Raw genomic sequence first — 115343 nt, 5'->3', positions numbered from 1 at the left:
GATGCTTTTTTTGCTCGTTATAACTTACTTTGGGTTATGCCTGTTATTGCGTTAATGCTTATTATGGGCGGTTTAGGTGGTGTGAGTAACTGGATAATTGCACCCACAAAAGGTTTGATGGTTGCGGCCGCTGAAGGAAATTTACCAGAAATATTTAGACGCTCTAATGCAAATGGCGCTCCAGTTGTTATTTTAATAACGCAAGCAATAATTGTTACTGTATTATCAGCACTTTTTCTTTTTATGCCTAGCGTTAATGGTTCCTATTGGCTATTAACGGCATTAGCTGCGCAGTTGTATATGTTAATGTACTTACTGATGTTTGCTGCAGCCCTTAAATTACGTATAAGCTATCCTAAACAACCACGGTTATTTAAAATTCCTGGTGGCTTATTTGGTATGGTTTTCATTGCAGGAATAGGTATTATTGGCGTCTTAGTAACTTTAATGGTTAGCTTTATGCCGCCCGATAATATAAATATTGGCAGCGTTACAAGGTATGAATTAACCTTAGTCATCGGCTTAATTATAATGTGTTTGCCGCCATTTATTAGCGCTAAGCTGCAGAAAAATAAAATGAGTGCTAATAAGCAATTAGAAGTAGCCTAAGCAATTATATTAAGAATAAAAAGTTATGATCTTTGATGCTTTATTAACTGATCTCTTAGCGCGTCTTCCAGAATTAGAATGGCAGCTGGGTAAGTTTGGATTACTATTTTCGCCTAAATTATTTCCTCATGGATTATTTCGTTGTCATCCCTCGGAAGATATTAAAGCTTATAGTAATGAAATTAAAGCAGATATTAGAGTTTTAACCCAACAAGAAAATAATAAGTTAGCTCACTATTTGGCTATGAAAATTAATCAGAAAGTAAATGTTCTTGTTACTTTTTGTCAACAACAGTTGAGTCAGAAAGTAACATTAGAAGACAATAATTTTAATTTAAACAAATTAACTACTCGTCAACAATGGATACTCAGTTTAGAAGAACAAATTTCTTTATTAACAAAGCAAAAAGAAGCGCTAGCAAATAGATTATCTCAAACCAATAAAGCTGAGGATAAAATAATATTAAAACTTAAAGCTGAATTAGGGCAAATTCAAAAACAGCTAACTTTAGCAGAGGAAGCTTACCATAAAGCACTTAATTAAAATCCAGAATAGCTCGATTTATAGGTGAAAACACTAGTTAAGGGCACATTTTAGACTAGGTTAACTAAAAAAATATTTTATTAGTAAAATAACTAACAGTTTGAGAGTTAACGTAAGTAACCTAGCCTAAATGATTTAGAGCCTAGGTGGTTTAGGCATTATTCTGTAATAGAGACAGTTTCTAAATTATCCTTTGCATTTGTTGTCTGATTTTTCATTGCTGCAGCTTTTTGTTTATAGGCGTTCCATTTTTGGTCATTGGCTAAAATATATTTACAGGCTTCTTCAATAAAAAAGTCTCGATAGTTAATGCCAGCCCATTGGCAATATTCCAGTATTTCTTCATGCGTCTTAACATTCATACGGATACGAAAAGCAATTTTCTTTTGTGTAGCAGGTTCTGGGACAATAAGCATGATCCAACTATCCTAAATTAGTGTGACATTTTAAAGACAAGACTTGTCTTATAGCATGCAAAAAAACAATTAACAATATTTTTATAATTTGACTTAAAATGTTTGACATTAATGACTCAAGGGTGTAACTTAAAGATGTCACTTTAACTTGAGAGTGAAATTGACTCACTAAGTTGTTGTAATTAAAGGAGTAACTATGAAGAAAAATTTTGTCAGTATGCTAATGGGCTGTTCATTGGTAATACTATCAGGCTGCCAAGTTATGTCCGGTGAAAGAAGTGTTAATCAATATAGTTCAGATGCAGCGATTACCACTTCAGTAAAGGCAGCTCTTATGAATAATACAGGTTTGCCTGCTTCACGCGTTCATGTAGAAACAGATAAAGGAACTGTCCTTTTAAGTGGCTTTGTTAAAACTTACCAGCAGAAAATTAAAGCAGGGCAATTAGCTAGCCAAATAGAAGGTGTTAAAGTAGTTGAAAATAATCTTGTTGTACGTCGGTAAGATTATCTGAATAAATAAATTTTATTGCGTTAACTTAAGTTAACTAAGGGCAAAGACATGAATAATAATACTAGAGCAGCTTTTGAAAATGAGAAAGAGAAAGTCAATAATTTGTATGAAAATGGTAAACAAAAAGCACAGCAAGTTTATCACGAAGGTGAAAAGAAACTAAATGAAGCGGTTGATAAAGGTCAGGAGCAATCACAAGACATTTATAATCAAGTTAAAGAATCAGCTAGCGAATTTTATAAAGAAGGAAAGAAGATTGTTAACGAGGCCAAAGACTATCTTCAGAGTAATTCAGATGAGATTATTAATGCTGTTAAGGATAAGCCACTAAGCTCTTTACTAATTGCCGGTGGAATAGGTTTCGTTCTTTACAATTTATTAAGAAGATAAAGCTAAATAGTTAATAAAATAATATGTAAATGATTAAAATAAAAAGAATAGGAGTTGTAATATGAAAATAAAAAAAATAAGTGCATTGTTGTTAGGTTCTAGTGTTCTCTTTGCAGCAAATACCTTTGCTGCAGCTCAAGGTCAAGAGTTTATGAGCCGCTCTAAAGGTTATGACTTAATGCCGCATGCAGAGCAAACCTTAGAAGGTAATTGGTTTAGTACTCGTACTCTAAATTGTAAAGTACGTGCTAAAAGTAACGAAGCTAATCCTATTGCAATGACTGCTTTAAAAAAGCGGGCAATCATTAATGGTTTAATCCTTCCTGAAGGTAATTCAATGACAATAGTTGCTCATTTAGGAGATAATATCCGTCTTGAATTAGATAGCCGCGCTAAATTAAGTTTGATTAATAATAGTGATCAACTTATTAATTTACACTGCTCATAATTTTAGAAGACTTTGTAAACCAACTAAGTTTTATGCTTAGTTGGTTTTTTATTTTGTAAGAGACCACTAATGGCGTCAATAAAACTCTGTCATTCGTGATTCGTGGGGAAACAATAAAGCTTTTAAGTTAATAGCATTCAGTAATTATATCTTCTACCGAAAAGTTGTATTAATGTATTTTGGACAAAAACCAAACCTTTTACCAAGGTCTAAAATACTCCCTGATTTATTACCTTAATTTCATTGCCCGTTTTGGGCTTACCTTATAAAAACTAATTTCATTAAATTGCTATAGTCAAGACTATTTTTTCTAAAATTATTAGAGTAAGATTAATAAAACGAGGAAAAAATCTTTCCTAGCTTTTCTGTGGATAATTTTGTTAATTATTGATGCTACAATTTTGTTAGCTAGCTTTTCTTGGCTTATTGACCCTTACTATATCAGGGTTTCCTTTCTTTTTTTCTTAGTACTATTTATCCCCAAAGCTTGTGGATAAATTTGTGTATAGCTTACAAGCTTAAATCTTCATTCTACCGTTGCTAGAAAAAATGGTAGTGCTAAGTTTAATCCCAGATCAAATTAACTGTAGCGAATAAATTAGTCTTAATTAAAGTCTTTATCTTGTTCTTAAAGGAATTTATCAAGCTATGGAAATAATTTCTTGCAAAGTATGTTTTTTATTATTTAGCTCTTGCATAGTTGAAGTTCTGCAGTTGAAAAAACTTTGTGGATAGTGACTCACATTATGAGTAAGGTCTTGAGGATGAGTTGTTGGGCTATTATCCATCGTAGGTAAAGAATCAACCTGCGGTGCTTTTATAGAGTCGTTTGCGTAAGTCATCTCATCTTTATTAATTTGACTGGGTTTCTCTAGGCTTTGTAATTCTAAATTTAGAGCATCTCCTGCACGGCTTAAACTTTTTGCATACTTGCACCATTGCATTTTAATAATATTTGCTTCAGCACGTTGTGCGGCCTTATCTGCCATATAAATAGAGATAATAGTAGCGGTAACTAGAATAGCTATTCCTGCTAAGGGGATAACATTAAAGCTTGCCATAAGCCCTAAGCCCATCAATAAGCCTGTTAATCCAGCCCCACCGCCTGCAATTGTGCCAAATGCACCGACAAAGCCTTGAAAGGTAGCTAAGTTTATTTGAGCATTATTTTCAACAGCATAATTACTTTGATTCAACTCTTGAATTATAAATTGATTTACATGCTCTTGTAATAAGCTATTAAATAACTTAGGCTCTAAATTATTATAAGTGTTATAAATACCACAAGCATTTAAGTAGTTTAGTAAACGAACAAATAACTTATCCTTATCACTATTTTTTTCTTTTAATGCCTGAATTGTTATGGCTATAAATTCAGTTGAGCTTATAGCGTTGTTCATTTTGTATTGACTTACTTTAGCAAAAAGAGCAATAAGGTTACTTAACAAAATGGTTTCGTGTTGTTCTTTCTTTCTAATTAAATTTTGTTGTTGTTGCTTTAAATCTTTATAGCTTGCATAAGCAATAGGAATGCTCACTAGTAAAAATATGGTGCCACATATACCCCCTAAGATAAATGCAGTTGTACTACCAACCCCTAAACTAAGAGCGGCACTTAAAATACCAAAAGCGGGCCATGCTACACCACTGGCAGTGCCAACGCCATCAATTGCTGGTTTTATTATTGCCATTATTTTACCTCTATTTAATCGCCTAATAGTAGTAATAACATTGTGTAAAACACAACCTTTATGGGTTAAAAAAGTAACTTAATTAATAATTTTTCATTATTTATAGCGGCTGGAGTTAAACAAATAATAGTTTACTGAAGGGCAATTCCCATTTAGCGAATTAATTTTTTTACAAGCAAAGTCAATCTAACAAATTGTGACAAATAATGTCAAATAAAGAATGACAAATAATGGCTTGTATTAATTTTAAAAATGTGGCAAAATATATGTAATTTAATTTGTCACAAACTAAGTTGTATATTAAAGGAGGTAAGTATGCTAATAACACGCGAACCTGTAGCCCAAAAGAAAGTACAGTTTAGAATCAGAATGAGCTTAAAAACTTATGAGGAAATTACGGAGTACTGTCAATGGGCTGGAATCAATAAGCGAGATTTTTTTCTTGAAGAGGCCTGTAAATATATTTTAAATAATGACCCAGAATGGATTAAGCACAGGCAAAATAGTGAAGTTACTAATTTATTATCTTTACAAAATCAAGAGATTACAATAACTGCTTTACAGGATAATGTTTCTAGTAACGAATCAAATTTAGTGATTAATGAGCTTGCTAAAGATAATTAATTAGAATCAAAATTAATTTAAATTTCAGGGAAGAAAAGGTACGCACGCAGTCAATAATAAGTAGAAGGAGAAAACCATGTCGGTAGCTATAAGTAAACATACTATTATGGGAGACCATTTAAAGCCTATAGCGCCTCAATTTAGAAGCGTCCTTTTGCCACCAATTTTAATAATTATATTGGCAACTTTAGGTAATTATTTTTATCAAAAATATATTTTCTATTTTGTTGATAAAAGTGATTTACCTGCACTTAATATTGTTGAGCAATTCAGTTATTATTTTTCTTTGGCATTAAGTTTTTATTGGTTATTTACACGTGTAATAAATAATGTAACTAAGTATTTATTATCAACCTCTTTTTTAACAGCTCATCAAACTTCAAGTATCTTATTACCTTTTTTTTCAAGTATATTAAAAACAATTGTCTTTTTAATTGTATTTAATGCTTTAATTCCTTATTTAGGTTTACCAAGCCAATTTTCCTATTTTCTAGATAAGCTAAGTAGTTGTTTGATTATATGCGCTATATCTTGGATTTTATTTAAGTTAGTTCATATCGCTGAGCAGTTACTCTTGCATCGTTATGCCAGTAATCCTGATAACGATGCTTTAGCAAGAAAAATATATACCCAAACTTTAATTTTAAAGCGAATAGCCATGGCTATCATTGCTATTTTGACTGCTGGTGCTATTTTAATGTTGTTCGATAATGTACGTGCATTAGGCGCGAGTGTCTTAACAACAGCCGGAGTTATTGGGTTAGTATTAACATTCACAGCTCAACGATCCTTGGGTAGTTTGTTTTCTGGTTTGGAAATAGCCTTAACCCAGCCTATTAAAATAGGAGACGCTGTAGTTATTGAGAAGGAATTTGGTATTGTTGAAGAAATTAATTTTCGCAATGTGATTATTAAGCTTTGGGACTGGCGACGTTTAGTAGTGCCGACAAACTATTTTCTTGAGAATTCATTCCAAAATTGGAGTCGGGAAGCAAGTAATAATTTAATTGGTACGGTTTATCTTTATGTAGACTTTACACTACCAGTTGATGAGCTTCGCACAGAACTAAAGCAGGTCTTAACTAATTCAGCCTTATGGGATGGTAAAGTTTGTAGTATTCAGGTTAGTGATGTTCAGGATAGAGTAATGGAGTTACGCATTTTATCAAGTGCGCGCACCCCTAGTGATGCTTGGGATTTACGTTGTGAAGTAAGAGAAAAGCTAGTTGATTTTATTGTTAAGCATCATCCAACAAGCCTCCCTGTTACACGTACTAAGCAGATGCAGATACCTGAGAAAAAAATTACAGCTTAACTTAGATAAAAGAAGGCATAAGTTTATAATTTATGCTTTCTTTAACTTAAATTAATTCGCTAAGGCTCTAACTTAAGTATTTAGCGCTTGATTACTACTAAGTTTATGTTTAATTATTTAGATAGCTTTTTGATAGTGTCACTTAAGTCTTCAACTTCACCTGAATAATGATAATAAACTCGCTTATGCTTACAATCGATGATACACAATGGTTCTTTAGGTTGCTCATCTAATTGTTTAAAAACCCAATATAAGCCAACTTCACTATCTTGTTGTATTACTTTTAAAAGATCGAGCATTTTATCTTTCTCAATTTCCGCATAAGTACAAACTAATCCAGCCGATTGACTCTTTATTTTATAAGCGAAATGTTTTTCTTTCATAATGAATTCCTACAAGGGCTTTAAATATAAATATAGATCTTTTTTGGCTCAATGCTGTGGGTATAGAATTTTCAGCAGTAATTTTTTAATTTGACTTAGCTATCTCCATGTAAAATAATCCAAAATTATCAATTTATTCAATAATACCCTCTTGTAACGTCAATATGTTTAAGGATAGTTATGATTGTTATCTTCGTTCATGGTTGGAGTGTGACGCATACAAATACTTATGGAGAACTGCCGCAATGGCTTGAAAGTCAGAGCAAAAGCGGGATAATCAATATTGAAGTTGGTAATATCTACCTTGGACACTATATTAGCTTTAATGACACCGTAACTGTTGATGATATAGCACGCGCTTTTGATCATGCCGTGCGTGATGAAATTGCTGATAAGCTTAGAGAGGGGGAGCGTTTTGCTTGTATCACTCATTCAACCGGTGGCCCTATTATTCGTAAATGGATGGATTTATACTTTAAGAATAACCTTGCTAAATGCCCATTAAGTCATCTTATTATGTTGGCTCCCGCCAACCATGGCTCCGCTCTCGCTCAACTTGGTAAATCTCGATTAGGACGTATAAAAAGTTTTTTTGAAGGTATCGAACCAGGACAACATGTACTTGATTGGCTTGAGCTGGGAAGCGATATGAGTTGGCAACTTAATGAAAGTTGGCTTGATTATGATTGTACTGCTCATGGCATTTATGCTTTTGTACTTACAGGCCAGAAAATTGATCGCCAACTTTATGATGCTATTAACTCTTATACCGGAGAAGCTGGATCTGATGGGGTTGTACGAGTAACAGCTGCCAACATGAATTACAGTTTACTAAAATTACATCAGGCAGGAATAAATGGTGAAAATCTTGTAGTTGCCAGCATGACCCGAACACAACCAATGGCGTTTGGCGTTTTACCTGGGTGTGCGCATTCGGGTAAAAAAATGGGAATTATCCGCAGCATTACAATGGCCAATGCTGCTACTCATCCTACCGCTATATGGGTATTGCGCTGCCTACAAGTAAAAAACAGTGACTCTTACAATAAGTTAGTAAAAGAGCTAGATAAGCTTACTCAAGAAACCCAAGAAATTGAACATACCGAAATAGTGAATACACTTATTTACAAGCGTGAGTATATTACCAATCGTTACGCTATGATTATATTTCGCCTTATTGATGACCGAGGCAATCAACTTGACGATTATGATCTTTATTTAACTGCTGGTCCCAAATATAGCGAGGATGCGCTGCCAATAGGCTTCTTTATAGATCGCCAGCGAAACCAATTTGATCGAGGAAAATTAACCTACTTTCTTGATTACGACATCATGGAAGCAGGAATTAATACACCAAAGATGCAAGGTAATTTGGGTTTTCGTATTAAGGCCCACCCCGAATCAAGTGATCAAGCGCTTGCTTATTATAAGGTGCTCGACTTTCATTCATCGCTTGCTGACATTAATAAAATTCTTCACCCGAATGAAACTGTAATGGTTGAAATCATGCTGCAACGGCGAGTAGATAGAACGGTTTCCCGGATTACCAACAATCTTACTCCAACAAAAATTAGTTGGAAACCGATTGGTAAAAAGGTTGATTGATATTTAGTGCTTATAATTATGAATTAGGTAAATTGTGCAACTTAAAACATTGAGTTTTCATTTTTAGAATTAGATGGAACTTCCTGTAAAACATCCCAGTGTTCTAAAATTTTTCCCTCATTAGATAGCCTAAATATATCAATAGCAGCATAATTTTTATCGCCTGGCCATTCTTGTAAACAATGTAAAACAACCATGTTTTTTTCAGCAATAACTTTTTTGAAAGTCACTTTTTTACCCGGATAGTCTTTGGCCATTCTATTAAAATAATCAATAAAACCCTTTTTACCATCTTTAACATGTGGGTTATGTTGAATATATGTATCACCAACGTACTTGGCTATAGCTTCAGCAGGACTGTTTTTATTAAACATTAAGTCATAAAACGCTATAACATTTTGTTTATTTCTTTCAAGGTTATTTATATTAAATCCATTAGTGCCTATAGAGTTTGATAAGTTAGCTGACACAACAATAGATGTAAGCAGTAATATAATGGAGAAAATTATTTTTTTCATCTTTTGCTAAATCCTTATATCGTTTTTTGTTACCCTTAATTTTTTATAAAAGATTCTAAAATTAAATACGTAACTTAAAAGAAAAGTTTTTAAGATAAACTCTATACCTATTTTTTAGGAGTTTGAGATTTTACATCTAGCTATATTGCAAAACAATTAATTCCATAAATAGATTACAGCATTTAAGTATGTGGCAAAGAATAGCCATAAAACGTATGGAATAAATAGTAAACCAGTAAGGATATTTTTATTTATTAAGCTATATCCAAGAAACAAATTTAAAACAGTTAATGAACTAATCCATAGTAAACTAAAACCTAATAAGTGATAGTAAAAGAAGATAGGAGTCCACAGCCAATTCATTAACATTTGTACTATATATAAGTACCAGATATTTCTTTGTGCAGAACTGGGATTAATTTTTTGGTCTTTCCATATAACCCAGCCGATAAAAGCTAACATAGCATAAAGTATCGACCAAATTATGCTAAAGATAATAGGGGGCGGCGTTAAATTTGACTTAGTTAATTTATCATACCAAGGGTGTATGTTATTTTTAGTTAGTTGCCCTAACAAAAACCCAATTGCCTCATAACTAATAACCCATAGCCCAATTTTCAAAAAATCTTTTTTAAGCAAAATTTACCTTAAGTTCACTTTTTTAAACCATAGCCTGTTTTAAAAATCCAGCCAATAATACAAAGACAAATTATTGTGAAAGTAGAAATCATTATCACACTTGTAGCAAGACTAACGTCGCCACGCTCATAAAAACTCCACCGAAATCCACTTATTAGATAAACCACAGGATTTAGCAAGGAAAATTTATACCAGAAGGGAGGTAGCATGTTTATAGAATAAAAGCTACCACCTAAGAAAGATAAGGGTGTTAGAATCAAAAGTGGAATAATTTGTAGTTTCTCAAAGCGATCTGCCCAAATCCCAATAATAAAACCTAATAAGCTAAATGTTACACTAGTCATTATTAGAAAAAAAATCATCCATAATGGATGTGCAATATGGAGCGGTACAAAAAATGAAGAAGTTAAGAGTACAATGGTGCCAATTACTATTGATTTAGTGGCAGCTGCTCCCACATAACCCAACACAACTTCAATAAAAGATAAGGGCGCAGTTAGAATTTCATAAATAGTTCCTGTGAAACGAGGAAAATAAATACCATAGGAAGCATTTGATGTACTTTCTCCAAGTACGGTAAGCATAATCAGTCCAGGTACAATAAATGCACCATAGGGTACATTGTCGATAGATTGCATACGGGTGCCTAGAGCGGTTCCAAATACAATAAAATAAAGTACAGTTGAAATTACAGGAGCAATAAGACTTTCCCATAATGTTCGTAAAGCTCTACCCATTTCAAATTTATAAATTGCTCTAATACCACGAATATTCATTTTGCCTCGATTAGTTTGATGAAAATTTCTTCCAAATTGCTTTGGCGGCTGTAAATGTCTTTTGGTCTAATGCCCTGTGCTCTCAGATCATCTAGAAATTCTGCAATATCATTGCCAACTTCATCATTACAAGTCAAAATAAGATTACTACTATTTTCATTTTTAACTAATGTTAGGGGATATTTTTTTAATTCTTCTGGGATAGTCTCTAAGGGTTTATGTAATACAAAAATCATTTGGCGATTACCCATTTTCTTCATTAGCGTTTTTTTATCTTCGGTAAGAATTAAATTACCGTTATTAATAATGCCAATACGATCAGCCATTTCTTGCGCTTCTTCTATATAATGGGTTGTTAAAATAATAGTGACCCCTGTTTCACGTAAGCTTCGCACTTGCTCCCACATTGATTTTCGTAATTCCACATCGACTCCTGCAGTAGGTTCGTCGAGAAATAAAATCTCTGGTTCATGCGATAATGCTTTGGCAATCATGACTCGTCGTTTCATTCCGCCCGATAAATATCGAATTTGTTCATTTTTCTTATCCCAAAGAGAAAGACGTTTTAATACATCCTCGATATAGCTGGGATTTTTCGGTTTATTAAATAAGCCTCTACTAAAACTCACTGTACGCCATACCGACTCAAAGGCATCAGTTGTTAGTTCTTGCGGTACAAGGCCAATAGCAGCACGTGCTTTACGATACTCTTTGTGATGATCATATCCTGCTACAGTAATGGTACCGCTGCTCGGTTTAGCAATACCGCATATGGTGTTAATTAGTGTGGTTTTACCAGCTCCATTAGGGCCAAGAAGTGCAAAAATTTCCCCACGATTGATTTTAAGATTGATATCATTGAGTGCTTTTAAGCCATTACTATAGATTTTGGTAAGCAATTTAATATCGATGGCAGGGACATTATCCATTAAAGAGTTAGCTCCATTTAATTAATAAAAAATTAATAGTATACAACTAGGAAAGTAGCGAATAAAAATTTTTTATAGAGAGTAAAGTATAAGGCATTATCAGCGATAAATTTAGCTATCTAGTCTCTAGTTAAGCTGTTTATTATTGTCATATTACTTTTTAATATTTTAATGTAATTAAATTTATGTGGACTTAATTTATAAATTATATAATATTTTTTTGCGATTAAATTATTTTTAAATTTAATTTAGCTAATATTTATTTCATTACAATCTAGTTTAATACTTCTGGAGTACGCATGTTAAAATATACCTTTTCTGTTTTTGCCTTTAGTTCTTTGATTGCTACTTCAGCATTAGCAACTAATATTATTGATAAAATAAATAAAGAATATAAACAAAATGAGGTTTTTTCTAACGTTAGAGCACATATGGATGGTTATGTTGATTTTACTGGTAATTGGCAAGGAAGTTGTAAAGAAGATGGTGGCGTAGAAAATAATTTAACTCTTAAAATTAAAAATAATAATTCTAAAATCCAATTAAATGGGCACACTTTTGACATAGGACTTTTAGCTACAAGCTCCGTAGCAAAACCTGACGTAACAGATTATGAGCATAAGCATTTTTACTGGAATACAACCAAAGATAAGTTATTAGTGCAAGAGGTATCGGTATGGACAAGATATGGTCAATCTAAAATTAATTCTAATTTTGGAACACAAGTTAGTAATAGCGTCTTTTCGTTAAATGGTGAACAACTTCAAATTAGAGGAGTAAGTTTCGAGTTTAATGATACTAATGAAGATGGCCCACAGCAAAATGGTTATGCACATACATCAATTTGCACTTTTACTAAAGTAGCTTAACAAAATTTATTATATAAATTTAAGTTTGCAAAAGTAATTGAATTAAAATTTTTAATTCAATTACTTGACCTAATAATTTAATTAATCAAAATTAACCTTAAAAAGTTCTAAAGATATACGTTGGATACTGTAAATGAACTTATACAGGGGAAGAAACTACAGTTCCTTGATGATAAACAATAAGCCAATTATTATTTACTCTGCGCCATAGAGTAGCTCTGCGTGTTATTCTTATTTGATCTTGGACTAAAGTGTAAGTTAATAAATAATTATTCGATGAAATTTTTCTACATCTAAAGTCACTTGTTTGCCAATCATCTTTATAATTAGCATCAGCATACCTTTCAAGTAAGGTATTTATTACAAATTCTTTATTGTAGATAGCACCTGAAGCGCCAACCTCCCAGAAATCGTCAACCATCATAGATTCAAGAGCTTCTTTAGTCTTGCCAAATTTATCAGGATGGTGAAAGATTGGCTCACGTTGTTTTAGTTCTTCTAAAATAGTTTCTAAATTATTCATAATTATTACTTTCAAATTTTATAAAAAATTAATTGATTTATACTACTAATATAGTAAGTACTTTATGGCTATTTAGAATGTTTTTACAAGGATAATAGTAATGATTCCTCCAGACATACCCGAAAATGAAGCCGAACGCTTAGCAACACTTTATAAATTACGCATACTAGATACAGAACGAGAAGAGCGTTTTGATAGGGTGACTCGGATTGCATGTAAGCTCTTTGATGTTCCTATTGCTGTAATTTCCTTTTTAGAGGCTGAACGCCAATGGATGAAATCAACTCAAGGTTTTGAGATACAAGAGGCGCCACGAAAAACCTCATTTTGTGGTCATGTTATACTTTCAGATGAAATTATGGTAGTTGAAGATACAACTAAAGATAGGCGTTTTTACGATAATCCTTTTGTTATTAATAAACCAAATTTTAGATTTTATTTAGGTTGTCCTCTAAAAATAAATAAATGCAATGTTGGTGTTATCTGCTTAATTGATGATAAACCAAGGCCAATAGCGGATGTCGATCAAAATGTGGTTTATGATCTTGCTAAAATGGTAGAAATGGAGTTGGAATCCTTGCAATTATCTATAACAGACGAATTAACTGGCTTATCTAATCGTCGTGGATTTTTAAAAATTGCTAATTATTTATTTCAAAAATGTCAACGAGAAAATCAAGAGTTTAATCTATTGTTCTTTGATTTAGATAAATTTAAGCCTATTAATGATAAGTTTGGCCATGCGGAAGGGGACAAAGTATTAAAAACTTTTTCAAAATGTCTTCTGCAAAACTTTCGTTGTCATGATGTGATTGCACGTTTAGGAGGGGATGAGTTTTGCGTATTTTGTTCTGGGTTAAATTCACAGGATGTCGATGGTATTACTACACGCTTAAAAGACTCATTAAAATGTATAGAAACAAAAGGCTATGCAATTGAATTTAGCGTGGGTAGCATCCAGTATAATAAAGAAGAGCATCAAACACTAGAAAGTATGCTTGTTCTTGCTGATTCAAAAATGTATGGTAATAAAAAAAGGTAAATATAGCGTCACTCACTAAGCTTTATAATTCGTTGCAAGCAAAGTTAGCTAGATAAACCCAACTAACTTTGCATTTGCAGAGCAATTTTATTGTTGTTTATTATTTGTAAATAAATATTTAATAGCAAAATCTTTGCCAATACACTCACCGATTGAATGCCCCCATTTTCCTGCATTTTGTTGATTAATAGTTGCTGGAATTTGTGAGTAGAGATCTTTCTGACACTTATCAACGCTGGCAGGAATTAAAGTAACGCATTTATCATAATTAATATTGACTTCTGTTAAGCGTTTATTTAGCGTTTCATCTTGTAAAAAGCCCTTACAAATTAAATCAGGTACAACCGCCTTTAATCTTGCTAACCATTCATCTTTGGTTAGTTCTTGTACAGAGCTACCTGAATTCGAGCGGTTATCACTAAAGTTTTTAGCCGCAAAATCATCCCCAATACATTCACCAATAGTTCTACCCCATTTAGACGCACTTTCTTGGTCAATTGTTGCTGGTAAATCGGCATAGTATTTTTCTTTACATTTATCAAAGCTAGCAGGGATTAAAGTCACACATTTATTGTAATCAATATTTGCAGATTTCAATCGATTATTTACAGCTTCATTTTGCGTGAAATTTTTACAGATCATATTAGGTACTACTTCTCTTAATTTTGATAACCAATCATCTTTACTTTGTGTAGTAGCGCTACCAGTAGTAGACATACCTGATGAAGGTGTAGTACTAGTATTTGTTGTAGATGAAGGCGTAGTACTAGATGAAGAAGATGTAGTGCTAGTTGTGGAACTACCACCGTTATCAGTTGTATCTGTTGCGGCTGAAGCAACTGCAACAGAGGATAAAGAAAAACTGATTAAATAAAGTGTTACATTTAGGATATTTTTTCTTAACATAATGATAGTCCCTTTCATAAAATGTTATCTATTAAAGAATAGCCTTAAAATAGTAGAATGCCTAATTAATTATAAAGGGCATTTTATATAGCATAATTATCAATTAAACGTACATTTCCAATATTAACTGCTATAAAACGTCGATTACCATGCTCTATAAAGTATTCGACATCTATATGATTTTCCTTTAATTGTTTACTGATCTCATCATAGGCCTTATCTTGATGAAAGATACTTGCAAAGCGTTTTGCTAGTTGTTTTTCATTTTGAGTGAGAAGATTATTCCGAGAGCTAAAAGCAAGTTGGCTTGCTTCTTCGCGAATGGTTGGACAAAGCGTTATAATAACTGGCATAAAAAAAGCACGAACCATATCACGAATTAAGCAATATTGCTGGTAATCCTTCTCACCAAAATAGGCATGTTTAGGTTTTACTAAATTAAGTAGTTTCATAACTACGGTAAGAACACCATTGAAATGTCCTGGCCGATGAGTACCTTCCATAATGGTAGAAAAGTCATTTTCGATTATTTTGTAGCGATAATTGTCTGGATAGATAGCCTGCTCAGTTGGAATTAAACAATAATCTATATGATTTTCTTGTAGTAGCAGAAGGTCTGCTTCCAACGTCCGAGGATAATGTGAATAATCATCAGGCCGATTAAACTGAGTAGGGTTGATAAAAATACTTACAGCGGTTAGTTCATTTTCCTGTCTACTGATTTGCATTAAAGAACTATGGCCTGCATGCAAATTACCCATAGTCGGTACGAACCCTAAGCTTACATCAGCTTTTAAAGTTGCTCTAAAGTTAATCCAATCATTTAAATCATAAAAAACTTGCATAATTATTCCGAGTAAAATTGATTGTGCTACCTAACGATATATTAAACGTTAGGTAGTAATATGAAATAAGGGTAATTAATAAGCATGTATCTCATTAGGAAAACTAACTTGTTGTACATCCTCAATGTATTGATTAATTGCTCTTAATATAGAAGTTTTGGTATTCGTAAACTGTTTCACAAATTTAGGCAAGAAATCTTGTTGTAGTCCTAACATATCATGCCAGACTAAAACCTGCCCGTCGGTTACAGCACCGGCACCTATACCGATAGTGGGAATAATTAAGCTGTCGGTAATCTTCTTGGCTAAATGTTGCGGGATACATTCAAGCACTATAGCCGCGCAACCGGCAGCTTCTAAATTTTTTGCTTGCTGTAATAACTGTGTGGCTTGATTATCTTCTCGGCCTTGAACTTTATAGCCACCATATTGATAAATAGATTGAGGCATTAAGCCTATGTGGCCTAAAATAGGAATACCTGAAGCAACTAGATAGGCGATAGTACGACAAGTATCCTCATCGCCACCTTCAATTTTTATCGCTTGAGCGCCAGCTTGAATTAGTCTTTTGACGTTACTTATGGTTTCAGCCTGCGATAGGCGATGACAAAGAAAAGGTAAATCACTGACTATTAATTGCTGGGTAATAGCACGTGCTACTGCTTGAGTGTGCAAAACCATCATATCAATAGTTGCCATCACGGTACTAGGATGACCATGAACTGCCATTGCAACACTATCGCCAACTAAAACACAATCAAGTTTCGATTCGGCAATAATTTTAGCACTAGGGTAATCATAACAAGTAAGCATTGTTATCTTTTTAGCAGCGCGTTTCTTTTTAATAAAATCGGTAATTATCATTTTATTTACTCCCTATCAATACAGAGTAAATAGCGATAAAAGAAAATATTGGTACCTGTCGCATCGATCAAGTCCTCCAAAAAGGATAAAGTTAGTTTTTAAAAATTAAAGTCGCTGCAAAATAGTCAGCGCAAAATAAGTTTAAAGGACGCGCAACAAATTGCAAGATAGGTTATTATTAATACTTTAAGTAAGTTGATAAGTGACTATGTTACCTTTTATTGATTTAACGGCCCCAGGTGAACATGCTTTTTGCTTTGAAGGCAAGATAGGTATGTTAGAAGCTATACTAACTGTGCCAGACCAAGTACATACCAATTATTTAGCTATATTAGGTCATCCACATTCGCTGCAGGGTGGTACTATGCAAAATAAGGTTGTAACAACAATGGCGCGTGCTTTTAAAGAATTAGGCATTCCTACAATACGTTTTAATTTTCGTGGTGTTGGCCAATCAGCAGGTTATTATGATGCAGGAATTGGTGAGAGCGAAGATATGTTAATTTTACGCCAACTTTGGCAGCGTAATTATCCTAATACACAATTTATATTCGCTGGATTTTCCTTTGGCTCCTTCGTAGCTTATCGCGCTGCAGCACAAAGTGATGCAATTTTATTGATTACCATAGCGCCGCCTGTCCATCATTATAATTATTTAGAATTTCGAGCACCAAAACATTGGTATATTTTTCAAGGTGAAGAAGATGATATTTCTCCACTCGATTTAGTAATGAACTTTGCTAACCAAGCCAATCCTAAAATTCCTGTAATTTCCTTTGCAGCAACAGGCCATTTTTTTCATGGAAATTTACTTTTATTAAAGTCTAAATTAATAGATGTAATTCGTGCACAGGTATTAAAGCAATGAGTTTATTTGAAAAGTATGATGCAGCTATTGCCTGTGGTCATATTCAAGATAACCCAAAACAACGACAAGTTTTAGTCTATTTAGATAAACTGAGTAGTGATTTAACCTCTCCCAAAAAAGTTTGGTTCAAGTGGCTTAAAAAAGACTCTTTAAAAGGCGTCTACTTGCATGGGCCTGTAGGTGTTGGTAAAACATTTTTAATGGATCTGTTTTTTGATAATATTTCTTTAAATAAAAAGCTGCGCTTTCATTTTCATCATTTCATGCAGCAAGTCGATGCTAAGTTAAGGCAATTACAAGGTACACCTAATCCTTTGCAAAGTATTGCAGCTGAAATAGCTAAAAAAGCACAATTGCTTTGTTTTGATGAGTTTATGGTGGATGACGTTGCTTATGCAATGATTTTAGCTGAGCTCATGCAAGCACTTTTTACTCGAAAGGTTATTCTAGTCGCTACCTCTAATGTAGCACCTGATAATTTATATCGTGATGGGGTACAACGAGCTCGTTTTTTACCGGCAATTAAAGCTATTAAAGAGCATTGTGATGTTGTTTGCCTTGGTAAAAAGCAAGATTATCGCTTAGGCCGAGAATTAAACCTTCAAACTTATTTTTGTCCCTTAAGTAAGGAAACTAGTCAGCTCTTTGATAAGCAATTTACTTATCTGGCACCTGCGGCACAAATCCAAGGAACCTTAATTGTTCAAAAGCGCGAAATCCCTTATGTTAAACTAGGCGAGCGTGTTGTTTGGTTTGATTTTAAAGTAATTTGTAATTTACCACGCAGTCAACTGGATTATTTAGAAATAGCGGAACGTTTCGATACTATCTTTATTAGTGATATTCCAATTCTAGGTGAAAACGATACGATATATGCAATTTTGTTAATTCATTTTATTGATGTTATGTATGATCAAGGCATCTATTTGGTATTATCAGCGGCAGCACCTATTGATGAACTGTATATGAAAGGTGAAATGAGTCAAGATTTTAAAAGAACACAAAGTCGTTTACATGAGATGCAGTCTACAGATTATGCTAAACGCCATACCAGACGAATAATGTCTTATTTAACAACTTAATCTTCTAAAAATTAGCATTTAACTCACTTTTTTTATAAAATGAGAATGATTATCGATATCATTCATGCTAATATATTGTATAAATGTAAGTTTGGTTATTGTTTAATTTAATTAAGAATAGCATGAAAAAAATGCATACTGATGATTTATCTAAAGGTGATCAAGTACGTTTAGTTAATTTTGGAGAGACTGATTTAATTTTTCGACGACGTTTACTATCTTTAGGTATAACGCGTGGCGTAGTGATAAAAGTAGTCAGAGTTGCTCCTTTAGGGTGTCCATTACAAATTGAAATTCGAGGAACATCCATTACGCTGCGTAAGGAAGAAGCTGCAAAATTAGAGTGGGAACCTGTATGACCAGTATTTTACTTGTAGGCAATCCTAATTGCGGTAAAACAACTTTATTTAATGCATTAACTGATGATAATCAGAAAGTGGGTAATTGGCCCGGTGTAACTGTAGAAAAAAAAACAGGCCTCTTTCAAGTAAACGATGAAAAAATAGAAGTTACTGATTTGCCTGGCATCTATTCTCTAAACTCCTCCGTTACAGCAAGTCAAGATGAACAAATTACAGCGCAAGCTATATTAAGCATGCCAGCAGATATCATAATTAATATTATTGATGCCTGTCATTTAGAACGACATTTATATTTAACCAGTCAATTATTGGAGTTAGGCAAGCCTGTTATTATTGCACTTAATATGGTTGATATTGCCAAACAACGTGGTATTTCTATAGATTTAAGTGTTCTAGCAGAGCAACTTAATTGTCCTGTAGTTGCGATTCAAGCCCACAAAAAAATAGGTATGGCGGCGTTACAACAAGCTATTACTACTTCCTCGATTAAAGTAAGCTGCCTTAATTTGTCGCTCCCGGCAGAACTACAACGACGAATTAATAATATAGAGAAGAAGTTAGTTGAAAATAAGCAGCTGCCCCTTAATTTAGCACGCTATTATACTTTTCGAACTTTAGAGGGAGATGATTATTTAATAAAAACTATACTAGGATTAGAAAGTATAAATTTGATAGAAAGATACCCTGATGATGATATTGTTATTGCTGATGCTCGGTATCAAGCTATTCATAAATTAGTTAACTTAGTTCAAAGAAAACGCAATGATTCTAGTGAGCATTTTACCGCTAAATTAGATCGTATTATCTTGCATCGTTTTTTAGCATTGCCTATCTTTTTTGGGGTAATGTATTTCATGTTTTTATTTGCCATTAATATTGGCGGAGCGCTACAAGATTTCTTTGAAATTACCTCAAGTACATTTTTCGTACAAGGTCCAGAGTGGTTATTAACGAAACTTCATTCTCCATCTTGGCTTATCGCATTAATAGCTCAAGGCATTGGCGTAGGAATTACAACTACTGTAACCTTTATCCCCGTTATTGGCGCTATGTTTTTCTTCTTAGCACTGCTAGAGGTATCAGGCTATATGGCACGGGCTGCTTTTGTCGTTGACAAAATCATGCGTATACTCGGTTTGCCTGGAAAAGCATTTGTTCCTATGATTGTTGGTTTTGGTTGTAATGTACCAGCTATAATGGCTGCTCGAACACTTGATTCAGACAGGGAGCGCTTACTAACTATTGTTATGAGTCCTTTTATGTCTTGTAGTGCCCGTTTAGCGATTTACTCAGTCTTTGTAGCAGCTTTTTTTCCTACAGGAGGGCAAAATATTGTATTTTGTCTTTACTTGATTGGTATTTTAATGGCTGTGCTAACAGGCCTATTGTTGCGTAAAACGACCTTACGTGGTTATTCTTCGCCGTTAATTCTTGAGTTACCGGCATATCATCGGCCTAGCCTTAAGCGTTTATTTAAAGAAATGTCTATTCGTCTGCGCTATTTTATAGTACGAGCAGGACGATTAATTATTCCCGTGTGTGTTATTTTAAGCGGCTTAAATGCTATAACAATTAATGGTGGCTTTAGTGGAGAAGCGGCTAATACACAGTCAATTTTATCCTTAATAGGGCAATGGCTTACACCATTATTTTCTCCCATGGGCATTAACATCAATAATTGGCCGGCAACTGTGGGCCTTTTAACTGGGATGTTAGCCAAAGAAGTTGTGATTGGGTCTTTAAATTCACTTTATGCTCAATTAAGTCATATAGATAATGTTCATATTACGGCATTTAATTTTTGGCACTCATTACAAACTGCTTTTTGGTCTATCCCACAAAATTTAGCTGAATTAAGCCATGCTTTAGTTAACCCAATTTTAGCTAGTGCGCCTGATAATGAAATGTCACAAACTGTCTATGGTAAAATGGCACAACTTTTTGATGGTCGTGCTGGTGCCTTCGCTTATCTACTTTTTGTTTTATTATATATTCCTTGTGTATCGACAATGGCAGCAATTCGGCAAGAAGCCAATCGTAAATTAATGTGGTTTTCAGTAAGTTGGTCATTATTAATTGCTTATGCTGCTGGGGTTATATTTTATCAAAGTGCTCGCTTTGCGGTCCATCCTCAACAATCACTGTTTTGGATTATGCTGATGTTAATGAGTATTGGGCTGTTTATAGTTAAGCTTCGTTATCAAAGCCTTTATCTAGGAAACAAGCATGCTCTTACAGATTCTTAATTATTTACGTCGTGAAAAAATAGCCAGTAATCAACAGCTAGCTCGCGAATTTGATTTGGATTTAATGGCCCTACAACCCATGCTTGATATCTGGGTCAAGCGCGGTGCTATTGCTTTTTGTCAAGACAATACTTCATGCCAACAAGGCTGTCTAAAGAGTTGCCATAAGCAGGCAGTTATATATTATAAGGTGATAAATTAGCTAGTAATTTTATCTATATTAGTTAAATTTACACTTTTTTTGCTATTTAATAATTATTACGCTTTATACTTGAATTGCAATTTTAAGCTAAGATACGAGTATGCGTTAAAACAGGTAATGATAATGGCTGATAATATAGACGTCTCAGACCCAACTTTTGAACAGCAAATGGAAGAGATGCGACAACAAATCTTAATTGATAACTACGATGATCCCATTGCGCTGATTGAAAGAATTTATCAGCTTTGGTGGCACTGGGCTGATTTCGAGTTATTTATAATTAACCCTACTATCGATCCGATTTTACCCCCTGTTATCATTGAGCCAGAGCCCATTGGAGATGGCACTGAATATGAATTTGTTTATCCTATTGTAGATAGAGGCCATAGATTAAGTACATCTAAAGCGCAGGATATGTTTACTGCTGGTATGTCAATGTGTAAATTACATTTTACAATTGAAAAAATGATTTATCTTCTAATTGAGCGTCTAAAGACTGGTGGTGTTAGTGCTGAAACAGAAGTACAAGTCGCTTTTGGTGGACACGAAAAAGCGCAACGTAAGGCTTTTGAGTCCATTATTAATTTAAACTATAATGTCGTAGTAACTAATTTTGATCCTGGTGTATGGGGCGAACGTTACCTTAAAGTGGTTAAAACAATTGCTGATAAAGGTTATGGCTATCCATCCGAATCTCCACGACAACCTTATTTACAACATGCAAGCTCAGGACCTAAAGTTTCCCGCTAAAAAAGGGATGTGTTGCTTACGGGTATGCTTGCAACTTGGTAAACGATTTTATACGAGCATTTTGACGTATGATTTTCTTGAGGCATTGCGTCAAAAGGGTCTTTTGGTACATAAGGTGTGAACGTTTAAAGTTATATTTAATTAGTTAAGTTAACTTAATCCAATTAGCTCCTTTTATCTATCTATTTCAGTGATCTTAAAGTAACTCCTGTCCATTTAAAGAGAAAATAGCAAGGATTTTTAATTTTAAAAAATCCATAAACTATGGCTGGTACAGTTAATAATAACCATAAAAAAATTTGCATGATTGTTAATCGGCCTTCAGTTATCAATTGTAGCTGCCAAGCTTTTAACCCTATTGTTTGGCCACCAAACTTAAGGCAGAGAAAAAAATAAGTAAGCATTGTCGTAACTAATAAGCACTGATACCATCGTGTATCTGCGGGAATAGCTGATTGTTTGATAATAACGCAAAGTGTGGTTATCAGCATCAATAAAGCCAGGGTGATTAGTAAGTCATAAAAACTGGCCAAGATAATTCTAAATAACATATAGCATCCTAATAGTTATTTCTCTTTTTTCACATATGCTTTGCGCTAAAAAACCAGAGTGGTATAATTCCACTTCTTGCTATATCTTTAAACGAGAAGCAGCGATTCGATTAAAATACTGCAATTAATCTATTTTATAAAGCATGATATAGAGCTGTGATTTAGCTTGGCAGTTATAATTAGTTTTAATTAAAAGTAGCTTAAGCTATATAGTTTAAGTTGCAATTTTACGTTTAAATTATATTAGATTTCTTTACTAAACCCGCGGTAGTGAGTTAAGTGGTAGGATGCGGCAGCGCCTAGAATTGCGGTGTATGTGCATGAAGATTTGAGCATTATTGCAATTAACTACTGCAGTTGAGTTTGCAAAGTAATCTATTAAATATCTATTTAGGTGGCTTTTATACTGTATTAGCTAATAATTTTGTCATTTATTTTAAAGGATAAAGTATAACGTGAATAAAAAAAGACCGGTAAATCTTGATTTAACTACTATAAAATTTCCTCCTATGGCCATTGCGTCCATTTTACATCGCATTTCTGGATTAGCCTTGTTTCTATTATTTCCTTTTATTCTTTATTACCTTGATTTAGCTTTAGCTAGTCCGGATTCCTTTGCTAATTTACAAACTATACTAGCAGGTATTGGGGCAAAGTTATTGCTGTGGGCTTTTGGTGCGGCCTTAATTTATCATTTACTAGCTGGAATTCGCCACGTGATTATGGATGCAGGTTATGGTGAGCATGTAAGTTCAGGTCGTAATAGTGCTATTTTTGTTATTGTAGCTGCAATTATTTTAACTCTACTTTTAGGATTTTGGATATGGTAAGCAATGTCACCAGTTTAACAGGAAATGGCTTAAAAGATTGGTTAGTTCAGCGTGTTAGTGCTATTTATTTTGCGCTTTACTGTTTTTTTGTATTTGGTTTTTTACTTGCTCATCCGCATTTACAATATCCACAGTGGCATGCGTTATTCCATAATATATTCTTTAAAGCGGCAACCATTATGGCACTTGTAGCTCTTTCCTTACATACTTGGATAGGAGTTTGGACTGTTACAACAGACTATGTTAAGCCTACTAGCGTTCGTCTGTTCTTGCAAATGGTTGTTCTAATTTGGCTTAGCGCTCAATTTATTTGGGGCTTAATGATTGTATGGGGGCAATGATATGAATGGGCCAATTGCAAGGAATAAATTTGATGCAGTTATTATTGGTGCAGGTGGGGCAGGCATGCGAGCGGCTTTACAGCTTGCTAATTCTGGTTTAAAAGTTGCTTTGCTTTCCAAAGTTTTTCCAACACGTTCACATACTGTCTCTGCGCAAGGCGGAATTACTTCAGCTCTAGGCAATGCGCATCCAGATGATTGGCGCTGGCATATGTATGATACCGTTAAGGGAGCTGATTATATTGGCGATCAAGATTGTATTGAATATTTATGTAAAACTGGCCCTGAAGCAGTTTATGAACTAGAGCATATGGGTTTGCCTTTTTCTCGTATGGATAATGGTAGAATCTATCAACGTCAATTTGGTGGCCAGTCTAAAAATTTTGGTGGTGAGCAGGCAGCACGAACCTGCGCAGCTGCTGATAGAACAGGGCACGCTTTATTACATACTTTATATCAACAAAATTTAAAAGCAAAAACTCATGTTTTTAGTGAATGGTATGCACTTGATTTTGTGAAAGATGCACATGGGCGAATTGCAGGTGTTACGGCTTTATCGATAGAAACAGGTGAAATTGTTTTTTATCAAACCCGAATTTGTATTCTTGCTACAGGAGGCGCAGGCCGTATTTTTCAATCTACGACAAACGCTTATATTAATACAGGTGATGGCTTTGGTATGGCATTACGTGCAGGTATTCCTCTCCAAGATATGGAAATGTGGCAATTTCACCCAACAGGTATTGCAGGCGCCGGAACCTTAGTTACCGAAGGATGCAGGGGTGAAGGAGGCTATTTAATTAACAAAGATGGTGAGCGATTCATGGAACGCTATGCGCCACGAGTAAAAGATTTAGCCTCTAGAGATGTCGTTGCTCGCTCTATGGCTTTGGAAATTCGGGCAGGAAGAGGCTTTGATCCTAACGGGATTGATCATGTCAAATTAAAACTTGATCACTTAGGTGCTGATTTAATCATGTCACGTCTTCCAGGTATTCGTGAATTATCATTAAAATTTGCCGGCGTTGATCCGATTGTTGAACCTATCCCGGTTGTACCTACTTGTCATTATAGTATGGGTGGTATTCCAACTAATATTCATGGGCAGGTTATAAATCATCAAAATGGTAGTGATGATATTGTTGAAGGTTTATATGCTGTAGGTGAATGTGCTTGCGTTTCTGTACATGGTGCTAACAGGTTAGGAGGTAACTCTTTACTTGATTTAGTTGTTTTTGGCCGTGCTGCTGGTTTACATGTTGAAGAGTTATGGTATGCCAATGAACTTCCAGATATGGCCTATGTTTCTGATGATGATCTTGCGCCAGCACTAGAACGTTATATGCGTTGGGAAAATTCCACTGATGGTGAAAGTCCTGCAGAAATTCGTGATGCTATGCAACGGGTCATGCAAGAAGATTTTGGTGTGTTTCGTACAGGTAAAGTGATGGAAGAAGGCTTGCATCGCTTACAAGCACTTCGTGAACGTTTAAAACATGCTAAACTAAGTGACAAAAGTCATATCTTTAATACAGAACGTATCGCAGCTTTAGAGTTAGATAATTTAATGGCTACAGCTTACGCTTCTGCGCATTCGGCATTAGCGCGTACTGAGAGCCGAGGTGCGCATAGCCGTGAAGATTACCCTAAGCGGGACGATGCTAATTGGATAAAGCATACGCTGTATTTTGAAGATGAAGAACGCATTGATTATCGACCTGTTAATGAGAAACCTAAATACGTTGAGCCGCTTGCGCCCAAAGAACGCGTTTATTAAGAGGATATGTTATGGCTGATAGTAGAAAATTAACTTTATCCATTTATCGTTATAATCCAGAAGCTGAAAATAATGAAAAACCTTATATGCAGGATTATACTGTGGAGATACCTGCCAAAAGCGATCCTATGCTGTTGACCCTACTAGAGAGGATTAAAGCGGAGCAAGATGTTACTTTGGCTTATAGACGTTCTTGTCGAGAAGGGGTTTGTGGCTCTGACGGCATGAATATTAATGGTACAAATGGTTTGGCTTGTATTACCTCCCTATCGCAACTTAATACAGATAAAATAGTTATTCGCCCTTTACCTGGTTTTCCAGTTATTCGGGATTTAGTAGTCGATATGACGCAATTTTATGAACAATATGAGCGTGTTGAGCCTTATTTACAAAATGATGGGGTTGAGCCGGCAAGAGAACGGTTACAATCACCAGCAGAGCGTTCTTTATTAGACGGCTTATACGAATGTATTTTGTGTGCTTGTTGTACTAGCTCATGTCCTTCTTATTGGTGGAATCCTGATAAATTTATCGGTCCTGCTGGGCTCTTACAAGCACGTCGCTTCTTAGCTGATAGTCGTGATACAGCGACGGATCATCGTCTAGATAAATTAAAAGATCCATTTAGTGTGTTTCGTTGCCGCACAATTATGAATTGTGCAAATGTTTGCCCGAAGGGACTCAATCCGGCGCAAGCGATTAGTCATATTCGCCTGCAGATGTTGAATCAGGAAACCTAATAGTTTTCTGGTTTGCTTTAAATAACGTGAATTTATTATTTAATATAAAGTCTATTAGATCATTAAGCGAACGTTATTCCATAATTGGTTGGAATTATTAAAGTAAACGTAACTGTTCACGAGCTATGCTTAAATCTTGGTGGAAGGTTGGATTTGAATGCAGTTTGGACTAAAATCATGCTGAAAAAACGAATAGATAACTTTCTACAAGCGTATTTTGAAGTATAAATTTCGTTCAAAAAGCCTTGGCACAGTATTTTAATGCAATAGATTGTGAACGTTTACAAGTAAACTCCCTGGGAGAAAAAAGATATGAGTAGTAATCTGCAAAAACAAGGGGCCTTATCTTATTTATCTGGTGGTAATATGGCCTATGTCGATGCTTTATATGAAGACTTTTTAGCAGATCCTAATTCTGTACCTGCTGATTGGCGCAGGGCTTTTGAAGCGTTACCTAAAGTCGATTCAGTAGCAAAAGAAATTTCTCATCGTGATATACGTAATTATTTCCTAGAAAATGCAGATAAAAGATTTTTTAATCAGGTTAGTGCGCCTTCAGCAGATAGCAAGCAATTTCAGGTAGCTCACCTTATCAATGCCTATCGTTCCTATGGGCATCACGCTGCTAAGCTAGATCCACTTGATATGACCGAAAGAGTTCATGTACCAAGTCTTGAATTAAATTATCATAATTTGTCTGAGGCAGATTTAAACCAAAATTTTTGTGCTGGAGATTATTTTCAAGCCGGACAGCAAATGCCGCTTAAAGATATCTTACAAGCACTAAAAGATACCTACTGTGGCAGTATTGGCATTGAGTATATGCATATTTCAAATATGGAAGAGACTCAGTGGTTACAAAAAAAAATGGAAACAGCCCGGGGCCGGCCTCATTTTGATGCAGCGAAGAAAAAAGAAATACTTAATGATTTAATTGCAGCAGATGGCTTAGAGCGTTATCTAGGAACACGCTATGTTGGCCAGAAGCGTTTCTCTTTAGAAGGCGGTGATGCATTTATTCCTATGCTAAAGGAGATTATTCGTCAAGGTGGCCAGCAAGACGTTAAAGAAATTGTTATGGGTATGGCTCATCGAGGGCGTTTAAACGTTTTAGTGAATGTTTTAGGAAAGTCTCCTGATAAACTCTTTCAGGAATTTGAAGGAAAAGTTATCTCAGAAAGAACAGGTGATGTGAAATATCATATGGGTTTTTCTTCTGATATTCGTACGGAAAGCGGTGCTATTGTCCATTTGGCACTAGCTTTTAATCCTTCTCATCTAGAAATTATTGGCCCTGTTGTAGAAGGTTCTGCAAGAACTAGATTAGAACGCCGCAATGATCTGGCTAAGAAAAACACGGTAGTGCCTGTGGTTGTTCATGGTGATGCTGCTTTTGCAGGGCAAGGCGTGGTTATGGAAACATTTAATTTTTCGCAGGCGAGAGGATATGCCACAGGGGGTACAGTTCATATTGTTATTAATAATCAAATTGGTTTTACAACAAGTAACCCTTTAGATGCACGCTCTACACTGTATTGCACAGATGTTGCTAAAATGGTTCAGGCACCTGTTTTACATGTAAATGGTGATGACCCAGAAGCAGTAGTTTTTGCGACTCAAATTGCATTTGATTTTCGTATGAAATTTAAACGTGACGTAGTGATTGATTTGGTTTGCTATAGACGTCATGGGCATAATGAAGCGGATGAACCTTCTATCACCCAACCTGAAATGTATAAAAAAATTAAGAGCATGCGTCCTTTACGTGAAATCTACGCAGAGCAATTGATTAATAAAGGTTTAATTACGCAAGAAAAAGTTAATGAATTAATGGAATCTTATCGTAATACCTTAGATAAAGGTCAACCGGTTGTAGATATGGTTCATGAAAATTACAAAGGCAAAATATCAATTGATTGGTCGCCTTATCTTAATGCGAAATGGACCGATAAAGTCGATACAACCATTAGTGAAGATGTTTTAAATACGCTCGCACAAAAATTACAAACATTACCTAATGGCTTTGAAGTTCATCCTGTTGTTAAAAAGTTGTTAAATGAACGTGAAAAAATGTCTACTGGTGCCTTACCAATGAATTGGGGCTATGCAGAAACTATGGCTTACGCCAGTCTTCTTCATGAAGGGTATTGTGTTAGATTATCTGGCCAAGATTCTGGTCGAGGTACTTTTGCGCATCGCCATGCCGTATTACATGATATTCAGACAGGTGAAGTTTATATTCCACTAGAACGAACTACTAATAAAAATGCTCATTTTGTTGTAATTGATTCAGTATTGTCTGAAGAGGCGGTACTTGCTTTTGAATACGGCTATTCTGCGTCAGCTCCTGATGCTTTAGTGATTTGGGAGGCGCAATTTGGTGATTTCGCTAATGGGGCACAAGTTGTTATTGACCAATTTATCAGTTCTGGTGAACAAAAATGGGGACGTTTATGTGGTTTAGTAATGTTTTTACCTCATGGTTATGAAGGACAAGGGCCAGAGCATTCGTCGGCTAGACTTGAACGTTACATGCAGCTATGCGCGCAACATAATATGCAAGTGTGTACACCTACAACACCTGCACAAATTTTTCATTTGTTGCGCCGGCAAGTTTTACGTAAATTTCGTAAGCCTTTAATTGTAATGACTCCTAAAAGCTTACTGCGTCATAAATTAGCGGTGTCACCTGTTAGTGATCTTTTAAATGGTCAATTCCACAATGTTATTCCTGAAATTGATGACCTTGATCCTATGAAAGTAACTAAAATCGTCTTATGCTGTGGAAAAGTCTATTACGATCTGTTACAGAAACGTCGTGATGACCAATTAAATCATATTGCTATTATACGTATAGAGCAACTATATCCCTTTCCTAAAAAATCATTGGTTAACATACTAGCTAATTATCCGTTGGCAAAAGATATTGTATGGTGCCAAGAAGAGCCGCAAAATCAGGGTGTTTGGTTTGCATCTCAGCATAATATCAAAGATTGTTTACAAGTTGATCAGCATTTGCGTTATGCTGGCCGTGGTTTTGCAGCATCGCCGGCTGTTGGTAGTCCTATTTTACATGTCCAGCAGCAGCTAGCATTAGTCAACCAAGCGCTAGTAGATTAATTATTGAAAATTATAATATTAAGAAGGTCTAACCATGTCTATTGAAGTTAAAGTACCTAATTTACCTGAGTCAGTTGCAGATGCGACCATCGCTACTTGGCATAAAAAAGTTGGTGACAAAGTAAACCGAGATGAAAATCTTCTTGATTTAGAGACTGATAAGGTTGTCTTAGAAGTGCCTGCACCAGCAGATGGAGTAATTAAAGAAATCTTATTTAAAGAAGGAGATACAGTTACTTCAGGTGAGTTATTAGCTCGAATTGAAGAGGGTGGAAGCGTTAAGCAAGCGGAAGCTTCGCCAGCAAGTACTACAAAGAAGGTTGAAGATAAAGTAGCACCTGAAGATAGCGATGATGACAAAGTTGCAGGTCCTGCTGTACGTCGGCTATTAACAGAGAATGATTTACAGGCCTCACAAGTACCTAGTTCAGGAAAAGATGGCCGATTGACAAAAGAAGATGTTGAAGCATTTATTGCTGCAAATCGAGAAAAAAATAAATCTGAAGTAGAGGTGGCAAAATCACAACCAGCTGCCAAATCGACCGCTAGTGAACAAGTATCGGCTCCGGGAGTTCGTGAAGAACGTCGTGTTCCTATGACAAGATTACGTGCCAAAATTGCAGAGCGTTTGGTCCAAGCGCAACATAACGCAGCTATGTTAACTACATTCAACGAGGTTAATCTTAAAGCTGTTATGGATTTACGTGCTCAATATAAAGATTCTTTTGAGAAAAAGCATGGCGTGCGTTTAGGCTTTATGTCTTTCTTTACGAAAGCAGTGGTCGAAGCTTTGAAGCGTTTTCCAGCTGTTAATGCCTCTATTGATGGCCATGATATAGTTTATCACGGCTATTATGATATTGGTGTTGCTGTTTCAACAGAGCGTGGTTTAGTGGTCCCTGTGATTAGAAATGCCGATCAATTATCTATGGCAGAAATTGAAAAAGAAATCATGGATACCGCAAATCGTGCTCGTCAGGGTAAATTAGCTATGGAGGAAATGCAGGGTGGCACGTTTACCATTACTAACGGTGGTGTGTTCGGCTCACTACTAGCAACTCCTATAATTAATCCACCACAAACGGGTATTTTAGGCATGCATAAAATTGAAGATAGGCCTATTGTAGAAAAAGGTGAGATTGTTATCCGCCCAATGATGTATATTGCCCTATCCTACGATCATCGCTTAATTGATGGTAAAGAGTCTGTTCAGTTTCTTGTTAATGTCAAAGAGTTGTTAGAAGACCCCGCTCGCTTACTATTAAATGTTTAATACGCCCTAGATTAGGTAGGTTTATGGCTATGTTATAGCCATAAACCTACTTCATATAGGATATATGCTCGCTCTAACAACTTATAGCCCTATGTCCGTATATATAAATCCATGATAAAATTCTGCCACTTTTAATTTAAAGATGATAAAACAGCAGGATAGTAATCAATGAATTTACATGAATATCAAGCTAAGCAATTATTTGCCAGTTATGGCTTACCTACACCTAAAGGGCAGGTTGCTTATAATGTTGAAGATGCAATTCAAGCTGCATCCTTACTTTCTACTTCAAAATGGGTAGCTAAGGCCCAGGTTCATGCTGGTGGACGTGGTAAAGCTGGAGGCGTTAAGTTAGTTAATACTAAAGATGAATTGGCAGCATATGTTAAATCCATATTAGGAACTCGCTTAGTAACTTATCAAACTGATGCTAAAGGCCAACCTGTTAATGCTGTTTTAATTGAGGAAACATGTGATATAGGCCGCGAGTTATACTTAGGTGCTGTTGTTGATAGATCTAGCCAGCGAGTTGTTATTATGGCGTCTACTGAAGGTGGAGTAGAAATTGAAAAAGTTGCTCACGAGACCCCAGAGAAAATTTTTAAAGTTATCGTTGACCCACTTGTTGGTGTAATGCCTTACCAGTGTCGTGATTTAGGTTTTAAATTGGGACTAGATAATGATCAAATCAAACAATTTACACATCTAATGGTAGGATTAGGTAAAATGTTTGTTGAATGTGATTTAAGCTTACTTGAAATCAACCCACTTGTAGTAACTAAAACAGGTCAATTAATCTGTTTAGATGGTAAAATAAATGTCGATAGTAATGCTTTATATAGACAGCCTAAATTAAAAAGTATGCGTGATGCCTCACAAGAAGATGAGCGTGAAAATAGGGCAACTGATTGGGAACTAAATTATATTCCATTAGATGGTGAAATTGGTTGTATGGTAAATGGTGCCGGGCTAGCTATGGCAACTATGGACGTTATTAAGTTACACGGTGGCGAGCCGGCTAACTTCTTAGATGTTGGTGGTGGTGCTACTAAAGAACGAGTGACTGAGGCCTTTAAAATTATTTTATCTGATGAAAATGTTAAAGGAATACTCGTTAATATTTTTGGTGGTATTGTCCGCTGTGATTTAATTGCAGATGGCATACTGGCTGCAGTTAAAGAAGTAGATGTAAAAATTCCAGTGGTTGTTCGCCTTGAGGGAAATAATGCAACATTGGGTGCAGAAATTTTAAATAATAGCGACTTAAACGTCATTGCTGCTAATAGTTTAACTGACGCAGCGAAAAAAATTGTAGCGGCAGTTGCTAAGCAATAATTAAGCAGTTGTTTTTCAACAAGGTTTACAAAACCTATTAAATAATTTTGAGGCAAGCAATGAGTGTATTAGTAAATAAAGATACAAAAGTAATTTGTCAGGGTTTTACAGGTAAGCAGGGAACTTTTCATTCTGAACAAGCCATTGAATATGGAACAAAAATGGTAGGTGGTGTCACTCCTGGCAAAGGTGGCCAGCAACATCTCGGTTTACCCGTTTTTAATACAGTTCGTGAAGCTGTGGAAGCAACAGGCGCTGAAGCGTCAGTAATTTATGTACCAGCTGCTTTCTGTAAAGACTCTATTTTAGAAGCGGCCGATGCTGGTATTAAATTAATTGTCTGTATTACAGAAGGTGTTCCTGTCCTCGATATGTTACAAGTTAAAGTTTATCTAGAAAATAATAGTAATTCTCGATTAATAGGCCCTAATTGCCCAGGTATTATTACGCCAGGTGAATGCAAAATAGGAATTATGCCAGGCTCCATTCATCTACCTGGTAAAGTTGGTATTGTTTCTCGTTCTGGAACCTTAACTTACGAAGCTGTTAAGCAAACTACTGATAAAGGTTTTGGTCAAAGTACTTGTATTGGTATTGGTGGTGACCCTATTCCAGGTACAAGTTTTATTGATGCACTGGCCCTATTTGAGCAAGACCCTCAAACCGAAGCGATTATTATGGTCGGTGAAATTGGCGGCTCTGCTGAAGAAGAAGCGGCAGAATTTATTAAATCAAATGTGACAAAGCCCGTTGTTTCTTATATTGCTGGAGTTACAGCACCTCCTGGAAAGCGTATGGGCCACGCAGGCGCAATTATTTCAGGTGGTAAAGGTACTGCTGCTGAAAAATTTGCAGCTCTTGAAGCAGCCGGCGTGACTACGGTAAGATCGCCTGCAGATTTAGGTGATGCTATCGGTCAAGTGACAGGTTGGCAATAATTGCATCTAGGTAACATAGAAATTTTAAATTAGTAATACTTTAAGATATATTACTATATTCAGCTAATAGCATGCTCTAAACTTAGGGCATGCTATGCGTTTATTAGGTTTTTTGAAATTATCATTAATGACTTCTCTTAAACAAAAGCGGTGCTGCAAACCGTTTAGGTATTTCATCTGAGCACGGCACTTTGTTTGTTTGACTTTGCGCGTTACTAACAGTTTCGAAAGAAGCTTATTCTACTGCTAAACTAAGACATATAACTTCTCTTTCACAAAGCGTAAGCATGTATGAGTCTGATGATAAAAATGAAACCTTCGCTGACCCATTATTGGATTGCTTAGTCATTTTAACGATGCTTAATCATCGGCCTTTTTCTGCTGATGCACTGCGTGCTGGCTTACCATTAGAAAATCATAAACTTACACCAGCATTATTCATACGTGCGGCAGAAAGAGCCGGCTTTAATGCGCGGGTTGTAAAACGTGCTCTACATCGTATTCCAAAACTAATTTTACCCGTTATTTTATTGTTAAAGAACAATCAGGCTTGTATTTTAAATAAAATAGGTGATTTAGGAGAAGTTGAAATCATTTTGCCAGACAATCAGGGCATTATTAAGCATAAGACTATGGCTGATTTAGAAGATATTTATACTGGACAGGCTATATTTGTCGCACCAATTTTTCAATATGAAACTCGAGCTGAATCAGGTCCTATAGAAAAAGTAGGAAAACTTTCTTGGTTTTGGAATACATTATATCGATATCGTTACATTTATTTTCAAGTTATTGTAGCTGCCCTTTTAATTAATATTTTTAATCTTGTTATGCCTTTATTTGTAATGAATGTGTATAACCGCGTAATTCCCAATAGTGCGAATGTAACTTTATGGGTGCTAGTTATTGGGGTTTTAATTATTAACCTTTTTGATTTTATTTTAAGACTATTACGTGGATATTTAATTGATATATGTGGTAAAAAAGCCGATGTCGTTATGGCTAGTGCCTTATTTCAGCAAGCATTAAGTATTCAGCTGATGAATAAGCCAAATTCTGTAGGCGCTTTTGTTAATAATTTACGCGAATTTGAAGTGTTACGTGATTTTTTTACTTCTGCAACGCTAACAACTATTATCGATTTACCATTCGTTCTGTTATTTTTTGTAATTATTGCCTATATAGGCTCTTGGCTTGTAATGATACCGCTCATTATAGTTCCTCTTCTATTACTTTCTGCCTATATTCTTGAAAAACCAATGCGTGAAGCTGTAATAAAAGCGTTGCAGGGATCAATGCAAAAGCATGCCGTATTAGTTGAAGCAGTTACGGCCTTAGAAACCATCAAGGCTTTAAATGCTGAGGGGCAGCTACAACGGAAATGGGAGCAATATGTTGGAACTACCGCAAGAGATTCACTAAAAATGCGTTATTTTTCCAATCTAATTATTAGTATTACAAATTACGGCCAACAGTTTATTACAATTGGTATGATTGCCTTAGGGGTTTACCTAGTTGAGAGTGGAGATTTGTCATTAGGTGGATTAATAGCCACAAATATCTTAGCAGGTAGAATTTTAGCGCCACTTTCTTCCTTAGCGAATATTTTAACTCGTCTACAACAAGCTAAGCTTTCCCTAGAAAACCTTAACCAGTTAATGGCTTTACCTGTTGAACGGCCAGAAAATAAACGTTTCATACACCGTCCCAAAATAGAAGGTAATATCGAGTTTGATAAGGTAAGTTTTCAATATCCGGGGCAACAGCTTTTAGCGCTTGATAAAGTTTCTTTTAAAATTAAAGCTGGTGAGCGAATAGCAGTTATTGGCCGCATTGGCTCTGGGAAAAGTACTATTCAACGCTTAATTTTAGGCTTATATCAGCCAAAAGAAGGTAATATTTACATAGATGGAATTAATATAGAACAGATTGACCCAGTTGATTTAAGAAAAAATATGGGTTTTGTACCACAAGATAGCATGTTGTTTTATGGAACAGTTAGAGATAATATTGCCATGGGTATGCCTTGGGCTGATGACGCAGCAATTTTGCAAGCTGGCCACTTAGGTGGTGTTGATAAATTCGTTAATCATCATCCTGAAGGGTTTGATATGATGATTGGTGAACGAGGTGAAGGCTTATCAGGCGGACAGCGACAATCTATTGCTTTAGCGCGAGGTTTATTATCAGATCCACCAATTTGGTTATTTGATGAGCCAACTAGCGCTATGGATATGTCTACAGAGCAAGAAACAATTCAGCGCTTACTTTCGCTTAAAGAAAAGAAAACAATTATTGTAGTAACTCATAGAGTTTCACTATTTCCTTTAGTTGATAGACTTATTTTAATGGATAATGGGCATATTATTTTAGATGGCCCAAAAAACGAAGTTATTGATGTTCTACAGAAAGCACAAACATTGGAAAAACAACAAGCACAACAAACTTCATCTTCAAATCAGACAGGTCAATAACTATGGCTTTGAAGAAGGATAAACAAATTAAAAAACACTTACCTGAAGATGAGGAATTTATTTCTGATTCTAAATCGGCTTTATTATCTAAAACCACGCTAGCGGCAAATGGTATTCTTTTTATTGTTTTATTACTTATTATTTGTGGAATAGTGTGGTCTTACTTCGGCATGATAGACGACGTTGTCATAGGTGAAGGCAAAGTTATTCCTTCTTCAGAAGTGAAAATTATCCAAAGCTTAGATGGTGGTATTATTAATAAAATCTTGGTTCAAGAAGGCGAAATAGTAAAGCCTAATCAAGTTTTAGTAGTGATTGATGATACACGCTATAAAGCAGACTATAGAAATGGTTATGATAAATATTTAGCGCTATCAGCAACAGTTGCAAGGTTAACTGCGCAAGCCTATGGCCAAACTAGTATTAATTTTTCTGCTGAATTAAAACAGAAAGCGCCTGAAACTGTAGAGCGAGAAACACGCTTATTTAATACAGCCCTTAGTTCACTTAATTCTGAGTTAGCAAATTTACAACATTATTTAGAGCTCGCTAAAGAACATACTAAAATGTATGAGCAGCTAACTGACAAGGGCTACGTATCCAAAGCAGAGTATATCCGTACCCAGGAAACCATGGCCGAAATACAACAAAAAATAATAGAGAAAAAAAATCAATATCAAAATACAGCTTGGAGTGACTTAAATCAACGTAAGGCTGAACTAGCGAGCTTAATTGACGAACTAGCCTCTTTAAAAGATAAAATGGTACGCACTCAATTATTGTCACCTGTTTATGGCGTCGTGAAAAAAATTAATATTAAAACTGAGGGAGGGGTTGCAAATCCTGGTGCAGAGATTCTGGAAATTGTTCCTCTAACAGATAAGTTGCTTATTGAAGCCCGTGTCACACCAAAAGATATCGCTTTTATCCATATTGGGCAAAAGGTTTCAGTTAAAATAACTGCTTATGATTATACTATTTATGGTAGCCTAGATGGCATTATTACTTATATCAGTGCTGATACAATTGCAGAAACAGACCAGGGTTCAGCTAGGAAATCTTCTGCAACAGCAATAACATACTATATGGTTCGTGTACAAACAAATAAAAACTATTTGGGCAATGCGAAGCATAAACTACCTATAATCCCTGGTATGACTGCTAGCATATTTATTAAAACAGGGAAAAAGAGTGTTCTAGATTACCTCCTTAAACCTATCTTTAAAGCTAAAGAAGAAGCATTAGGTGAAAGATAAAAAAGATACTATTTAATTTAAATAACCATTAAAATTCAAAAGCTTAGCATAAAAATAATTTCCTTAATTAAATTTGACTAAAATTTAAACAAGAACTAAACTTTAATTAATAATTTGATTAATTATTGCTCCTAGTGCTTGCCTTGAAAGTATTTTGAAATTACTAAATTGTTCAGGTTGGGTAATGATGCGCAGATCTAAATCATGGAAGAGTTCAGAGCTCCGCTATATGATTTAGGTGATGTTATGGCTACTCAAGTTAAAGCGATCAGCTATGGTAATAGTAATTTAAACCTAGCAATTAGTACTAGTAATGGTATTTTTATTGTAGGAAGTGGGAATGATAAAATTACTGTAGCGGGAAGCAGTAATATTCTTACTGTAGGTGATGGTACCGATACTATATCTGTTTCAGGCGATAATAATCTCTTAACTGTTGGTAACGGCAACGACTCCATAAATCTTTTGGGTAAAAATGAAGCATTAGTTATCGGTAACGGTAATAACGTTATTAATGCTTTATCTACTTCTGGTACAGATGCCATTGTGGCAGGTAGTGGTAATAACCTTGTTAATTTGGGTTATGTTAATATTGCCAATAGCATAGTGCAATTTAGTGCAGCAAATTTTGCTTTAACACTTGGAAATGGAATTAACAATATAAAAGCACTAACGACAGGCACTAGTGTTATTAAGTTTGGTAGTAATAGTAATACGGTGGATGCTGGGGTAGGTTCATCATTAGTTACCGGCGGTGGTGGCCCTAACTTGATGATTTATGAAGCAAATCTTAATGCTATTGCGCATGGCGGTTCTTCAATATATATTGATGGCAAAGGTATAAGTACTTTAGAGATTAGAGTAAGTTATGGCCAACTAAATTCGGCAGCTTTTCAAAGTAATATTACGGCATTTAAAGCTGCGGTAGCCTCCGGAGCTGAGCAAAAGGCTCTTTTTACATTTTCATCTATTCCTCTTAGCGTTCAAGGGCTTGAAAACCTTAAAATTACGGCACAAGACTTAGGAACGCCTGTCGCTTCATTTACAGCAATGCCAGCACCAGTTAAGGAAAGTTCGCCCGGTGCTCAGCTTGGAACCTTATCTGCAACAGATATTGATGCTCTAGATCAGCATTATTGGTTAATTTTAAATAATGGAGCAAATACAACCGCTAAATATGTTATTGGAGGCGAAAGCACCCAAGTTATCAATGGATTAACCTGGTTTAATGGTGTAAATGGACCTGAAACACTAAAATTAGCTGGTGGCGCAGTATTAGACGATGCAACACCAAGTAATTTACCCATTACAGTTGCCATAGCAGATATAGCTCAATTACAAGCTATAAAAGCTGGCACTTTACAGGTTGGAGCGCTAGCTACCCAAACTTATAATATTGCTGTTACTCCTGTTCCACAACCGCCTACTTCATTAACAGTCACCAGCCCCGGTGGTGATGAAAATACTCCTATCTCGTTAAATATCCATGCTACTACATTGTATGCTGGTGATATTTTAACCTATCAAATTTTAGGGGTACCTGCAGGTGGATCATTATCAGCAGGAACACGTAATGCTGATGGCAGCTGGTCCCTTACCAATCAGCAACTAAATGGCCTAACGTTTAATTCAGGTTGGAATCAAAGCTCAGGTTCAGTAGAACTTAATGTTATTGCTACTTCAACGCAACCTAATGGCTTAGCAACAAGTCTTAATCAAGTAATAGATGTTGCAGTTAAGCCTGTTGCCCAGGCACCTATTGTTTCAATATCAGCAGCGCCTAGTGGTGATGCTGGTAGTGATATTCCCCTTAACATTAGCGCTAGGTTGCCGGATGGTGATAGCGTGGATACACTAACGTCAGTTACTATACGAAATGTTCCTGCGGATGCCACTATTAAAGATGCAACGGGTAGAGCGTTGACTGCTGCTGCAGACGGTAGTTATACACTTACTCCTGATCAATTGACAGGTTTGACGTTGTCATTAGGTGCTGCAGGCCAACTAGCGAGTGCCGCTACATTAAATTTAGCCGTGTCAGCCAATACGAGAGTCGCTGATTCAGTAACCACAGCGACTGCTAATCATACGCTAACTATTAATCCTGTAGCGCTTGCCCCGGTGGTTTCCATCTCAGCCACGCCTAGTGGTGATGCTGGTAGTGATATTCCCCTTAACATTAGCGCTAGGTTAGCTGATGGTGATAAGGTAGATACCCTAACATCAGTGACTATACGTAATGTTCCTGCGGATGCCACTATTAAAGATGCGACGGGTAGGGCGTTGACTGCGGCTGCAGATGGTAGCTATACACTTACTCCTGATCAATTAACAGGTTTAACGTTGTCGTTAGGTGCAGCAGGCCAGCTTGCGAGTGCCGCCACGTTAAATTTAGCCGTATCGGCTAATACTCGGGTCGCTGATTCAGTAGCTACCGCGACGACTGGTCGTACGCTAACTATTAATCCTGTCGCGCTTGCCCCGGTGGTTTCCATCTCAGCCACGCCCAGTGGTGATGCTGGTAGTGCTATTCCCCTTAACATTAGTGCTAGGCTCGCTGATGGCGATAAGGTAGATACCCTAACATCAGTGACTATACGAAATGTTCCGGCAGATGCCACTATTAAAGACGCGACGGGTAGAGCGTTAACTGCGGCTGCAGATGGTAGCTATACACTTACTCCTGATCAATTGACAGGTTTGACGTTGTCATTAGGTGCGGCAGGCCAGCTTGCGAGTGCCGCTACGTTAGATTTAGCCGTATCGGCTAATACGAGAGTCGCTGACTCAGTAGCTACAGCGACTACTGGTCGTACGCTAACTATTAATCCTGTAGCGCTTGCACCGGTGGTTTCCATCTCAGCCACGCCCAGTGGTGATGCTGGTAGTGCTATTCCCCTTAACATTAGTGCTAGGCTCGCTGATGGCGATAAGGTAGATACCCTAACATCAGTGACTATACGAAATGTTCCGGCAGATGCCACTATTAAAGACGCGACGGGTAGAGCGTTAACTGCGGCTGCAGATGGTAGCTATACACTTACTCCTGATCAATTGACAGGTTTGACGTTGTCATTAGGTGCGGCAGGCCAGCTTGCGAGTGCCGCTACGTTAGATTTAGCCGTATCGGCTAATACGAGAGTCGCTGACTCAGTAGCTACAGCGACTACTGGTCGTACGCTAACTATTAATCCTGTAGCGCTTGCACCGGTGGTTTCCATCTCAGCCACGCCCAGTGGTGATGCTGGTAGTGCTATTCCCCTTAACATTAGTGCTAGGCTCGCTGATGGCGATAAGGTAGATACCCTAACATCAGTGACTATACGAAATGTTCCGGCAGATGCCACTATTAAAGATGCGACGGGTAGAGCGTTAACTGCTGAAGCCGATGGTAGTTATAAGCTTACTCCTGATCAATTGACAGGTTTAACGTTATCCCTAGGTGCGGCAGGCCAACTAGCGACTGCCGCCACATTAAATTTAGCCGTATCGGCCAATACTCAGGTCGCTAATTCAGTAACTACAGCGACGGCTGGTCACACGCTAACCATTAATCCTGTAGCGCTTGCCCCGGTGGTTTCCATATCAGCCACGCCTGTTGGTGATGCGGGTAGTGCTATTCCACTTAACATTAGCGCTAGGCTCGCTGATGGTGATAAGGTAGATACCCTAACGTCAGTGACTATACGAAATGTTCCGGCAGATGCCACTATTAAAGATGCGACGGGTAGAGCGTTAACTGCTGAAGCCGATGGTAGTTATAAGCTTACTCCTGATCAATTGACAGGTTTAACGTTATCATTAGGTGCTGCAGGCCAACTAGCGACTGCCGCCACATTAAATTTAGCCGTATCGGCCAATACTCAGGTCGCTAATTCAGTAACTACAGCGACGGCTGGTCACACGCTAACTATTAATCCTGTAGCGGTTGCACCGGTTGTTTCCATATCAGCCTTGCTTAGTAGTGATGCTGGTAGTGAGGTTGCACTTAATATTAATGCTAGGTTAGCTGATGGTGATAGGGCAGATACCCTAACGTCGGTTACACTACGTAATGTTCCGGCAGACGCCACTATTAAAGATGCGACCGGTAGGGCATTGCCTGCTGCTGCAGATGGTAGCTATACACTTACTCCTGATCAATTAACAGGTTTAACGTTATCATTAGGTGCAGGCCAGCTAGCGAGTGCCGCTACGTTAGATTTAGCCGTATCAGCTAATACAAGAGTCGCTGACTCGGTAGCCACAGCGACTGCTAGTCATAGGTTGACTATTAATCCTGCAGCCAGAGCTCCTATTGTTGCTGTGTCGCCAGTTAGTGGAGATACCAGTGCCCCTATTCCTCTTAATATAGGAGCATCTTTACCCAGTGGTGATACAGTAGATACATTATCATCTGTTACTGTTGCCAATGTCCCAACGGGTGATACATTACAAGCTAATGGTGTGGCTTTAATAAGAAATACAGATGGCACTTATACAGTCAGTCCTGAGCAATTAAGCTCTTTAAGTTTAATAACTGGTGGACCAAGAGCTACAGTAGAAAATTTTGATCTACTAATCACCGCAAAATCTTCTATTGCTAGTTCAATTGCTTCAGCGACAGCGCGGCAAACTGTAACAATTAACCCTTTAACCGTAACAGGTGGTGTTTCTGTAGGCGGTGATACTACAACAGGTGGTGCTGCTGTTTCTACAGGTGGCACCGGGACAGGAACTACAACAGGCGATGCTACTGCTGCTACAGGTGGTCCGAGGACGGGAGTTGCAACAGGTGGTACTGGTGTTTCTGCAGGTAGTGATACTACAACAGGTGGTGCTGCTGTTGCTACAGGTGGCACCGGAACAGGAACTACAACAGGCGATGCTACTGCTGCTACAGGTGGTCCGAGGACGGGGGTTGCAACCGGTGGTACTACTGTTTCTGCAGGTACTGACACTAGCGCAACTGCCGGTACTGCTGTTTCTACAGGTGTTGCTATTGCAGCAGGTCATGATACCAGTACAGGAACTACTGCAACAGCAAGCGGTGTCGCTGTTTCTGCAAGTAGTGATATTAGTTCAGGAGTGCTAAAAGTAAGTAGTATTGCGGGGCTAACTGCATCAGGTGTAATTGATCTTAGTCAACTTAATAATCAAGTTAATACTAATATCGCTGTAAGTAGTGCACCTATTAATGCAATTGATCTATCGCCCCAAGCTAATAATATTTTAAATGTAAGTGCCGCAAGCGTTTTAAGTGTAACTGGTGTTGATCATACTTTAACAGTTACTGGTGCTGGCGATAACGTGCAAATTACCGATCCACAAAATTGGCAAAATGCTGGAACAATTGTTCAAAATGGTGAAGCATATACAGAGTATACTTCAATTGCAGCAGTTTCAGGCCAAGCAGCAGCTACCTTATTATTGCATGGAACCTATACAGATACCGGGGTAGGTGGAGTAACAATAAATCATACACTTACTTAATGACGTAACTAGAGATGCTTCATTTGACGCCATTAGGACGCGTCAAATGAAAGTCTACTCTTCATAATAGTAGGTAATGTTTAATCTTTTTTTAATTGCTTTTTTCTTAATAATTCATCAAAAAGTTTTTGTTGTTCCTTTGATAACTCACTACGACGTAAGCTCATCATTTCTTCTATAGGTCCTTGAATACAGTCTGGTGTTAACCTATTAGTGATTAATGTTCCATTGAGATGATCAATTTCGTGCTGTAATACACGAGCATAAAATCCTTCTTCTATAGTTTCATGCTGAATGCCAGCTTCATCAAAGTAAGTCAATTTAATTTTTCGATACCGTGGTACTTTTCCAGACTTGCTACTTACTGAATAGCAAGATTCAAAGTCAACTGTTTTTTCACTTTCATCAATAGGCTCATACTTAGGATTAAATAATACATGTAGTGGGTATGATATGACTTTCTCTTTACGCAATAACGCCGCATTAAGGGGAATGTAAATAGCAATAATTTGTTTTGATTGGTTAATTTGAGGAGCCGCTAAACCAACGCCTTCAAGTGCAAATAATTTTTCTTTCATTGCATTAACGAGTTGCCAATCCTCTTGTGTAAGTGGAAATTGCACCGGCTTTGCGACACTTGTTAACATTTTTTTGTTAGCCTCTTGTTCAATAGTAATAATATTCATTGAAAAAGTGGCAGTAGTCATAACTAGTCCTAATGGTAGTAAAAAGAAAAAACATATTTTAATAATTATATTCATATTTAAACAAGGCCATTTAATATTAAACGGTAATCGTTTGAGGTGAAGGGATTTCAGGTAATTCTTCCTCTGAATCTATACTATCTGCAAACCCAAATTTAAAGGGTAAATTATAGCGCTGTTGCTCACGTGCTGATTCTATAAAAAAGCCATATCGAGGAATATTTTTAGGCTTATCAGACACGGCATCTTTAATTTGTTCAAAGCATTTTAAGGAAGTAGGTTTATAAAGATGGAGCGCTTGTAAAAGAGAAAGAAAACAATTAATAAGCCAATTAAAACTAATATAATCAAACTTTCTGTAAGTTAGCATTGCTGCGCGGAAAGAACCTGTATCAACATGGTTTCTAATTTTGTTAAAGCGTTCTTCCACGCTTTCATCAGGCCGTTTCTTTTGTGCCAGTTCAAGCAAGATATTAATTTGGGCTTTTTTAGCTCTTAAGGATTTTTCATCCTCAAAAACAGAAAGACCGCGTTTGTATGTATCGTTTGCCTTTCTTAAATAAATTTGAAAATCTGTAATTGCAGTTAAAACATAATCTAACTTAGCGTAGGTATCTAAATTTCTTAGTTTAAATGCTTGAGATCGTTCCATTAGTTTTGTTTTAATAGCAAGTTTAATATCACTTTCGTTATAAACTTGTTTAAAAAGCTCTTCTTGAAACGTTATATTTAATAAATCTTTTTCTAAAGCTTGATTATATTCACCATTTAAATTAATCAAGTCTGTCTGTTGATTAATAATTATTTGAATTCGTTTCTTAATTTCAGATTGAATATAATCTTGTTTAATTTTTTCATTTATTTTAATTTGATCAGTTTCTAATTTATTTAAATACTCTTTTTTCTGAAAAGCTACTTCTTGGGTAACTCGATAAGTTGAGTAGATGCCTTCATAATAACTATAAATGGTTTTAAGCGCTGGCAATTGTTTAACCAGTGTTTTCCACAGATAATGTGGCTTAAGTTGTAGAATCTCTGATTCAGTAAGCCCTGGTGAGAAGTTATAAGTAAGTTGTTTTTGTTTTGTTAAACTTTGAGCTATTATGCGATAATGATTAATTAGCTGTTGCTTAAGATGCTGTGAATGAGCTAAAGCCTCTTCCTGATTTAAATTAGGCACCAAAGAATTACCATTTACAGGTTGTGCTGCTAAATCTTGCCTAACATAATCATTCTCACTAGATAATGTCTGATACTCCTTAATTAATTTAATCAATTCAATAATATTGATTATGTCAGTGCATTTATCTAGCTTTTCAAGCAGTGGTTGATTATCTTTTAATGCATTAGATTGACGCTGTTCTTGCAAAATAGACTTAACTTTAAGGCTATTTTCTATAATCTCATTTCCTATCTGTTCAATTAAGAGCGGGTGAGCAGGCGGAATAGGGCCTGTAGTAAAATTACTATATTGCTCTATAAGCTTAGCTAGTTTTTGTAAAATCATAAAATGATTTGCAAAGTCGTTTGCATTAATTTTACTTTGCGCCTCATCACTTATTTTTTGGCAGGCTTCTTTTCGTTTAACAAAAGGAGTAATATCCGTTATTAAGTCAAAATAATTATCTGAATTAAAACCTAAGGGTTCGGTAAGGCCTCTATAAAATTCATCTAATATTTCTTTCATAGGGCCTGACAATAAACCAGGTTTTAAACCTAACTTATCTTCCCATTTATCTGTTTCAATAAGTATTTTAGTAAAATAAACAGTGTTTATTTCTCTAATATTATCGACTACTGCGTGATGTGTAGTAGTAGTAAATTCAGCTAGCTTTTGCTTTAATTCTTTAAATAGCCCATACATAGTAGGGGTTTCAAGAAGCAGTTTAAAATAAGAATCTGATTTAGAAATAATACGTTCTATTTTAAGGGTAATTTCTTTTGTTCGGCCTTGAATCTTTTCTAATTCTTCCTGGGAGATAGTTTTTTGATTTGAAAGAGCCTTAATATGTACTGGAATAAGCATAAAGGCTTGTAAGGTGTACCAGATAGAGTTTCGTTTAACTTGCCCGGCAACTTCCGTAACAGAGTCTGGATCAACACTATAGGGATCGGTTTGTATAAGAAATTCTTGCTGTACTTTATACGTTTTTTCAATAATTTCTTGCGCAAGTAGGGTTAAGTAAGGGTTGGAGTAAAGTGATTGTGCTGCTTTATAAATTTCATCAATACTATTGTAAGCTTTAATTAGATGCATTACATAAATGCTTTGCGAACTTTTATTATCTAAGGCTTCTAGCTGTAAACAAATTTGTTCTAAATGATATAGGCTATTGTAAATTTGCTTAATAGTGAGTACTTGTTCACTTTGTGTTAATAAACCATTTTGGGTTTCTAATTCCGGAAAAGGAAGGCCAGATTTTGCCCCTTTTAGTTCCTTTGCTAGTGGTTCAGAAAACAGCTCAGTTAAATTAAAAACCGCTTGCCTAAATTGTGCAATGGCTTTTGAATAATTAGTATGCTTAATAAGATAGTGAGCACGATTACCATGAATATAATTAGGTTTTAAAACTTGTTTATCGGTTTCAGCTTTAAACTTATCTTTAGCAAGCGCTTGATATATTTCAATCCTTTTCGTACAAAATGCACTAGCATCAGCCATTTTTTCAGTAAATAAATTATCTAGATGATTAAAATGACTTTTGTTAATTTTGACAAGGGATTTTGCGGATTGACCACTCTCTAAATTTAAATTAATTAGCTTGTCAAGATAAGTGATATTAACAGATTTATCGGAAAGAAATATCCTTAATAAGTAGGGTTGAAATGCAGTATACCAGCGACTAAGCTCTTTTTTATTACTTTTATCTGCTAAGCTTTGGCCATCATTTAATGAACTTAAAAATAGGGTAAATTTTTCTTGAGCTTCAGAAATTTTTTCCTGCTCAGTTTTATAAAATTGCAACAAATCTAAGCTTTGTTCAGCAGTAAGTGTGTCATATTTTGTGATAATAGTTTCGCTGCCTTTAATTTTAATACCAAAATCATTTTCTAAATTGGTATTTAAATTAAGAATTGCTGGTTCATTAAAATTTAATAACTCTAATACAGGATGATTTTTTTTGGTTTTTATTATTGAAGTTTGATTAATATTTGTAGTGCCGTTTGGCTCTGCTTGTCCATTAAGATTATTTAATGAGGTCCCAGGTGCTATTGGCGCTGAATTATTTGCAGACGAATCAGGCTCTGAGTTGTTTAATTCCGAGAGAAATATAACAGGTTTTGCCAAGTTACGGTCATTATCAGTTAATTCAATCGGACAAGGGGTTAAGTCAGCATGCTCGTAAATACTATCAATTGAGAGTTTGTTAGATTTAATATGAAAGTTACAAGTGGCAATGTCGCTATTTAATAAGTTCTTTAAAGTCGATTTTAAATTAAGAATTTTATTTAAATGATCGGTTGTATGGCCACGAAACTGAAGATAAACATTGCGTAGTTGATCATATCGGCTTCCGGTAGCATTTTGTAAGCCGCGAAGTATCTCATTATGTAAATCTACGTCAGTTTTCTCAAAATAACCTTGAATGTAACTATAGTATACATACAATTCTTTTTTGACTTCTTCAGGTAAATCAATAATACGATTGAAATTTTTATAATTTTCTAAAGTGGCAAAAAAGTTATGAAACGCATTTCGAATTTCCTGCGTTTTGAATAACTGTTTTTGTGTAGAATTAGTTCTTTGTTGAATTTTTTCAATGCGAAGTTTAATAAATTTAGGATCTTCTAAAGTTAATAACTCTTTGCCTTTAACTGAGAAATCAACAGGCTTAGAAGCGTATTTAATAATTAATTGATAAAAAGGTACCACCGCTTGCATAAGTGGTGTTGAAAGAGTACCTGGCGTTAGTAGTGTTTCATCCTCAATTTTATCTACTATAGCAAAAAGTTTCACTAATAAATCATACTTTAACGTACTTAGATTATCGCGAATAACATCTTGAGTTTCATCGCTCATGTGGCCCATTTGTTCAAGGGTCGATAATGCAAGCATAGTGACGTGTTGAATGATATGAAGGTAACTAATTCCTTTGAAAGTAAAGAGAAAAGTATTACTTTGAACATCACTAATGGCTTGTAACAGCTTTATAGCATTATCTTCTAGCTCATTAATTTTTGTTTTATCTAAAGTAGGCTCTAAATCAGTAATTTGGTTAGTATATTTGTGAATATATTCTGTTAGTTGTTGAATATATTTAGGAAGAACCGCACTAAATTGTGCTAAGAAATTGTAATCAATACTGCCTGTGTGAGGCTGCATTTGATCCGTTGCAATGCCGGCGATGTTACCTGCAGTATAACTAATAGGATAATCTTGTACTATTTCTGCAATTTTTGAAGCTTTATCACCATAATCTTCTGCATACTTTTCTACTTTAGACAGGAGTTTTAAGATTAAGGCTATTTCTTCACTAAATATTTGTTGAATATCTACGTCGAGATGAGTTAGAAGATAACTAGCTCTGTAGCCATGCTCAATGGTGTGATTATAAAGTGTGTTTAAATCTGATAAACGATTTTTTCCATCTCGTAGATTAACAGTTTCTAAATCGCGAAAAGCCAATTCTGCATGATAAAGAGCATTGATAACTTCTTTAAGTTGCACAACTTGCTTTGGCTGATGTGCAAAATCCTTAAAAGGTGGTTTTGCGTCATCTTCTATATGCTGGTGACCAGAGTATTTAATAATAGTAGATAGTTGTGATGTTGATAAGCCATGTATCACTTCTTTACAAGTTTGGTTATTTTCTAAAGAAGTTATGGAAAAGTAAGTTTTTAAGGCTTCATAATCTTCTTTCGTAATAGGTATATTGGTAATTACAGTTGGGAGTGCTCGATTAAAATAATAAAGTTTATGATCAGTTGTAAGAATGTAAGCTTTATGCGTGTATTTATCAAAATCTGTAATTTTAGGTTTTTCTGATTGTAAGAATAAACGACATTTAGCTATATGTTCATGCCCAGCATATTTACTGATGATATCTAATTGGGCTCCCGATAAGGCCCGTGTAATTACTTTAAATGTTTGATCTTGAGCTAAAGGTTCAACAGCTAGTGTCTCATTTAATAATTTATAATTTTCAGAAGAAATTTCAATTTCATTAAGCGGTTTTTTTAGCTCTCTATTTAGATAAAAGAGTTTATTATTCGGTGTTAGTATATAAGCTGCTTTAATTCCTTTATCAATGCTCTCAACAGTAGGTGTAGTTGACATTAGCATTAGTCTACAACCGCTTACATCATTAAAAAATTCTTGTGCTTGTTTAGAAAATTGCTCGCTTTCAAGAAAAGCTATGATTTTTTCCCGAATAGATTGCAAAAGAATAGAGAGTTGATGTTCTTTGAAGGATTCAAGTATTTGTATATAGTGCTCTAACATTGGATAACCTAAATTATTTATTATTGGTATAAATCCCTAATTTAAAGTCTCCATTAGCCACATAACTGTTTAGCTAATTTTATTTCAATTAAATAGACTACTTTTGTCACGGCCATTAATAGTCGTTTACAGCTAAAAAGTGCAAGAAATATCCCTATGCTTTACCTTCATTGCGTTTTCAACTGACTTTACTTTGTTATGACTATTTTAAAAAAAGTCCAATATATCTTTTAAAACTAATCAATAACAACTTACCTCTTATACTTAATCGTCGCTTATTGGCTGTTCTTTTAATAACTTCTTTTCTCATTATGAAGAAATAGCTACAAAATTCTTATGAACTTCCTGTATACGGTGCTTTTCAGCTTTTTTCTAAAGACCTTGTCTTAGCCTTAATAGTGTTTGGCTATAAGTCTAGTAAATAAACTTAATAAAGCCCATAAAAGAAACAAATTGTTAATGGGCAACAGTGTAATCGATACTAAGTATCGGTACAAGACAATTTTTGCACATTTGCGCTCAAAATAAATAAAAAAAGAGTATTTTTATCTCTTATTGTTATTTTTTTAACAAAAATGAGACTTGATTTGATTTTACTTGGTCATTTTTTACTTTTAGCTTTATACTGCAAATAATCTCTTTAAATTTGTGCAATGCAATGACTAATTGGCCAACAATCGCTGATATTCGTAGAGAATATGGTAATTTAAGTTTAAGTGATGATAATATCGTACAAAATCCATTCGATTTATTTAAGAGTTGGTTTGCTGAAATTCTTACGGTTGAAAAAAGTGACCCTAATGCTATGGTTTTATCTACTGTAGATGAGCAGGGGTATCCAGATTCGCGAGTCGTTTTATTAAAAGGGCTTGAACATGAAACATTTATTTTTTACACCAATTATAAAAGTAAAAAAGCAAGCCAATTAGAACGAGTACCTTATGCAGCACTTAACTTTTACTGGCCTCAAATGTCTCGTCAGGTTCGCATACGCGGGGAAGTAAGAAAAACCTCAGCCGCTCAATCAGATGCTTACTTTGCTACCCGTCCATTAGAAAGCCAAGTGAGTGCTGTAGCATCACCTCAAAGTTGTCCTATCCAAAATAGGCAGATACTAGAAGAAAATTATAATAAGCAAGAACTTATTTACAAACAAAATCAACGGCTTACTCGACCTCAAAATTGGGGCGGTTATTATTTAATTCCTCATGAAATAGAATTTTGGCAGGGACGCGATAAAAGGCTACATGATCGTCTACAATATTATAAAGAAAACGAGCAGTGGGCTTATCAACGTTTAGCACCTTGATTGTACAAAATTTAAAAAAAATGTCAAAAAATTGTAAATTTATTAGGTATGTAATTTCTTAAGATGTAATAGGCGTAAAATAGGATTTAGAAGTAGTTAATTAGAATTGAACCCTTGCGAGGACATGAACATGGACAATTTAAATTCTTTGTTGCCTTACATCAGATTACACTTTAATATCGAAAATCCTGACTTAGAAGAGTGTTATGCTTTTGGTTATGAATGCGCTAAAGCTGAAATTTCTGAAGATGAAAATCCCTATAATGTAAATACTTTAGAATATGAACAATGGCAAGAAGGCTGGTGGGATGGTTTTTATGGTGAGGAGCCACTCTATAGCTTAACTATAAGTGAAGATAAACTTCAGGATAAACAAGGTCGCGCTGAAAAAGCACCAATGATAGATGTTACTGCAGCCAATGATCAAACTTACCATCCACTATACAACAGTTTTATTGCTAGTTTGTTACGATTAAGTGGCGCTCTAGCAGCGACAGCTGTAGTTGGCTATCAAGTTATTGATTTAGTAGCTTAATGATAAGCTTGATCTATAAACACTACTTCAAAAGTAGTGTTTGTAGTTTAGGTATATCTATTCTTCTCGCACTAGCGGGAATCTATTTTTATGTAGACCTAGTGCGCATATTGAGACAGATTTCTAGCTGCGTAGAAAAGAGAGAATTCTTAAGTTGCTAAAATTAAGAGCTCACTTTTTATATTTTAGTGCAACGCACGAAAATAACGCTTAGGTACTCTCTATCTACTGTACTTTATTTAAATATTTTTAAAATCATACTGCGCATTCTTGCAATTTCAGCCGGATTAAATTCTTTATAAATAGTACTTCCAATATTTAAACAAACAGTAACTTGCTCGCCAATACCTTTAAGTAAATCAACTCCAGATAGCTTAAGAATATTAATTTCTTCACTTATCTCCTTTGCCCAAATATCAAAATAATGCATCGTAGTAAAAACCGGCAAAAAATATTGATTATTTTCTTCTAAATAAAGAACCTTGGGTTCATCAGCCGCTGAAGTTTTATCTACAGGTATGATAAAATTAGCCTTTATAAATTCAAGGTAAGCTTTATTAGCTTCCTGTTGACTGCCAGATAAAGCTAATGCCTTCTTAATAGCCTCTTCTAAATCATTCATACACTAATCTCATTAAAAATGGACATTTTAACGATTAAAAACGGTAATTAATACTATTTGCCTAATAGGCTTTATGAGAATAATAAAATTAATTAAATTCTTCCTTAAGACTCTTAAACTAAAGTTATTTCATTAAATAAATAATCACTTTAAGACTATTACGTGTATTAAATCTTTACGCTTGTACAATTGAATAGGTTGAAATCTACCTTGCTAACAGTATAATGTAGTAATTATTTTGCTTTCTTTTTGAGCAGTATGATATTTTAAGGGGTATATGAGAATTTGAAATTGACATATTTTTGTTAAATAACTGAAAAGGCATGTTTCACTAACTAAGTGAAATTATTTATTGTTAACTTACAACATTTATGAATAAATATTAGATCCTTTCTAATATATGACTTAAATTATTAATATAGTGAAATTATGAATAGGATAGCAGTGTCTCAAGTTACAAAAACCAATCCTGTGGGTCAACTAGGTTTTGCCTGGATTGTTTGGGGTTTAGCAGCCGCCTTTTATTTTTCTGATTATCTTGCACGCGTAGCTCCTGGAGTAATGCATCGGAGTTTACAAATTGATTTTGGTATCAATGAAGCGGGCTTTGGTATTTTAACTGCTTCCTTTTATGTTCCCTATATTATTATGCAAATTCCTGTAGGGTTAACAGTAGACAGACTGAGTATCCGTGGCATTTTAACGGTAATGTCACTTATTACCGCACTAGGTTGCGGCGTATTTGGACTAGCTGATGGTTTGTTAATGGCCTCTGTTGGTAGAATGTTAATTGGCTTTAGTGCAGCATTTGCTTTTATTAGTGCGCTGCGTCTTGCAACTTCTTGGTTTCCACCGGCTATGTTAGGTTTACTTGCTGGATTAACTCAGGCCTTAGGTATGCTTGGTGCTGCAGCAGGTGAAGCACCAGTTTCTTTTTTAGTGGCAAATGTAGGCTGGCGCCATAGTATGCTAATCATTGCCTTTTTATTTATTGCTTTAGCTGGCTTATTATATCAATTCGTACAGGATAAACCTGGAACAAAGAGACGTGAAATTAAGCAAGAGCAACGTTTAAGTATTTTAGATAGTTTACGCATTATTTTATCTCATCGTCAGACTTGGTTAAATGCACTTTATGCTGGGTTCTTGTTTGGCCCTACTGCGGTTATAGGTGAGGCGATAGGACCTGCCTATCTTCAATATGGCCGAGGTTTAGCTGCTCACTCTGCAGCATTTGCTACCGGTTTAATTTTTATTGGTTGGGGAATTAGCGGGCCTGTTTCTGGTTGGTTATCTGATAGAATAGGGCGTCGTAAGCCTTTAATGATTATATCAGCTATATTTGGTGTAATTCTAACCACAGTTTTTGTTTTTTACCCCCATATTAATACGCCTATAGCTTATATTTTATTTTTTGCTTTTGGGTTAACTAATACTGGCGTGGGTATTGCCTATGCTGTCTCGACTGAATTACATGATCGCAAAGTAGTAGGAACTTCAATTGCTTTTACTAATATGATTTCTATTTTTGTCGGTGCGTTAATGCAGCCTCTGGTCGGCTGGTTAGTAGACTTAGTCTCAGGCGCAAGAGGTTATAATGTAGAAAAATTACTGCTTTCTGATTTTCAAGCTGGATTACAAATTCTGCCTCTATGTTCACTTATTGCACTAATTTTAGCATTTACTGTTAAAGAAACTTATTGCCGGCCAGTTTATAAAGCGCAGTCTAATTAATGTAACCAAGATCCTGCATCAATAGCTTGAGGTAGAAGAAAATAATTAGTGAAGGTTTAAAAGATAGCTATAGAGTGTTAACTAGGTTATTTGCACCTTGGTATGCTTGTGACTAGTTGCTGTGAATTTTAGGAAAAAATTCCATTTAGTTTATGGTGATTATTGAATCACTCTTATAGAAGGAATCTAATGTCTATTTTTATTAAAAAAATAACTTCACCCGATGAGTTGCGACAGTGCTTAGCTATTCGCCTAAAGGTGTTTGTTGAAGGCCAACAAGTTCCACTTGCCGAAGAGTTAGATGGGAAAGATGAGGAAAGTGACCATTATCTTTTAACGTTACAACAGCTGCCCGTAGGCGTTGCTAGAATTCGCTACCTAAATAATATAGCTAAAGTTGAAAGAGTAGCAATCTTGCCTGATTATCAAGAGCAAGGATTAGGCAAACAACTTATGCAAGGTATTATTTCTGATCTTAAACGCGATAAGAAAATTAACGCAATAAAATTAGGCGCTCAATGTCATGCTCTCATATTTTATGAAAAGTTAGGTTTTAAAGTCTGCAGCGATTTATATCTGGATGCTGGTATACCTCATAAAGATATGATTCTTGAATTAGAATAGATCACACTCGCTTATTCAGAGACTTACTTTTTCTTATATGCTAAATATAAAAGAATAAAGCCGATAAGCGGTATAAAAATATCAGACCAGAAAATTACTCCCGCATTTCCAGGCGCAAAGTTATGAGTTGTAATCATGTCATAAATATGTACGCTTGCCGCTCCCCATAAAAACACGGCTGGTGCAATGATGGTAGCCGCGCGAAATCCAAGCTTAGCCCAAAAACTTAAAATACCAACAACAGCAAAACCTAAACTAGCATAGCCTAATTCAGCTTGGAAAGGGCTATTTTCCCAGCCAATAAATTTTGCCGTCATGGCGCCAAAAAAAACATGAAAAATAAAATTATATAAAAAACTAAAGCCAATATTAAAAAGTAAAAAATGGGAGAAAATGATATCAATGGCTTTTTCTATAGAAATATTCTTTCGTTTGAGTAGTAATGAAATTGTGGCAGAAATTATGCTTAAGATAAAAAAGGTTAAGGTAAAGTTGCTTAATATGAATTTGATAATTGTGCCCATATTTTTTCCTTAAATTTTTTATAAACTATCTTTTTAGTATGAGCGTTTTTTATAAAAATATTAATGTGGAAATTAATTGTAAAATGATCAAATAATTAAGTTTATTATAAAAAATAAGTAGAGCAATTTGTAAAGGTATAAGGCAACGGGCCGAGTAATAAATATAATAGAGTATAAAAATTATTGCTTGTTATGGTTTATAAATAATGAAGTAGTCAAAAATAAATTATTAATAAACTAAATTAACCTTCGTGTATGCCGCCCTAGTTTGGTTAATAAATAACTAACTAAAATATATTCTTAAAGGGCTATATAACAGGATTTATAAGTTAGAAATAGTAATTTTTAGCTGGATAAAGGATTAGTAGGAGAAACCCATATGAACTTGCCAAGCAAGCAATCTACTCTAAGGCAAATTTTTGAAAATACTGTTGACAATTATCCACATAATACAGCGCTTATTTGCGACAATAAATTTCTTTCTTATCAAGAATTAGAAAATCAAGTAAATAAATTAGCTAATTTCTTAATTGCTAAGGGTACTAAGCCTAATCATACTATTGGAATATTACTTGAGCGCTCAGCCAATAGCTATATAACTATATTAGCTATTTTAAAAACGGGGGCAGCCTATGTACCTATTGATGTAGAATATCCTAGTGAGCGTATTAATTATATCTTAGGCGATATGCCTTTTTATCTTGTAATTACCTCATCTGCGCAGCTTGCTCGTGCAGATATTCAATTTCCTAATTATATAGCGCTTGATCAAGAATGTGAAAATATTGCTATTCAAGCAAACACTCGTCCAGAGGAGCAAGCTGACATTGATGAGCAGGCTTCTTGCTATTTTATTTATACCTCAGGCTCTACGGGCAAACCCAAAGGCGTAGAAATTACTCATTCTTCAATTTGCCATTACGTAAAAGTAGCTAGCCAGATTTATAAAATGTCTTCAGAAGATAGAGTCTATCAGGGCTTTTCTTTAGCATTTGATGCTTCTTTGGAAGAATTATGGATGGCATTTGCCAATGGCGCAGCTCTTGTAGCCTGTACTAACAAAGATATTCGTTCAGGAGTTGGCTTAATTGACTTTCTTAATACCTATGAGGTTACAGTATTTTCGACAGTGCCCACTTTATTATCGGTGTTAGAAGGTGACTTACCTAAATTACGTTTATTAATTTTAGGCGGAGAAGCATGTACTACTAATTTAATAAAACGCTGGAGCCGGCCTGGTTTGACGATTATGAATACTTATGGCCCAACTGAGGCAACAGTTATTGCTACGTATGCTGAATGTGATCCGGCAAATCCAATTACTATAGGGAAGCCATTACCAGGCTATGAAGTACTTATCTTAGATGAAAATCTACAACCTTTACCACAAGGTCAACAAGGTGAATTATGCATAGCAGGCCTTGGGCTTGCCAAAGGATATGTGAATAAACCTGAGATTACTGCGCAAAAATTTGTGCAAAATCCCAATAAAAAAGAACAGCGCCTATATCGAACTGGTGATTTGGCGATGATTGGTGTAGATGGCAATATCTATTTTTTAGGCCGTATTGATGATCAAGTAAAATTACGCGGTTTTAGAATAGAGTTAAATGAAATTGAAACAGTCATTATGGAGTATGAAGCTATCAGTCAAGCGGTAGTCGCTTTACATGATTTTGATGAACCTAAACTGGTTGCTTATTTACTCTTTAAGAAAAATGCGCAAGTTAATTTAAAATCATTTAAAGAATTTTTGTTAAAGCGTTTGCCCAATTATATGATTCCAGCGCTACTTGAAGTCGTTGAAAGTTTACCCTTACTACCAAGTGGTAAAGTTGATCGAAAAAAATTACCTAAGCCTAATCATACAGCCGTTAGTGAAGAAATTAATTATGAAGCCCCTACTACTGAATTGGAAGTAAACATTGCTCAAGTTTGGGCAAAAGAGTTTGGGAAGGATAATATCTCAATAAATGCTGATTTTTTCTATGATTTAGGGGGGCATTCTCTGCTAGCAGCTAAAGTTATTTCTAATTTACGTAAACTCAACGGGTTAAAGAATATATCAATCCTAGATTTATATAAGTTTTCAACAATAAAACAGTTAGCTGAGAATTTTAAACATATTAAGACAGAGGCGAAGCAACCTCATCGTAGTTATCAAGCGCAAAAAAATAAAGTATCTAATTTTAATTATTATCTTTGTGTTATGGGGCAATTTTTTGGTTGCTTATTGCAATATGCAATTGGATCATGGCAGCTTCTAGCCGTTTTATTAAGTTATACGTGGTTAGCAAATCATGGCCTAAGTCTGTCCTTAGAAGCGTTAGCCATATTTATATTATTGTTTCTAGCTATGCCGCTTCTTTCTCTAAGTATTACAATCGGCGCAAAATGGCTTTTACTTGGCCGTGTGAAGCCTGGAGTCTATAAACTGTGGGGGTGGTTTTATTTTCGCTGGTGGTTGGTAGAGCGTTTACAAAAAAATATTTTTTCACCAAAACATTTAATAGGTTCGCCATTAATAACTGTTTATTATCGTTTACTAGGCGCTAAAATTGGTAAAAATTGCTATATAGGCTCCGTAAATATTGGGACCCATGATTTACTGACTATTGGTGATTATAGTTCAATTGGTTTTGATGCACGTCTTTTAGGCTATATTGTTGAAGATGGCTGGTTAAAGATAGGTAGTATTACGATTGGCGAGAAATGCTTTGTTGGTGCAAGAAGTGTCATAGGGCCTGATACAAGACTATTTGAAAATGCTAAATTAGATGATATGTCTATGTTACCAGCGCACACTAATATTCCAGCAGGACAGTTTTTTTCAGGTTCACCTGCTATTTCTGCTGTTCCTTCAAAAGACCATATTATAAATGAAGCTATTATAGATAAATCCTCTTCGTGGAAGAGCTTTAGCTTTGGCTTACTACACTACCTTGGTTTAGTATTTACAATGATAATTTATTATTTATCTTATTTTCCCGCACTTACCTTTATTACCTATTTTCATGAAAATAGCCATTACCTTCTAACTGTTTCTTTAGCAGCACCTATTGGGGCTGTTACTTTTTTAGGTTTGTATTATTTAGGTATTGCTATTAGTAAACGATTATTAATGAATAGAATAAAGCCAGGCGTTTATCCAATAAAGAGTTTCTATTATTTGCGTCAATGGATTATCAGTAAAATGATGGATCTTGATGAAATATATGTTATGGCAGATACCTTATATTTTCCTTATTTCATGCGATTTTTAGGAGCTAGATTAGGTAAAAATGTAGAAATGGGTGAAACACCTCATATTATTCCAGAATTGGTAACTATCCAGGATGAAGGATTTATTGCTAGTGCAGCTGCGTTAGCTTGGCCTAATGTTTATTTAGGAAATATTAAATTCGCACCTGTTCAAGTTGGTAAACGTGGTTTTATTGGTAATATGGGATTATTGCCTTCGGGAGGACAAGTTGGAGAAGGAGGGCTATTGGGTTGTATGTCAATAACTCCGCCCGATAACAAAGCTGCAGACAGCCATACAGCATGGCTTGGTTCACCTGCTGTATTTCTACCTAAGCGTGAAATTTTTAGGGGTTATTCAAATAAAGAAAAATTTAGGCCATCTTGGCGCTTATATTATACTCGTTTAGCTATAGAATTTATTCGCATAATTATGCCAACAACGTTTACTCTAATTGGCCTATTTAATATGCTTTATATATTAAATATTTTATCTTCTTACTTTTCTTTAAGTACTATTTTCATGCTTCTTCCCGAAGTAGAGTTAATTGTAATATGCGCTTTAGTGGCAACTATAGTATGTTTAAAATGGATTTTACTAGGGAGAGTACAGGCTGCTGCTAAACCTATCTGGAATATATTCATCTGGAAGAATGATATTATTGAATATACATACAGTTATTTTATTTGTCCAAATTTTACTAATGTAGTCCTAGGTACGCCATTCGTTTCAGCTCTCTTAAGAAGTTTTGGCGCCAAAATAGGTAAGAAAATTTTTCTAAATACAGCTGATTTTACTGAGTTTGATTTAATTAGTATTGGTGATGAAGCTTGCATTAATTCTGAAACTATAATTCAAACCCATTTATATGAAGATCGTGTTTTTAAAATGTCTACGGTTAATATTCAGCAAGGCTGTAACGTAGGTGTAGCTTCTATCGTTTTATATAATACTGTTATGGAAGAAGGCTCAACATTGGGTAGTTTTTCATTGTTAATGAAGGGCGAACATTTGCCAACTTATACAAGTTGGCAAGGAATCCCAGCACAATCAGCAGTTATGCAAGATGATCAACAAAAAATTGATATAATAGGTATTGAAGAAGGCTTAATACAAGCTTAGAATAGCTTTTAAGCTAAGAATTTTTTTAAGTGATCTTAGCGCTGTATGAAATTATTGCTGACTATTAATTTGCTATTAATAAATAAAAGTTAAATAGTTTTTTGTGTTTAACTATTGCTTGCAGTATGTTTAAGTTGTACCTTTACTTAGTTAGCTAATTAAAGCTATTATTGAGTAGTTTATTTTAACTACAATCATTATCCTATAATCCCATTTTAATTTTTAACTCAATTTAATAGCTTGTCTAAATTGTAATAAGCTTTTAACGTAAAAATGTTCTTTCTTTAATTAAATTAAGTTAGAAAATTATAAAAAATTTTATTAGTTATAAATACCTACTTTAACTGGCATGAGTTTTCTTGCTACACTCGTCTAGGTAAACTGCTAAAGTAAGAATTCAACCCGGAGATAAGAATGAGAAAACTGGTGGTATTAGTGGTTGTTCTAGCGATACTAGTCCTTGGCGGCTATTATGCTATGGGCGCTATCACGGAAAGAACGATAAAGAGTAATCTTGCAACCGTTAATAGAACTAATGGAATAAACGCTCAGGTGGAGAAATATCACCGTGGCTGGTTTACTTCTGCTGCTTTGCTCCATTGGCAAATTAATATCCCTGAGCGGCAAATGAAAGATGCTAATGGCCAGATGCAAACAATTCCGGCGCAAACCCTTACTGTAAAAATGCCTTTAAAAATTTATCACGGGCCTATAATTTTTGCTAATAAGACAGTGAGATTTGGTATGGGTTATGGTAGTACGGATATACCATTACCAGATCAATACCAACAGCAGTTTAATAGCTACTTTACGAATGGTTCTACTCAGCCTAAATTAAATTTAAGTCTATTTGTAACTTACTTAAATAATAGTCAAATTGAAATGGCTATTCCTAATTTTAAATTAATTGCTCAACAAGACCAAAGTGAGTTTGATTGGATGGGGATGAAGGGTAAGGTTAATGTTACCTCAAAAGCAGATAAAATAAATGGTGATTTCACTATTAAAGGCATACAATTTAAGAAAGCTGATAATATAGCTGTTTTAAGCAAGGTATCTAGTGAGTACAATTTACATAATACTGAAGCTGGTCTTTATGTAGGAACTTTTAATGTCAAGTTGCCTTCTTTTGTAGTAGATAATAAAGGACAACGCATATTTGAACTAAGCGATTTTGATATGGATAGTAATAGTGATATCAAAAATGGGTTGCTCAGTTCAAATTTTAAATCTTCAATTAATAAAATTATTGCCAATGGGAAGCAATTTGGTCCAGGCAACTTAGAAGTGGCTATTCGTAATCTTGATGCCGACGCGCTTGGGCGCATAAAGCAGCAAGCACAGCATATTCAGCAAAGTGCTACTGATTTAGAAAAACAACAAGCAATGTTTGCAATATTACCTGAAATTCCAAAGTTATTAAGCAAAGGTGCAGAGTTTGAAATTTCTAAGTTAAATTTTGTTATGCCTGAAGGTACAATAGAAGGAAATTTACAGGTTTCTTTACCTCAAGGAGAGCATAATAATCCACTAGAATTAATGCAAACGGTACAAGGTAAAGGTCGTTTAAGAGTTCCAGCAGAAATTATTAGACGTGGTTTAGTTGAAGCAAATAGACAAAAGTTAGTAGCTCAACATACAACTGCAATGCAGCAGCAGAATGTAAACTCGACTACAACAACTACTAATAATATGAACTCAACAACTACAATACAACCTAATAACGCTACAAGCGCTAATGAGCAAACTCAACAGTCAACTAGTAACCAAACAACCCAGCAACTAGCTGCCACTGTACAGGCAGGACTACCAGCTGATATATCACAACAAGCAGTTAATATGACTAATCAACAGTTAACTTCATTAGTTCAGTCTGGTGTGTTGACTGTAGATGGAAATTATTATGTTATAGAAGTAGCTTTAAAGCAGGGACAGCTACAGGTAAATGGTAAACCATTTAATTCTGCAATGCTTAAATTTTAAATTAATAATAACAGCTTTATTGTAATGGGGTAATCTGATTAGTTTAGTCTTGCAACCTAAGCTTTAGAAGATGCAAATGAATGAGACAACGAACTGTGCAAGATATTCGTGGCTTAAGTCAAGTAAATTTGCAAAGCAGTCTAAAGCTTAGAAGATGTTATAAGTTTAAGTTAATTGATTTTAAACAAATATAAGTCTTTTACTTGTCAGGATTTGCCCAATTCGATAAGATGCTGCATTTTAAGGAGGAGTTAATAAGAATGACAACAATCAGTAATGAAGTCGGAGATAATACTGCATCATCATTAGCAGCTAGTGTAACTCAGTCTGTGCAGAAGTATTTCGCCGAGCTGAAGGGGACTGATCCTGTTGATCTTTATCAGTTTGTTTTAGAAGAGATTGAGACCCCATTATTTCGTGCTGTTATGGAACATTGTAAATATAATCAGTCTCGTGCTGCTGTCATGCTTGGCATAAGTCGCGGTACTTTAAGAACAAAATTACGACGCTATTTTGATGATAAATATGTTGGTACTCGTGATTAATCTTTTCTTTAGTCCGCATTGCAGGAGGGGTTGTTAAGCAACTTCGCTCCTCGCCCCACTCTAATTTATAACTTCACTGGTAAAGAATAAAAGTTTTCAGGGTACTTTGCCTGTTTCGATATAAACAAACGTTATTTTGTAATGTAAGTAGCATTAATAGTGGATTGGGGCAAATTTTTTTCTATGTAATATCTAGGCTGCTTTACAATTTATTTTGATAAAGATGACTGGTTGTTAACTCAGACTAGCGACATAGAAAAGATGTGTCTAAGCAGTTTAAGCTTGATTATAGATCATGAAGAAGTAATAAATCAGGAGGTATCTTGAGCCTCGGTGAGAGGTTTGAATTTGAGTGCTGTTAGGGTGAGAATTATACTAAAAAAGAGCAGTGTAGCTTGCTACACGAGTATTTTGAAGCCTAATTTTCTTTCAAAGAGAATCAAATAAAACCTTTCGGCGAGGAGCAATTTCTTACTATTAGAGAATTTTATAATAGGTAATTAGAGTTTGCTGCCAATTGATTTTACGGTTGGAATTTAACTTAAATTTGTCTATTGCAAACAATTATCAAGGCTCTAGTTTAATTTACCAGTTATTAAAACTGGTAATTAAACTTTTAAACCATATTAACTTACATGAATTACTCAGCAAACATTGAGCTAACAGATTCTTCAACATTTACACGTTTAATAGCTTGTGCAAGCATCTCGGCTAAACTAACTACACGAATTTTTCGACATTGTTTGGCTTGCTCTGATAAAGGAATTGTATCGGTAACAACAACTTCATCTAATTCAGAGTGAATAATATTATTTAAAGCAGGTCCTGAAAGAACAGGATGAGTAATGTAAGCACGAACACTGATTGCACCATTACGTTTAAGCTGATGCGCTGCAGAGCATAAAGTACCTGCAGTATCAACGATATCATCAATAATAATACAGTTCCTACCGGCTGGCTCACCAATAATATGCATAACTTCAGATTTGTTAGGGCCTGTACGTCGTTTGTCGATGATAGAAAGCTCAACATCGTTTAAACGTTTAGCCATCGCACGAGCTCGTACAACACCACCCACGTCAGGCGATACAACCATTAACTGAGATAAATTTTGTTTCTTAATATCTTCAAGTAAAATGGGAGTAGAATAAACATTATCGACAGGCATATAAAAAAAGCCTTGAATTTGATCGGCATGTAAATCTACGGTCAAAACTCTACAAATGCCAACAGAAGCCATCATATCAGCCACAACTTTTGCGGTGATGGGGACACGAGCTGAACGTACTCGCCTATCTTGTCTAGCATAGCCAAAATAAGGAATAACAGCTGTTATCCGCCCAGCTGACGAGCGTCTTAACGCATCAGACATAGTTAATAATTCCATTAAGTTGTCATTAGCGGGGGCACAGGTTGATTGTACGACAAATACATCTTTGCCACGTACATTTTCTAATATTTCAACCATAGTTTCGCCATCACTAAATTTTCCAACCGAGGCTTGGCCAAGAGGAATTTGTAAATGGTTTGCTATTTTAAAAGCAAGATCCGGATTAGCATTGCCAGTAAAGATCATCATTGTAGACATGTGTGAAGCCTTCGATTCAGTTAATCAGTCACTTAAACACATAGCAGAAGACAGCCAAAAAGATATAATTATTATTTGAGCGATTGAGTAACGCATCCTTTCCAGATATCTTCTGCCGTCTGTTTACTTGAACCGACATGTTGCGCCTTCAATTGTATTTATTCTTAGTTGAAATAAAGCTATCTCATTCATTAGTATTAAAATGAGATTAATAGAAACTATAAAATAGCATCCATATTAAGCTTAAACCTAAACTTAGACATTATTTAGGCCTTCAATAAGAATGGCTGGGGTGCTAGGATTCGAACCTAGGTATGCAGGGATCAAAACCCTGTGCCTTACCGCTTGGCTACACCCCAAAAGCTGTAGATTCCTTCTCTTCCTTGAATATATTACATCAAACGCTGCAATACGGTGGGTATTTTGCAGAGAAAATAAGTTATTGTCAACGTTAAGCTCTGAAAATATTTAAGTAGTCCATATTGCAGCCATTATTTGTAAGGTTTTCTTATTATATGATCATTTATAATTCACGATATAGTATTATTTAGGGAGCATTTAAGACGAAAGTGCAGGAAAGAAGTAGTGATTTATAGCTAGAGCCATAATCAACTCTATGGGCTCTAGCTAAAGCATTTGTGTTTTTAAACTACACACTCCAGTGGTTGATAACTAGCTTTATAAAAACACCATTACCTTGTAGCCGTATATGTGTAGGTAATACTGTTTTACCTACACTACGATATCCCAAATATTGAATAGTATAGCCACCTTGACGTAATAATAGTAAACGGTTTCCTGAATCACGTTGTGCTGATTGCACTCCGCCAGGTGCTGGTAAGCCACGTACCCAGTAATATAGGCTACTTACAGGTAAGCGGATACCTGTTTGTTGTAACAGTAACTGTTCAGCATTAGAGGAGCGAGCTACTTTTGCGCCATCTTGTAGCGTTATTACGCCACCACGTTTAGCAATCATAATAGTACCGCTACCTAGTGGTCCAAAAAGACGAATTTGATAGCTACCTGCACCGCGTTGATACCAGTTAATTGAAGCAGTAGACGCTTTATTCTGACTACGTACAGCTAAAGCGCCAGATAAATTCCATGAAGAGGGTGCTGTTTTTGCTCCGGTAATAATTTGTTTACCCGTTAGTTGGGTCTTACCGGCTTTAGGGTTAGTTTCAATTAGTTTTCCGTTTCCGGTGACTAAATTTTTATCATCCATATTAATTTTATTTTGCGCCAACTTAGTATCTTTAGTTGGAATATTTACTTCGTTTTTAGTAGATCGTTTATAGTTTCTAACAGGTTGTTTGCCCTCCTCAATAGGAGAGTTATATTGTGGTGGTAATGGTCCTAAGTCCATAGGTGGACTATTAGAAACGCAAGCTGTTAATAGTGATAGGGTAAAAAGACTAAGATATTTAAGTACTTTCATAGTTATTCCTTTATTTTTAGATCCATTCATTATTGAAAGTGGGCTAATATCGTTAAGAAGGACTATTTTAATATTAGCTTATTAATAGAATAATTTTTTTTTATTTTGCACTTCAGAAAAAGAAGTAGTCTAAATTTTACTGAATTAAGGCTCTATACAAGTTAGCTACTTTACTGCAAAACTTTAATTTATTTTACTTAATTATTGTTTAATTAATCATATTCTCAGCTTTTAAAAATCTGCATCATAATAAATTAACTTTATAAATGTTAAGCTTACTTCAGAATGAATAAAATGCTATTTATTAGCTTTCTTAAAAAACAGTTTGTAGGTATTAACTATTTTAAATTCAAGGATAATAGTTTTTTACAAAACAATACGTTAGACTAATTTTATTTATAATAAATGTTTATTTCATGAAACAGCGCGCTATTTATCCCGGAACGTTTGATCCTATTACTAATGGCCATATTGATATTATAAAAAGAGCTGCCCAAATCTTTCCTGAAATTATAGTTGGTGTTGCAAGTAATGAAACTAAAAATCCTTTTTTTCCTGTAGAAACACGCATTGAATTAACAAAACAAGCATTAGAACCAATACCGGGAGTAAAAGTTGTTGGCTTTGATACTTTATTAATCGATTTTGTTAAACAACAGCAAGGAAATATTATTTTACGTGGATTAAGAGCTGTGAATGACTTTGAATATGAATTCCAACTCGCTGGCATGAATCGCAAGTTATGTGCCGATATTGAAACCATATTTTTAACGCCTTCAGAAGATTTAATGTTTATTTCGTCAACCTTAGTTAGAGAAATAGCTAGATTAAAAGGCGATGTATCACAATTTGTACCACTTGGAGTTATAGAGGCATTAAGGGAAAAATTAAATAAAGAGCATGAATAAAATTTACTTTTGGTTAGCTTTTACTACAGGGATTAGTATTAATCATTTAGCGTTAGCAACTGATTTAATAGCTGAGACGCCACCTGGTTATGCTGTTGCAAGCGCGCATCCAATGGCTACGAATGCTGGACTTGAAATCCTTGCTGCCGGAGGTAATGCTTTTGATGCTGCCATCGCTGTAAGCGCCACGTTGGCTGTAGTTGAACCTTACCATTCGGGATTAGGCGGCGGTGGCTTTTGGCTATTTTATGATGCTAAGGCTAAAAAAAATATTATGCTAGATAGCCGAGAAGTAGCGCCTTTAGCAGCACATAAGAACATGTTTTTAGATAAAAATGGTCAAGTTATACCTGGCTTATCGCTTAATGGAGGACTAGCTGCCGCAATTCCAGGTGAACCTGCAGCCCTTGCTTATATCGCCCAACATTATGGCCGTCTGCCTTTTGAACAATCCTTAGCACCTGCTATAAAACTTGCAGAACAAGGCTTTGCCGTAGATGCTCAATTAAATCATTTTTCTCAAATGAGCGATCGTATGCAGGTTATGCTACGCTACCCTGCAACAGCAGCTATATTTTTACATAATAATCAACCTTATAAAATTGGTGAAATTTTAAAACAGCCTGATCTGGCAAAAACATTAAAATTATTAGCAAAGAAAGGCCATGATGGCTTTTACCGAGGTGTAGTGGCTGAAAAGCTGGTTGCAGGTATACGTGCTGCTGGTGGTATATGGACCTTAGATGATTTAGCAAATTATCAGATTAAGATAAGAGAGCCATTACAAGGTGCTTATCATAATATGCTCATTATTACAGCTCCACCGCCTTCGGCAGGCGGTGTTATATTGTTAACTATGTTAAATATACTTGAAGGCTTATCCTTACAATCACTTAATAAAGCGCAATTAATCCATTATTTAGTGGAAACGATGAGGCTTGCTTATTGGCAGAGTCGACAAACGATTGCTGATCCTGATTTTGTAAAATTTGATTTAGAGAAGTTATTGTCTTTAGACAATGCAAAACAGTTACGTGCTCTAATTCCTAACGATAAAGCTTTACCTAGTTCACAACTGCAGGCAAAACTCGATAATCCTAATATCCACAACAATACTACTCATATCAGCATTATTGATAAAGAGGGAAACCGGATCTCAGCCACATTGACTATAAATTATATTTTTGGTTCAAGTGTTGTTGCTCCTGGTACAGGCGTTCTGTTAAATGATGAAATGGACGATTTTTCAGCAAAAGATGGTGTAAAAAATCAATATGGACTAGTAGGCCACGAAATTAATAGTATTGCGCCAGGAAAGCGACCTATGTCTAACATGACCCCAACTTTCTTAGAAATGCCTGAGCGTGCAGCGATTTTAGGAACACCTGGTGGTAGTCGTATTCCGACAATGCTTTTACTTAGTACGCTACAATTTTTTGATTATCAAGGCGCTATTAGCATGGTTTCTAGAATGCGTTTTCATCATCAATATTTACCTGATTGGTTACAATTTGAGCCTGAAACTTTTTCACCAGATGTACAAACACAGCTAAAAGCTATGGGTTATCGTTTAATGGCTTTAAAGCAATATTATGGCGATATGCAAGCAATAAGTTGGGACAAGAAAATCAATCTCCTTACGGCTTCTTCTGATCCTCGCGGAATAGGCTTAGCAGTAGCGGTTAGTACAAACCATGGTGGTTATGGCCTTAAATATTAACCCTCTACTAGCTCTTTAATGGCTTGGTGTACTTTAGTTATTAATTCATCTTTATTTTCTAAAGTATATTTGGCTGCATCAATAGGCTTACCAATATGTATTTCAGCTTTTTGATTTAAATTAAAACGCATTGTTTTTGCCGGTAAGATATTGTAAGCGCCACGAATTCCAATAGGAATAATAGTTGCTTTTGCTTCAATAGCTGTAATAAAGGCGCCTTTTTTAAAAGATGCTAGCTTACCAGTTTTAGAGCGAGTACCTTCTGGGGCAATCCACATTACAATGCCACTTTCCATTAACTGGCGTGTAAAAGCTAAATCTCTAATTGCTTGATGTCTATTTTTACGATCAATAAAAGGAAATTCTGCGGCCGTCATGCCTTTACCCATAATAGGAACCTTAGAAAGCTCTTTTTTAGCTAGCATGCGAATAGAATGATTAGGAAATGCTTTAAAACTTAGAGGGATATCATAGAGGCTACTATGGTTACACATAATAATTGTTGCTTGACCTGCTTTGGGAGCTACATTATAAGGATTGATAACTGTATATTGGACACCAATTAAATTAAGTAATTTTGTTGACCACTTATTAATAGTAGCGTCCACCCAAGGGCGATTAATGGTGCCACGTATTCGTCTAATAACAGCATGGCCGCAAATTTTTGCAGTATAAAATGCAGAAAGTAGGGCTATCCACTGGGTACGCAGTTTACTTATTCTCATAACGCTCTAATTAATAATAATGTTATCTAAATTAACTATTCAAACTAGCTCAATTTTAACTAGATTTCGTATAAATGCTACGCATTTCACATAATATTTAGGTGGCATTGAAATATTAGTTACTCTATAGCGAAATTATCTAGGTAATCTATCTACTGTAATTTTATGCCTTGCAAGTTTTATGGCTTTAATGGCTGGCAATTAGGGCAAAAAGTGGAAGCTCGCCCGGCAATGGTTAATACTAATATTTTATTACTACATTGCAAACATGATTTTCCTTTACGACCATACATTTTTAACTGATTGACAAAATAGCCTGGTTTACCTAAAGAAAAGAAGTCGCGTAACGTGGTGCCTCCACAGTCAATGGCTTGTTGTAATATCTCTTTGCTGGAGGTAACTAGTGCATTTAATTGCTCTATATTTAACGTGCCTGCCGGTTGAGATGGGTGAATGCCGGCTAAAAAAAGGCTCTCAGTTGCATAAATATTACCAATACCGACAACAATCTCATTATTCATTAATAATGACTTTATGCTTTGCTTTTTACCACGAGCGCGTTTGTATAAATACATAGCATTAAAATCATTTGTTAAAGGTTCAGGACCTAAATGATTTAATAGCCGATGTTGTAGAGGATCTTCCGTTAGATAAAGCCAAAGGCCAAAACGACGCGGGTCATAATAGCGTACGATTAACCCATTTTCGAGAAAAAGTTCAATATGATCGTGTTTTTCAGGACTAATAGTGGCATCTGCTAACCGTAGGTGACCGGACATCCCTAAATGAATTAATATATAACCTTTTGAAAGTGATAAAATTATGTACTTAGCTCGTCGTGAAATAGCCTGTATTTTTTGACCTGGGCAACTATTACGTAATTCAGATGGCACAGGTAAACGTAGTTGTGATTTTCTAATTTCAACTTTTTTAATAATTTGATTAACTAAGTAAGGGCTAATTGCTAAGCGAGTTGTTTCAACTTCAGGTAATTCAGGCATTATTTTTTATCATCATGTTCTATAATTCTTCCATCAGAATTGGAGGTTACTTTTTTAGGGAAAAGAAAGTTTTTAATTATAGCGGCAAGCCAAAGAATAGCGCCAACAAAAATTCCCCAAACCAATATATAGGAAAATAGGATAAGTAGTCCTATTAGCATGGCAATAGCTATACCAATAATTAGAAAGGGAATTAGCGTTTGCAAAATGTAATTTACTTTATTACTCATGAATTATCCTAAAATAAGTCGCTTTATGGTATCATGATATTATAATTAATAATAAGACTACCTTAATTTAATACTTATTGTAAAAAAATTATCTTTATAAAGTTTAGCAGTAGTTGCTTCCATTTGTATCTAACAGCATAATACTGGAACCATGTTGCATCAAATTTTTGCGAGGAGCAGTGTATGATGTTTGGAATATTAAATCTTTCTTTTTGGGGTTATGTTATTGCATCAATAATATTAACCCAAATTACAATTGCGGGTGTTACTCTATATCTTCACCGCTATCAGACCCATAGAGCTCTGACCTTACACCCTATTGTTAGCCATTTTTTTCGTTTTTGGCTTTGGTTAACTACTGGCATGATTACGGCAGAGTGGGTAGCGATTCATCGTAAACACCATGCGACAACTGATATGGAAGGTGACCCACATAGCCCTAAAGTCTTAGGAATCAAAAAAGTATTTTGGGAAGGAGCGGAGCTTTATCGGAAAGCAGCAAAAGATAAAGATATGATTGCTAAATATTCACATGGAACTCCTAATGATTGGATAGAGCGTAATCTCTATAGTCGCTTTTCGGCTAAAGGGATTTTGCTGATGTTTATTTTAGATTTAATTCTTTTTGGTATTCCGGGGATTACAATTTGGGCTGTGCAGATGTTATGGATTCCTGTGCATGCTGCTGGTGTGGTTAATGGTATCGGACATCATTGGGGCTATCGTAATTTTGAATGTCATGATGCGGCAACTAACATTATCCCTTGGGGTTTTTGGATAGGCGGTGAAGAGTTGCATAATAATCACCATACTTTTGCGTCATCAGCTAAATTTTCAGTAAAATGGTGGGAATTTGATTTAGGCTGGATGTATATTCGTATCCTGGCTTTTTTAGGCTTAGCCAAAGTTAAAAAATTACCACCTAAATTAGCAACTGATAAAGGTAAGCTGCATGTCGATTTAGATACTGTTAAAGCTGTTATTAGTAACCGTTTCCAAATCATGTCATTTTATTATAAGCGTGTTGTACGACCTACGTTAAAGATGGAAAAACGTTTAGTTAAAGATGACAAGGCAAAGAGAAAATTATTTCAACGAGCTGGTCGATTATTGCGTTTACAAGATAGCCTCTTATCACCCCGAGCTAAAGCTAAATTGCATAATCTTTTAGCACAACGTGAACGTTTGCAGGTCGTTTATGCTTATCGACAATCGTTGCAAAATATTTGGCTAAAAACTGCTAGTTCACAAAAGGAATTAGTAGAAGCCCTACAGCATTGGTGTAAGCAAGCAGAAGAGTCTGGTTTAGAAGTTCTCCATCAATTTGCTCAACAAATTAAAAAATTTGTACCAAAGCAAATTAATATTTAATCCTTCCTTTCGTTGGCATAATTACCCTAGATTATGCCAACCTATATTACCTTCGTTAATATCATACCCTAAGATTATTATTTTCTATTTTGTTCTGGATTTAAGTCTCTGAAAATACACTGATTACCTTCACAAAATATTGAAACTTGAAGACTAAATTTGCCATCCCGGAAACGGTGAGAAACATACCCTAATAGGTGTTCTCTGTTTAAATCAGCTGTTTTATACAATGAATAACCAATTCCTGCTTCTGAACATTCTTTTTTATTGGCAATGACTAATTTAGTACCATCGCCAGGCAGAATGATATTTGGACCACTATCTACGATACAACCAGTTTCAGGCCATGATCTGGTCTTAACAAGGGTGTATTTGGTGGTGCCTTGGTTGCTTTGATTAACGAAATTAGAGCTATAATAATCTTGAGCAAAAGCGATTATTGGAAATTGCAAACCAAGCGAAATAAAAGCGGCCGTGACAAAATTACTTTTCAATAATCTTTTCATACGAACTCCTTTTAAACAGTCTCACTTCTTTCTAGTTTAGATAGAAAATAAAAAATATTTTAATTTCTTCTCTCTTTCATGAGCATAATAAATAAAAAGCGCTAATATTATTAATTAGGCTTGGCCCTTATTTTGCTTTAAATTTTATTTAACTGTATCTCGCTATAGGATTATTTATGATGTATTGGGCATAAAGTAGCTTCTATCATTATTAAGTTACTTTATAAACATCTATTAACTTGTCAGAGGTCTGGTCATATGGACAGAAAAATAGCTGTCGTTACTGGTGGAACAGGTGGCATTGGCTCAGCAATTTGTCAAAGGTTAGCAAAAGATTATCAAGTGATTGCTTGCTATTTTAAAGATGGACGACATGAAGAGGCTAAACAGTGGCAAAAAGCGCAGCAAGAAGCTGGCTTTAATATTGATATTGTTTATGCTGATATTTGTAAATTTTCAGATTGTGAAAAGGTAACTGCGCTTGTGACCGAGCGTTATGGACATATTGATATCTTAGTTAATAATGCAGGCATTACAGTTGATTGCAGCCTTAAAAAAATGTCGCCAGAACAGTGGCAGCAAGTAATAGATGCTAATTTAACAAGTGTGTTTAATATGACACGTAATATTATTCCACATATGATTGAGCAAAATTATGGCCGTGTTATAAGCATTTCTTCAATTAATGGTCGTAAAGGACAATTTGGGCAGTGTAACTATGCTGCTACTAAGGCAGCGCTTTTTGGTTTTAGTAAAAGTCTAGCTCAGGAAGTGGCAAGTAAAGGTATTACCGTTAATACTATTTCTCCAGGCTATATTGAAACCAATATGCTTACAAGTATGAAAGAAGAGGTGTTAAAAAGCATTATAAGCAATATACCTGTTGGTCGTTTAGGTAAACCAAGTGAGATTGCTGAAGCAGTTGCTTTCTTTGCTGCTCCTGAGTCTAGTTTTATTACTGGCGCAAATTTAGATATAAATGGCGGCCAATATATGTAAAATAGAAAGAAGACTTCTTTGAAAACTATTAGTGCCAAAACTAGGTTAAGCGAGAACGGCGCTGAAAAAGTGTTGTTTACTTGGAGTAAATAAGCATTTTGCAGCGTTTTTTTGTTTGAGATTAGCTATCAATAGCAATTTCCGAAGGAATCTAATAAAGATTAGTTAAGTTTATGAAATAAGGTTAAATAAAATGCAAAATGGAGAAGTTGTATTAATTACTGGCGGAACGGGTGATATTGGTACCGCCATTGCAAAACAGTTAGCGCCTTCTTATGGGCATATCTTTGCCCTTGATGTAGTTGCTGATAATAAAGGAGAGCTTTGGCAAGAGGAGTTAAATAAACAAGGCTATACGCATTTGCATTTTCGCCATATGGACGTAACTAATTTTGCTGAATGCGAAAAAGTTATTAAAGAGCTCATTACAAAATTTGGTCGAATTGATGTATTGGTTAATAATGCTGGTATTACCCGAGACGCAGTTTTTCATAAAATGACAAAACAGCAATGGGACGAAGTACTTCGCGTTAATTTAGATGGAATGTTTAATGTAACCCGGCAAGTAGTTGAAGCTATGCGTATTCAGAAAAGTGGCCGTATTGTAAATATCTCTTCAGTAAATGCGCAAAAGGGACAATTTTCGCAGGCTAATTATTCTGCTTCAAAAGCAGGTATTTATGGTTTTACAAAAAGTTTAGCGCAAGAACTAATGCCATGTAATGTAACCGTTAATAGTATCTCGCCAGGATATGTTAATACCCGTTTAATGAAAGGGATTAGGCCCGATATTTTAGAGTCAATTATTAATTTAATTCCTGCTAAGCGGCTTGCTGAGCCAGAAGAGGTAGCTTGGGCAGTTGAGTTTTTAATTCATGAACGAAGTCGCTATATTACCGGTGCAAATTTAAGTATTAATGGTGGTTTGCATATGTATTAGATGCAGAGATAATCTTATTTATTTTACATGATGAAATTTGTTTAATTAAAGTGTTATCCTATAAATTAAAAGTATTTACACAAAATACTATTTAAAATCAAATCAATAAGTTAACGAGGCAAACTAGAGAATTTTTTGTCTTGTAACTTCTATTATTAAATTAAGGGATTGCAGTGAGGCTAATTAAAAAATATAAAAATCGTCGTCTCTATGATACCGAAATAAGCCAATATATTACTGTAGAAGAGCTACAGAATTATGTTATTAAAGGAATTATTTTTCGCGTAGAGGATAGTAGTAGTAATCAAGATATAACAAGCGCAACATTATTACAGATTTTAGTTGAAATGGAGAGTACGACCAGTCAATTTTTATCTGCAGATATGTTAAGGCAGTTAATTATATTGGCTCGTCATCCGATGAATCAGGCCTATAAAAATATTTTAAAAGAATTATTTGCTTCATTTGAGTCATCAATCCAGAAAAATCTTTACTTAAAAGATTATCAGCAGGCCACCGCCCTATGGCAGGAACAATTTGGGGAGATGTTTAATCAATGGCAAGCACTCTTTAAGCCTAAATAAAAATCAATGATCCAGTAAGTCTTAGCTAATTTATAGGAGTTTAAATTTATTCGTCTTTATGTTGCAGTGCAAAAAAAATTATAAATTTGATTGACTTTGTTTCTTACAAGAGCTAATCTAATATTGTGCAGTGCAACATAAGGAGATTTCTTATGAATCAAGTATATTTAGAACGTTGGACTGAGTTAGCCAGAAAAGCTCATGAACCTTGGCAAGCTATAGCTGAGTTGAATGTTAAAACCTTACAAAATTTTAATTATCTAAAGCCTGAAGAATTGGCAAAGATTAAAAAGCCCGAAGAATTGTTAGAAAAGCACATTAGTCTTGCTGTTGAGAACGGGCACAAAACTTTAGATTATATGCAAAAATCATTTGAAATTTTTGAAAAGGCTATGCTTTCTGCAGTTCAAGAAGTAAAACGCGCCGATAAAAATAATAAATAGTTATACTATAAGACTCGCTATCGCATCTATATTGCGATAGCTTTTTGATTTTATAAAGCTCATAAAACACTCTGTGGCTGCAAACTAACTATTATAAAGCATTTAGTTAAAATAATTTATCTCCTCGCTCTTAACCAATTTAAATCATTTATAAAAATCAAACAATAAGGTGAAATAAAAAGCCAGAACATTAATTTTGTCCTATAGTTTGGAAAGGGATCTAATAACTAATTAGGAATTTATTAATGCGCGTATTTTGCTTCTTACTTTTAGTTGCTAACCTAAATCCTGCGTTGGCTGAAACAGCGGAGGCAATATTTGCTGGTGGCTGTTTTTGGAGTATGGAAGCGGATTTTGCAAAATTAGATGGGGTGCTTGAAGTAATTTCTGGCTATGATGGAGGGACAACGCCTAATCCCACGTATGAAGATGTAGCAACTGGAAAAACCAATTATGCTGAAGCAGTGAGAATAATTTATGACCCACAAAAAATAACTTATAGTCAAATTATTAACTATTTTTGGCATCATATTGATCCTACTGTAAAAGATGCTCAGTTTTGTGATTATGGTCGTCAATATCGCACAGCTATTTTTTATTTAAATGAAGAACAAAAGAAAATTGCTTTAGCTAGCAAGGAGCAACTAAAAAATAAATTTTCTAATGTTTATACAGAAGTGGTTCCTTCAACGCAATTTTATGCGGCTGAAAGTTATCATCAACATTATTATCTAGATAATCCTCTAAGTTATAAACTTTATCGTTACCGTTGTGGCCGTGATCAACGTATAGATGAAGTTTGGCAGCAGGGAAATGCCTTAAAATAACAGCCTCTTTGTTAAATTATTTGTTTAATAGTAAGTCAATTTTGTTATCTAGGTCTAGAAAGATTAAATTGAGGGGTTATGGACAATAACTTAAACTATTTAAAAAAGTTAACTTTAAAATCTAGATTATTTTTTTTTATGGTATTAATAATATTTATACTTTTTTTAACTTTAACACTAGATAATTACCTAAATTTTTCTACGTTAAAAGCACATCATGCTCTTTTAATTGGGTGGACACAGAAACATTATTTAAGTGCCGTTTTTCTATTTATTACGTCTTATACTTTAGCAGTAGCTATTTCAATTCCAGGGAGTTTAATTTTTACTTTACTGGGCGGATTGTTGTTTGGTGGTTTTGCAGGAACCATCTATGTCGTTTTTAGTGCAACACTTGGTGCTACCTTTTTGTTTATTACTCTACAGACGACAGCAGGACGATGGTCAGGTGGCAAATTATTTTTTAATAAACTAGAGGTAATACGCGAAGGCTTTCAAAAAAATGCTTTTACTTATCTTTTAATATTAAGATTAATTCCTATTTTTCCTTTTTTTCTAGTTAATATCAGTGCGGCTTTGTTAAAAGTCCCTTTGCAAATATTTATTATTGCGACAGGAATAGGAATTATTCCTAGTTCAGCTATTTACGTATGGTTAGGGAGTGGGTTGAGCTATTTCTTTTCTCAAGGTAAAAACCCTGATTTAACTATTATCTTTTCTCTTCCAATTCTACTGCCTTTAATAGGTTTAGTTTTACTTTGTTGTCTACCGCTTTTATACCAACGAATAAAATAAAAAAGTATTTCCTTCACCGCCGATCGGCTTTATTTGGCTACAATGCGCTTTTTCAGCAGGATTTTAGACCAAACTGCACTCAAATCTAACCTTTCATTAAGCTTTAAGATACACCTTCATCTTTTACCGAATAAAATGCAGTAATAGACATCTGCGGAAACTGCCATTGCCGGCTAATCTTAAACGAAAAAAGCGCTTCAAAATCCTAGTTATTTTGGTGTTATCTCTTCTAAATTAGAAAGTAGCGCTTTTACTTTTTCGATACCAAGATGTCGTAAAAGAGCCATATTGTTAAGAGGTATTTTTTCAGTATCCCCATAAAAAGCAATTGCTTTTTCTACACTGTCTTCACGTAAGATATGAATCATGGGGTAGGGAGAGCGATTAGTATAATTAGTAACATCTTGATCTATAGCATCAGCAAAACAATAATCAGGATGAAAGGTAGCCAGCTGATAAATTCCTGCGTATTGCTTATAGATAAATTTTTTTTCAGCCAAATCAATAAAATCTAGATAAACTAAAAAATCTTTAAATAAAACGGGAAATATAACTAAGGACGTTTCAATAGTTTGATTAGCCTCTAAAATCTTTAGCTCCTCATGTAAATCAGCTAAGGCTGCTTGTTTCGTTTGAGCAAGGCTGACTTTAAATTGAATTATATTATTATCAACTACATACTTTGCGAAAGGACAAAGTTGTAGCGGAATAATAAATGAGCTAATCCAATTTTTTGTGTGTTTAACGATTAAATCAGTATTAAACATATTAATTTTTAAACTAAACTTAAGGACAAATTAAAAGGTGCTGATAGAGAAAGTCTATACTAAAAATAATAAACTATTAAGGAAGATTTTATGAAAAAATTAATAGTAAGCTTATTAAGTAGTTTATTCATCTCGCCAATCGTATTAGCTAGTGATACTTTGCAAAGCTCACCCGTAGTTCAATTTAATCCTAATCAAAACTTACTTCCTTCGCCTTTCCCTGCTTACTTCATCCCAAATATGGGAATCGTAAATCATCCTTACCCAGGCGCACAGAAAGTCTTAATTCCTACAGATAACAGCTATGGTGGTATACCAGGATGTTATATTGCTTGCTATTCACATCAACCTGGAGTTTATCCTGTATCATCATCAATATCCGTTATGGGCCAAATACGAGTAAAAGGCAGTTATACTAATCGTATCTGTCAGCCAGAAGGTTATCAAAATCGCGATATTAGCGCCGAAGCGTATTTTAAAAATCTGTGTAGCAGCAAAATTTCTGCCTGCCGCACAGCGGGATGCTGGGCAGGCGGTGATACTGGTGGTTGGTTTGGTATTTCTAATTAAGTGGTTTCTTGGTTTTTATTAGGCTCCTTAGCCTTTTCAGTACTTGTTCGTGAGGTCGTTTGAAAAACATAGCTACCTGGTGAATGCATTAAAGGTTTATATGGCAGCTCTTTAAATTTAGGCGCAGGCTTTAATGGACCGGATTTCTTTTTTAACCATTTAAACCAAACAGGCCACCATGAGCCAGAATGTTTAACGGCATCAGCTAGCCAATCATCTGCCGATTGATTAGTGTTTGGATTTAGATAGTAGTTATATTTTTTAGCGCTAGGTGGATTAATAATACCAGCAATATGACCAGAGCCTCCTAAAAGAAACTGTTTTTCACCTTGCATGGCCTGAAAGCCAATATAGGTTGTTTTCCAAGGCGCAATATGATCTTTTTGTGTAGAAATAAAAAAAGTTGGCGTATCAATTTGTGTAACGTCTAACGGAATATGATTTAATTTAATTTTACCAGGTTTAATTAAATTATTATGCAAATACATCCATCGTAAGTATTGAGAATGCATCTTTGCGGGCATATTAGTTGCGTCAGCATTCCAGTATAAAATATCAAAGGGGACAGGATTTTGCCCTTGTAAATAATTTTTTATAAAAAAGGACCAAACCAAATCATTAGCACGTAATGAATTAAAGGTACTTGCCATAAAGCGGCCATCTAAATAACCCTTTAATTTCATCTGCTCTTCTAAATGTCTAATTTGATGCTCATCAATAAAAACAGAAATATCACCTGGATCACTAAAATCAATCATGGAAGCTAAAAAGGTAGCACTGCGTATTGGATTTTTTTTCAGTGCTTTATAATACGCAAGTAGGCAAGCTAACAACGTTCCGCCTATACAAAAGCCTAATGTATTGACTTTTTTTACTTGTAATTGTTCTTTTATGACTTCAATAGCTGTCATAGGCCCTTGACTTAAATAGCTATAAATTCCTTTATTGGCGTAGGTAGCATCAGGGTTAACCCAAGAGATGACAAACACGGTAATGCCTTGTTTAACAAGCCAGCCAACCAAAGAATTATGTTCGCTTAAATCAAGGATGTAGTATTTATTAATCCAGGGTGGAATCATCATTAAAGGAATAGTGTGAGTTTTTTCAGTCTGAGGCTTATACTGAATTAACTCTATCATTTCATTACGAAAAATTACTCTTCCTGGCGTAGTTGCAACATTTTCACCAATTTTAAAGGCATCCATGTCAGTCATTTTAATAATTAAACGTGCTGAGCCTGACTCCATATCAGTTAACAGATTTTGCAAGCCACGTAATAAGTTTTTGCCATGACTTTGTAGTGTTTCCGCCATTAATTGAGGATTGGTATGGATAAAATTAGCAGGTGATAAAGCATCTAAATACTGACGACTAAAAAATTGAACACGCTTAGCAAGTTGCTTATCAGCATAGTCGAGTCTTTCAAGTAGCGCATTTAAATGTTCGCTTGCTAATAAATATTGTTGGCTTAATAAATTAAAAAAAGGATTATTAACCCATTCATCGCTGCTAAATCGCCTATCTTCAATAGGCATTGGCTTGCCTTCTAGCCAATAAGTAAATTGTTCTTGTGCAAGGCTCATGGCGTCTTGCCAATAAGCAATTTGCGATTGCCAGATTTTTTCTGGATTTTTAAATAAAGTTGCAATTAGCGCTTGGAAATCACTAGTTAAATCAATAAAGCGATTAATCCACAAAGGAAGCTGTGGTGGTTGATTACGAACGCTTTCTATCAGTTGAATACTTTTTTCAGCAACTGATTGCATCAGGTGGCTTAATTCAGTATCGTCGGTCATCCTATCTCCTAAGCAATACCAATACTTTCTATTCGTAAGTGTTTACATCCTATGTACCGAAGGGCTATATTTAGTCCATTTTGAACTAAAAAAATGCTGCAAAATGCTCATATAGAAGGCTATACTGCGCTTTTTCAGCATGGTTTTAGTCCAAATTGCACTCAAATCAAACCTTTCACCAAGGTTCAAACATATCCCCTGAATGGATACTTCTATTCTCACGCGTTTTAAGGTAAGTTGACAAGTAATGAATGAATAAAAAGTACTGAATAAATACTAGTTAATAAAATTTTTAAATATTTAATCTTAAGTGTAGTCTGAACTTGTTTATTAAGTAGGCTTTAGTTAAGGATAATTGAGTATTTTCTTATAAAAATTTAAATGATTTTTAATAATTTCAACTCAAAACCTATTAGGTATAGTATTTATCTTCTCCTCCTAATAGCCTTAAGGTACAATTTTATAATATTTTATTACCTTAAGACTGATGCATTTAAAACAATTAAAATTAGTAGGATTTAAATCATTTGTTGACCCAACAACGCTGCCTTTTCCCAGTCATTTAGTAGCTGTGGTTGGGCCTAACGGTTGTGGAAAATCAAATATTATTGATGCAGTAAAATGGGTATTAGGGGAAAGTTCAGCAAGAAATTTACGTGGGGAATCATTAATAGATGTTATTTTTAATGGTTCAACTAGCCGAAAAGCGGTGGGGCAAGCCTCAGTTGAATTAATCTTTGACAACTCCTTAGGCCGAATTGGTGGACAATACAGTAATTATCAAGAAATTGCTATTAAGCGATTAGTGGCTCGAGATGGTAATTCTACTTATTTTTTAAATGGAACCCGCTGTAGACGCCGTGATATTAATGATCTTTTTTTAGGAACGGGAGCTGGGGCTAGAGGTTATTCAATCATCAGCCAGGGAACAATTTCTAAAATAGTTGAAGCACAACCTGAAGAGTTACGCGCTTATTTGGAAGAAGCAGCAGGGATTTCTAAGTATAAAGAGCGAAGGCGGGAAACAGTTGTACGTATTAATCATACTCGGGAAAATTTAGCTCGCGTTAGTGATATTAGAGAAGAGCTTACCAAACAATTACAACGGCTTGAACGGCAAGCGAAAGCAGCTGGCCGCTACCAAGAATTAAAGCAATTAGAAAACACTTACAAAGCCGAAGTCGTAGCTCTTAAATGGCAAGATTTAAACAATAAAGCTCAGCAACTTGAAACTCAATTAAATCAACTCTCAACAGAGGATGAACAATGTCAAACTCAACTTACCCAATTTTATAATCAAAATACTGCCTTAAAAATACAAATTGAACAAGCAGAAGATGAGAGTGCCAGCGAGCAAGCGCAATTTTATCAATTGACAACAGTAATTGCGCGTTTAGAAGAACAAGTCCAACAACAACACCATGAAAGACAACGCTTGTTAGTAGAAAAGGAACAATGTTCAATAAAACAGCAAGAGCTCACTAATCAATTAACACAGGAGAAACACTTATTAATAGATTATGAGCACACTATAAGTAGCAGCGTAGCTAAATTAGAAGATGCAAAAAAGCAATTAGTGCAACAACAGCAAGATTATTACGCAATACAACAAGAACAACGGCTCTTACAAAAAAATATCGAGCAAGTGCAAAGTAAGTTAGCCCAAGTAGAAAAAGAGATACAAATCCAACAGGTACATACCGAACATATCAATGGTGAACAACAAAGTGTACAGTTGCGTCTGGAGAAAAATAAGGAGTTATTATACTCACTTAATCATACTATTGAGACGATTGATTTAGCTGAGCACGAAGGTAGCTTAAAGCAATTAGAAAGCAAAAAAAATCAACAAGAAAGTGACTGTCAGGCTCTTATTAATTCATTAGGTGAAGTACGTCAGTGTTTAGTGCAAGCTGAGACAAACCTACATAAAATTCAAGATCATTATCATCAATTAAAGACAGCTCATGCCGCAGTGGTAGCAACGATAGCAACAGCTGTTAAGCTTAATACTAGCTCGGCTATAAGTAATTTACCGCAAGTTTTTGAAACAATAACGGTTGCTAAAGAATGGCAATATGCCTGTGAAATAGTTTTAAAAGATATCTTGCAGGCAGTTATGGTCGATTCACTTAAACCAATTTTAAATGATTTAGCAAAATTAATCGATACACCTCAAAGCTTCACTGTCACTCAAGCAAATACTGTAAAGCAAAAAAATTATCCTTGTTTAGCTGATAAAATAACCGGGCCACTACCTTATTTTCTACCTAGTCTTTATAAAATATTTACCGCTTCAACTATTAAGGAAGCTTGCGATTGGTTTCATGAGCTGAATCAAGATGAGTCAATTATTACTAAAGAAGGCTGCTGGATTGCTAAAGGTTGGGTAAGAATTTCTGGCAAAACTACTTCAGATTCATTTAGCTTATTAGCAAAGCAAGAAGAATTAAATACTTTAACTAGTGAGCTTAAGCAGGTAGAAAATCATTTAATTAATCTTAAGCAAGAGCGAGATACATTTTATTTAAATCTACAAGCTATTGAAAACGAACTAATTTTAGCAAAAAGTGAATTAGAAATTACTCAAGATGAAATTCGAGTAGCCAATACTGAGATTGATAAGTTATGTTTGAAGCAAAATCAACTCTCTTTGCAGAAAAAAGAGCTTTTGATGGAAGGTGAGCAGTTGGAACAACGCTTAATAGATTTGGCTGAACAAGCTTTTAAAATTGAGCAAATTGTTGTGAACACGTTGCCTTTAAAACAGCAATTGCAGAAAGAACAAAAACACTTAGGTGAGAAGAAACAAAACTTTGAATTAACTTTTCTTGATATACAAAAAAAAGTCGAGGATATACGAACGTTAGTTTATCAATTAGAAATAGAAAATGAACGTAATCATCTTGCCCAAAAGCAACTTATTGCCAATATAGCACATAATCAGGATAAGCTAATTTCATTAAATAAACGGCTAGAAGCAATAAGTACACAGTTAATAACTTCTACAACATCGAATCATTCTTTAGAAGAAGAGTTAGCAACTAAATTAGAATCTTATAAAATAGTAGAAAAAAATTTAAAAATAATGCGTGCTAAGCTTAATGATTTTAAAGTTGAATTTGTAGCGCGAGAAGCCAAAATTAAAGCTGAAGAAAAGCAAATTAAAAATTTACAAGAAAAAATGCAACAACTGCAGTTAGAATTGCAGACATTTCGAGCGCAAATCGGTAATCTATTAGATAGATTAAAAGAGCAAGGCTTTCAAGCGCCCACTCTTCTTAAAAATTTACCGCCTGAAACAACAATTATGGCGCGTGAACAACAAATAACGGCAGTTATTGAGAAGATAAATCGACTAGGCGCTATTAATCTTGCAGCAATTGAAGAATATACTAGTGAGGCGCAAAGAAAAAATTATTTAGATGAACAATATAATGATTTAGAAAATGCTTTAACGATGCTTGAAGCAGCAATTGAAAAATTAGATAAAGAAACGCGATCTCGTTTTCAACAAACTTTTAATGAAGTGAATGTCACATTTCAATCCCTTTTTCCACGTCTTTTTGGCGGAGGGGAAGCTAGCTTAGAATTAACTGGTAATAATTGGTTAGAGGCGGGCGTTTTAATTACAGCTAAGCCGCCAGGTAAGCGTAATAATACGATTTACTTGTTATCAGGAGGGGAAAAAGCAATGACAGCAGTAGCATTGATCTTTGCTATTTTTCAACTAAACCCTTCACCATTTTGTATGTTAGATGAAGTTGATGCACCTTTAGATGATGTTAATGTCGGACGTTTTTGTGCTTTAGTAAAAGAAATGTCGAAAATAGTACAGTTTTTATTTATAACACATAACAAGTTAACTATGGAATTGGCAGAGCATTTAATTGGGGTAACAATGAGAGAGCCAGGTGTATCTCGCATTGTTGCAGTTGACGTAGGGCAGGCTTTAGCAATATCTGAGGCGAAATAATAAGAAATTTTTCTCTGCATTAGAACTAGAGAATAAGAACCTATCTTTAGAGTCATGAGAGTGAGACGAAAGGAGTTGATTTTAAGGACCGTAGCGCAGCATAGAAGTATGTGAGCAACAGACCACAAAAACTAACATTTTCGGCCACTATAGTAGGCTCTAGAGACAGGTTCTAAGTCTGATGTAGTGGAAGTTAATAGGAGTCAATATGCAAGCAAACTGGAGTCTAGTACTCAATGTAATATTACTTATTGGCGTTGTTATTGCAATAGGACGTTTGATGAAGGCTAAACGGCAGACAAATCATTTATCAACATATCAGCCGCCACTAGGTAAAATCGAAAATAAATCCTTTGATGATATTATTGCTGTACGTAAGGTTACCAAGAGCTTATTAGAAGACGAGGAAGAGGAAACTTTAGCTAGTGTAAAGATTAGCGCAAATGAACCCTCCGATAAAAAACCCATTCTAGCTGATGATCTTACCAACGATGACTCCGTTTCTAGCGATTCCTCTAATGAGCCAGGCCCATCAGTTATGATGTTTCTACTTGCGAAAGAAAATCGCTTACTTGCAGGCTATGAACTACTCCAAACAGTTCTAGCAGCAGGTCTGCGATTTGGTGAAGGACATTTATTTCATCGTCATCAATTTTCCAATGGACAAGGTCCAATTTTATGCAGCCTTGCAGCAGCAACGTCAACAGGTGTTTTTGATTTACAAAATATAGGCGGCTTTTCAGTCAGAGGCCTATGCTTATTTATGCATTCTTCTGGTAATCCTACCATTGATAAAGAGCGATTTGCCATTATGCTTGATACAGCAAAACAACTCAGTGATGAACTAGATACACTTTTACTCGATGAGAAGAAAAAACCATTAACTGATGAAAGCTTATTAAATTATTATCGATTATTAAATATCACCGACATTTCTAATTTAAAAGGATTAAAAGAGCACGAAAACGCTTAAATTACTACATGACTGTTAAAAGGAAAGACGATCTAAGGTAGTATTTGCCTTTCCTTAATAATTTATATTGCATTTTACCAATGTTGGTGTGTAAGGTTAATAATTACTACACTTTTTTTAATTGCTTTCCCTAATTAATGTTATGAATATTACAACTCTAATTCAACACTTAGGCTGCGAATATAATATGCCTCTTTTTGTTACAGGCATTTCTATTGATAGTCGAAAAATTTTACCAGGCCATTTATTTATTGCTTTACGTGGTGAAAAATTTGATGGTCATCATTTTATTAATGAAGCACAGAATAAGGGTGCTGTTGCGGTTTTGTGTGAGAGACAAGTTGAAGGAATTACTATTCCACAATTTGTAGTCAACGATACGTTACAAGCAATGACCGATATGGCTAAATGGCATCGAAAAACAATTCATTGCCCTATAATCGCTTTAACCGGTAGTAACGGTAAAACTTCTGTTAAAGAAATGATTGCCTCCATTTTACCAAAACCTTCTCATGCAACGCCAGGTAATTTAAATAATCATATAGGTGTGCCGTTAAGTGTTTTACAGCTAACGTCGAAACATCGATATGCTGTATTTGAATTAGGTGCTAATCACCAAGGTGAAATTGAACATACTGTAGAAATAGTACAACCACATGTGACCTTAATTAATAATGTTGCGCCAGCGCATATTGAAGGTTTTGGTTCAATTGACGGTGTTGCTCGAGCAAAAGGCGAGATTTACGCAGGCCTTGATTCAGAAGGAATAGCTATCGTTAATGACGATGATGATTATGCTCATTTTTGGGATGATTTATTAGCTAATAAGCAGGTTATTCGTTTTTCACTAGTAAAACACGCAGATGTTTATGCAAAAGACTTATCTCTTAACGACGCAGGTCTTGCTTCTTTTAAGTTAGTCACTAAGCAAGGTGAGCAAGCAATTAGCTTGCAAGTTCCTGGTGAACATATGGTACGTAATGCTTTAGCAGCGGCAGCCTGCTGCCTTGCAGCAGGTATCTCCTTAGAAGAGATCGTTATAGGCTTACAACGTTTTCAAGGTGTAGCTGGACGGCTAACTTATTTACAAGGAAAGAATGAATCTTTAGTAATTGATGATACTTATAATGCTAATTTACGCTCTGTTCTCATAGCTCTTGAGGTATTAGCTAAGCGCCAAGGTCGCCGTATTTTAGTTTTAGGTGATTTAGGGGAATTAGGTGCTTGGACACAACAACATCACGAAGAAATTGGTTATACAGCACAACGTAAGGGAATAGATTTATTAATGACTTGTGGTAAACATAGTGTTTTTTCCAGTAAAGCATTTGGTGAAAGTGCCCGTCACTATACGACGAAAGAAGAACTAACAAAAGATTTATTGCCGTGGCTTGATAAAAATACAACCGTGCTAGTAAAAGGATCTCGCTCAGCCGGTATGGAAAAAATTGTGCATGAACTAGTGGGTTAATGCTTTAGGCATGTGATATGCTTGCCAATTTTTGTACGAGCTATTTGTTTAATCTAACTAGGACTCGCCCTAGATAATTTAAATTTATGCAAGAGGAAAAGATATGCTTTATTGGTTAACGCAGTTAATACAAGGACAGTATCATGCGTTTCGTGTATTTCAATATTTAACTTTTCGGTCCATTTTAGCTGCTTTAACTGCCCTCTTAGTAGGCCTCTTTTGTGGTCCTTTAATGATTAAATGGCTTAGAAATTTACAGCTTGGCCAAGTGGTTCGAGATGATGGCCCCAAAACTCATTTGACTAAGGCTGGTACACCAACCATGGGTGGAGTTCTCATCTTAGTTGCTATTACGGTTAGCTGTTTGCTTTGGGGCGATTTAACTGAGCCTGCCCTTTGGATAGTGTTATTAACAACACTTGGGTTTGGTATTATTGGTTGGATCGATGATTATCGCAAAGTAGTTCGTAAGAATAGTAAAGGATTGTCAGGTCGATGGAAATATTTATGGCAGTCTATTATTGCAATAATCGCTATTTTAATACTTTACTTTAGTTCTAGCGTGCCTTTACAAGCCGAACTTAGTATTCCTTTCTTTAAAAATTGGCTAGTCCAACTAGGGGCTTTCTTCCCAATTTTAGCTTATTTTGTCATTGTCGGAAGTAGTAATGCCGTTAATTTGACAGATGGTTTAGATGGCTTAGCTATTGTACCCATTGTAATGGTTGCAGGCGCCTTAGGCGTATTTGCTTATGCCAGTAGCAATATGCTTTATGCTCATTATCTGGGTATCCCTTACTTAGCGAATATGGGCGAGCTTACCATTTTTTGTTCTGCAATTGTGGGCGCAGGCTTAGGCTTCCTTTGGTATAATACGTATCCTGCCCAAATTTTTATGGGGGATGTTGGGTCGCTTGCTCTAGGTGCTGCTTTAGGTATTATTGCTGTTATGGTTAGACAGGAGTTAGTTCTGTTGATTATGGGAGGGCTATTTGTTATTGAAACCTTGTCTGTAATTCTTCAGGTTGGCTATTTTAAATATACAGGTGGTAAAAGATTATTTCGAATGGCTCCGCTGCATCATCATTTTGAGCTTAAAGGGTGGACAGAGCCTAAAGTTATTGTACGTTTTTGGATTATGACTGTTGTTTTTGTCTTATGTGGTTTAGCAACTTTAAAATTACGTTAGGTGAAGAATGAGTCAATCCATCTATTTAGTTGCAGGCCTAGGTAAAACTGGTCACTCTATCGCGAGCTATTTGCAGCGCCGTAACTTACCTTTTGTCTTTTATGATACCAGAAAAGAAATAAGTAACCTTGCTGAATTTAAGCAAGATTTTCCTGGTATTGATATTTTTTTAGATAATTTACCTGCGAGTCTCTATCCACAAATAAAAGAAATTATTGCCAGTCCCGGCGTGGCGCTTGATATTCCAGTATTTATAGAGGCACGTCGTTTAGGTATTCCTATTATTGGTGATATCGAATGTTTTGCACGTGAGGTTAATGCACCTGTTATTGCTATCACAGGAACAAATGGTAAATCAACGGTAACCACGTTAGTTGGTGAAATTGCTAAAGCAGCTGGACTAAAAGTTGCCGTAGCCGGCAATATTGGTTTGCCGGTTCTCGATTTAATCGATAATGGTGAAACATACGACTTATGGGTATTAGAATTATCCAGCTTTCAACTTGATTTAACATTTTCGCTGGCGCCTTTAGCTGCAACAATCTTAAATATATCCCCTGATCATCTAGATAGGCATCATAGTCTTATAGCTTATTGTATTGCTAAGCAGCGGATATACTTAAACACCCAATTGATTATTTATAACCGCGATGACGATCAAACTTATCCTACCCAATTTATAGAAAGTGATCGGTTAATTAGCTATGGTTTAGATAACCCTACACCAGATAATTGGGGAATAATTTATAAAGATAATACTTATTTTTTAGCACGAGGCAATGAGCCTTTTCTGGCAACCAACTTATTACATTTAAAAGGTAAGCATAATTGGCAAAATGTTCTAGCTGCTTGTGCTTTATCTTTTGCAGCTGGTATCAGTATAGCGACAATGATTCCGGTTTTAAAAACTTTCCCTGGCCTTTCACATCGTTGCCAATGGGTTAGAACGTTAAATGGAGTTGATTGGATTAATGATTCAAAAGGTACGAATATTGGCGCTACTATATCTGCTATTTTCGGGCTTGGTGGGGCAACACAAGGAAAAATAGTCTTAATTGCAGGTGGATTAGGCAAAGGTGCTGACTTTAGCGAATTAAGAACAGCTTTAGTGAAATTTGTTCGTGCAGTTGTGCTTATAGGAGCAGATGCCTTCAAAATTGAAAAAGCAATCGAAGGGACTGTTCCCTCTCTACATGCTACAAGCTTTGAGCAAGCTATTAATATTGCTGCTTTACAAGCCTGCCCTGGTGATATCGTTTTATTATCGCCTGCTTGTGCGAGCCAAGATATGTTTCGTGATTTTAACCACCGCGGTGAAGTGTTTATGAATCTTGTAGGTGAATTATGACTATGCAGCCACGTCATTACACTCAGCGAGGCAAACCTACACATAAGCCATTAGCCCTATATGATAAATGGTTAATGAGCGCGGTGCTTGGCTTAATTATTATTGGGCTTATGATGGTATCATCAAGTTCGGTTATGATTTCAACGAAATATTATCATAATCCTTTTCATTTCTTAGTTCGCCAATTTGTTTTTCTGTTTGTTGGCTTTTTTCTTGCTTTAATAGTAATGCGTGTAGACAGTAGCCTTTGGGAAAAAAGCAGCATGCCATTGCTTTTTATTTGTCTCATTATGTTAATGGCTGTCTTAATTCCTGGAGTAGGACATACAGTAAATGGAAGTCGAAGATGGTTATCGCTTGGCCCTATTGGTATTCAAGTTTCAGAATTAACAAAGTTAATTATGATTTTTTATGTTGCCGGTTATTTAGTTCGCCAACAAAAAACTATTGAAAAATCCATTTTTTGTTTTATTAAACCTATGATTATTTTAAGTTTAGTTGCTGTTTTACTATTACTTGAACCTGATTTCGGCGCAACTGTGGTTATTGCTGGAACAGTCATGGCTATGTTATTTTTAGCAGGTGTAAAATTGCGTTATTATATAGGCCTACTCATAGTTGTAATCTGTAGTTTAGCTATACTTGCTATTTCTTCACCTTATCGTGTTGCTCGTTTAACCGCGTTTTTAAATCCTTGGGCAGATCAATTTAATAGTGGGTATCAGCTGACTCAATCTTTAATTGCTTTTGGACGAGGGGGCTGGCTTGGTGTAGGATTAGGCGATAGTGTACAAAAATTGTTTTATTTGCCTGAGGCGCATACTGATTTTCTTTTTGCAGTTTTAGCTGAAGAACTAGGCCTTTTCGGAGTTCTTCTGGTATTAGGCTTATATAGTATATTGGTTTTTAGAGGTTTATTAATTGGTTATACGGCTTACAGTCAAGATCGATGCTTTGCTGCTTTTACGGCCTATGGTTTGACCTTTTGGCTAGGCTTACAGGCAGCTATTAATATGGGCGTAAATTCAGGGTTGCTACCGACTAAAGGATTGACACTACCAATGTTAAGTTATGGCGGTGCTAGTGTGGTAGTAAATTGCATGGTTATTGCTTTATTGTTACGTATTGATCATGAGAATCGTTGGCAATCTCTGGGATTGCGATCGCCGACTTCATAAAAGGGGAATGTTGTGGAAAACTTAGGATATTTTCTTCCACCAAGGATGGGGCGTGTAGAACAAATTCATTTTGTCGGGATCGGCGGTGCAGGTATGTGTGGTATTGCTGAGGTCTTACATAATGATGGTTATCGAATTACGGGTTCTGACATTAGTGAAAATCGTGCTGTAACACATTTACAATCATTAGGTATTCAAGTTTTTATCGGTCATCAAGAGCAAAATGTTGAAGGCGCTGATGTTGTTGTACGTTCTTCAGCAGTTGAAGATACAAATCCAGAAATCAGTGCTGCTCATAAACGGCTTATTCCTGTTATTCCGCGTGCTGTCATGTTAGCAGAGTTAATGCGTTTTCGTTATGGTATTGCGATTGCTGGAACGCATGGTAAAACAACGACTACAAGCTTAGTAAGCAGCTTATTAGCTGAGGGTGGTTATGACCCTAGTTTTGTTATTGGGGGTAAATTAAATAGCTCGGGTACGAATGCCCAGCTTGGTAAATCAGCTTATTTAGTTGCTGAAGCTGATGAAAGTGACGCTTCTTTTCTTTATTTAAAACCTATGATGGCAGTAGTAACTAATATTGATGCTGATCATATGGGTACTTATAATAATAATTTTGATAACTTACGAAATGCATTTATTGAATTTCTACACCATCTTCCTTTCTACGGTTTAGCCGTTGTTTGTTTAGAAGATGAAGAAATAAGGCGAATTTTACCTGCTATTGAGCGTCCTACCTTAACCTATGGTTTTCATGAAGATGCTCATTATCGTGCTTTAAATTGGACACAAAAGGGCTTAATAAGTGAATTTACTGTACAAAGACCTAGCCCTCATCAACCATTGAGTATTAAATTTCAACTGCCAGGCCGACATAATGTTTTAAATGCATTAGCAGCTATTGCTATAGCAACCGAGGTGGGTGTTGATGATAATGCAATTATGCAAGGCTTATTAAAGTTTCAAGGAGTGGGTCGGCGTTTTCAAATACTTGGCGAGAGGCAATTTGAAAAGGGCGTTGCCGTTATCATTGATGATTATGGTCATCATCCTAAAGAGATTCTATCTACTGTCGAAGCATTTCGCCAAGTTTGGCCTAACAAGCGTTTAGTGCATGTTTTTCAGCCACATCGTTATACACGAACACAGGCTTTGTTTGAACAATTTATTAATGTGTTAAGTTCTGCTGATCAATTACTATTAATGGATATTTATTCAGCTGGTGAGACAACAATTCCAGAAGTAACTAGTCATGCCTTGCTCCAAAAAATAAATTTAAAATGCCCTAATGCTCGTTTAGTAAATGAACAAAATTTACTACAAACATTAGATGAGATCATTACGCAAGATGATGTTATTTTAATGCAAGGTGCAGGAAGTGTAGGACAGTTAGCAATTAATCTAATGCAAAATTCGCGAGAGACAGCATGAATACAACTAACCTGGCTTCGGGACAGCAGATAGCTTATCAGGGCAAATTACTTTGCGATGAATCACTAGCTTCCTATACCACATGGCGTGTAGGCGGGATAGCAAAACACTTGTATAAACCTGTAAGTATTGAAGATTTAGCTTTATTTTTAAAGCAGCTATCACCACATGAGCCTATTTTATGGCTAGGTTTAGGTAGCAATTCATTAATTAGAGATGGCGGTTTTGCTGGCACCGTAATACTTACACAAGGTTGTTTGAAGGATATACAGCTAAGCAGTGAAAATTATATCAGGGTAGAAGCTGGGGTTTCTTGTGCCACGATGGCAAGATTTTGTGCCCGTAATAATCTTTCTGGAGGCGAGTTTTGGGCAGGTATCCCAGGCACTATGGGCGGTGCATTACGAATGAACGCCGGTTGTTTTGGTAGCGAAACATGGCAATCAGTTATAGAAGTAGAAACTATAAATCGTCAAGGTGTAAGACGTATTCGTAACCCTCAGGAATTCTCTATTGCTTATCGGCATGTTGAGGGCTTAGAACAGGATGAGTGGTTCATTGCTGCCACATGCAGGCTAACCTCGGGCGATAAAGAAAAGTCTTTACAACGTATTAAGGAATTGCTAGCACATCGTGCCGATACCCAGCCAACTAGTGAATATAATTGCGGTTCAGTCTTTAGAAATCCTCCTGGCCAGTATGCAGCTAAGCTTATTGAGGCTTGTGGCCTTAAAGGTAAGCAACTTGGTGGCGCAGCTGTATCAACTAAGCACGCCAATTTCATCATTAATCAAGAAGGCCGTGCCTTAGCAAAGGATATTGAAGCATTAATTGCTTTTGTTCGTGATACTGTTAGTCAACAGACCTCGATTGAACTTATCCGTGAAGTACATATCATTGGAGATCACTAATGTCTAAACCTATTAACTTAGCTCTTTTATACGGCGGTAAGTCAGGCGAGCATGAAATATCTTTAATTTCTGCAGCTTCTGTATTATCAGAGCTTGATCCTAATAAATACAATATTATTCCTATTGGAATGGATAAAGAAGGACGTTTTTATTTAAACAATTATCATGAGCTAGTAGCATTTAAAGACAGTTTACCAGTTATAACAGCGCAATCTAAGCCTATCGCTAATTTCCTTTTAAATGGACAGCCAGCAATTGAGGTTGATGTTGTATTCCCCGTTGTACATGGGCCTTTATATGAAGATGGCTGTTTACAAGGACTATTAAAACTGGCTGGTATTGCTTATGTTGGTTGTGATGTTTTATCGTCTGCAATTGGTATGGATAAAGATATGGCAAGGCGATTAATACCTGCTAATAAAAATATTTATCATGCTCGCTATCAAGTATTATCTTGGCATAGTAGCGATGTAGAAAGACAACGTTTTTGTCAGCAAGTTAGTAATGATTTTGGTTGGCCTCTCTTTGTTAAGCCATGCTCGCTTGGCTCAAGCGTGGGAACGCATAAAGTAAATAATCTAGAGGAGTTAAATTTAGCTATTGAAGACGCACTTCGTTATGATGAAATGATTCTTGTTGAAGAATATATCAAAGGGAGAGAAATTGAACTTGCTGTTCTTGAAAATATAAAACCTAATAGTGCGCCAGAAGTAAGCTTGGCAGGCGAAATCAAGGTCCACCATGCTGATGGATTTTATTCTTATACCGCTAAATATTTAGAAAGTCATCAAACGGAATTAATTATACCAGCAATGCTTGAGGCTGGAATTTTACAGCAATTACAGTCTATAGCTGCAGATATTTTCACCTATTTAAAATGTAGAGGAATGGCCCGAGTTGATTTTTTTGTTAATGAAGAAAGCGGTAAAATTTACTTTAATGAGATAAATACCTTACCCGGATTCACATCAATTAGTATGTATCCTAAATTGTGGCAAGCCAGTGGATTAACTTATTCAGCACTTTTAGACCGCTTAATTGATTTAGCAATTGTACATCAAAACTGTCGCAAAAATTTAATAACAAATTACCAATAGGTGCTTGAATTATATTAATTTTTTAAAACCAATGTTAAAAATAATAATAATAAATAGGTAAGGCAAAAATGAGTGCATACAAAGGTCAATTACGTTATGCAAGTCTACTAACTTTTTTGGTTCTTTGTGCACTTTGCCTTGTCGCTCGTTTAATTTATTTATTTGTTGCAGACTCCCAACGTTTTCCAATCAATACAGTTAAAATAATAGCGGCCTATGAACATGTTTCGCATAAACAATTAGAGTCCGTTTTAGAGGGATTTAATAATGCTAGTTTTTTTTCAGTACCTATTAGCCGTTTACACGCTGCTCTTTCTTCGTTAACCTGGGTTAAAAGTGTCCAAATAGAAAGAGTGTGGCCCGATACGTTAAAAATTAAATTAATTGAAAAAAAACCGATTGCAGTTTGGAATAATAGAATGTTAACTGCCGAAGGTGAGTTATTTGATGGGGGAACAGAAGTAAAAAATGTGTCATTGCCTCAATTGAAAGGACCTATTAATCAGCATCAACAAGTCTTACAAGTTTACGAAAAAATGAGTAAGATATTAAATAATTATAATTTACAGGCAACAGCATTAGAGTGGCGTGATAATGGTGCTTGGGATGTTATGCTCTCTAATGGTATTCAGTTGCGATTGGGTAAACGCGATCTTGAAACAAGAATAAACCGATTCTGTAAGGCATATCCTGCCGTTTTTGCAGGCGTTTTATCAGATAAGCCAGAACAAATGGCAAGCGTTGATTTACGTTATCCGCGTGGTATGGCGGTGCAATGGAGAAAATAACGGGAAGATAATGGCTAAAAAATCAGAAAGAAATATCATCACCGGCTTGGATATAGGTACCTCAAAAGTTGTTGCTTTAATAGGTGAAGTAACACAAGATGGCGCTATTGAAATCATCGGTATAGGCCGCCATCCCTCCCGCGGGTTAAAACGCGGCGTTGTTGTTGACATCGAAGCAACAGTTAACTCTATTCAACGGGCTGTTCAGGAAGCTGAGCTGATGGCTGGTTGTGAGGTACGTACAGTTTATGCTGGTATCGCCGGTAGTCATATACGTAGTTTAAATTCGCATGGAATTGTTGCTATACGTGATCATGAAGTTTCTCCAGCTGATGTTGAGCGTGTCATTGAAGCAGCAAAGGCCGTAGTTGTTCCAGCGGATCAGAAAATTTTACATATTCTACCCCAAGAATTTATTATCGATAATCAAGGCAGTATAAGAGAGCCAGCTGGTATGGCCGGTGTACGATTAGAAGCACGAGTTCATATCGTTACGGGCGCTGTGAGTGCTGCGCAAAATATTGCGAAATGTGTAAGGCGCTGTGGGCTTGAAGTAAATGATATTATTCTTGAGCAACTTGCTTCAAGTCATGCTGTATTAACAGACGATGAGAAAGAGCTTGGTGTATGCCTAATAGATATTGGTGGAGGGACTACTGATATTGCCGTTTTTGCAGAAGGCGCTATTCAACATACGGCTGTTATTCCCATTGCAGGCGATCAGGTAACTAATGATATTGCTATGGCTTTGCGCACACCGACTAAAACTGCCGAAGCTATTAAAGTAAGACATGCTTGTGCTATGCCTGAGTTAGCTAATAATAATGAAATGATTGAGTTTATGAGTGTTAATGAGCGCCCAGGACGCAAAATATCAGCTAAAACACTAGCTGAAGTTGTAGCTGCACGCTATGAAGAATTATTTTACTTAGTAAGAAATGAATTAAATCGTAGTGGTTTTGCAGATAGGCTCGCTGCGGGTATGGTGATAACAGGTGGTGGGGCAAACGTACAAGGTGGTATGGAGCTAGCTGAGATGTGTTTTGAAATGCCTGTTCGTCATGGCTGCGCACATTATGTATCAGGTTTAGCTGAAGCAACTACTGATCCTGCCTTAGCAACTGGTGTAGGCCTGTTACTACATAGTTATAAGCAACAATATGAAGGTACGTATAGTGTTCCAACCTTAAATGATACAAGTAAAAGTGTTTGGTCGCGAATGCGCGAGTGGTTTCAAGGGAATTTTTAACTAATTAAGTGGGTGCGAAATGGTTAAATCGCACTATCCTAAAAAATGTAGCGCATTTATATAGGATTTAAATTAAGTAGGCTCATTAAATAATAAAAATTAGCCTATTTTGTAGAAAACTCACATTAGTTAGAGAAATAAGGCTAATAGACAGAATTTAGAGGAGAGGCAGTAATGTTTGAATTGACACAATGCCAGGAAAACAGTGCCATTATAAAGGTAGTAGGTGTTGGTGGCGGTGGTGGTAACGCACTTGAGCATATGGTAAGTGAAAATATTGATGGAGTTGAATTTATCTGTGCTAATACTGATGCACAAGCATTAAAAAATTCAAGTGCAAAAATCCATATTCAATTAGGTGAGGAATTAACTAAAGGCTTAGGCGCTGGTGCTAATCCTAAAATTGGTCGTGAGGCTGCAGAAGAAGACAGAGAGAGAATTCGCGAAGTCCTTGAAGGCGCCGATATGGTATTTATTACCGCTGGAATGGGCGGTGGTACAGGGACGGGAGCCGCTCCTGTATTTGCAGAAATAGCCAAAGAGCTCAACATCTTAACCGTAGCAGTAGTTACTAAACCATTTTCTTTTGAAGGAAAGCAGCGGGCGCTTGCTGCAGAAGATGGTATTCGTCGTTTAGCAGAGCATGTTGATTCCTTAATTACTATTCCAAATAATAAATTATTAAGTGTCTTAGGTAAAAATATTTCTCTTTTAAATGCATTTAAAGCTGCTAATAACGTACTTCTTGGTGCTGTTAAAGGTATCGCTGATTTAATTACCAGACCTGGTTTGATTAATGTGGATTTCGCTGACGTACGAACAGTAATGTCTGAAATGGGCATGGCAATGATGGGTACGGGTAGTGCAACAGGCGAGCAGCGAGCTAGACAAGCAGCTGAAGCAGCTATTGCTTCACCATTACTAGAAGATGTTAATTTTTCTGGTGCTAAAGGTATATTAGTTAATATTACTGCTGGCTTAAATATGTCTATTGGCGAATTTGAAGAAGTTGGTGATGTAGTTAAAGAATTTATTTCAGATGACGCTACAGTTGTAGTAGGTACTGTCATTGATCCAGATATGACTGATGAAATGCGTGTTACAGTTATTGTGACAGGGTTAGGTGGAAATGAGCGTAACCGGGGAGTACAAACAAGTAATTCTAAATTAAGAATTACAGAATCTACTCGAATAGATGGTTCGCTTGACTATCAACAACTAGATAGGCCTGCTGTTATGCGTAAACAGGCAGCAACGCCACCTAATACGGCTACTAAAAAACCTGCTGAGCCTGCGGTCCCTGACGTAGATTATTTAGATATTCCTGCTTTTTTACGTCGTCAGGAAGAAAGAATTGATTAAAGTTACAGTATAAGCTCTACTTAAAATTAAGAAGCATGTCATCATTTAGTTCAATTAAAAGACAAAATGTTCTTTGATGACATGTGCTAAAAAACGTCTTTAAATTTTAAGCAAGCAAAAAGGGAGAAATTGAGCTAAAATAGCATCTAATTAAGATAAATAATTAATTTATATAATAAAAATAAATGCTATTTTAGGTGAATTATTCTCTTATTAGCTAATAATAGTCTGAAAGGCGTTTTCTAGACGAGTTTATAATTATTTGCTATGCTGAAACTGTCTGTTGCCTAAAATAGGTTATCAATAAGGTGATCACCGAATGATGAAACAAAGAACTCCTAAGAAAATGGTTCAACTGACAGGCATTGGTTTACATTCAGGTGATACTGCCGAGCTTAAAATAAGACCTGCTCCTATTAATACCGGTATTGTTTTTAGACGTGTTGATTTAGATCCAGTTGTTGAAATTCCAGCCTGTTATGAAAATGTTAGTGATACTATGCTTTGCACATCACTACATTATAATAATGCTAAAGTAGCTACAGTAGAGCATTTGCTTTCAGCGCTAGCTGGTTTGGGTATTGATAATGCTTATATTGACGTTAATGGGCCTGAAATTCCTATAATGGATGGAAGTGCTGCGCCATTCGTATTTTTGTTGCAAGCAGCCGGGATTCGTGAACAAAGTGCTGCCAAACGTTTCATTCGTATCTTAAAGCCTATCCGTATTGAAGAAAAGGACAAATATGTTCAATTTCTTCCTTATAATGGCTATAAAATTTCCTTTACTATCGACTTTAATCATCCTGTATTTAACGACAAACCACAGATGGCTAATTTTGATTTCTCAACAACTTCCTACGTAAAAGAAGTTTGCCGCGCTAGAACTTTTGGTTTTTTGTCAGATTATGAAAAATTACGTGAGTGCGATTTAGCAAAAGGTGGTAGTTTAGATAACGCTATTGTTGTTGATAAATACCGAATCTTAAATGAAGATGGCTTACGATTTGAGAGTGAATTTGTTGCTCATAAAGTATTAGATGCTATCGGCGATTTGTATCTTCTAGGTAGTGGTTTGATTGGAGCATTTGAAGGTTATAGATCAGGTCATGAATTGAATAATCGTTTATTACGCGAGTTAATGGTTCGTCAAGATGCATGGGAATATACTTATTTTGATGCAGAAACTTATCAACCTTCTTTCGGGTTTACCACGATTGCGCTTGAAGCATAGCAATATAACAGTAAGTTAATAAACTAGCTTACTGTTCATTACCAATTTTATATAAGGGATCACCCTCTTATCGAAAGTATTATTGGGCTCGTTTTGAATTAAATAGCAGATTAAACATGCATGTAGGATACACTGACTGCGCGCAACTAGAAGTTATTTTATAGCAAATAGTACTCAAATCTCACCTTTCCCAAGTTTTAAAAGACCTTAATCTATTACTTAGTTAGCGTATTGTCTTTATAACCACTGAGACGTTTAAAAAAATTGAATGGAAAGCGATAGCATGTCATTCAGCTAACTGATGCAGTGCTTTTTTTAGTGGATTATAACTACATAAATCGCCTGTCTCACGAATAAGATTACGCGCTTTCTCAGAGAGAGGCTGCTGGCTTAGTGACTTTTTTATTTCTTCTATATTATCAGTAGTAATAAATTGTATTTTAATATTAACTAATTGGTATAGGCCTGCTTCTTTTCTTAATTTATCTCTTAAAGTCGGCAAATAATAGCGAAGTTCTGTTGCCCAGGTAGGATCGTCAAGAGTAAGCAGTAAAGAGCCCTTATTAAAACTGCCTACTTTACAATGTGCTTGTAAATGGGCAGGTAGAAGAGGGCCTAATAAAGCATTAAGCTTATCTAGCTGCATGACTTGTTGACACAAATCAGTTAATTGTTTATTCAGGCAACGATTAATAGGACGCATACATACTTTACAGTTAAGTAGATAAGAATTATTTAAATAAATTAAATATTAGCATATTCTTGCATTAAGGAAATGCAAATTACTTTAAGTTTATAAAACAAATGAAAGTCTAGATATTTAGTAGTAAATTTAAAACATCTAAATTATTATACTCTAAATTGTTAATGAATGAGATTAATAATGGCGGACCTGACGGACGAGAACGTCGTATATATAGCAAAGCTTCATTGGCTTTTATTTTTTTGGCCCCTGGTTTTGACAGGGTTTGGTTTATTTTTAGGCATACAGGTAGTACAGCTTAAAGAAGTGGCCTTAGTATTGGTAATTATTGGTGTTATTTGGCTATTTATTACTTGGGTTCATTATCACTTCTCTTCATTGGTTATTAAAAAGAAGCAAGTTATCCTTCGAACAGGCGTTTTAGTAAGACAAACAGTAGATATTCCTTTAACCAAAATTGAAAGTATGGATATTCGCCAAACTTTATTAGGTAGTATTTTTCGTTATGGCGCACTAACTATTATTGGTACAGGTGGCACAAAGCATTTTATTAATTTCTTGCAAAGACCTTTAACTTGCCGTCGCTATATTGAGCAATTAACTAATGAACAGTGAACACTGGGCTTATAGTTTATTAAGAAAACCTATTGCCTCTATTACTTCTTTACAAGGTGGAATGCAGCATTACCTTGATTTAATTGAACTGATTGACTCAAGTAAATGGGTATGTAAAAAATTTACAAATAAGACCTGGTTAGGTGAAATTACTTATCAGCAAATTTTAAACTCCGAAAAAATAGCTAATTTAATAGATGAGCGATTAGGCTTGACTTATAAAGCGCTATGTCATGAAAATGGTTCGCCCGTTTTAAAACTTAAAGAAGGCTATGGTGTTGTCAGACCTTTTTGTGCCGGAAAAACTACTGCAACCGTAACTATCAATCAAGCACAACTCTTAGGCGAATTATTAGCGCATATTCATTTGCTAAATATTAATTGCATGGATGCTATGCCATTTCCGGCAATAAATTGGCCATCAGAATTTAATTGCCCACCATGGCTAAAAGCGATTATTTATGAGTGTAATGACATATTACCGACCGATTCTTGGTTGGTGAGTCATCGGGATATCCATGGTTCAAATCTTATTTGGCAAACCCCGGATAAGGTAAATATTCTAGATTGGGAGAGTGCAGGCTTAATCCATCCGGGTATCGAATTAGTTGGGCTAGCTTGTAATTGTGCAGGGTTGACTCGAGGTTATTTCTTAGAGCATTTATTTACTGCTGTATTACACGGTTATCGTCAAGTTAATAGTTTTATTCCACCGATTCCTGCGCGGTATTGGGTTTTAATCTGGCAAAGCTGGCTTCTTTGGTACTTATATGTAATTCAAAAAAATTTTAAGCAAGAGATTTTAGCAACAGAAGCTATTTTACATTTACTTAAAGTAAAACAACCATTTTTAGAAGTACTATATAAACAGCAATTGAAATAGTATAGCTCTTCTAATGGTATCAACTTAAGAGTAACTTTATTTTTCCTGTCTGTACTCGGAAACGACAAATTTAATTTACCAAACAAGAAGTTAATAGATTGGGATTAACCTATAATGAAATTAAACTCCCTTAATTCTGGTGATTATGTCTTTTCTTAAATTTCTTATAACACTAGCTATATTACTTTTAAGTTATAATTATAGTTATGCGCTACGTTGCGGTACCTCATTAGTTTATGAAGGCGATAGTAAATTTTTAGTGCTAAGAAAATGTGGCGAGCCTTTAGCAAAAGATGTTTATCAAGATCCAAATCTTTTAATCAATCAATTTAATGTTCCTTATGGCATTGCTTCAGATATTTATGAAGTCTGGACCTATCAGCCATCACCAAATGATTTTATCTATGAAGTCTTATTTCAAAGTGGTCATGTAGTTAAAATCAATGCTAATCGAGCTATTTAATACCAACTAATAAATTTAAATTTATTTACCTCATATTATAAATTGGTTTATTAGGATTCATCTGCCTCCACCATATAACCACATCCTTCTTTAGGACAAATAACTTGCCGTCCACTGCGTTTAGTTTCTTTAACAGTAAGTAGAGGCCAATGACACTGTGGGCAAGCTTTATCGATTGGTTCATTCCAAAGCGCATAATTGCACTTAGGATAAGCGCCACATGAGAAAAAGATTTTTCCTTTACGCGATTTACGCTGCAGAATTTTTGCAGAGTGACATTGTGGACATTCAACGCCGGTATCAGTTGGCCTTTCTATAGGTTCTATGTGTTTGCAATCAGGATAATTGCTACATCCAATAAAACGTCCATAACGGCCTGATTTAATATGCAGTGGGTTTGAGCATTCAGGGCATACTCGTCCCTCAACTACAACAGGCTCATTTTTTTCGCTTTCATTATTAAGTGGTTGAGTGTAATCACATTCCGGGAAACCTGTACAGCCAATAAAGCGTCCACGCTTACCAAGGCGAATAGATAGCGGTTTACCGCATTGCGGACAAGCTTCTTCAAGTGTTTCAGTAGTCACATCCTTGCGTTGTATATTTTCATCAATAACATGAATCTGCTGAATAAAAGGCTGCCAGAAGTCCTTTAACACTGGAATCCATTCTTTTTCCCCGCGAGAAATAGCATCTAACGTATCTTCCAACTGGGCTGTAAATTGGTAATCAACATAACGTGTAAAATGACCTGTCAGGAAACGATTAACGATACGACCAACGTCAGTAGGAACAAAGCGTTTTTTATCAACTATTACATATTCTCTTTGCTGCAAGGTATGAATAATTGTGGCGTAGGTTGATGGCCTACCAATATCATATTCTTCTAATGCTTTAACTAACGTTGCCTCAGAATAGCGAGGTGGAGGCTCAGTAAAATGTTGATTAGCGGTAATATCTTGCAGAGCGACTTTTTCACCTACTTGTAAATTGGGTAAGATAATTGGTTGCTGTTCGTCATCTTTAGTATCATCTAAGCTTTCCTCATAGACAGCAAGGAAACCGGGAAACGCAATAGATGAACCGTTAGCGCGAAATATATTTCCCTCGCCACAGGCTAAATCAACTGCTACCGTATCAATTAGGGCGTCTTCCATTTGGCAAGCGACACTACGGCGCCAAATTAAATTATATAGTTTATATTGATCAGGCGTTAATGATTGCTCTACTGATTCTGGAGTACGTAAAATAGACGTTGGGCGAATAGCTTCATGTGCTTCTTGTGCATTTTTAGACTTAGTTTTATAAATACGCGGACTTGCAGGACAATTATCTTTACCATAACGATTTGCTATAAATTCTCGGATTTCTCCAATAGCTTCTTGTGATAAATTAACAGAATCAGTACGCATATAACTAATTAAGCCAACAGTACCCGTCCCAATATCAATACCTTCATAAAGCTGCTGGGCTACCATCATCGTTTTACGTGCTGTAAACCCTAGCTTGCGTGCTGCCTCTTGCTGCAACGTGGAGGTAATAAAAGGTGAAGCTGGTTTTCGTTTGCGCTGTTTTTTCTCAACATTCGTGACTACTAGCTCGCCTTGGGCTAATTGTAAAAGTTTATCACGAATTTGGTGTGCTTGTTCTTGGCCTTGAATTGTAAATTGCTGTAGCTTTTCTCGGTCATAATGCGTAAGTTTCGCAATGAAATTGGTATTTTTACATAGACACTTAGCCAGTATTTTCCAATATTCTTGCGCCGTAAAACGTTCAATTTCTTCTTCACGCTCAACAATTAATCGAAGTGCAGGGCTTTGTACTCGACCCGCTGATAAGCCACGTCGTATTTTTTTCCATAATAAGGGGGAGAGATTAAAGCCTACTAAATAATCTAGTGCCCGCCTTGCCTGCTGAGCATTGACTAAATCCATTGAAATATGACGTGGATTATTAATTGCTTCTTGAATGGCAGACTTAGTAATTTCATTAAAAAAAATACGATGAACTTCTTTATTCTTTAAAAGATTGCGTTCACGCATAAGCTCAAAAATATGCCATGAAATGGCTTCGCCTTCGCGATCAGGGTCAGTTGCAAGTAGCAAAGATTGCGAATTTTTAAGTATTTTAGCAATAGAATCGATATGTCTGATATTTTTTTCAACTGGCGTATAAGACATAGTAAAATTTTTATCGGGATCTACAGAGCCTTTGCGAGGTGCTAAATCGCGAACGTGACCATATGAAGCTAATACCTCATAATCCCTTCCTAGATATTTTTGAATCGTCTTAGCTTTGGCAGGTGATTCAACGATTACCAAATGTTTGCTCATATAGTTAACCTTTTAATAATTCTTAAAGAGTGCTGGTGCTATTTATGAATAAAATTAACTTTCTCTCATATCGCTTTAAAATGGCCATTGGCACACAGCAGAGCTTAAATCCTTATGTATCTTAAGGTACCTTTTATTAATGAAAATATGAGTTTTTGCTATTAATTTTGCAAAAAAAACCGCATTTTCATTAGCGAAAGGTATGATACGAATTTTACGAAGCCTATTGCTTATCTTATAGACTAAAAATTTAAATTTATGCATCTAAGACTTAAAGATAAGCTAAAATACTTAGTGTAGTGGTAACTTATCTTCCTTTTGGTATAGCACAAGATCAAGGAAAGCAAGTTGAGATTCATCTAAATTTTCGGCCAAAAGATTGCGAATAGTCCATTTAGTCTCTTGTAAGGTTACAAAGCGAGATTCTGAATTAACAAGTTGATTAATAACCAATTCCAATGTCTCTGGTGCTATTACACCCCACAATAACATACGAGTTAAAAATTGATAGGTTGCTTTAGTAAATTTAATTTGCTCTTCAATTGTAAAGATACGCATGGATGTATCACGAGCAGCGCGTACAACAAAAGCAGAACTTTGGGCTGCTTCACTTCCAGTATCTGCTGAGTCATCTTCAGCATTATTAGCTTGATTTTTCGTTAATTTAGATAAGCTTTTTTCAAAAAAATTCATCAATAGTTCTAATAAATTATCTTTCATTTCAACACCTTATATAGCCACCAGGCACTGCTTTAATAATACCTTGTAATTCTAATTCTGTTAAATTACTTATAACTTCATCAATACCTAATCCGCTTTGTTGAATAATTTGATCAATAGTTACTGTTTCAAAGCCTAAGCACTTTACTAGGTTTTTATGATTTGTTGCAAGATTAATTGAGGATTCTTTAGTATTAGGAGAACCATGTTCAATGCCTAACTCGCTAAGGATATCATTAATTGATATTACCAGTTTTGCCCCCTGTTGTAATAAATAATTACAGCCTCTTGCTTGTGAATTATTAATCGAACCAGGAACTGCCATAACCTCTCGATTTTGCTCTAAAGCTAAACGGGCCGTAATCAATGAACCACTTTTGATTGCAGCTTCTACGACCAGTATGGCTAAAGATAAACCGCTTATTATACGGTTTCTACGAGGGAAATGTCCAGCCGTTGGTTGGCTTTTTAATGGAAATTCAGAAATTAATAAGCCATTATCAATAATTTGATTGGCTAAAAGCCTATGACTTTTAGGATAAATGCAATCTACTCCTGTCCCAAGTACAGCAATTGTTCTTCCATTAGCAGCAAGGCAACCTTTATGAGCTTGAGCATCAATACCAAGCGCTAAGCCGCTTACAATAGTAACTTGATTAGTAGCCAGCTCAAAAGCGAATTGCCACGCATTTTGGGAGCCAGCTATAGAAGGTTTGCGTGTACCAACGATTGCTATTGTTAAATGTTGCAAACAAGTTAAATCACCTATGGCATACAAAATAGGTGGGGCATCATAAATCTGGTTAAGTAGCGACGGGTATTGCTCATCTTCCCAACTAATAAGATGGTGATTTGGTTGGCTTTCCCAGTTTAAATCTAAGTCAAGCTCAGCAAAATCAAATTTTTTAATTGCATAAGCTAATTTAAATGGTAGGCCTGCGTTTTGTAACTGTTCTTGTGATAAGGCAAACATCTCTTTTAAGGAAGGCCAATGAGCTAGTAATTTTTTTATTGTTTGCGGCCCAATACTAGGGATACGATTAAGAGCGAGTAAATAGTGCTTGTTATTCATGGATTTGTAACTATATCTCCCAAGTGAACTGCTTTAATAGAGCGAACTACTAATGCAAAACTAGTTTGCGTAAAGGTTCGAAAAATCATTGCTTCTCCTAGACGCTCGCGTGGTAAAAGTACTGATTTAGAGCATTTTAAAGGATTAAAACAATCGTGTGGATCGCGAATTAAACGGGCCGGCGAATAAATACCTAAAACATCACCAGCTTGTAATCCCGCATCTTGCCCACGATTAATTACAGTAACTAAACCAACAGCTCCCTGGGTATATTTAGGCAATACATCGATAATTACTCCACGTACAGGATAAAGCGGTGTTTGTGGTAAAAAATTAAAATTAAAGGCTGGGAAGTCGTTAAACAATACGCGATCGCCTATTCGTACGCCTTCTGTAACTTCAGTAAGTAATACAGTTGCCGGCTCGCCTCCTTTTACTAATTGACCATATCCAACTAAACTAGCTTTATAACCTAAAATTTTCTTAGTAATAGGGTCTTTATAAGGACAATTAGGTCGATAAAAAGCGTAAGCAACTGTAGCATCGTTACATGCTTCAGGGGCACGATGTAATCTTCTTACATAAACTTCATCACCTTGGCCACCTAGCATATGCTCACCTAGATAATCAACCACATAGGGGGCTGAGGCAAGTCTATTGTCATCCATAATCAATGAATTATCTAAAAAAGGTTTAATATCTGTCAGTGAGACGGGTAAAATAGGATCACCTAAAAGGTGAGGACGTACGTAAGGCGAGAGCTTAAGTGTTCCATTAGCCAAAACACGAATATAAGGATTTTTCTTAAAAAACCGTAATTCAAGTATTGCGCCGGTATATAAATGTTCTGGGTTTGTAATTTGTGGGTTGGCATGCCATAACTCTTTCCATTCCCATGGGCGATGAAGATATTGATTAGCAATACTCCATAAAGTATCGCCAGGTTTAACAACATAGCGTCTGGGGTAATCATCTCGTAGCGATAAAGCTTCTGTATAAAAAGATACTAACAAACCAATGATAATTAGCACATAGCGCATTAATCAATCCTTGAAGGAAAATTCCTGTCCCAACTGTAAGATTTTCGCTACCTCTAGTTAATTTAATTACTATTTAACTGCGTTTATCAAGAGGCTATTGATTAATAACGCTTAAAATTTAATTAAAAAAGGTAGTAAGCGTTTTAAAGTGTAGATAACTTGCAGCAACTAAAGGTATTGGCGATAATACCACGCATTCTTATTATTAATACAGATCTTATGGCTATCAGAAAAATTCTTTACTTACCCGATGCCTGTTTAAGGCAAGTTGCAAAACCTGTAGAAAAATTTGATGAGCAATTACATCAACTAATCGAAGATATGTTTGATACGATGTACGATGCTGATGGGGTAGGCCTTGCAGCCCCCCAGATTGGGGTTAGCCTGCGTTTATCTGTCATAGATATTAAAGGTGATAAAAAAGAGCAGCTCGTTTTAGCGAATCCAGAAATTATCGCCTCTGAAGGCGTTGCTGATTATCAAGAAGGTTGTTTGTCAGTGCCAGGCGCTTACGACACCGTTAAACGAGCTAAGAAAGTAACCATTCGGGCTCAAGATCGTTTCGGTAAATTTTATGAGATGAGCGGTGAAGGCGTGCTAGGTGAATGTTTTCAACATGAAATTGATCATTTAAATGGTAAATTGTTTGTAGATCTTCTTTCTCCCTTAAAGCGCGCTATGGCGAGAAGAAAGCTTGATAAATTTAAACGTCACATGCAGGCACGTAATAAGTAATGACTAATCTAAGAATTGCCTTTGCAGGTACACCTGAATTTGGCCTACCTTGCCTTGAAGCGTTATTTAACTCTAACCATCAATTGGTAGCTATCTATACCCAGCCTGATAGGCCTGCTGGACGAGGAAGAAAATTACAGCCATCAGCTGTAAAAGAATGGGCTTTAAAACATGGATTACCCGTTTATCAGCCGGTTAATTTTCGTAATCCCGAAGAGGTTGCTAGATTAGCAGCGCTTGAACTGGATTTACTTATAGTTATTGCCTATGGCTTAATTTTACCAAAAAGTGTTTTGTCTATACCGCGTTTAGGCTGTGTTAATGTGCATGCCTCTTTATTGCCGCGTTGGCGAGGCGCTTCTCCTATTCAGCAAGCTATTTTACATGGTGATGAATATTCCGGCGTAACAATTATGCAAATGGATGTCGGCATGGACACCGGCCAGATATTGAGTAAAGTACAGTATAAACTTAAACCTGCAGAGACTGCTGCTTCCTTACATGACAAATTAGCCCAATTAGCTGTAGCGCCCTTACTAGATACGCTTAGTGCTTTAGCCAAAGGCTATAGTGAGCCTGTAGCTCAAGATGAAAGACTAGTGACTTATGCTGGAAAGATTAATAAACAAGATGCGTTAATTTTTTGGGATCAGAAAGCAACTAAAATCGATAGTCAGATACGGGCCTATAACCCTTGGCCTATTGCCTATACCCATGCTGATGCGGAAGTAGTACGTATTCATCAAGCAGAGATTGAAGCAACCACCTATACACTACCCCCAGGAACTATAGTTGCTATTGATAAACAGGGTATTTTAGTGGCAACGAGTGAGCAATCTTTGCGTATTCAACGCTTGCAGTTTGCAGGTGGGAAAATTTTATCTGTAGCTGATTGGCTTAATTCTGGGCGCACACAACTTAAAATTGGTCAGATTCTTCAATAGACTGCTTTCCAAACCGTCATTGAGGAGATAAGGTCAGTTGAATAACGTAGCGAAAAAGTGCACTAAGTATAGGCATTTTGCAGTGTTTTATTCAACTGAGATTGGCCGTCAATGGCAATTTGGAAAGAAGTCTTATGAGTAATCCACGTTTAGAAGCTTTACATGTTTTATTAAAATTATTAAAAAATAAAACATCTTTAATGCAATTATTGCAAGACAATGTAGAACAAGCGCCCTTAACAAAAGCAATTTGCTTTGGCGTTTGCCGTTATTATTATCGACTAGAAGCGATAGCCAATCATTTACTTAATAAAAAACCTAAGCAACTAGATTTGTGGCTAACTGTATTAATAGGACTTTATCAATTACAGTTTTTAGATAAGCCGGAATATGCTGTAGTACAAGAAACGGTAGCTTTACTTGATAAGATAAAAAAAGGATGGGCAAAAGGATTAGTCAATGCCGTACTGCGCCGTTTTTGTCGGGAAAAGAACGAAATTTTAACTAGCTTAGCAGAACAAGAAAACTTTAAGTTTAATCATCCCAAATGGTTTATTAATCAACTTAAAAAAGATTGGCCCAAAGAATGGCAAATGATTTTATTAAATAATGATGTTCACCCACCAATGAGTCTAAGAGTTAACCAAAGACATGTTGATAGAGATACTTATTTAAAGCGTCTGCAAGCAAGTGGTTTAAATGCTAAGCCTCTCGTTTATTCGTCAGTAGGGGTTGGACTAGATGAACCTTGTGATGTACAAGCTTTACCGGGTTTTATAGAAGGCGATGTCGCAGTACAGGATGAAGCGGCACAACTCGCTGCAGTTTTGCTTGAGCTTAAACCTGGATTGCGGGTGTTAGATGCATGTGCCGCACCTGGTGGGAAAACATGCCATATTTTAGAAACTGAGCCTCAATTAACAGAATGTATTGCACTAGATGTTGATGCTAGGCGCTTAGAGCGCGTACGTGATAACCTACGTAGACTACATCTTAAGGCTACTATTTGCCAAGGCGATGTACTTAACCCTGCCAGTTGGTGGGATGGTCAACTGTTTGATCGTATTTTACTTGATGCACCTTGCTCGGCAACTGGTGTAATAAGGAGACATCCTGATATTAAGTTGTTACGCACACTAGATGAAATTAAGACAGTTGTTAAATTGCAACAAGCCTTATTACAACAGATTTGGCCTTTGTTAAAGGCTGGTGGAGTTTTAGTTTATGTTACCTGCTCGGTATTAAAAGAAGAAAATACTAACCAAATAGCAAATTTTCTAGCAAAACAAAAAGATGTTTTTTATAGTATGGAAGAACAGCCTTGGGGAATAGCAACTGCTTATGGTTATCAACTTCTACCAGGCTTAAATAATTGTGATGGCTTTTTTTATAGTGTATTGAGAAAGGGAAATCATGTCATTTAATTGGCCAACTATACTCTTTTTATTTTTTTTAGCGTTTCCTGGGGTTTATATTGTCATCCCCAGGTTAATTCATTTATTGCTTCCGCATAATAGTAAAGAGTTAAAAAGCCGCTTTACACGTATTATGACGGTGCAAACATTAATAATGGTTTTATTAATGAGTGCAGCAGGAAGTGTTTTATCTTTGGCAACCGGCCTTGGCGATCCTGTTTTAACAGCCCTTTTACAAGGGCAATCTGTTTTTGCCTCAATTGAAATCCTACCGGTTTTAATTGCTACTATCTTTGGACTTATTTTATTTCTCTTTCTTTATTATGGTATTGCTAGCAAGGTTCTTGATCCCAAAACGCTAACTGTTATGAAAACCCTACGCAGTACATTTGGGATTGATGGCTGTTTATTATATGGTAGCGTCGTTGAAGAAATTTTAGCACGTTGGGGTTTGATTAATGTCATTACTTTTTTTGCTTTTTTATATACTGGTGATAAACAGCCGGTAGTTATTTGGACTGCAATTATTATTAGTGGATTAATGGTAGCTATTGGGCATCTACCAGCTTTTATTGCCGCTGGCTGTTTAACATCTAGACGTTTTATTTATATAATGCTAGTACTGCACCTGACACAAGCTCTTATTTTTGGTTGGATTTTTTGGCACTATGGTTTGTTATTGGCTATTTTTTCGCATATGCTTTTCTATTTAGGTTGGTATTTCTATGATAGAGCTTAAATGACTACAATTTACAAAATCTTACCTATTGAAGCTCTGCAAAGAGGCAGTTATCAACCTAGGCTTCATTTTGATGAGCAATCTTTACAAGAATTAGCGCATTCTATTCAAACTCAAGGTTTAATCGAACCCTTAATAGTTAGAGAGATCATAGCGAATCGTTATGAAATTATGGCAGGTGAGCGGCGATGGCGCGCTGCTAAACTTGCTAAGCTTACTGAGGTCCCATGTTTAGTGGGTAATTACACTGATAAGCAAGCAGCAGCCCTTACCTTGGTTGAAAATATTCAACGCGAAGAATTAAATTTAATTGAAGAAGCACAAGGTTACCGTCGTTTATACAATGAATTTAATTTTCAACAAGATGAAATAGCCATTTTAGTCAGCAAATCTCGTAGTCATATTGCCAATATTCTAAGATTGCTCACTTTAAGCTATAACATACAAGAAAATATTATTTCTGGTAAGCTAACCTTTGGCCATGCACGTTTGCTAGTAGGACTTGACCCAGCATTACAAGAACAGCTAGCCGAGCAAGCTATTGCTAAAGAGTGGTCGGTGCGCACTCTAGAAGCTCAAGTTAAGGGACTAAAAAAGCCAAATAAAGATAAAACTGATTTTAATTTAGACATCCATTATCTAGAGAATAAATTAGCGGAACAAGTGGGCGCGCCTGTACAAATAGTTACTCACAGTACAGGTGGCTGGTTACAAATTAAATTTTTTGATAATGATACCTTAGCAGGCCTTCTGGAGCGAATGGGCTTAAGATATGATTAGGTAATAATTTATTTAATAAAGGATAGCTAACTAATGAAAAGGATTTTCACGCAAGTAGCTTTATGGTTAAGCCCAACCCTCTTATATGCCAGTATTCAGGCTGGTGCTGATAAGTTAATTAATCAAATTGATCCCAAAATTAATATGGGTATAGAGGTAGTTGATCTCACCACCGGCGTGACCTTATACCAACGAAATGCCACCAACACATTTATACCAGCCAGTAATATGAAGTTGTTTTCAGATGCGGCAGCGCTAATGGTGCTTGGGCCAGATTACCGCTTTAAAAATAAGTTAAGTGTTAATTCCTCACAGATTCAGCAAGGTGTATTAAAGGGTAATCTTTATCTGCATCTACCAGGTGATCCTTCTTTTAGTCGAGACCGTTTAAAAGAATTAATGACTGCTTTAGGTAACTGGAAGATTAACCGTATACAAGGTAACGTTATTATTGATAGCAGTCATGCAGGGGTTGATCCCTATGCACCAGGTTGGTTGACGGAAGATTTAGCCTACAGCTATGGCGCGCCTTTAGCTCCCGTTATGATTGATGCTAATCGCATGGTTGTTACCGTTAACCCTGCTGATAAGCCAGGTTTGCTAGCAATTGTTGAAGTAGAAGATGACAGTCGCAGTATTGTACTTAATAATCAGGTTACCACTAAAGATAAAGCAGCCTCTTGTGGCGTTAGCTTTGTTATGGATCAAGATAATCATTTAAATGTGCATGGCTGTATTGGAATTGGCCAGTGGGCAATTCAACAAAAAATGGCTATCCGCAATCCATTGCTCTACGCGCAAGGTTTAATAAAGCAGCAATTACTACGTAATAATATTATACTCGATGGGCAGGTGCTATTAGGAAAAGCGCCAACCGGTACGTTATTAATTGCAACTGATAATTCAAAACCCATCGCACAGTTATTGGCAGATACTTTAAAACCTTCTGATAATTTATATGCTGATAGTTTATTTTTGCATGCTGCAGATAAGTTAAATAGCGCACCTGTTAATTGGTCAGACGCGCAGACTATTATTAAGCAGTTTTTACAACAGCAAACTGGAATTATGCTTAAACAAGCTATCTTAACTGATGGTTCTGGATTATCGCGTTATGATTTGTTAACTCCAAATCAAACGGTTAGCTTGCTACGTTTTCTTTTTGATCGTTTTCCCCTAGCGTATGAATATATTGCTGCTCTACCGGTGTCAGGTCGAGATGGTACATTACAAAAAAGATTTAAAAAGCCTAATCAGCAAGATTTAGTTCGTGCTAAAACAGGAACAATGCGAGGCATTATTAGCTTATCGGGTTATTTGTATACCGCCAATGCTCATACCTTGGCCTTCGCTATTTACGTTAACACACGTCGTGGCACAAACCCTTCAGTTTCTGGCCGTTATCGCTATCTAGTCGATGCCTTATGCACCTATTTTTTACAGCAAAAACCTAATAATAATATTTTTGCTAAAGCCTTTACGCCGCAAACTAGGATTAAGTACCAACAAAATCCAACTCAAGCTGAGCAGCAGCGTGGTAGTCAGGCTAAATGGCGCCGCCTTGAATCAGTTATTAAACAAGCATTAAGAGGCCAGCCGGTAACAGTAATTTATCGCAATAATGAACTAATTCTACAAGATAACCAAGGTGATATTGGTCATGTGTTAGCAGTTTTGCAAGCTACGCGTAAAAAATATCCGTTTTCCATTGCCCTAACTTCTAAATCTCTGCCGGCGGTCAGCGGTAAAAATTTATTTTTATGGATTGAATCTACTCTTCTGCCACCAAAGACACAGCGTATATGGACTATACGAGAGGCGGTCAGCTAAGTTAAAACTTAAGAGATGATAGGAGCTCACTGAAGGACGGTATTAGATTAAGTTGTCAGATTAGGGCTAATAGCCCTTAAGTGAGAAAATTAGTTAGTTTATTTTAAAATTTAGGTCTTTTCACCTATATTGCGCGGCTTTTTTGCAGACTCTAACTTCGCGCTTTTATCTGGATTCCGCGGACAAGCCGCGGAACGTAGGCAGGAAGTAAGGAAAAGTACTTGGACTGACCTACAATTACTACAAATTTTAGTGCGTAGTTTTTAAATTAAATTTATGAATTAGGCCTTTTAAGCTACCAAATACAGGTGGTGTTACTGCAACTGCCATCAAAGAATAGTCTTTATTGGTATAGATGCAACCCCACATACCTTTATCTTCTTCAGGGCCTGCCATTAAGGTTAAGCTTGGTAGCGCTTTATTAGCTTGGTTTATAGCGTCACGTGCATTTTTAGCTTCAATTGGTGTAACTACTAACGTCCATTTATTAGCCGTTTCAAAGCTATTGCTTGGTTGATAAGCAGCCCAATTATTTCCTTCAACAGCTACCGCATCGCTTACACCAACCGCGGCAAATGCTTTGACGCTAGGACAAGCAGCTGGTTTATCTGAGGTTAGAGCAAATACTGAATGAGACACTAAAAGTGGTAGGGCAAAAACTAATTTTTGAAACTTCATCGATAAAACTCCTTATATTGACTTCCATAAGTGAAGCTATGAGCATTTAATTTACAGCGTAGAAATGGTATGTAAACTGAGCCTATCCTGTCAATAGATTTTTAAGGTAAATAATTAGTGAAACTTATGTTTTAATGCTTTAAATCAAGGCTCAGAAGTAACTTGTATATCAAACTTAATTACAAATTTTAATGCACAGTTTTTAAATTAAATTTATGAATAAAACTTTTTAAATCCCCCAATAAAGGTGGTGTTATTGCATCAGCTATCAACGAATAATCATTACTGGCATAGACACATCCCCATCCGCCCTTAACTTCCTCAGGGCCCGCTATTAAATTTAAGCTAGGAAGGGCTTTATTGGCCTGATTTATCGCGTCACGAGCATTCGTAGCTTCAATTGATGTAACAATCAAGGTCCATTTATTAGTAGTTTCAAAGCTATTACTTGGCTGATAAGCTACCCAGCTGCCTGCGTCATTTTCGGTCACACTTATAGCATCACTTACGCCAATGGCAGCCAATGCTTCTACACTAGGACAAGTAGTTGGTTTATCTGAGGTTAGAGCAAATATTGAATGAGAAACTAAAAGGGGTAGGGCAAAAACTAATTTTTGAAACTTCATCAAAAGACTCCTTATATGGACTTTTATAATAAACTAGCGGGTTCATTTTATAATGCACAAACACTATGTAAACTAGTTTTATGCTTAAGATGAAATAAGGGTAGCGAATGGCACTAAATTAAGGTATTGGCAATAATTATGAGCAAGCTCAGCTAATATTCTTTAAAACGATAAAGGTAAAAATTTAACTAGTTTAGATTAAGTAATGACAATGAAAAATAGCTTTATCATAGCTTTTTACTATATTTGAATAGATATAATCAGTAGGAATTTAGATGAAAGAGAATAGATTTCATTATGGTGATGTAGAGCTAAATGTTATGGAGGGGCCCAAGCGGGGCGCTCCTATTTTACTTTTGCACGGCGCAACTAAAAACTGGCAAGCGTTTCTGCCTTTAATTGATGAGCTTTCTTACTATTTGCATGTATTAGCTATAGATTTTCGTGGCCATGGTAAATCAAAACACATGCCAGGCGCTTATAAATTAAAAGATTATTTAGCTGACACTCACTGCTTCATCCACGACTATATCAAACAACCCACTATTATTTTAGGGCATTCTCTAGGGGGAATGATAGGGCTAATGACTGCTGCTTATTATCCTAAACTAGTACGCGCGCTAATTATGATTGATGCTCCGCTAACCACAGCTGCGTTACAAAAATTAATTACAGAGCAGGGCGAATTTGCTAATCATTTAATTCAATGGCTTAAAGTTAGCCGGCTAATAAATATCCCATTTAGTAATATTCCAATTCCAGACAGCCTAAGTCAATGCGACCCAGACATGCTACACGCTATGATTAATGATTTCGATGCGACCTTTCACCAGTATAGTATTGATGAGTTATTTCCTAAAATTAAGTGCCCGCTTTTAGTTATTCGTGGTAACCCTGCTATTGGCAGCTTAGTGAAAGACAGTGAAATTGAACAAGTTAAAAAACATGTACCCAATCTTACAGAACTTAAGCTACCTTATGTTGGCCACTCACCCATGGGCCAAGAAAGACGGGCTATTTTAAGTGCAATAGGGGATTTTTTAGGTAAAAATCCTTTGTAAAAAGATTGTAAAAATTGTTGTTTAAATAGAAAAATAATACTTTCGTAAGGTAGTAACTGTAGAATATATATATGCTAAGTTTTATTTAATCCATATGCCATTTTCAAGTAGTTTAACTGAAGACCTTGCTAAATATAACATGAAAAAGAGTCGCTCTATCGATAATAATGATGTTGATAAGGTTAAACATGATTTTTTTAAGCAGATTAAAGATCTATTAGATAAAGATGGATTAACGGTTGACAGTTTAACTAACGAGCTGGAAAACCTTGTTACACAAATAACTGAGTGGAACAAATTATTTTATCAAGGCTGGTCTGATGAAGCGTCTAGTAAAAGCCATGCGGCGCAATTAGTTAGGTGCTTATATGCTGAATTAGGTGTATTTTTTAGTGATAAAGACTTTGATAGTTTAATTTGTGAGCGCAAGCTAAAAATACCTGAAAAAAATTCTCCCTTCTCTGCAAACTTAAGTACCGAACTTGATACATACCTTGAAGAGAAACAAGCTAAACTAAAGAAGAAGCAATCTGACGTTGATACAGTTAAATATGATTTTTTTAAACAGATTCAAAAGCTAAGGAATAAGAGAGAATTAACTGTTGCCCGTTTAACTGAAGAGTTGCATAAGAATATCGATGTTAAATCTCAACGTGATAAGTTATTTTATCGAGGCCTACCTTGGGGGTCATCTAATAATAGCCATGCAGCCCAATTAATTAGGAGCTTATATGCTGAATTAGGTGTATCTTTTACTGATGCGGGGTTTGATAGTTTAATTTATAAAGGCGAGTTAAGAAATGCTGACGAAACTGTACCCTTTTATTATGAACTTTGGTCACAAAATAAATTTTTACCCATTAGAACTGCACGCTTTGAACGAGAATTAAAAGGTTATTTAGTTTTACCAGAGCCAACTCGAGATGTGTCTTTAGCTGAAGCATTATATGAAGAAGCGAATAAGCACTCCAGTAATGTAAATCCTGATAACAAAGAAGAAAAAAGCATAAATCAATATATTTCTTTTGAAGAAGCGCTTTTTTCAAGACACTTGAATTTTAAAGACTTTTTAACTGTAAAGCTTACTTCAATTTTAGAGAAAACACCTAATTATTTACCTTTTTTAATAGATAAACTTTATAAGGAACATATTAGCAAAGCTAGTAGTGAAGTTAAAAAAAAGTGGTTACAAGCTCTTGCCGAAATTGCTGCTGAAGATTCTCGCCTGTGCACTTTGATTATTGATGTAAATATAGAATGCGCTATTGATTTAATTAACATACATCCGAAACTTTTTTTCGATATGTCGCAGTCAATGCAACAAGCTGTGTTGACTCGGTTAAGAAAAGAGCTCTCTAAAGAGAATGAGTCTTCTATAGACTATGCATTGATTTTAATTAAAGTAAATCCTAAGTTCTTTTCTATGTATCTATCAGAGTCAATGCAAACAAAGGTTCAGAATTATTTAATAGCTGATCAGTCGATAGAGTTTGAGAAAACAAAAAATGAAATTTCTAAGCTTATTAATAACGGCTCACTAGCAGCCAACTCTATTGAAGGTAATAGCGATGCAAGCGAAACAGATAGGCAGGAATTAGAGTGGTTGAAAATATATAATGGTAACCCAAATACCGAAACTAAAGCAGCAAAAGAAAGACTAGCTCAAATTATTTTTGACCGCCTTTGGAATCGAAAATCTCATGGGTTAAGCAATATAAGGGAAGCAACTAAAAGCGATAGAGAAAAGGAAGCAGAAACGATAACCAAACAAGCTAAACGCTTGATCCAAGACTATCTAAATTTAGCACCTAATAGTTATAAGACTGAGTTTTTTGAAAACCTTTGGAAGCGAATCTCTGATGAAGGCTTTACCTTAGAGATTCTTCAGAACGAATTAGACAAGAAGGATAAAAAGCAACTATTTAAAACGTACATTAGTATGCATTCACGTAGCCAAGAGTTAATAGAAAGCTTATATACTTTAGTTAGTAAAAAACCTTTACAGCCTGAACAACGCGATGAGTTAGCTGAAAAAGGCCTATTACCTATATTACCAGAAGTTGAACCATCTCCTGCTGATGAAGAATACTTAGACCCAGCCCAAAGCAATGTAAGAAGAGAAATTAAAAGTTACATAGCTAGCGATAGAGCAAGAGAAACTGCTGTTATAAAGAAAACTATAAGTAACAAGGCTATGAATTTAATCAAGAATTATCTAGATTCAGATCCTAGCAGTTATAAAGCGAATTTTTTTAAAAAACTTCAAGTGCGGATTGTTAAAGAAGGTTTTACATTGGCGATTCTCCAGCAGGAATTAAATAATACAGATAAAAAGCAATTATTTAAAACATATATTAGTAAGTCTTCACATAGTAAAGACTTAATAGTTAATTTATATGAATTAATTAGTGGTAAACAGTTAACAGATCTAGAGCGCGAAACTTTGACTAATGATGGGAAATTACCCACATTACCAGAAGTTGAGTCACCTTCTGACGAAAATTATTTAAAAGATAAATTACATCACTTACTTAACCACCCAGAAGAAGCAAAATACTCTAAAGTTGGCCGTGCATTCGAAAAAGAATTCCATCACCTACAATCTATTTATCGCCTAGATCAACATGAACGCGTTTATTCGCAAAATCGTGCGGAAGCGCTTTATCAAGCATATATAATTGCAAAAGGGATCAAGTCAGCTAAGGAAAAATCACAACTACAACCTCTAATTTTTGACCCACAAGGCCATGTATTAATTACTACAGAATTAAAAATTCAAGAGCTACATGAAATTTTAAATGAAATAATTAAACCTGCTAGCGCTCAATTTAA

General features: G+C 35.7%; 99 protein-coding genes and 1 tRNA gene (2 of these 100 cut by a window edge). 68 read left to right on the top strand and 32 right to left on the bottom strand.

All coding sequences use genetic code 11. From position 1 onward, the window contains the following. Positions 1–609, top strand: partial view of an APC family permease gene (locus tag ACNVED_RS13870; RefSeq protein WP_419419575.1) — the final stretch only. 804 nt of this gene lie to the left of the window's left edge; the window shows 609 of its 1413 coding nt (coding positions 805–1413); the start codon falls outside the window, past its left edge; its stop codon occupies positions 607–609. Between the two features lie 25 nt (positions 610–634). Then, positions 635–1153, top strand: coding sequence for a hypothetical protein (locus ACNVED_RS13865; protein WP_419419574.1), 519 nt, complete (start codon positions 635–637; stop codon positions 1151–1153). A gap of 158 nt (positions 1154–1311) precedes the next feature. On the opposite strand, the gene ACNVED_RS13860 is transcribed toward ACNVED_RS13865, so the two are convergent. Then, on the bottom strand, positions 1312–1569 hold the full coding sequence (locus ACNVED_RS13860) for a hypothetical protein (RefSeq protein WP_419419573.1): 258 nt from the start codon (positions 1567–1569) through the stop codon (positions 1312–1314). Positions 1570–1765: 196 nt separating this feature from the next. Between ACNVED_RS13860 and ACNVED_RS13855 the strand changes: the two genes are divergently transcribed. The 3 genes from ACNVED_RS13855 (at position 1766) to ACNVED_RS13845 (ending at position 2921) form a co-directional block, all read left to right on the top strand. Beyond that, the gene (locus ACNVED_RS13855; protein ID WP_419419572.1) at positions 1766–2074 is read left to right on the top strand and encodes a BON domain-containing protein; all 309 of its coding nucleotides are present in this window, start codon (positions 1766–1768) and stop codon (positions 2072–2074) included. Between the two features lie 57 nt (positions 2075–2131). After that, complete coding sequence (locus ACNVED_RS13850; protein ID WP_419419571.1) at positions 2132–2473, top strand: hypothetical protein; 342 nt, start codon at positions 2132–2134, stop codon at positions 2471–2473. A gap of 61 nt (positions 2474–2534) precedes the next feature. After that, a complete protein-coding gene (locus ACNVED_RS13845) occupies positions 2535–2921 on the top strand; it encodes a hypothetical protein (RefSeq protein WP_419419570.1) in 387 nt (128 codons plus the stop codon). A gap of 641 nt (positions 2922–3562) precedes the next feature. Here the strand turns inward: ACNVED_RS13845 and ACNVED_RS13840 are convergent. After that, positions 3563–4612, bottom strand: coding sequence for a hypothetical protein (locus ACNVED_RS13840; protein ID WP_419419569.1), 1050 nt, complete (start codon positions 4610–4612; stop codon positions 3563–3565). 315 nt (positions 4613–4927) lie between these two features. Here ACNVED_RS13840 and ACNVED_RS13835 point away from each other — a divergent pair, with 315 nt between their 5' ends. Continuing rightward, entirely contained in the window at positions 4928–5236 is a 309-nt protein-coding gene (locus ACNVED_RS13835; RefSeq protein ID WP_419419568.1) for a hypothetical protein, read from the top strand. Positions 5237–5312: 76 nt separating this feature from the next. Further along, positions 5313–6551 (top strand): mechanosensitive ion channel family protein, encoded by a 1239-nt coding sequence (locus tag ACNVED_RS13830; protein ID WP_419419567.1) that lies wholly within the window; start codon positions 5313–5315, stop codon positions 6549–6551. A gap of 113 nt (positions 6552–6664) precedes the next feature. Here the strand turns inward: ACNVED_RS13830 and ACNVED_RS13825 are convergent, their stop codons facing one another. Next, positions 6665–6934 carry a hypothetical protein gene (locus ACNVED_RS13825; protein WP_419419566.1) on the bottom strand — a complete coding sequence of 90 codons (270 nt, stop codon included), beginning with the start codon at positions 6932–6934 and terminating at the stop codon, positions 6665–6667. Positions 6935–7114: 180 nt separating this feature from the next. On the opposite strand from ACNVED_RS13825, the gene plaB reads away from it, so the two are divergent. Then, on the top strand, positions 7115–8539 hold the full coding sequence (gene plaB, locus ACNVED_RS13820) for a phospholipase PlaB (RefSeq protein ID WP_419419565.1): 1425 nt from the start codon (positions 7115–7117) through the stop codon (positions 8537–8539). A gap of 41 nt (positions 8540–8580) precedes the next feature. Here plaB and ACNVED_RS13815 read toward each other — a convergent pair whose 3' ends face one another. From ACNVED_RS13815 to ACNVED_RS13800, 4 genes are all read right to left on the bottom strand, one after another. Continuing rightward, positions 8581–9057, bottom strand: coding sequence for a nuclear transport factor 2 family protein (locus tag ACNVED_RS13815; RefSeq protein ID WP_419419564.1), 477 nt, complete (start codon positions 9055–9057; stop codon positions 8581–8583). 156 nt (positions 9058–9213) lie between these two features. Next, positions 9214–9678 (bottom strand): TspO/MBR family protein, encoded by a 465-nt coding sequence (locus ACNVED_RS13810; protein WP_419421207.1) that lies wholly within the window; start codon positions 9676–9678, stop codon positions 9214–9216. A 32-nt stretch (positions 9679–9710) separates the two neighbouring features. Continuing rightward, positions 9711–10472, bottom strand: a complete 762-nt coding sequence (locus ACNVED_RS13805; RefSeq protein ID WP_419419563.1) for an ABC transporter permease — start codon at positions 10470–10472, stop codon at positions 9711–9713. Next, positions 10469–11401 (bottom strand): ABC transporter ATP-binding protein, encoded by a 933-nt coding sequence (locus ACNVED_RS13800; protein WP_419419562.1) that lies wholly within the window; start codon positions 11399–11401, stop codon positions 10469–10471. The genes ACNVED_RS13805 and ACNVED_RS13800 overlap by 4 nt, the downstream gene beginning before the upstream one ends. Positions 11402–11700: 299 nt before the next feature. Here ACNVED_RS13800 and ACNVED_RS13795 point away from each other — a divergent pair, with 299 nt between their 5' ends. Continuing rightward, positions 11701–12270 (top strand): hypothetical protein, encoded by a 570-nt coding sequence (locus ACNVED_RS13795; protein WP_419419561.1) that lies wholly within the window; start codon positions 11701–11703, stop codon positions 12268–12270. Between the two features lie 139 nt (positions 12271–12409). On the opposite strand, the gene ACNVED_RS13790 is transcribed toward ACNVED_RS13795, so the two are convergent. Further along, on the bottom strand, positions 12410–12793 hold the full coding sequence (locus ACNVED_RS13790; RefSeq protein ID WP_419419560.1) for a DUF4440 domain-containing protein: 384 nt from the start codon (positions 12791–12793) through the stop codon (positions 12410–12412). Positions 12794–12893: 100 nt separating this feature from the next. Between ACNVED_RS13790 and ACNVED_RS13785 the strand changes: the two genes are divergently transcribed. Beyond that, a complete protein-coding gene (locus tag ACNVED_RS13785) occupies positions 12894–13835 on the top strand; it encodes a diguanylate cyclase (RefSeq protein WP_419419559.1) in 942 nt (313 codons plus the stop codon). A gap of 87 nt (positions 13836–13922) precedes the next feature. On the opposite strand, the gene ACNVED_RS13780 is transcribed toward ACNVED_RS13785, so the two are convergent. The 3 genes from ACNVED_RS13780 to panB all read right to left on the bottom strand — a co-directional run bounded on the left by ACNVED_RS13780 (position 13923) and on the right by panB (position 16450). Further along, the gene (locus ACNVED_RS13780; RefSeq protein WP_419419558.1) at positions 13923–14741 is read right to left on the bottom strand and encodes a hypothetical protein; all 819 of its coding nucleotides are present in this window, start codon (positions 14739–14741) and stop codon (positions 13923–13925) included. 83 nt (positions 14742–14824) lie between these two features. Further along, on the bottom strand, positions 14825–15586 hold the full coding sequence (locus ACNVED_RS13775) for a 4-phosphopantoate--beta-alanine ligase (protein WP_419419557.1): 762 nt from the start codon (positions 15584–15586) through the stop codon (positions 14825–14827). Positions 15587–15661: 75 nt separating this feature from the next. After that, a complete protein-coding gene (gene panB, locus ACNVED_RS13770; protein WP_419419556.1) occupies positions 15662–16450 on the bottom strand; it encodes a 3-methyl-2-oxobutanoate hydroxymethyltransferase in 789 nt (262 codons plus the stop codon). 208 nt (positions 16451–16658) lie between these two features. On the opposite strand from panB, the gene ACNVED_RS13765 reads away from it, so the two are divergent. From ACNVED_RS13765 to ACNVED_RS13740, 6 genes are all read left to right on the top strand, one after another. Continuing rightward, positions 16659–17318 (top strand): alpha/beta hydrolase, encoded by a 660-nt coding sequence (locus ACNVED_RS13765; protein ID WP_419421206.1) that lies wholly within the window; start codon positions 16659–16661, stop codon positions 17316–17318. After that, on the top strand, positions 17315–18400 hold the full coding sequence (gene zapE / locus ACNVED_RS13760; RefSeq protein WP_419419555.1) for a cell division protein ZapE: 1086 nt from the start codon (positions 17315–17317) through the stop codon (positions 18398–18400). The genes ACNVED_RS13765 and zapE overlap by 4 nt, the downstream gene beginning before the upstream one ends. Before the next feature lie 131 nt (positions 18401–18531). Next, positions 18532–18759 (top strand): FeoA family protein, encoded by a 228-nt coding sequence (locus ACNVED_RS13755; RefSeq protein WP_419421205.1) that lies wholly within the window; start codon positions 18532–18534, stop codon positions 18757–18759. Further along, entirely contained in the window at positions 18756–21008 is a 2253-nt protein-coding gene (feoB, locus tag ACNVED_RS13750; RefSeq protein ID WP_419419554.1) for a Fe(2+) transporter permease subunit FeoB, read from the top strand. The genes ACNVED_RS13755 and feoB overlap by 4 nt, the downstream gene beginning before the upstream one ends. Further along, positions 20989–21210: a FeoC-like transcriptional regulator gene (locus tag ACNVED_RS13745; RefSeq protein ID WP_419419553.1), complete on the top strand. Its 222-nt coding sequence runs from the start codon at positions 20989–20991 to the stop codon at positions 21208–21210. Before feoB ends, ACNVED_RS13745 begins: the two co-directional genes overlap by 20 nt. Before the next feature lie 123 nt (positions 21211–21333). After that, positions 21334–21960 (top strand): virulence factor, encoded by a 627-nt coding sequence (locus ACNVED_RS13740; protein WP_419419552.1) that lies wholly within the window; start codon positions 21334–21336, stop codon positions 21958–21960. Positions 21961–22142: 182 nt separating this feature from the next. Here the strand turns inward: ACNVED_RS13740 and ACNVED_RS13735 are convergent, their stop codons facing one another. Beyond that, complete coding sequence (locus ACNVED_RS13735; protein ID WP_419419551.1) at positions 22143–22511, bottom strand: hypothetical protein; 369 nt, start codon at positions 22509–22511, stop codon at positions 22143–22145. A 455-nt stretch (positions 22512–22966) separates the two neighbouring features. Between ACNVED_RS13735 and sdhC the strand changes: the two genes are divergently transcribed. From sdhC to ACNVED_RS13680, 11 genes are all read left to right on the top strand, one after another. Further along, positions 22967–23341 carry a succinate dehydrogenase, cytochrome b556 subunit gene (gene sdhC, locus ACNVED_RS13730; RefSeq protein WP_419419550.1) on the top strand — a complete coding sequence of 125 codons (375 nt, stop codon included), beginning with the start codon at positions 22967–22969 and terminating at the stop codon, positions 23339–23341. Further along, positions 23335–23682, top strand: a complete 348-nt coding sequence (sdhD, locus tag ACNVED_RS13725; RefSeq protein WP_419419549.1) for a succinate dehydrogenase, hydrophobic membrane anchor protein — start codon at positions 23335–23337, stop codon at positions 23680–23682. The genes sdhC and sdhD overlap by 7 nt, the downstream gene beginning before the upstream one ends. A 1-nt stretch (position 23683) precedes the next feature. Further along, positions 23684–25459, top strand: coding sequence for a succinate dehydrogenase flavoprotein subunit (gene sdhA, locus ACNVED_RS13720; RefSeq protein ID WP_419419548.1), 1776 nt, complete (start codon positions 23684–23686; stop codon positions 25457–25459). Between the two features lie 11 nt (positions 25460–25470). Further along, positions 25471–26199, top strand: a complete 729-nt coding sequence (locus tag ACNVED_RS13715; RefSeq protein WP_419419547.1) for a succinate dehydrogenase iron-sulfur subunit — start codon at positions 25471–25473, stop codon at positions 26197–26199. A 312-nt stretch (positions 26200–26511) separates the two neighbouring features. Continuing rightward, the gene (locus ACNVED_RS13710) at positions 26512–29319 is read left to right on the top strand and encodes a 2-oxoglutarate dehydrogenase E1 component (RefSeq protein WP_419419546.1); all 2808 of its coding nucleotides are present in this window, start codon (positions 26512–26514) and stop codon (positions 29317–29319) included. 34 nt (positions 29320–29353) lie between these two features. Then, a complete protein-coding gene (odhB, locus tag ACNVED_RS13705; RefSeq protein ID WP_419419545.1) occupies positions 29354–30592 on the top strand; it encodes a 2-oxoglutarate dehydrogenase complex dihydrolipoyllysine-residue succinyltransferase in 1239 nt (412 codons plus the stop codon). A 168-nt stretch (positions 30593–30760) separates the two neighbouring features. Beyond that, positions 30761–31927: an ADP-forming succinate--CoA ligase subunit beta gene (gene sucC, locus ACNVED_RS13700; RefSeq protein WP_419419544.1), complete on the top strand. Its 1167-nt coding sequence runs from the start codon at positions 30761–30763 to the stop codon at positions 31925–31927. Positions 31928–31986: 59 nt separating this feature from the next. Continuing rightward, complete coding sequence (gene sucD / locus ACNVED_RS13695) at positions 31987–32865, top strand: succinate--CoA ligase subunit alpha (RefSeq protein WP_419419543.1); 879 nt, start codon at positions 31987–31989, stop codon at positions 32863–32865. 287 nt (positions 32866–33152) lie between these two features. Beyond that, positions 33153–35339, top strand: a complete 2187-nt coding sequence (locus ACNVED_RS13690; protein ID WP_419419542.1) for a type I secretion system permease/ATPase — start codon at positions 33153–33155, stop codon at positions 35337–35339. 2 nt (positions 35340–35341) lie between these two features. Further along, a complete protein-coding gene (locus ACNVED_RS13685) occupies positions 35342–36595 on the top strand; it encodes an HlyD family type I secretion periplasmic adaptor subunit (RefSeq protein ID WP_419419541.1) in 1254 nt (417 codons plus the stop codon). A gap of 246 nt (positions 36596–36841) precedes the next feature. Beyond that, entirely contained in the window at positions 36842–42067 is a 5226-nt protein-coding gene (locus ACNVED_RS13680; RefSeq protein ID WP_419419540.1) for a hypothetical protein, read from the top strand. 80 nt (positions 42068–42147) lie between these two features. Here the strand turns inward: ACNVED_RS13680 and ACNVED_RS13675 are convergent, their stop codons facing one another. Together ACNVED_RS13675 and ACNVED_RS13670 are read right to left on the bottom strand one after the other, a co-directional pair. After that, a complete protein-coding gene (locus ACNVED_RS13675; protein ID WP_419419539.1) occupies positions 42148–42774 on the bottom strand; it encodes a peptide deformylase in 627 nt (208 codons plus the stop codon). A 76-nt stretch (positions 42775–42850) separates the two neighbouring features. Continuing rightward, complete coding sequence (locus ACNVED_RS13670) at positions 42851–48214, bottom strand: hypothetical protein (RefSeq protein ID WP_419419538.1); 5364 nt, start codon at positions 48212–48214, stop codon at positions 42851–42853. Between the two features lie 658 nt (positions 48215–48872). Here ACNVED_RS13670 and pdxH point away from each other — a divergent pair. Continuing rightward, positions 48873–49523: a pyridoxamine 5'-phosphate oxidase gene (gene pdxH, locus ACNVED_RS13665; protein WP_419419537.1), complete on the top strand. Its 651-nt coding sequence runs from the start codon at positions 48873–48875 to the stop codon at positions 49521–49523. 130 nt (positions 49524–49653) lie between these two features. Then, positions 49654–50058 carry a transmission trait enhancer LetE gene (locus ACNVED_RS13660; RefSeq protein WP_419419536.1) on the top strand — a complete coding sequence of 135 codons (405 nt, stop codon included), beginning with the start codon at positions 49654–49656 and terminating at the stop codon, positions 50056–50058. Positions 50059–50293: 235 nt separating this feature from the next. On the opposite strand, the gene ACNVED_RS13655 is transcribed toward ACNVED_RS13660, so the two are convergent. After that, positions 50294–50680 carry an SseB family protein gene (locus ACNVED_RS13655; protein WP_419419535.1) on the bottom strand — a complete coding sequence of 129 codons (387 nt, stop codon included), beginning with the start codon at positions 50678–50680 and terminating at the stop codon, positions 50294–50296. A 429-nt stretch (positions 50681–51109) separates the two neighbouring features. Here ACNVED_RS13655 and ACNVED_RS13650 point away from each other — a divergent pair, with 429 nt between their 5' ends. After that, positions 51110–52414: an MFS transporter gene (locus tag ACNVED_RS13650; protein WP_419419534.1), complete on the top strand. Its 1305-nt coding sequence runs from the start codon at positions 51110–51112 to the stop codon at positions 52412–52414. Positions 52415–52603: 189 nt separating this feature from the next. Then, positions 52604–53038: a GNAT family N-acetyltransferase gene (locus ACNVED_RS13645; protein ID WP_419419533.1), complete on the top strand. Its 435-nt coding sequence runs from the start codon at positions 52604–52606 to the stop codon at positions 53036–53038. Positions 53039–53061: 23 nt separating this feature from the next. On the opposite strand, the gene ACNVED_RS13640 is transcribed toward ACNVED_RS13645, so the two are convergent. Beyond that, positions 53062–53562, bottom strand: coding sequence for a DUF6790 family protein (locus ACNVED_RS13640; RefSeq protein ID WP_419419532.1), 501 nt, complete (start codon positions 53560–53562; stop codon positions 53062–53064). Positions 53563–53941: 379 nt separating this feature from the next. On the opposite strand from ACNVED_RS13640, the gene ACNVED_RS13635 reads away from it, so the two are divergent. The 3 genes from ACNVED_RS13635 (at position 53942) to ACNVED_RS13625 (ending at position 60453) form a co-directional block, all read left to right on the top strand. Further along, positions 53942–57925 carry a Pls/PosA family non-ribosomal peptide synthetase gene (locus ACNVED_RS13635; protein WP_419419531.1) on the top strand — a complete coding sequence of 1328 codons (3984 nt, stop codon included), beginning with the start codon at positions 53942–53944 and terminating at the stop codon, positions 57923–57925. A gap of 414 nt (positions 57926–58339) precedes the next feature. Continuing rightward, on the top strand, positions 58340–59908 hold the full coding sequence (locus ACNVED_RS13630; protein ID WP_419419530.1) for a YdgA family protein: 1569 nt from the start codon (positions 58340–58342) through the stop codon (positions 59906–59908). Between the two features lie 260 nt (positions 59909–60168). After that, on the top strand, positions 60169–60453 hold the full coding sequence (locus ACNVED_RS13625; RefSeq protein WP_115303752.1) for a helix-turn-helix domain-containing protein: 285 nt from the start codon (positions 60169–60171) through the stop codon (positions 60451–60453). 640 nt (positions 60454–61093) lie between these two features. Here the strand turns inward: ACNVED_RS13625 and ACNVED_RS13620 are convergent. The 3 genes from ACNVED_RS13620 to lolB form a co-directional block, all read right to left on the bottom strand. Continuing rightward, complete coding sequence (locus ACNVED_RS13620) at positions 61094–62041, bottom strand: ribose-phosphate pyrophosphokinase (RefSeq protein WP_419419529.1); 948 nt, start codon at positions 62039–62041, stop codon at positions 61094–61096. Positions 62042–62325: 284 nt separating this feature from the next. Further along, positions 62326–62400 (bottom strand) — tRNA-Gln (locus ACNVED_RS13615). A gap of 290 nt (positions 62401–62690) precedes the next feature. After that, the gene (lolB, locus tag ACNVED_RS13610; RefSeq protein WP_419419528.1) at positions 62691–63482 is read right to left on the bottom strand and encodes a lipoprotein insertase outer membrane protein LolB; all 792 of its coding nucleotides are present in this window, start codon (positions 63480–63482) and stop codon (positions 62691–62693) included. Between the two features lie 416 nt (positions 63483–63898). On the opposite strand from lolB, the gene coaD reads away from it, so the two are divergent. Both coaD and ggt read left to right on the top strand, forming a co-directional pair. Continuing rightward, positions 63899–64390, top strand: coding sequence for a pantetheine-phosphate adenylyltransferase (coaD, locus tag ACNVED_RS13605; RefSeq protein WP_419419527.1), 492 nt, complete (start codon positions 63899–63901; stop codon positions 64388–64390). Further along, positions 64383–66110 (top strand): gamma-glutamyltransferase, encoded by a 1728-nt coding sequence (ggt, locus tag ACNVED_RS13600; RefSeq protein WP_419419526.1) that lies wholly within the window; start codon positions 64383–64385, stop codon positions 66108–66110. The genes coaD and ggt overlap by 8 nt, the downstream gene beginning before the upstream one ends. On the opposite strand, the gene ACNVED_RS13595 is transcribed toward ggt, so the two are convergent. The 3 genes from ACNVED_RS13595 to ACNVED_RS13585 all read right to left on the bottom strand — a co-directional run bounded on the left by ACNVED_RS13595 (position 66107) and on the right by ACNVED_RS13585 (position 68066). Then, on the bottom strand, positions 66107–66835 hold the full coding sequence (locus ACNVED_RS13595) for a lysophospholipid acyltransferase family protein (RefSeq protein WP_419419525.1): 729 nt from the start codon (positions 66833–66835) through the stop codon (positions 66107–66109). The two genes, ggt and ACNVED_RS13595, sit on opposite strands and share 4 nt — an antisense overlap. 179 nt (positions 66836–67014) lie before the next feature. Then, the gene (gene mutM / locus ACNVED_RS13590) at positions 67015–67836 is read right to left on the bottom strand and encodes a bifunctional DNA-formamidopyrimidine glycosylase/DNA-(apurinic or apyrimidinic site) lyase (RefSeq protein ID WP_419419524.1); all 822 of its coding nucleotides are present in this window, start codon (positions 67834–67836) and stop codon (positions 67015–67017) included. After that, a complete protein-coding gene (locus tag ACNVED_RS13585; RefSeq protein ID WP_419419523.1) occupies positions 67836–68066 on the bottom strand; it encodes a hypothetical protein in 231 nt (76 codons plus the stop codon). The genes mutM and ACNVED_RS13585 overlap by 1 nt, the downstream gene beginning before the upstream one ends. A 183-nt stretch (positions 68067–68249) precedes the next feature. On the opposite strand from ACNVED_RS13585, the gene ACNVED_RS13580 reads away from it, so the two are divergent. Then, the gene (locus ACNVED_RS13580; RefSeq protein WP_419419522.1) at positions 68250–69437 is read left to right on the top strand and encodes a fatty acid desaturase; all 1188 of its coding nucleotides are present in this window, start codon (positions 68250–68252) and stop codon (positions 69435–69437) included. Between the two features lie 77 nt (positions 69438–69514). Here the strand turns inward: ACNVED_RS13580 and ACNVED_RS13575 are convergent, their stop codons facing one another. After that, on the bottom strand, positions 69515–69943 hold the full coding sequence (locus ACNVED_RS13575) for a hypothetical protein (protein WP_419419521.1): 429 nt from the start codon (positions 69941–69943) through the stop codon (positions 69515–69517). A 258-nt stretch (positions 69944–70201) separates the two neighbouring features. On the opposite strand from ACNVED_RS13575, the gene phbB (ACNVED_RS13570) reads away from it, so the two are divergent. From phbB (ACNVED_RS13570) to ACNVED_RS13545, 6 genes are all read left to right on the top strand, one after another. Further along, on the top strand, positions 70202–70942 hold the full coding sequence (phbB, locus tag ACNVED_RS13570) for an acetoacetyl-CoA reductase (RefSeq protein ID WP_419419520.1): 741 nt from the start codon (positions 70202–70204) through the stop codon (positions 70940–70942). A 193-nt stretch (positions 70943–71135) separates the two neighbouring features. Beyond that, on the top strand, positions 71136–71882 hold the full coding sequence (phbB, locus tag ACNVED_RS13565) for an acetoacetyl-CoA reductase (RefSeq protein ID WP_419419519.1): 747 nt from the start codon (positions 71136–71138) through the stop codon (positions 71880–71882). Positions 71883–72049: 167 nt separating this feature from the next. Continuing rightward, entirely contained in the window at positions 72050–72466 is a 417-nt protein-coding gene (locus ACNVED_RS13560) for a polyhydroxyalkanoate synthesis regulator DNA-binding domain-containing protein (protein ID WP_419421204.1), read from the top strand. Between the two features lie 152 nt (positions 72467–72618). Next, positions 72619–72909, top strand: a complete 291-nt coding sequence (locus tag ACNVED_RS13555) for a phasin family protein (RefSeq protein ID WP_419419518.1) — start codon at positions 72619–72621, stop codon at positions 72907–72909. Between the two features lie 245 nt (positions 72910–73154). After that, positions 73155–73736: a peptide-methionine (S)-S-oxide reductase MsrA gene (gene msrA / locus ACNVED_RS13550; RefSeq protein WP_419419517.1), complete on the top strand. Its 582-nt coding sequence runs from the start codon at positions 73155–73157 to the stop codon at positions 73734–73736. A 78-nt stretch (positions 73737–73814) separates the two neighbouring features. Continuing rightward, positions 73815–74531: a TVP38/TMEM64 family protein gene (locus ACNVED_RS13545; protein WP_419419516.1), complete on the top strand. Its 717-nt coding sequence runs from the start codon at positions 73815–73817 to the stop codon at positions 74529–74531. A 209-nt stretch (positions 74532–74740) separates the two neighbouring features. Here ACNVED_RS13545 and ACNVED_RS13540 read toward each other — a convergent pair whose 3' ends face one another. Next, positions 74741–75298 carry a DUF1415 domain-containing protein gene (locus ACNVED_RS13540; RefSeq protein WP_419419515.1) on the bottom strand — a complete coding sequence of 186 codons (558 nt, stop codon included), beginning with the start codon at positions 75296–75298 and terminating at the stop codon, positions 74741–74743. Positions 75299–75388: 90 nt separating this feature from the next. Here ACNVED_RS13540 and ACNVED_RS13535 point away from each other — a divergent pair, with 90 nt between their 5' ends. After that, positions 75389–75868, top strand: a complete 480-nt coding sequence (locus tag ACNVED_RS13535; protein ID WP_419419514.1) for a hypothetical protein — start codon at positions 75389–75391, stop codon at positions 75866–75868. Here the strand turns inward: ACNVED_RS13535 and ACNVED_RS13530 are convergent. Beyond that, complete coding sequence (locus ACNVED_RS13530) at positions 75865–77664, bottom strand: PHA/PHB synthase family protein (RefSeq protein ID WP_419419513.1); 1800 nt, start codon at positions 77662–77664, stop codon at positions 75865–75867. The genes ACNVED_RS13535 and ACNVED_RS13530 overlap by 4 nt on opposite strands. Before the next feature lie 487 nt (positions 77665–78151). Here ACNVED_RS13530 and smc point away from each other — a divergent pair, with 487 nt between their 5' ends. From smc to lpxC, 13 genes are all read left to right on the top strand, one after another. Further along, a complete protein-coding gene (gene smc, locus ACNVED_RS13525) occupies positions 78152–81640 on the top strand; it encodes a chromosome segregation protein SMC (RefSeq protein ID WP_419419512.1) in 3489 nt (1162 codons plus the stop codon). Positions 81641–81848: 208 nt separating this feature from the next. Further along, the gene (locus tag ACNVED_RS13520; protein WP_419419511.1) at positions 81849–82613 is read left to right on the top strand and encodes a cell division protein ZipA C-terminal FtsZ-binding domain-containing protein; all 765 of its coding nucleotides are present in this window, start codon (positions 81849–81851) and stop codon (positions 82611–82613) included. A 142-nt stretch (positions 82614–82755) separates the two neighbouring features. After that, a complete protein-coding gene (locus tag ACNVED_RS13515; RefSeq protein WP_419419510.1) occupies positions 82756–84084 on the top strand; it encodes a UDP-N-acetylmuramoyl-tripeptide--D-alanyl-D-alanine ligase in 1329 nt (442 codons plus the stop codon). Between the two features lie 103 nt (positions 84085–84187). Then, on the top strand, positions 84188–85273 hold the full coding sequence (mraY, locus tag ACNVED_RS13510) for a phospho-N-acetylmuramoyl-pentapeptide-transferase (protein WP_419419509.1): 1086 nt from the start codon (positions 84188–84190) through the stop codon (positions 85271–85273). Positions 85274–85280: 7 nt separating this feature from the next. Next, on the top strand, positions 85281–86621 hold the full coding sequence (gene murD / locus ACNVED_RS13505) for a UDP-N-acetylmuramoyl-L-alanine--D-glutamate ligase (protein WP_419419508.1): 1341 nt from the start codon (positions 85281–85283) through the stop codon (positions 86619–86621). 2 nt (positions 86622–86623) lie between these two features. After that, entirely contained in the window at positions 86624–87799 is a 1176-nt protein-coding gene (gene ftsW, locus ACNVED_RS13500; RefSeq protein WP_419421203.1) for a putative lipid II flippase FtsW, read from the top strand. 45 nt (positions 87800–87844) lie between these two features. Further along, positions 87845–89233, top strand: a complete 1389-nt coding sequence (gene murC / locus ACNVED_RS13495) for a UDP-N-acetylmuramate--L-alanine ligase (protein ID WP_419421202.1) — start codon at positions 87845–87847, stop codon at positions 89231–89233. Then, positions 89230–90144, top strand: coding sequence for a UDP-N-acetylmuramate dehydrogenase (murB, locus tag ACNVED_RS13490; protein WP_419419507.1), 915 nt, complete (start codon positions 89230–89232; stop codon positions 90142–90144). Before murC ends, murB begins: the two co-directional genes overlap by 4 nt. Beyond that, the gene (locus ACNVED_RS13485) at positions 90144–91241 is read left to right on the top strand and encodes a D-alanine--D-alanine ligase family protein (protein WP_419419506.1); all 1098 of its coding nucleotides are present in this window, start codon (positions 90144–90146) and stop codon (positions 91239–91241) included. The genes murB and ACNVED_RS13485 overlap by 1 nt, the downstream gene beginning before the upstream one ends. Positions 91242–91309: 68 nt before the next feature. After that, entirely contained in the window at positions 91310–92029 is a 720-nt protein-coding gene (locus ACNVED_RS13480) for a cell division protein FtsQ/DivIB (protein ID WP_419419505.1), read from the top strand. A gap of 10 nt (positions 92030–92039) precedes the next feature. Next, positions 92040–93278 (top strand): cell division protein FtsA, encoded by a 1239-nt coding sequence (gene ftsA, locus ACNVED_RS13475; RefSeq protein ID WP_419419504.1) that lies wholly within the window; start codon positions 92040–92042, stop codon positions 93276–93278. A gap of 174 nt (positions 93279–93452) precedes the next feature. Next, positions 93453–94640 carry a cell division protein FtsZ gene (gene ftsZ / locus ACNVED_RS13470; protein WP_419419503.1) on the top strand — a complete coding sequence of 396 codons (1188 nt, stop codon included), beginning with the start codon at positions 93453–93455 and terminating at the stop codon, positions 94638–94640. A 319-nt stretch (positions 94641–94959) separates the two neighbouring features. Further along, complete coding sequence (lpxC, locus tag ACNVED_RS13465; RefSeq protein WP_419419502.1) at positions 94960–95874, top strand: UDP-3-O-acyl-N-acetylglucosamine deacetylase; 915 nt, start codon at positions 94960–94962, stop codon at positions 95872–95874. Positions 95875–96160: 286 nt separating this feature from the next. On the opposite strand, the gene ACNVED_RS13460 is transcribed toward lpxC, so the two are convergent. Next, the gene (locus tag ACNVED_RS13460) at positions 96161–96577 is read right to left on the bottom strand and encodes a DUF721 domain-containing protein (RefSeq protein WP_419419501.1); all 417 of its coding nucleotides are present in this window, start codon (positions 96575–96577) and stop codon (positions 96161–96163) included. A 177-nt stretch (positions 96578–96754) separates the two neighbouring features. Here ACNVED_RS13460 and ACNVED_RS13455 point away from each other — a divergent pair, with 177 nt between their 5' ends. The 3 genes from ACNVED_RS13455 to ACNVED_RS13445 all read left to right on the top strand — a co-directional run bounded on the left by ACNVED_RS13455 (position 96755) and on the right by ACNVED_RS13445 (position 98538). Further along, the gene (locus ACNVED_RS13455) at positions 96755–97192 is read left to right on the top strand and encodes a PH domain-containing protein (RefSeq protein WP_419421201.1); all 438 of its coding nucleotides are present in this window, start codon (positions 96755–96757) and stop codon (positions 97190–97192) included. Beyond that, on the top strand, positions 97182–98075 hold the full coding sequence (locus tag ACNVED_RS13450; RefSeq protein WP_419419500.1) for a phosphotransferase: 894 nt from the start codon (positions 97182–97184) through the stop codon (positions 98073–98075). The genes ACNVED_RS13455 and ACNVED_RS13450 overlap by 11 nt, the downstream gene beginning before the upstream one ends. 145 nt (positions 98076–98220) lie before the next feature. Then, the gene (locus ACNVED_RS13445; RefSeq protein ID WP_419419499.1) at positions 98221–98538 is read left to right on the top strand and encodes a DUF2845 domain-containing protein; all 318 of its coding nucleotides are present in this window, start codon (positions 98221–98223) and stop codon (positions 98536–98538) included. A gap of 50 nt (positions 98539–98588) precedes the next feature. Here the strand turns inward: ACNVED_RS13445 and topA are convergent, their stop codons facing one another. From topA to ACNVED_RS13425, 4 genes are all read right to left on the bottom strand, one after another. Next, a complete protein-coding gene (topA, locus tag ACNVED_RS13440) occupies positions 98589–100871 on the bottom strand; it encodes a type I DNA topoisomerase (protein ID WP_419419498.1) in 2283 nt (760 codons plus the stop codon). Positions 100872–101162: 291 nt separating this feature from the next. Next, a complete protein-coding gene (locus ACNVED_RS13435; RefSeq protein WP_419419497.1) occupies positions 101163–101591 on the bottom strand; it encodes a DUF494 family protein in 429 nt (142 codons plus the stop codon). A gap of 1 nt (position 101592) precedes the next feature. Next, complete coding sequence (gene dprA, locus ACNVED_RS13430; RefSeq protein WP_419419496.1) at positions 101593–102663, bottom strand: DNA-processing protein DprA; 1071 nt, start codon at positions 102661–102663, stop codon at positions 101593–101595. After that, on the bottom strand, positions 102660–103703 hold the full coding sequence (locus ACNVED_RS13425) for a LysM peptidoglycan-binding domain-containing protein (RefSeq protein ID WP_419419495.1): 1044 nt from the start codon (positions 103701–103703) through the stop codon (positions 102660–102662). Before ACNVED_RS13425 ends, dprA begins: the two co-directional genes overlap by 4 nt. Before the next feature lie 219 nt (positions 103704–103922). Between ACNVED_RS13425 and def the strand changes: the two genes are divergently transcribed. The 6 genes from def (at position 103923) to dacB (ending at position 110146) form a co-directional block, all read left to right on the top strand. Beyond that, positions 103923–104438, top strand: coding sequence for a peptide deformylase (def, locus tag ACNVED_RS13420; protein WP_419421200.1), 516 nt, complete (start codon positions 103923–103925; stop codon positions 104436–104438). Next, positions 104438–105382, top strand: coding sequence for a methionyl-tRNA formyltransferase (gene fmt, locus ACNVED_RS13415; protein WP_419419494.1), 945 nt, complete (start codon positions 104438–104440; stop codon positions 105380–105382). Before def ends, fmt begins: the two co-directional genes overlap by 1 nt. Positions 105383–105516: 134 nt before the next feature. Continuing rightward, positions 105517–106806, top strand: a complete 1290-nt coding sequence (gene rsmB / locus ACNVED_RS13410) for a 16S rRNA (cytosine(967)-C(5))-methyltransferase RsmB (RefSeq protein WP_419419493.1) — start codon at positions 105517–105519, stop codon at positions 106804–106806. Then, positions 106796–107536 (top strand): CPBP family intramembrane glutamate endopeptidase, encoded by a 741-nt coding sequence (locus tag ACNVED_RS13405; RefSeq protein ID WP_419419492.1) that lies wholly within the window; start codon positions 106796–106798, stop codon positions 107534–107536. Before rsmB ends, ACNVED_RS13405 begins: the two co-directional genes overlap by 11 nt. Continuing rightward, the gene (locus tag ACNVED_RS13400) at positions 107537–108316 is read left to right on the top strand and encodes a ParB/RepB/Spo0J family partition protein (RefSeq protein WP_419419491.1); all 780 of its coding nucleotides are present in this window, start codon (positions 107537–107539) and stop codon (positions 108314–108316) included. Between the two features lie 33 nt (positions 108317–108349). After that, complete coding sequence (gene dacB / locus ACNVED_RS13395) at positions 108350–110146, top strand: D-alanyl-D-alanine carboxypeptidase/D-alanyl-D-alanine-endopeptidase (protein WP_419419490.1); 1797 nt, start codon at positions 108350–108352, stop codon at positions 110144–110146. A gap of 249 nt (positions 110147–110395) precedes the next feature. Here the strand turns inward: dacB and ACNVED_RS13390 are convergent, their stop codons facing one another. After that, positions 110396–110824: a DUF4949 domain-containing protein gene (locus ACNVED_RS13390; protein WP_419419489.1), complete on the bottom strand. Its 429-nt coding sequence runs from the start codon at positions 110822–110824 to the stop codon at positions 110396–110398. Between the two features lie 188 nt (positions 110825–111012). Continuing rightward, positions 111013–111450 (bottom strand): DUF4949 domain-containing protein, encoded by a 438-nt coding sequence (locus ACNVED_RS13385; protein ID WP_419419488.1) that lies wholly within the window; start codon positions 111448–111450, stop codon positions 111013–111015. 275 nt (positions 111451–111725) lie between these two features. Here ACNVED_RS13385 and ACNVED_RS13380 point away from each other — a divergent pair, with 275 nt between their 5' ends. Together ACNVED_RS13380 and ACNVED_RS13375 are read left to right on the top strand one after the other, a co-directional pair. Next, positions 111726–112511, top strand: a complete 786-nt coding sequence (locus ACNVED_RS13380; protein WP_419419487.1) for an alpha/beta fold hydrolase — start codon at positions 111726–111728, stop codon at positions 112509–112511. A gap of 94 nt (positions 112512–112605) precedes the next feature. Beyond that, a protein-coding gene (locus ACNVED_RS13375; RefSeq protein ID WP_419419486.1) for a hypothetical protein crosses the window boundary here: on the top strand, positions 112606–115343 show its 5' portion. The gene runs 1993 nt beyond the window's last position; the window shows 2738 of its 4731 coding nt (coding positions 1–2738); its start codon is at positions 112606–112608; the stop codon falls past the right edge of the window.

Source organism: Legionella sp. D16C41 (assembly GCF_048541585.1).
GTDB lineage: Bacteria > Pseudomonadota > Gammaproteobacteria > Legionellales > Legionellaceae > Legionella_C.
Note: the sequence above shows the minus strand (reverse complement) of the source record. Positions and strands in the feature narration are given on the sequence as shown.

Coding starts and splice junctions, on each gene's coding strand:
- msrA (WP_419419517.1), top strand. CDS start 73,155: ATGCGCGTATTTTGCTTCTTACTTTTAGTTGCTAACCTAAATCCTGCG.
- coaD (WP_419419527.1), top strand. CDS start 63,899: ATGAAACAGCGCGCTATTTATCCCGGAACGTTTGATCCTATTACTAAT.
- murD (WP_419419508.1), top strand. CDS start 85,281: ATGAGTCAATCCATCTATTTAGTTGCAGGCCTAGGTAAAACTGGTCAC.
- ACNVED_RS13745 (WP_419419553.1), top strand. CDS start 20,989: ATGCTCTTACAGATTCTTAATTATTTACGTCGTGAAAAAATAGCCAGT.
- ACNVED_RS13445 (WP_419419499.1), top strand. CDS start 98,221: ATGTCTTTTCTTAAATTTCTTATAACACTAGCTATATTACTTTTAAGT.
- ACNVED_RS13775 (WP_419419557.1), bottom strand. CDS start 15,586: ATGCAAGTTTTTTATGATTTAAATGATTGGATTAACTTTAGAGCAACT.
- ACNVED_RS13575 (WP_419419521.1), bottom strand. CDS start 69,943: ATGAAAAGATTATTGAAAAGTAATTTTGTCACGGCCGCTTTTATTTCG.
- ACNVED_RS13645 (WP_419419533.1), top strand. CDS start 52,604: ATGTCTATTTTTATTAAAAAAATAACTTCACCCGATGAGTTGCGACAG.
- ggt (WP_419419526.1), top strand. CDS start 64,383: ATGAATAAAATTTACTTTTGGTTAGCTTTTACTACAGGGATTAGTATT.
- ACNVED_RS13815 (WP_419419564.1), bottom strand. CDS start 9,057: ATGAAAAAAATAATTTTCTCCATTATATTACTGCTTACATCTATTGTT.
- ACNVED_RS13830 (WP_419419567.1), top strand. CDS start 5,313: ATGTCGGTAGCTATAAGTAAACATACTATTATGGGAGACCATTTAAAG.
- ACNVED_RS13555 (WP_419419518.1), top strand. CDS start 72,619: ATGAATCAAGTATATTTAGAACGTTGGACTGAGTTAGCCAGAAAAGCT.
- mraY (WP_419419509.1), top strand. CDS start 84,188: ATGCTTTATTGGTTAACGCAGTTAATACAAGGACAGTATCATGCGTTT.
- ACNVED_RS13670 (WP_419419538.1), bottom strand. CDS start 48,214: ATGTTAGAGCACTATATACAAATACTTGAATCCTTCAAAGAACATCAA.
- ACNVED_RS13460 (WP_419419501.1), bottom strand. CDS start 96,577: ATGCGTCCTATTAATCGTTGCCTGAATAAACAATTAACTGATTTGTGT.
- smc (WP_419419512.1), top strand. CDS start 78,152: ATGCATTTAAAACAATTAAAATTAGTAGGATTTAAATCATTTGTTGAC.
- ACNVED_RS13755 (WP_419421205.1), top strand. CDS start 18,532: ATGCATACTGATGATTTATCTAAAGGTGATCAAGTACGTTTAGTTAAT.
- odhB (WP_419419545.1), top strand. CDS start 29,354: ATGTCTATTGAAGTTAAAGTACCTAATTTACCTGAGTCAGTTGCAGAT.
- mutM (WP_419419524.1), bottom strand. CDS start 67,836: ATGCCTGAATTACCTGAAGTTGAAACAACTCGCTTAGCAATTAGCCCT.
- ACNVED_RS13740 (WP_419419552.1), top strand. CDS start 21,334: ATGGCTGATAATATAGACGTCTCAGACCCAACTTTTGAACAGCAAATG.
- ACNVED_RS13765 (WP_419421206.1), top strand. CDS start 16,659: ATGTTACCTTTTATTGATTTAACGGCCCCAGGTGAACATGCTTTTTGC.
- ACNVED_RS13435 (WP_419419497.1), bottom strand. CDS start 101,591: ATGAAAGATAATTTATTAGAACTATTGATGAATTTTTTTGAAAAAAGC.
- ACNVED_RS13540 (WP_419419515.1), bottom strand. CDS start 75,298: ATGTTTAATACTGATTTAATCGTTAAACACACAAAAAATTGGATTAGC.
- ftsZ (WP_419419503.1), top strand. CDS start 93,453: ATGTTTGAATTGACACAATGCCAGGAAAACAGTGCCATTATAAAGGTA.
- ACNVED_RS13860 (WP_419419573.1), bottom strand. CDS start 1,569: ATGCTTATTGTCCCAGAACCTGCTACACAAAAGAAAATTGCTTTTCGT.
- ACNVED_RS13710 (WP_419419546.1), top strand. CDS start 26,512: ATGAGTAGTAATCTGCAAAAACAAGGGGCCTTATCTTATTTATCTGGT.
- ACNVED_RS13850 (WP_419419571.1), top strand. CDS start 2,132: ATGAATAATAATACTAGAGCAGCTTTTGAAAATGAGAAAGAGAAAGTC.
- lpxC (WP_419419502.1), top strand. CDS start 94,960: ATGATGAAACAAAGAACTCCTAAGAAAATGGTTCAACTGACAGGCATT.
- ACNVED_RS13735 (WP_419419551.1), bottom strand. CDS start 22,511: ATGTTATTTAGAATTATCTTGGCCAGTTTTTATGACTTACTAATCACC.
- ACNVED_RS13580 (WP_419419522.1), top strand. CDS start 68,250: ATGATGTTTGGAATATTAAATCTTTCTTTTTGGGGTTATGTTATTGCA.
- ACNVED_RS13385 (WP_419419488.1), bottom strand. CDS start 111,450: ATGAAGTTTCAAAAATTAGTTTTTGCCCTACCCCTTTTAGTTTCTCAT.
- lolB (WP_419419528.1), bottom strand. CDS start 63,482: ATGAAAGTACTTAAATATCTTAGTCTTTTTACCCTATCACTATTAACA.
- ftsW (WP_419421203.1), top strand. CDS start 86,624: ATGCAGCCACGTCATTACACTCAGCGAGGCAAACCTACACATAAGCCA.
- ACNVED_RS13425 (WP_419419495.1), bottom strand. CDS start 103,703: ATGCGCTATGTGCTAATTATCATTGGTTTGTTAGTATCTTTTTATACA.
- ACNVED_RS13825 (WP_419419566.1), bottom strand. CDS start 6,934: ATGAAAGAAAAACATTTCGCTTATAAAATAAAGAGTCAATCGGCTGGA.
- ACNVED_RS13650 (WP_419419534.1), top strand. CDS start 51,110: ATGAATAGGATAGCAGTGTCTCAAGTTACAAAAACCAATCCTGTGGGT.
- ACNVED_RS13515 (WP_419419510.1), top strand. CDS start 82,756: ATGAATATTACAACTCTAATTCAACACTTAGGCTGCGAATATAATATG.
- ACNVED_RS13780 (WP_419419558.1), bottom strand. CDS start 14,741: ATGTTAAGAAAAAATATCCTAAATGTAACACTTTATTTAATCAGTTTT.
- ACNVED_RS13685 (WP_419419541.1), top strand. CDS start 35,342: ATGGCTTTGAAGAAGGATAAACAAATTAAAAAACACTTACCTGAAGAT.
- ACNVED_RS13690 (WP_419419542.1), top strand. CDS start 33,153: ATGTATGAGTCTGATGATAAAAATGAAACCTTCGCTGACCCATTATTG.
- ACNVED_RS13595 (WP_419419525.1), bottom strand. CDS start 66,835: ATGAGAATAAGTAAACTGCGTACCCAGTGGATAGCCCTACTTTCTGCA.
- ACNVED_RS13660 (WP_419419536.1), top strand. CDS start 49,654: ATGGACAATTTAAATTCTTTGTTGCCTTACATCAGATTACACTTTAAT.
- phbB (WP_419419520.1), top strand. CDS start 70,202: ATGGACAGAAAAATAGCTGTCGTTACTGGTGGAACAGGTGGCATTGGC.
- ACNVED_RS13680 (WP_419419540.1), top strand. CDS start 36,842: ATGGCTACTCAAGTTAAAGCGATCAGCTATGGTAATAGTAATTTAAAC.
- ACNVED_RS13855 (WP_419419572.1), top strand. CDS start 1,766: ATGAAGAAAAATTTTGTCAGTATGCTAATGGGCTGTTCATTGGTAATA.
- zapE (WP_419419555.1), top strand. CDS start 17,315: ATGAGTTTATTTGAAAAGTATGATGCAGCTATTGCCTGTGGTCATATT.
- ACNVED_RS13845 (WP_419419570.1), top strand. CDS start 2,535: ATGAAAATAAAAAAAATAAGTGCATTGTTGTTAGGTTCTAGTGTTCTC.
- dacB (WP_419419490.1), top strand. CDS start 108,350: ATGAAAAGGATTTTCACGCAAGTAGCTTTATGGTTAAGCCCAACCCTC.
- ftsA (WP_419419504.1), top strand. CDS start 92,040: ATGGCTAAAAAATCAGAAAGAAATATCATCACCGGCTTGGATATAGGT.
- ACNVED_RS13400 (WP_419419491.1), top strand. CDS start 107,537: ATGACTACAATTTACAAAATCTTACCTATTGAAGCTCTGCAAAGAGGC.
- ACNVED_RS13635 (WP_419419531.1), top strand. CDS start 53,942: ATGAACTTGCCAAGCAAGCAATCTACTCTAAGGCAAATTTTTGAAAAT.
- ACNVED_RS13865 (WP_419419574.1), top strand. CDS start 635: ATGATCTTTGATGCTTTATTAACTGATCTCTTAGCGCGTCTTCCAGAA.
- def (WP_419421200.1), top strand. CDS start 103,923: ATGGCTATCAGAAAAATTCTTTACTTACCCGATGCCTGTTTAAGGCAA.
- ACNVED_RS13485 (WP_419419506.1), top strand. CDS start 90,144: ATGTCTAAACCTATTAACTTAGCTCTTTTATACGGCGGTAAGTCAGGC.
- ACNVED_RS13630 (WP_419419530.1), top strand. CDS start 58,340: ATGAGAAAACTGGTGGTATTAGTGGTTGTTCTAGCGATACTAGTCCTT.
- ACNVED_RS13655 (WP_419419535.1), bottom strand. CDS start 50,680: ATGAATGATTTAGAAGAGGCTATTAAGAAGGCATTAGCTTTATCTGGC.
- ACNVED_RS13715 (WP_419419547.1), top strand. CDS start 25,471: ATGGCTGATAGTAGAAAATTAACTTTATCCATTTATCGTTATAATCCA.
- ACNVED_RS13790 (WP_419419560.1), bottom strand. CDS start 12,793: ATGAATAATTTAGAAACTATTTTAGAAGAACTAAAACAACGTGAGCCA.
- panB (WP_419419556.1), bottom strand. CDS start 16,450: ATGATAATTACCGATTTTATTAAAAAGAAACGCGCTGCTAAAAAGATA.
- ACNVED_RS13640 (WP_419419532.1), bottom strand. CDS start 53,562: ATGGGCACAATTATCAAATTCATATTAAGCAACTTTACCTTAACCTTT.
- ACNVED_RS13805 (WP_419419563.1), bottom strand. CDS start 10,472: ATGAATATTCGTGGTATTAGAGCAATTTATAAATTTGAAATGGGTAGA.
- pdxH (WP_419419537.1), top strand. CDS start 48,873: ATGACTAATTGGCCAACAATCGCTGATATTCGTAGAGAATATGGTAAT.
- murB (WP_419419507.1), top strand. CDS start 89,230: ATGAATACAACTAACCTGGCTTCGGGACAGCAGATAGCTTATCAGGGC.
- murC (WP_419421202.1), top strand. CDS start 87,845: ATGGGGCGTGTAGAACAAATTCATTTTGTCGGGATCGGCGGTGCAGGT.
- ACNVED_RS13380 (WP_419419487.1), top strand. CDS start 111,726: ATGAAAGAGAATAGATTTCATTATGGTGATGTAGAGCTAAATGTTATG.
- ACNVED_RS13675 (WP_419419539.1), bottom strand. CDS start 42,774: ATGACTACTGCCACTTTTTCAATGAATATTATTACTATTGAACAAGAG.
- phbB (WP_419419519.1), top strand. CDS start 71,136: ATGCAAAATGGAGAAGTTGTATTAATTACTGGCGGAACGGGTGATATT.
- ACNVED_RS13405 (WP_419419492.1), top strand. CDS start 106,796: ATGTCATTTAATTGGCCAACTATACTCTTTTTATTTTTTTTAGCGTTT.
- dprA (WP_419419496.1), bottom strand. CDS start 102,663: ATGAATAACAAGCACTATTTACTCGCTCTTAATCGTATCCCTAGTATT.
- sdhA (WP_419419548.1), top strand. CDS start 23,684: ATGAATGGGCCAATTGCAAGGAATAAATTTGATGCAGTTATTATTGGT.
- ACNVED_RS13585 (WP_419419523.1), bottom strand. CDS start 68,066: ATGAGTAATAAAGTAAATTACATTTTGCAAACGCTAATTCCCTTTCTA.
- ACNVED_RS13625 (WP_115303752.1), top strand. CDS start 60,169: ATGACAACAATCAGTAATGAAGTCGGAGATAATACTGCATCATCATTA.
- ACNVED_RS13535 (WP_419419514.1), top strand. CDS start 75,389: ATGAAAAAATTAATAGTAAGCTTATTAAGTAGTTTATTCATCTCGCCA.
- ACNVED_RS13545 (WP_419419516.1), top strand. CDS start 73,815: ATGGACAATAACTTAAACTATTTAAAAAAGTTAACTTTAAAATCTAGA.
- topA (WP_419419498.1), bottom strand. CDS start 100,871: ATGAGCAAACATTTGGTAATCGTTGAATCACCTGCCAAAGCTAAGACG.
- ACNVED_RS13520 (WP_419419511.1), top strand. CDS start 81,849: ATGCAAGCAAACTGGAGTCTAGTACTCAATGTAATATTACTTATTGGC.
- sucD (WP_419419543.1), top strand. CDS start 31,987: ATGAGTGTATTAGTAAATAAAGATACAAAAGTAATTTGTCAGGGTTTT.
- ACNVED_RS13480 (WP_419419505.1), top strand. CDS start 91,310: ATGAGTGCATACAAAGGTCAATTACGTTATGCAAGTCTACTAACTTTT.
- ACNVED_RS13450 (WP_419419500.1), top strand. CDS start 97,182: ATGAACAGTGAACACTGGGCTTATAGTTTATTAAGAAAACCTATTGCC.
- ACNVED_RS13795 (WP_419419561.1), top strand. CDS start 11,701: ATGTTAAAATATACCTTTTCTGTTTTTGCCTTTAGTTCTTTGATTGCT.
- sucC (WP_419419544.1), top strand. CDS start 30,761: ATGAATTTACATGAATATCAAGCTAAGCAATTATTTGCCAGTTATGGC.
- ACNVED_RS13840 (WP_419419569.1), bottom strand. CDS start 4,612: ATGGCAATAATAAAACCAGCAATTGATGGCGTTGGCACTGCCAGTGGT.
- sdhD (WP_419419549.1), top strand. CDS start 23,335: ATGGTAAGCAATGTCACCAGTTTAACAGGAAATGGCTTAAAAGATTGG.
- ACNVED_RS13835 (WP_419419568.1), top strand. CDS start 4,928: ATGCTAATAACACGCGAACCTGTAGCCCAAAAGAAAGTACAGTTTAGA.
- ACNVED_RS13530 (WP_419419513.1), bottom strand. CDS start 77,664: ATGACCGACGATACTGAATTAAGCCACCTGATGCAATCAGTTGCTGAA.
- plaB (WP_419419565.1), top strand. CDS start 7,115: ATGATTGTTATCTTCGTTCATGGTTGGAGTGTGACGCATACAAATACT.
- fmt (WP_419419494.1), top strand. CDS start 104,438: ATGACTAATCTAAGAATTGCCTTTGCAGGTACACCTGAATTTGGCCTA.
- ACNVED_RS13785 (WP_419419559.1), top strand. CDS start 12,894: ATGATTCCTCCAGACATACCCGAAAATGAAGCCGAACGCTTAGCAACA.
- ACNVED_RS13800 (WP_419419562.1), bottom strand. CDS start 11,401: ATGGATAATGTCCCTGCCATCGATATTAAATTGCTTACCAAAATCTAT.
- rsmB (WP_419419493.1), top strand. CDS start 105,517: ATGAGTAATCCACGTTTAGAAGCTTTACATGTTTTATTAAAATTATTA.
- ACNVED_RS13620 (WP_419419529.1), bottom strand. CDS start 62,041: ATGTCTACAATGATGATCTTTACTGGCAATGCTAATCCGGATCTTGCT.
- ACNVED_RS13390 (WP_419419489.1), bottom strand. CDS start 110,824: ATGAAGTTTCAAAAATTAGTTTTTGCCCTACCACTTTTAGTGTCTCAT.
- feoB (WP_419419554.1), top strand. CDS start 18,756: ATGACCAGTATTTTACTTGTAGGCAATCCTAATTGCGGTAAAACAACT.